The sequence below is a fragment of the Chryseobacterium ureilyticum genome (assembly GCF_900156735.1).
In the GTDB taxonomy this organism is placed as follows: Bacteria; Bacteroidota; Bacteroidia; order Flavobacteriales; family Weeksellaceae; genus Chryseobacterium; species Chryseobacterium ureilyticum.
Genome location: NZ_FTOL01000007.1, coordinates 1 through 115343, shown reverse-complemented (window position 1 = coordinate 115343; position 115343 = coordinate 1). Strand labels below are relative to the sequence as shown.

The following is a 115343-nucleotide window of genomic DNA, read 5'->3' as shown; positions in this document are numbered from 1 at the left end:
TTACATTTCCGGCAGTTGTTTGTAATGCTCCCACTGTTTTATTAAGATTGGATAATAAAGCTTTGATCTCCGCTCTGTTTTGTGCATCCACAATTTGATTGGCATTCGCCATAAGGGAATCTACTCTGTGTAATACACTTTGTAGCTGATCTTTCACCGGACCTACCTGAGAAGAAAGACTTCCCATCATACCCAGTTTAAAGGCTCCCTGTAATGTATCCCCATCTTTTGCTGTAACGCCTCCGTACATAAGATTTACTCTCATTTCTTTACCTGACATTAATCCAGGTTCAAAGATTTCCAGCGTAGAGTTTTTTGAGAATTCAAATTTGTTATCAATTGTAATTTTTACAACAAAACTAATTTTACCATCCTTTGCTGTTTGGGGTATAATTTTATCAACCTGCCCTACTTTAAGACCGTTGATAGAGACCGCTGAAGACTGTGCAAGACCTTCTACGTTGTCATATTTTGCGTAAAATATATTGTCGGTAGTAAAAAGGCTCTTCCCTTTCATAAATTGAAACAACACCACAAAGCCTACGATAGCTAGAAGTGCAATCACACCAGCTTTTAATTCTTTACTGAACTTCACTTGCTAATTTTTTTCTAATAAGCAAATATAGTACATTTTAAATAAATCTTTTCCTTTATTATTCTGCGTTAAATACAAAAAAAGCGACAAATAAATTTGTCGCTTTTATATTATTGAGATGAATCTCTTATTGTTGTTGGTTTCCTACCTTGTTCCAGATCTCGATTCTATAATCTTCAATATCTGCATTATCCTGAAGGCTCTTCATCCAAGCCTGCCCGAACATTCCTGCATTTCTTTGATTAATAGACTCTGTGAACTGCTTAAGGTCACCAGGCTGTTTGTTTACAGTTTCTGATTTTTTGATCAGTACATAAACTCCTGTTCCACCTTCAACCGGGTTAGAAAGTTTACCTTTCGCAACACCGAATGCAGCTCCTGCAACTTTAGGTTCCATAGCTCCTGCAACTGAAGGGCTCAACATGTTTACCTGAGCTGATTGTTTTGACGTAGCAAACAATTTTGCAATCTGATCTAAGTTTGAAGCTTTTGCGCCTGCAATTTTATCAGAAATTTGTTTTGCAGCCAATTTATTTTTAACAATTACTTCAATCTGATCTCTTACAGATTCAGGATCTGCAAGACCAGCTTCCTGTTTTCCGTTAAGATATACTACAATTCTATCTCCTGTTCCGTCTACTATAAATAATTCAGTATCCCCTTTAGATCTTTTCTTATCAAAAGCCCAAGCAAGAATTTCTCCGTCTTTTTCAGTACCTAAGCCCTGAAGCTGACCTTCAAATCTTTTTGCTGCTTTTGGATTAGTGAATTGATAGTTATCTTTCTTAGCCACATTCACGAAATCATTAAATGATTTTCCTTGAATTTGCTGAATGAATTTCTTCGCATTTCTGTCTGTCTCAGTTTCTGTAGCATCTGAAGCTTTGATTTCCTTCACAAGGTTCGCCACTTTATATCCCATAGATCCGGACTTCTTATCTTCAATATTGATGATATGATAACCGAACTGAGTTTCTACTACTCCTGTTGCTCCTTTAGGATTGTTTGCTAAATAGGTAAGGAATTCCGGTACAAAAGGTGTTTCTGGTGTTGTCCATCCTAAGCTACCTCCTTGAGCCGCAGAATTTGGATCGTTAGAAAGTTTAAGGAACTCAGTAAATTTAGCTGGTGTAGCTTTTACTACTGCTCCGATAGAGTCTGCTAATTTTTTAGCTTGTTCTTTAGATCTTGTTACTCCTTCTCCTGCAGGGCTTCCTTTGAAAGCAATAAGAATATGTCTAGATAATGTAGAATCTGAAGTCTTCTTGTTTACAAGTTTAGAAACTACATAAAAGTTTTGTTCTTTATATGGACCAAATGTCTGTCCTACCGCAGCAGTTGCGATCTGACCTTGTATAGTTGCAGGCAATTGCGTAGGCGTTACATATTGAGGATTGAACGGCATATCTGAGTTTGCTGTAACAAACATAGAGTCGTTCTTTGTATTCTGGAAGTTTTCAGCTCCTCCACTTGCATCTGTTCCTCCTGAGTATAGTTTTGTAATCTCCTTTAAAGCTGCTGCATCATCTGCTGCACTTGGTTTAGAAGGGAAATATACAATTCCGATATTTCTGCTAGGCTCGGCTTTGAACATTACCGGATGCTGCTTGATGTAGTTTGCAAGATCTTCTGTAGATACATTGATCTTTGTTTTCTGAAGATATGCAGCGTAATCTACTTTTACAAAGTCGATGTCAGCAAGCTGATCTCTTTCCTTCATCAATTCTTCAGCTTCTTTTTTACCTGTGGTAATACCTGCTGAAATATTGGTAAACACCTGTCTAGCCATCAATCTGTACTCAATTGTTTTTCTTGTCTTTAACCATTGAGCATATCCTTGAGGATTGGTGCTTTGTAATGTTTCAATTTCTTTTTTAAGCTCTTGAGTTTTAAAATTACCTTTCTCATCAAAGAACTGTTGATTTTGAGCGAACATCTGATCATACTGGATTTGGTTCCAGAAATAATCATCAGTCATTTCAAAGCCCAATTTCTCAAACTGTTGCTTGATAAGCTTAGATTGTACAAGTAACTGCCAAGCCTGCTCTTCAAGACCATTTTTTGGACGACCTTGTTGCTCAGCCTGTTGCTGCAGCACGAAAAGCTGATCATTGAACTCTTCGCGGGTGATTTTATCACCATTTACTTTTCCTAAAACATCAGGATTCTTACCAAAAACCTTGTCGATACTATCTGGGTTCACCAAGAACGCCAAAAGCGCTAAGGCTATTACTCCCATTAAAAGCCAAGGCTTACTCCTAATCTGTCCTAAAATTGCCATTTTATAAATTATAGTTTTTTATCAGTTTGCGAAAATACACATTTTTAAGAAATTAGAGAAACAGAAGTTCTTTATTTTAACTTTAAATCCTAAAGATTATTAAAAAAAGGAAATTTTGACCATATTTTTTAGCAAAAAACAAATGGCATAAGTATTGTGCATTTTACTGTATTATAATATGCCACACGTTTTCAGGGCTTATTATTAAAAAATTCCTATAACGACTAAAAACGAAAATGACAATTTGTCATTTGATTCATTATGACAGAATTTGAAGATATTAGTTTAGAAGAAATGATCAGCGACGGATTTGATATCGTAACTGAAGAGATCAATCTTTCCGACTTTGCGGAGACTGATAAAAATTCCGAACAGAAAATATTCCCTATACTTCCTGTAAGAAATATGGTTATGTTCCCTAATGTGGTGATTCCCATTACTGCAGGAAGAAAAACATCAATACAACTTCTTGAGGAAGCGCAGAAAAACGGAGATTTTATTGGAATTGTAAGCCAGAAAAATTCGGATCTTGAACAGCCTACCGAGAAGGATATTTATACTACAGGAACACTGGCAAAGATCATTAAAATTATAAAGCTGCCTGAAGGTAATATTACAGCTATCACTAAAGGTTTTCATAGGTTTAAGATCAAAAAAATTGTTGACACCCTACCATATTTTAAGGCTGAAATCTCAAAACTAAAGGATACAAAGCCTAAAAATCAGGAAGAGTATGAAGCATTACTGGAAAACATCAAGGACCTTGCTCTAAAAATCATTGAGCTTGATCCTAACATTCCCAATGCTGCTAATTTTGCGATCAAAAACATCAATAACAATGATGATCTGCTGAATTTTATCTGTACTAACGCTAGCTTCCCATCCCTTGAAAAGCAAAAGCTGCTTGAAGAGAAAAGCATGATGGAAAGAGCGAATAAGTGCTATGAAATGATGCACGAGGATTTCAGAAAACTGGAACTGAGAAACCAGATTCACCAGAAAACCTCAAAGGATCTTGACAAGCAGCAAAGAGAATATTTCCTGAATCAACAGATCAGAACTATTCAGGAAGAATTGGGCGGCGGTCCTGAAAGTGACATTGAGGATTTGATTATCAAGGCAAAAACAAAAAAATGGAACCAGGAAGTAGAAGATCATTTCCAAAAAGAAATTGGCAGATTACAGCGTCAGAACCCAAATTCTCCGGATTATAATGTACAGAGAAACTATCTTGATTTCTTTACAGATCTTCCGTGGGAAACTTATACTAAAGATATTTTTGATATTGCTAAGGCTGAAAAAGTTTTAGATAAAGCTCATTTCGGATTAGAGGATATCAAGAAAAGAATATTGGAGCACATGGCTGTTTTAAAATTAAAAAACAACATGAAATCTCCTATTTTACTATTAGTAGGACCTCCGGGAGTGGGTAAAACTTCATTAGGAAAGTCTATTGCTGATTCTTTAGGAAGAAAATATGTAAGATTATCTTTAGGTGGGTTACATGACGAAAGTGAAATCCGCGGACATAGAAAAACATATATCGGTGCGATGGCTGGAAGAATTTTGCAGTCTATCAAAAAATCCGGAACCTCGAATCCGGTAATTGTTCTTGATGAGATCGATAAAATCGGACAAGGTCTTCATGGAGATCCAAGCTCTGCACTTTTGGAAGTTCTTGATCCAGAACAAAATAAGTCTTTTTATGACAATTTCCTTGAAATGGGCTACGACCTATCAAAAGTAATGTTTATCGCTACCGCAAACTCTCTTTCGACGATCCAGACTCCTCTTTTGGACAGAACGGAAATCATCCAGATTGCAGGATATACATTGGAGGAAAAAATTGAGATTGCTAAGAGACATCTAATTAAAAAACAACAGGAAGAAAATGGTTTGGATGCTAAGTCATTCAAGCTTGGAAACCCTGAACTTAAACATATTATTGAAGCTCACACTTCCGAAAGTGGCGTAAGAGCTTTAGAAAAAAGAATTGCTTCCATTGCAAGATGGGTAGCTTTACAGACGGCTTTAGTTAAAGAATACGATCCAAAAATATCTCTTGAAAAGGTAGACGAAATTCTTGGAGTTCCGAGACCAAAAAGTTTATCTGAAATCACAGGAGTTCCCGGTGTAGTTACTGGTCTTGCATGGACAAGTGTGGGAGGTGACATTTTATATATTGAAAGTATTTTAAGCAACGGAAAAGGAGCTTTAACAATGACCGGAAATCTGGGAACTGTAATGAAGGAATCTGCAACAATTGCTTTGGAATACATTAAAGCTAAACATGATGAACTGGGAATCGCTCAGGAAGATTTGGACAAGAAAAACATTCACGTTCACGTTCCTGAAGGTGCTACTCCTAAAGACGGACCTTCTGCGGGTATTGCCATGCTAACGTCTATGGTTTCTTCTTTTAAAAATAAAAAGATAAAACCACATCTTGCCATGACCGGAGAGATTACTTTAAGAGGAAAAGTACTTCCTGTAGGCGGAATTAAGGAGAAACTTCTTGCTGCTACCAGAGCCGGAGTAAAGGATGTAATTCTTTGTGAGGCTAACAGAAAAGATGTAGAAGAAATCAAAAAAGATTATTTAAAGAATCTGAAAGTACACTACGTCAGCAGAATGGAAGAGGTGATAGAAATCGCCATTGAAAAATAAATCAACTTATTAACATATCAACTTCTCAATAAAGAAACACGTTTTGAATATCAGAACGTGTTTCTGCATTATTTACACCACAGTTAGGAATGAAATTTGATAACCAGAAATAAAAAATCCATAGTGTTTGAATAAAAAATACTTCAGTTCACTAGGTTTTTCTTATTTTTATTCCACACTGCAGATTTTAGATTATGAATTTTCTTAGACTTCCTTTCCTTGTCAAGCTCACACTGGTTGTTATTTCAATCATTGGACTTGGCTATCTTTTAGCATTGGGACAAAGCATTTTAGCTCCTTTTTTCCTGGCATTTTTAATGGCGATGCTGTTTTTGCCTGCAGCTACTTTCATGGAAAGAAAATTAAGATTTCCCAGATCTGTCTCAACGATGACTTCTGTTTTCATCATGCTGATCATTTTAAGTGGGATCATTTATTTTTTCACAAATCAGCTATCTGATTTCAGCAAGGACATTCCTCATCTCAGAGAGCAATTTACAACAGTATTTGAGGGTCTTCAGCATTGGGTTTCGAAAACGTTTAATGTAAAAGTGGATGAGCAGGTAGATTATATCAATCAGGGGCTGAATAAACTTTTATCTTCGTCAGGAGCAATCCTTGGTTTTACTTTCGGGATATTTTCAACCGGCTTTGGTTTTATCATCTTCTTTACTTTGTTTTTCATCTTTATTTTAAATTACAGAAGACTTTTAAATAATTTTATTGTTACTGTTTTCAATGAAAGACATAAATCAAGTGTACAGGAAGCTATAAATGAGATTCGTGTTATGACCAAGAAATATATCTTCGGACTATTTCTTCAGGTGATTATTGTATCAATCTTAACCTCGATTGTTCTTACTGTTTTAGGAGTGAAATATGCCATACTTCTGGCTGTGCTTACAGGTCTTTTAAATGTGATACCTTATCTGGGAATCTTCATCTCTCTTTTGATTTCATGTTTTATTGCTTTTGCAACTTCCAGCCCGTCAACCTGTATTTATGTAGCAATGGGATATATTGCGGTACACGCTGTAGATGGTAATATTGTTTTACCGTTTGTTGTAGGGTCAAAAGTAAAGATCAATGCTTTATTTTCTTTTCTTGGTATCCTGTTGGGAGAACACCTTTGGGGAATTGCAGGAATGTTTTTATGTATTCCCGCGATTGCTATCATAAAAATTATCTTTGAAAGAGTAGATGATCTAAGACCGTGGGGTAAATTACTTGGTGAGGAAGAAAAGCCTAATAAGAAGAAGAAAAGTTATAAGATTTCAAAGAACATAACATTGAAAGAAATGGACTAGATCCGGTAATGAGATACTTAATTATCAAACATAAACAAGGCTGCTTTTTCAAGCAGCCTTGTTTTATTCTATCTCTTATACACCCCATGCACAAAGTGGGCTCATTCCATTCGGGCACACTTCATTACAAGGAATGTAAGATTGATTGTCATGACAATATCCAAGGTTAGGATCTGTTCCTCCTCCAGGACCACCGCCACCTCCTAAACAAGGATCACCTGGTGGAATTTTACACGGACAACCAACTGGTCCGATATCACATTGGTCAATACGACCTCCTCCCTGAATTTCTCTCAAATCTGTACGATCTAGTTTTTTAAGATTTTTCAACATAATAGTTATGAGTTTAGTTTGTAATCAAATATAAATAATAAAACTATGCAAAACCGAATATTAACCTATCATTAACATAAATAATTTTATTTTTCATTTATTAAATCATAATAAAACTGCATTTTTATTTTACATTTGATATAAAATATTTATTATGAAAATCTTAAAACTCATCATTTGCCTTTTATTTGGAGTTATGTTTATTAATGCAGGATTAGACAAATTCTTTCATTACAACCCTGTTCCTCCGCTTACTGAGGCACAAATGAAAATCTATGCTGCATTCGGAGAAATCGGATGGCTATTGCCATTAGTGGGAATTGTAGAAGTAATCGGAGGGCTATTATTTATCTTTCCCAAAACAAGAGCATTAGGTGCTATCATTATTCTGCCTGTATTGACAGGAATCTTAATTCATAATGTATACAGAGATCCATCCACCACAGGTATTTGCATCTCCGGGATATTATTTGTGATTAATATCTGGATATTGATTGACAATAGAGAGAAATACAAAGCTTTAGTTGGATAAAAAGAGCCAAGCCTCCTATTTAATTATCTACACAAATGCACTGAATCCCGTAATCGATCGTCCTACGATGAGCGAGTTGATTTCTTTTGTTCCTTCATAAGAGTAAATAGCTTCAGCATCTGCTACAAATCTTGCAACATCATATTCAAGAAGAATCCCGTTTCCACCCATTACTTCTCGCGCTCTTGAAACAATATCACGTGTTCTTAAAGTACAGAATACTTTTGCCAAGGATGCATGTTCGTCTTTTAAAATACCTTCATCCTGCATTTCAGACAGCCTGAACACCATGGTCTGCATTGCTGTAAGATTGGATAACATTTCTACCAAATGCCCCTGAATCATCTGAAACGAAGCAATAGGTTTTCCAAATTGCTCGCGGGTGCGGGTATAAGCTAATGCACTTTCATAAGCACCTCTTGCACATCCCGTTGCCATCCATGCCACTCCGGCTCTTGTCATTCTCAGTACTTTTCCTGTATCTTTAAATGAATTGGCGTTCTGTAAGCGGTTTTCTTCTGTAACGATACAGTCTTTCAGCGTAATCAATCCGTTTTGAACAATACGAAGAGCCATTTTCCCTTTAATTTTCTCCACAGAATATCCTGGATTATCTTTTTCTACAATAAAGCCTTTTACTTCCCCACTATCCAAATCTCTAGCCCAAATAATCACCAGATCAGCAAAGGTTGCATTTCCTATCCATTTTTTCTGCCCATTTAAAACCCAGCCTTCTTCTGTTTTTTTACACGTTACGGTAAGTCCGCCTGCGGCTCCTGAACCTACTTCCGGTTCTGTCAATCCAAAAGCTCCTATTTTTTCAAATTTCTGCATTTGAGGAAGCCACTTTTGTTTCTGTTCTTCCGAACCACAAATGTAGATAGAACCCATTGCCAACCCGGATTGTACTCCGAAAAAAGTAGCAATAGAAGCATCAATTCTTGCCATCTCCATCGCAATAACTCCTTCCATGAGAAAAGGCATTCCTGGACAGCCATATCCTTCGTAGGTAACGCCACAGATATCCAGTTTTTGAAACTTAGGGATCAATTCAAAAGGAAATTCGTCTCTTAGCCAGTAATGATTCACTAAAGGTTTTACTTCTTTTTCCATAAAAGCTCTTACTTTCAACTGAATCTCTCTTTGTTCAGGACTTAAAGTATGGTAGATGTCATAAAAATCACCATCCACAGGAGGAAGTTCTTTCTTTTTCTTATCGGTATCTAACATTTTCATAAGCCCGGAGAGTTGTTTATCGTCTAGTTTTGAAAAATTATGCATCAGTTTAGGCAAATCTACTTTTTGAGAAATGGCACTTAGTTGATCGAAATCTATGGAAGTAAACAGTCCGATTGCGTTTCTGATTTTAGAAAAGGTATTTGACATAATGATAATTGTGATTTTGGTTTGTAAAAAGATAAGCAAAAATTACTCCGAAAGCAAACACATATATTTTCCATTGTTTTACAAATCACTGATATACAAATAATTAAAATACAAAATAGCCTTTACAAGTTTTTTACGTCCAATTTTCAAATGTTACAAAGGATCCTTTCTGAACTTTGACTCAAGCAAAATCTCAAAATCTTACACTATGAAAACGACTTACATCAAATTATCATTATCAGCAGTTCTTTTATTAGGAATTTATTCATGTAAAAAAATGGATTCGTCTTCCGAAAGTGAACTTAAAAGTTATGAAGTTGCAGACTCCGCAGCAGCAACAATAGCAGACAGTATTTCCTCTGCTGCCAGCATGGAAGTAAAAGATAAAAAGTTTATCAAAACGGCAGATATCAATATGGAAGTGAAGGATGTTTATAATGCAACCATTTCCATTGAAAAGTCTGTTCAGGAGCTTGGGGGTTTTGTTACCAAAAGCAATCTTCACAGTAATGTAATGTCTGAGGAAACGTACAATACTTCTGATACGGAAGCAATGCTGATTAAGAAATATCAGACAGAAAATACGATGCAGGTACGCGTTCCTACTGAAAAACTGGGTGATTTCTTAACCTCAATCAATACCAATAAATTATTTCTTAATTCAAGATCCATTAATGCGGAGGACGTTACTGCCAATATTAAATATTCGGAATTGGAAGCGAAGAGAAATCAACAGACTTCTGAAAATATTGAAAAGATCAAAACGAATAAAGACAAAGTAGCACTTGACAATGACAACATGGCTGAAGGTAATCTTCAAAAACTCAATGTAATGAATATGGCTGATCACCTTAAATACAGTACTGTTGACATTTATATCAAGGAACCTAAGCTTCGCATTGCAGAAATTGCAGTCACCAATACAAAAAGTATTGACAATAAATACAGATACAATTTTATCTACGATGCAAAAGATGGGTTTGTATTCGGCTTTTATTTAATTCAGAAAATTATTGTGGGACTCATCAATATCTGGCCAATTTTAATCATTGCAGGAGCACTGGTTTATTTTTTTAGAAAAAGAAAAGCAGTAAGACCTGAACCTCCAAAAAGCCAAGATTAAACACATCTAACCAAATGGTTATCATCATAATTTTAGATTTTACAACCTCCTGTTTCCGGGAGGTTTTTATTTTTTTCAAAAAAAACTGTAACGATTATAACACCACCCTTACCTACTGTTTAAAAGAACAGAAAATCAAAAAAATCAATAATATGAAAACTTTAGTTAAACTTGGATTCGCAGCATTATTATCAATGAACACTATGACTGCAAACGCACAAAAAAAGAATACAGAAAGCAACAGCCTTCTATGGGAAGTATCTGGAAATGGTCTTTCTAAACCATCTTATATTGCCGGAACATTTCATATCTTATGCAGCAAAGATTTTGATATCAAACCTAAGGTTTGGAATGCACTTAATAAGTCTGAAAATTTTGTAATGGAAATCAATTACACAGATCAAAACGAAATGCTTGCCATGCAGAAAATGATGTCTGCAGATAAAAAGATATCTGAACAACTTACCTCTACTGAAGCTACAGAACTGAATAAGGTACTTGCAGACTACGGAACTGATCTGAAGAAAGTAGAAAACCACAGCGCGCAGGCATTATATTCCCTTATTGCAACCAAAGCGATTCCATGTCCTCAAAATGAGCTAAAAATGTATGAGATAGAATTGTTAAAAAAAGCATTGGAAGCTAAGAAAAGTGTGGGCGGTTTAGAAAAAGTAGATGATCAGATCTATGCAATTGGAAAAGCATACAGCCTGAAAGAAACAATATCTCAACTTAAACTTGGTAATGAATACAGTATTGCATCAAAAAAGATGACTGAAGCATTTAAAAATGAAAATCTGAAAGATCTGGACAAGCTTATCAAAGATCCAAAATTCATGAATAAAGAACAGGAAAAATATGTTCTGACTGACCGAAATATTAAATGGGTAGAAACGATGCCACAAATCATGAAGGATAAAAGCACTTTCTTTGCAGTGGGAAGCGGTCATCTTTGGGGAGAAAACGGATTAATTTATCTTCTGAAATCAAAAGGATATACCGTAAAACCGGTAGCTCAATAATCACAAACCTAACCATGAAATTACTGTGAGTAGTCCAACTGAAACCGCCTTTCTAAAGCTTATCAATCAGCACAAAGGCATTTTATATAAAGCTTCCCGGATCTATGCAGATTCTATAGAAGACCGGGAAGATCTCCAGCAGGAAATCCTTATCCAGCTTTGGAAATCATATCAAAACTTCAAAGGAAACAGCGAGTTTTCCACATGGATGTATCGTGTCGCCATCAATACTGCCATTACTTATTTAAAAAAGGAAAAGCAGAGATCAAAAAACCATACAGATACGCCACACCATTTTGAGGTACAGCAAGAGGATTATAATCCTACCAAGGATAAACAACTTGAAATCTTCTACAGTGCCGTACAGAAACTGAATTCCCTGGAGAAAGCCGTTATATTCTATTTCATGGAAGGAATGTCACATAAAGAAATCGGAAGTAATCTCGGGCTTAGCGAAGGAAACGCCCGTGTAAAACTCAACAGAACAAAAGAAAAAATACAGCAAATCATAAAAAAATCAGGTTATGAATTTTGATCAATTAAAAGAACAATGGAATAATGAGGACGGAAACGTCAATATTCCTGACAATATAGAACAGCTAAAGGAAAGTAAGCACCCTATCGAGAAAATTCAGAAAAGTATGAAAAAGGAATTTCCTATGCAGGTTATTGCTATTATTCTTATCGGGCTTTTCCCTTTTCAACTGGGTTTTCCAGCATCACAATATATTATTTATTATATATCTTATACCATGATGGTGGTTATATCTACGTATTATCTGTACGGATTTTATAAGTTTTATAAACAAACGGAACTTTATACGGGAAACACCAAAAATAGCCTTTGGAAAATCTACCACGAGCTTAGATTGAATATGGAAAGATACCAGTCATTTGGGTTTTTACTGCTTCCACACTTCCTTGTTACTATTGGATTGGCAATCTATAATGTTTTAGAGAAAAAAGGGAAAAATCTTTCTGAACTTACAAACGCCAACCAGGCAGCTTTAATCATTGCTGTTTTGATAGGAACACTTTCCGTGGTAGTCAGCGTTATCCTATGGACTAAATACATCTATGGAAGACAGGCTAAACAATTAGAAAATATTCTGAATGAAATGGATGAATAAAATTCAGAAAAAAGTATTTTTAAGGAGATAAAAGTAAACCTCAGAATTGATCTGAGGTTTTGTTTTTTAAAAAATCGTTATTTATCATCCTCAAATTTATCTGAGGTTTTATTTTTCCTTAAATTTGCAGATCAGAAATAAAGTGTTATGGCTTTCTAAAGATTTTGATCCTATATACTCCTTTCTGAACTATAAATTCTCAAAACATGCTATCAAAAATAAACCCAACACAAACGAACAGCTGGAAAGCCCTTGACGAACATTTTGCAGGAAGTGATCTTGAATTAAGAAGTCTTTTCCAGTATAATCCAAACCGTTTTAATGAATTTTCTTTACAAAAGGATAATTACCTTTTTGATTATTCTAAAAACCTGATCGATTCCAGAACTAAAGATCTTTTATTACAACTGGCAGAAGAATGTCAGCTTAAAGACGCTATTTCAAAAATGTTTTCTGGAGATAAGATCAATGAGACAGAAGGAAGAGCGGTATTACACACTGCATTAAGAGATTTCTCTGATCGTGAAATTTTGGTAGACGGAGAAAATATAAAACCACAGATCAAAAGAGTATTGGATCACATGAAAACTTTTTCTGAGAAGATTATTTCAGGAGAACACAAAGGTTTCAGTGGAAAAGAAATTACTGATGTTGTGAATATCGGAATCGGAGGTTCAGACCTTGGTCCGGTAATGGTTTGTTCTGCTTTAAAGCATTTTAAAACAAGACTGAACGTTCACTTTGTTTCTAATGTGGACGGAAATCATATTGCAGAGGTTGTGAAAAACCTTAATCCTGAAACTACATTATTCATCGTTGCGTCCAAAACGTTTACCACTCAGGAAACAATGACCAATGCAAATTCTGCTAAAGACTGGTTCTTAAAAGCTGGGAAACAGGAAGATGTGGCAAAACACTTTGTTGCTTTATCCACGAATATTGAAGCTGTAAAAAACTTCGGAATTGCAGAAGAGAACATTTTCGAATTCTGGGACTGGGTAGGCGGAAGATACTCTCTTTGGAGTGCAATAGGTCTAAGCATCGTATTGGCAGTAGGATATGAAAACTTCGAACAGCTTTTAAAAGGAGCTTTTGATACCGATCAACATTTCCAGACTGCAGATTTCTCTGAAAACGTTCCGGTATTGATGGGACTTCTTGGAATCTGGTACCGTAATTTCTATGCAGCTACAAGCTACGCTATTCTTCCTTACTCACAATATCTTGACAGATTTGCGGCGTATCTTCAACAGGGAGATATGGAAAGTAACGGAAAATGTGTTGACAGAAACGGTGAATTCGTAGAATATGAAACAGGACCAATCATCTGGGGAGAACCTGGAACAAACGGGCAACATGCATTCTATCAATTGATTCACCAGGGTACTGAATTGATTCCTGCAGATTTTATTGCATACGCGAAAAGCAGTAATAAAGTTTCTGATCATCAGGATAAATTATTAGCAAACTTTTTCGCTCAGACTGAAGCATTAGCATTCGGTAAAACAGAAGAAGAAGTAGAAGAAGAACTTACAAACGCAGGAAAATCCGATGAAGAAATTGACAGGTTATTAAACTACAAAGTCTTCCATGGAAACACTCCTACTAACTCAATGTTATTCAAGGAATTAACTCCTTTTTCATTAGGACAATTAATTGCTCTATATGAACATAAAATCTTCGTTCAGGGTGTTATCTGGAATATTTTCAGCTTTGATCAATTTGGTGTTGAACTAGGTAAAGTGCTCGCTAACAAAATCTTACCCGAGCTTGAAAACAGCGAGGAAATAAATTCACATGATAGTTCTACCAATGGATTAATTAACTATTATAAAGAATTCAAATAGTAAAAAAGAAAGTAAAAAGTAAATCTAAATAAAAGTAAAAAGTAAAAATGGCAGAAATTCTTGACGGACTTAAAGTATCCAAGGAAATAAAAGCTGAGATCAAGGTTGAAGTAGAAAAAATCCTTGCAAGCAAAAGAAGAGCTCCACACTTGGTAGCAATCCTAGTTGGAAACAACGGAGCAAGTAAAGCTTATGTAAATGCTAAAGTGAAAGACTGCGAGGAAGTAGGATTCCAATCAAGCTTAATCAAATTCCCAAGTACAGTTTCAGAATCTGAACTATTGGAAAAAATTGACGAGCTGAATAAATCTAAAGCAGTTGACGGATTTATCGTTCAGTTGCCTTTACCGGATCAGGTAGATCAGGAGAAAATCATCAATGCTATTGATCCAAGAAAAGACGTGGATGGATTCCACCCTGAAAACTTTGGAAAAATGGCTTTAGAAATGGATACTTTCTTACCTGCTACTCCTTTCGGAATCTTAACATTATTGGAAAGATATAATATTGAGACTAAAGGAAAAGACTGTGTAATCATCGGAAGAAGTAAAATTGTAGGAAGACCAATGAGTATTCTTATGGGAAGAAAAGATTTCCCTGGAAACTCTACGGTAACACTTACCCACTCATATACTAAAGACATCGAAGAATATACTAAAAAAGCAGACATCGTTATTACAGCGTTGGGAGATCCACACTTCCTAAAAGGGGAAATGATCAAAGACGGAGCTGTAATCGTAGACGTTGGAATTACAAGAGTAGATGATGACTCTCCAAAAGGATATTACCTTGCCGGTGACGTAGATTTTGATAGCTGCGCAGCAAAGGCAAGCTGGATCACACCAGTACCTGGAGGAGTAGGACCAATGACGAGAGCGATGTTGATGAAAAACACGATCATTGCTTATAAAACTTCGGTCTATAACGACTAATTTTAAAATGAATAAAGAACAAGATATTTTATTAAAAGAAGGTAAAATGCTCCCTGTGATGGAGCATTTTTACACTTTACAAGGAGAAGGAGCACACACCGGAAAAGCCGCTTATTTCATCAGATTAGGAGGCTGTGACGTCGGGTGTCATTGGTGTGATGTAAAGGAAAGCTGGGATCCTGAGCTTCATCCGTTGATGGATGCCGTAGAAATTGCAGAAACCGCAGCCAAACATTGTAAAACAATAGTTCTTACAGGGGGAGAACCTCTAACCTGGAACCTGGAAATCCTTACTTCCAAACTAAAAGAACTGGGATGTACAATCCACATTGAAACTTCAGGAGCATATCCTATGAGCGGACATCTGGACTGGATTACCCTCTCTCCAAAGAAAACAGGACTTCCAAAACAAGAAATCTATCAGAAAGCACACGAACTTAAAGTAATCGTTTTCAATAATCATGACTTTGAATTTGCTCAGGAGCAGGCTTCAAAAGTTTCAGAAAACTGTAAACTTTATCTTCAAAGTGAGTGGAGTAAACGAGATGATATGTATCCTAAAATTACAGACTTCATCTTGGAACACCCGGAATGGCAGGCTTCTGTTCAGACCCATAAATACCTGAATATCCCATAAAAAGATGTACATTAGCTAACCGTTTCCGTAATAACCTTGATAGATGCAGAGAATTCGATACTCTAGATACCTCAAATCGATCATTATTTTGCTTGACCTCATGGTTATTGCATCTATCTTCATATTCTTTTTTATAAGCAGAAACGAAAACCTAAAATACCATAAAGAAACCTGGTATCAAAATACCTTTTCTCTTATTCTCATATTTTTGTTCTGGGTACTTCTGAGTGGTAGAACAAAAATATACAATATCCCAAGAAACTTAACTTATACTCTGTTTCTTGAAAGGCTTTTGGTACACTTTATATTCTTCATTTTAGGTGTTTTGCTTATCGGAAAGGTCAGCAATAATGTGTTTTTTAATTCGGATATATATTGGCTTTCATTTTATCTGTTTATCTTCATTTTTCTGGCGAAATCACTCATTTATTTCTCCATTAAATATCTGAGATCTTTAGGAGTAAACTACAGGAATATTATGTTTTTGGGAGATGGTGATTCTACCGAGATCTTAAAAAATATATTTAAAGATCGTAAAGATTATGGATACAGGATATTCGAACAGGAAAATAAAGATATTAGTACTGATGAATTAGTTAATCTCTGGAAAAAAAACGGAATTCATACCCTATTTTTATCCACAGAAAATTCCTACGATGAAAGATCAGAATCTGAAATTTTCAGATTAGCAGAAGAAAATAAGGTTCATATTTCACTGATTCCAAGTATTACTCAAAGTGATTTTTTCCTATATGATTTAGCTTATATACAGACTCAGCCCGTTCTTAATCAGGCAAGATACCCATTGGATTATTATTCCAATTTCCTGATGAAAAGAGCATTTGATATTATCTTTTCAATATTAGTATTGATTGTTTTTTGTTCATGGATGTTTCCGATCATTGCCCTCTTCATTAAAATGACTTCAAAAGGACCTGTTTTTTTCCTTCAGAAAAGATATGGTTTCCATGAAGAGGTATTTAATTGTATTAAATTCAGAACAATGGTGGTGAATAACGAATCCACAACAAAAACGACCAGCGAAAATGACTCTAGAATAACTTCAATAGGTAAGTTTTTAAGGAAAACCAGCCTTGATGAGCTTCCACAGTTTATCAATGTATTGAAAGGACAAATGTCTGTTGTGGGACCACGCCCTCACATGCTGGCTGTTGATAATTATTATAAACCTAAAATCGGCAGATACAGTTTAAGAAGCATGGTAAGCCCTGGTATTACCGGACTGGCGCAGGTAAACGGACTTCGCGGAGATTTCGGTGATGTGGAAGTAGAAATGAAAAAACGGGTATTAGCTGATGCATTCTATGTAAGGAACTGGAGCTTTGTTCTGGACCTCGTTATTATATTAAAAACAGTCCTTCTTGTCATTGGAGGTGATAAAAACGCAAAATAAAGCTAGGTTTAAGGTTAGGATAATTTTAACATTTTCCGGACTTCAGTCTTCAATTCAACCCTAGCCTATTTCAATAAAAAAGTCTAATTTAGCAGTATGTTAAAAAAGTTTTTCACAGCAGTAGGGGAATATATTATCCTTCTAGGAAAATCCCTGCAGAAACCCCAGAAAATGAGGGTTTTTTGGAAGCTGTTCATGAGAGAAATTAATGATTTGGGAGTAAATTCTTTCGGACTTGTAATCTTCACATCAATATTTGTAGGAGCTGTAGTAGCGATTCAAATGTTCAATAACTTTGACGCTTCTTCTTTTCCCATTCCACCTGCATTCGTTGGATATGCAACAAAAGCAGTACTTATTTTGGAGTTTGCTCCTACCATTATCAGTTTAATTTTAGCGGGTAAAGTAGGTTCATACATTGCATCCAGTATTGGAACAATGAGAGTTTCCGAACAGATTGATGCATTGGATATTATGGGAGTAAATTCACCCAATTTCTTGATATTTCCAAAAATCATTGCCTGTATGATTTTCAACCCCCTTCTTATTGCTATCAGTATTGTATTTGGTATTGGTGGTGGTTATATTGCAGGGCTGTTAACAGGAAACTGGACACCGAATGATTATATAACGGGTATTCAGATGTACATGCCTAATTTATTTATCTATTATGCATTTACAAAAACTACTGTTTTTGCATTCATTATTGCAACGGTTCCTTCTTATTTTGGATACAATGTAAAAGGAGGATCTTTGGAAGTTGGTAGAGCCAGTACACAAGCTGTAGTATGGACAATGGTATTTATTATCATTTCCGAATTAATTTTAACCCAATTAATATTAAGCTAATGATTGAGGTAAAAGATCTTAAGAAAAGTTTTGGCGATGTTGAAGTACTTAAGGGAATTTCAACTTCATTTGATAAAGGAAAGGTAAATCTCATCATTGGACAAAGTGGTTCCGGAAAAACAGTATTCCTTAAAAGCTTATTGAACGTTTATATGCCATCATCAGGAGAAATTCTGTTTGATGGACGTGATGTGAATACTATGAACCGTGAGCAGAAACAACATCTTCGCTCAGAAATCGGAACCGTATTCCAGGGAAGTGCTTTATTTGACTCTTTAACTGTAGAAGAAAATATCATGTTCCCATTGGATATGTTTACCAATCTTACATACAGAGAGAAAAAGAAAAGAGTTTTTGAGGTAATCGGAAGAGTACACCTTGATAATGCTGAAAAAAAATATCCGTCTGAAATTTCAGGAGGAATGCAGAAAAGGGTTGCCATTGCAAGAGCTATTGTAAACAACCCGAAATATTTATTCTGTGATGAACCGAATTCCGGATTAGACCCTTATACATCAAAGATCATCGATGATCTTCTGTATGAGATTACCAAGGAATATAATACAACAACCATCATCAATACACACGATATGAACTCTGTAATGACGATTGGCGAGAAAATTGTATACCTAAGACTCGGAATCAAAGAATGGGAAGGGAATAAAGACATCCTTATCACTGCAGGCAATAAAAACCTGATTGACTTCGTTTATTCTTCAGAACTGTTTAAAGAGCTGAGAGAATATTTACTTGAAAATAATAAAACGATTGAGAATACAAAATTAGACGATAATGAAAAAGGTACTTAGTATAGCGTTAATAGGGTTTTCAATGTGGGCTTCTGCACAGATCTCATTGGCAGGTAAAGCAAACTTAATCTTTCCTACCGGCTCACCTTCATGGTCCAATATTAAAGGAACGGTGACTGATGCAGTAGAAGGAACAGGAAAAAACAATGTAGGATTCAATGTGGGTCTTTCATTAAAGGTAGGATTACCTACTTCATTGTTCTTAATGCCGGAGGTTTATTACACTCACTTTAAGAATGAATTCACTACTGAAAATACTACTTTTGATGTAAAAAGCAACCGTATTGACGTTCCTGTTCTTTTAGGATACAACGTTTTAGGGAATATGCTTGGGGTATTTGTAGGACCTGTAGGAAGCTTCAACTTAAGTAAGGACAACACTTACAATGACTTCAAGGAAAATGCAAAAAATGATTTTACAGTAGGATATCAATTTGGGGCACAGCTTGAAATCAAAAAGCTTATTGTAAATGCAAGATATGAAGGAGCATTCAGCAAGGATGAAAGAAATTTTATCAATAGAGTTTCCGGTTCGGAAATCAGATATGATAACAGACCTAATTTATTTATGCTAGGTTTGGGATATAAATTTTAATCAACTCTCGAAAATAACAACTTTAAAATCCTCAAATTTTATATTTGAGGATTTTTATTTTGATTTTCAAGCTCAGCCTGACGCTTTGCAATATCGGCAGCCTGTTTTTCCAATTCTTCTTTGTCTTTCTGAAGCTGCTTAAATTCTTTTTTCTTTTGTTCAGCTCTTATCGCGCTACCTTTACTTACGTAGCCTACCATTCCGCCAATGATCAGTCCAATACCAACCCCAGCCATCATTCCCATGATATGAGAAATTTTGATCTGCTCTACAGCAAAATCAGTAGTCAAATAAAAAAGTAAAGCAGAAACTGCTAAAAGAATAAGCCCGGTAATTGATAAACTCTTCATAATATTGTGTTTAAGTGATTATTTTTAAAAGCCTTATCAAATTTACTAAAAAATTAATAAGCCCTTGCCTGGGAATAGAATTTTAATTCTGTGAATGTTTTAATAAACGACCTTATTTCACGAACCTTTCTTTTCCAATAAAAAATTGCTATAAACAAAAAGAAGGACTTAATTAAAAAAACCAGTCCTCCTCTCTATAATAAGCATAAGCTATATTTTTCCTCCTGCAGCTTTATAATATTCTAAAGCTTTTGGTAAGTCTTTATTAATATCTGAGATTCTTGTATCCGGGCTCGGGTGAGTAGATAAGAATTCCGGTTGTCTTGCTCCTGAAGAAGCGGCTTCCATTCTATTCCAGAAAGGGATTGCGGCTCTTGGATCATATCCAGCCATAGACATCAGGTAAAGTCCCATTTCATCAGCTTCTGATTCTTGCCCTCTACCATATTTCAATAAAGCAACCTGCGATCCGATAGGATATACTTTCTGGAAAACACTTGCCCATTGTGCATTTGAAATAGCTCCTCCAAGGATAGCTCCTCCATACTGAGCCATCATCGCTTGTGAAATTCTTTCGTTTCCGTGACCAGCCAATGCGTGTGAAACTTCATGTCCCATTACTACGGCAAGTCCGTTATCATCTTTTGTAACGGGTAAAATTCCTGTATAAACAGCTACTTTACCTCCAGGCATACACCATGCATTTAGTTCATTACTTTGTAAAAGAGCAAATTCCCAGCTATAATTGGCAAGATCTGCTGATCTTCCTATACTCTGGTAATATCTTTCAGCTGCGTTTTTTATTCTGTTTCCTACATTTACCACTCTCTTTGCATCTGCTGTTCCGGTAATAAGCTTACCTTTAGACAATGTCGTTTTGTATTCCTGTGCAGACATTGTTAGTATTTCTGAATTATTCGCCAACTGTAAAGACGACCTTCCAGTAATCGGGTTCGTAGTACAGGCAGCGATCGACAGAGCGAATGCTCCAAATCCTAATAGATGTGTAACTTTCATAGTTTGAGTGTTAATAATTCAACCTTAACAATTTTTATTCCAAAATATTCCAGAAAGAATATATTTGCATACATTTTGCTGTTTAAATTTAATTAATTTATATTGATCATGAAAAAGTATATTTCTCTTCTGATGATTTTCGGGGCATTGTTCTTTTTTCAGAGCTGTGCATCCCAGGGTTCTTCAGATCCTGCAGTAGTGAATACATTGGTAGATTCTCAGGAGTTTACTTTCTATGCACAAAGAGCGAATCCCACGAATTATGATGTCATCAATGTCATGAATTCGATGCCCAATTCAACGTCTACAAGAATGTTGAACTTAAACGGAGATTATACTATTGATGTTACTAAAAGCAGCGTAGACGTAGTATTACCTTACTTCGGAAGATTATTTAATCCTACTTACGGAAACACGAATGACAATGGATACAGATTCACTTCAAAGGACTTTACCATTGATAAAACTCAAAACAAAAAGGGCAAATGGATTGTAAGAATTAAGCCTAATGATGTAAAAACTACACAAGAAATCATTATTGAAATCTTCAAAAACGGTAAAGCATTTGTTTCTATAAAAAGTAATGACAGACAACCGATCTCCTATGACGGCTATATTTCTAAAATAGAGGTAAAACAGGAAAAAGAAAAACTTTAATCTCTGTTTTCTCCCGATAAAAATTTTTCAACAAATAATTTTGCTTCAGTGCTTGGATTGGAAACCATCTCTGAAGCATTTTTTTTATGCATCTGATAGGCTTCTTCTACCGTATTGCTTTTCTTCATCAGGGAAAGAATATATTCCTGAACCCAATATTCAAAACGCTTTTCTGCCTGTTGGGTACGAACCTCATCAAACCTTCCGGCTTTCTTTTTAAGCTCTATAAACTCTGAAATTTTATCATAGATTTCCTGTAATCCTTCATTTTTCAGAGCAGAACCCAATAAAACAGGAATTTTCCAGTCTTTTTCTTTCGGAGGAATAAAGTCTAGCGCTCTTTTTAATTCGAGTCTTGTATTTTTTGCTTTCTGGAAATTATCCGGATCTACTTTATTGATAAAAATAACATCCACCATTTCCATGATTCCTCTTTTTATTCCCTGCAATTCATCTCCACCACCGATGATTTTAAGGAATAAGAAAACATCAGTAATATCAGCAACCAAAACTTCTGACTGCCCTACACCAACGGTTTCAATTAAAATATAATCATAACCTGCTGCTTCACAGATCATCATCGTCTCGAATGTTGTATTGGCGACGCCACCCAGAAATCCTGAACTCGGGGAAGGGCGAATAAATGCGTTTTCTTCTTTGGCAAGTTCTTCCATACGGGTTTTATCGCCGAGAATACTTCCTTTATTGATTGAAGAACTTGGATCTATGGCAAGAACAGCAACTTTTTTACCCTGAGCGATTGCCAATCTACCGAAACTTTCAATGAATGTGGATTTTCCGGCACCGGGAACTCCTGTCACTCCTACTCTTATGGAATTTCCCGTTAAAGGCATAATTCTTTTCAGAAGATCTTCTGCCTGTATTCTGTGCTCCGCTTTTTTACTTTCAACTAAAGTAATAGCTTTTGCAATCAGGCGTTTGTTTCCTGATTTTATTCCTTCTATTAGTTCTTCTGTAGAAAATTTCATTGATTCAAAATTAATAATTAAAAAGTGAATGGTCAATAGCTGAGATCCAATGAAAAGAGAAAAGGATAAAACGTGTTGATTTCGTATTCCACATTCTTGTTAATTTAATTTTTATTTCTTCTAAATTAAAACTAGAACACGCTGTATCAACGGGTTCCGGAATTTATTACATTTGTTATATATCAAAAATAAGAAACATGAAAAAACTCATTGCTGCGGCATCGTTTACTGCTATCCTTTTAGTTTCCTGTACTCCAAAAGCATCTACTGCAGCTGCTACAGCCGGAACTTCAACATCTACTGCTGAAGAGATTGCTCAGGGAAAAACTATTTTTGAGAATTCTTGTGGAAAGTGTCATAAATTACCTGACCCTACTTCACATAATTCTGTACAATGGGTAGGCATCATGAATGCAATGGCTCCAAAGGCAAAACTTACGGACGACCAGCACAAATGGGTTTATGATTACATTGTTTCTGTGAAAAAGTAATTCACCAAACAAAAATAAAGGTATGAAAAAACTAATCTTAAGCGGTATTGCAGCATCAGCATTCCTGATTTCCTGTGGACCCAAAAGTACAGCCGTAACAGGACCGAAGTATACCTCATCTGAGCAATTGGCTCAGGGAAAAACCATTTTTGAGAATTCCTGTGCTAAATGCCATAAACTGCCGGAACCCACCAAGCATGACAATCAGGGTTGGATCAATACGCTGAGCAGAATGGCTCCTAAAGCTAAACTGAATGATGATCAGCATCAAATGGTGTATGATTATCTGATCTCTGTAAATAAAAAATAAGCTTTCCAAGGAAAGCTTATTTTTCTCTTTTCATGGTAAAAATTTATCTTACAATCAGTTTTTCTGTTTGTACTTTATTACCCTGCTGAATATGTACCATATAAATTCCTTTTACAAATCCTTTTGTAGAAATTGCCTTTTTTGAAATAGAATCTCTGGAATCTGAAAATATAAGTTTACCATATATATCAAATACTCTTATCTTTACCTCTTTGGAAGAATGATCTATATTTCCTACAAAAAACTCATCATAAGTCGGGTTAGGAAATACTACAAATTTTCTTTCTTCTTTAGCGGCTTTGGAGGCTACAGTAACTATACATTCCTGAGGTACCGTAAAATCTTCTACCTGATCATCACTAATATTATCAGCTCCTGCAGAGGCTCCGAGCCCAAGACCTCTTTTGGCAAAGGTGTTCCATATCATGCATTGGTCTGCTCCTGCATTTCCTATAGCATCTGCTTCAAGAATAGCATTTCTTGCATCTATAAAGGATGGATTACAGGATTGTAATTTCAGACCATCCATTATAATTTGTAAAACTCTTGCATTTCCTGAAGTTGTACTGGCAATGACATCACTGTTATACCCATATTTCTCAACATATTTCCAGGTAAGATCCCATAGCATGGTAGCCCAAACAAAACCTATTTCATGAGAATTAAAAGCTTCATTAGTTTTTGCATACGTATAATTGTTTACAGTAAAATCCGGAGAATATTTTACCATTCTTATGCCTCCTCCTGTGGTAGATTCTCCATTTATGTAAGTTCCTAATCCTCTTGCTACACCGGAAGTATCACCTGGTCTTGCTGTAAGTAATAAAGCGAAATAATCTGACCAGCCTTCTCCCATCTGTTCAGCAGAATTAAGGCAGTTATATCCCTGTCCCGTCAATCTGTCTGAAATACCATGTCCAAATTCATGGGTGACAATTCCGTTATCCAAGCTTGAGTGTTTAAAGCCTTTATAATCAAAGTTTAAGGTAACATTTACCGTTACTCCAGAGTTTAGCTGATTCATCAGGTTTTCTCCTTCTATTTTGCCCATCATAATAGAGGGAATATTGATAGGTCCTACTGTATTATCATTGGGCATTGTAAATGGGATTACACTTAACGGATTATAAATAATTGCCCCAATAGCTCCTGCCTCCTCCATTCGTTTCACTTTGCTTGCATAACTACATGTTCCTCTTTTTGCAAATCCTATCTTTCCGTTCATACTTCCTGCTACCAAAGGACTACATGCTTCATCAGGTATAGAAAGCATCACATCGCCCGTTACAGCTTGTCCACTTAATAAAAGAGATCCAAAATCAGCTCCTGCTGTTATAGCTGTAGGTCTATTGGCCATTGATGCCGGAGAATTATACTGATATCTTATAATAGGATCATTGGCGGTTTCTATTCTGTCCCAAAGATACATTTGCATTCTTGGAGCCTCAGAAAAAGGAGTTCCGTTCACCATCATTTCGTATCCGGAATTAAAAAATGCATTATTCAGCCCACTTCCATCGAAAGCTTCAGCTCTTACTGCATCATTCCCTATGCCTCCTTTATCAAAATTATTGGTCTGGAAGTTCCTTGCTGTTTCTGTAAATCCAAATCTATAGAAGATATCATGCAACTTATTATTCATGTAAAACAGATTTGTAATTGCAGCATCTCGGTAAGCCATAGGGTTCTCATATCGTCCATCCGCAAAGGGAAAATTAAAATTAAGATTACTTCCGCCATCAGGTGAATATCCCGGGGTATCTGCATTATCCTGATCTGAATAAGCATAAGCATTATTTCCCTGGGTATTAGTATAATTATTTGTTCCGTCAGAATGCCATCCTTCAGGGGATGCTGTCTGATCCCAAGGATTATTAACGATTGATCGGGAACCAAATGAAGGAGCCTCATGGGGTAAAGCAAACACGTGATAAGAAGCTCCTGGAGGTAGTAATGTTTTGTATTCTTTATTGATCTCAACTGATGACACTGGTTCTAGACCTGGCTTTATTCTTACATTATCAGAGATATTATTAAAATTACAGTAATGAGTTTGATTTATTTTCTGTAAAACTTCTCCTGTTTCCGCTTCTGCAACTACATACCATACATCGGAAGAGCTTTTATCTTTAACCATCAACTCCTTGGCAAGAATAAATACACCATTATTTTCAAAGTATATATCAGGAAGGTAAGTGATATTAACAGCTTCTTTCAGCCCGAGCCTCTGCTTTAAAATTTCCTCTGAAAACTGAGCTTTAGACTGTTTTAATCCTGCAATTGTAATATTTCTGCTGAAAGCATTCTTTTCAGAAAATATTATACCTTCTTTAATGAGTACTTTTCCTAATCCATTATATACTCTTATTCCATTAAAGGTTTGCTGTATATTTACAATATTTACTCCCAAACTCTTGGAATTATCTTCATTTAAAATAATAATATCGGTTTTATCACTACTACTATTCTTTTGGGTCAATAATCCCTGTTTTTGGTAATATTCTTTAATAACATCTAAAGTGCTCTGTGCTTTAACAATATTCGAGAAAAAAAATACAGATAATGATAATAGACATAATTTCGTATTCATGGGATAGTTTTTTATTTATAAATGTATAAAAAATACAATAACGAATAGATTTACAATCACATACAAAAACAAAAAAAAAAAAGAAGACTTATTCAGTCTCCTCTTTTTTATTAGTTTCGGGCATTTTCTCCTGAACCAGTTTTTCTCTGTCATCCAGAATATCAAGTGTACTTCTGCAATAGCTAAAGATTCTTGCTTCCTTAAGTATTTCTAAAGCTTTCTTATTATCTCCTTTCCTTTCTGATAAAAGTGATTTACAGTTTAGAATTTCCGCTTTATCAATTCCTTTCATCTTTAAAGCATATTCGATAAGTTTTTCTGCCTCCTCATAATCTTCATTACTTAAAAGACATTCAATATAAAATTTGGGAGTATTTACATTAGCAATATTACTTTGCATTGCTTCTTCAAAGTATTTTTTCCCTGTTTCATAATCTTTTAAAACCTCCGAATATACTCTTCCCATTAAACACAGGCTATCTGCATCCTCAGGTTCATAGGAAAGGGCATAGTTCAAAGCATCCAGACATTCGGACATATTATAAGGAAAATAGTCCAGCGCTTCAAAATAGTATTTATTTTTAGTTAAGGTCATTGCTGTAGTTTTTTAATTCATTTTTAAGGCTATTCCTTTGTTTCTTAAAGGATTTATCCTGGTAAGTATTCTTAAAATCTGTACCGGAAAATGTTCGGACTGGATTTCCACGCTCTACCTGCAGATGCTGGTTCCAGGTTTCTTTCAGTCTATTTTCCAGTTGCTGGATATAAACATTCATTACCCTTTCTTTTAATCTGATAATAGAGAGCGTTTTATTATTCAATTGTGATCTTGTATCCTGTACAAACACTGATTCATTCGTCGGAATATGAGTGGCACGAACGGCTGTATTCACTTTATTGACATTCTGTCCACCGCTTCCCTGGCTTCTCGTCGTCTGGAACCTGATATCTTTTTCATTGAAATTAATAGTTTCAGGGTTCTCCAATTCGAATATCCCTATGAACCATTTGCTTCGTTTGTGCAGCTTCCTGAATGTACTTTTGCCTTCCCAGCAGATGCTTCCCAACCAAGTCTTCAAAAATTCTTTGAAATCCTTTCCTTTTAGAAGGATACTTACTGACTTCACAGTCATATTTACATCTCCATTTTCACGGTGAATGATTTCGTAATCTATATTATTATTTTTTGCTTCTTCAAGAAAGGTTTTTAATACCTTGGATACAACCCACTGGCATTCTAAAGGTCCTCTTCCTGAAGTGATCTGTATTAATTTTTCCATTGTTATTTTGGCATTTTGCTTAATAAAGGGTTCCCAACAGGATTGATGCCCTTTTCCAATAATTCTTTTGCAGCCATCACTGCCCAGCATTTATCACTGGAGTGAATGTTTCTGTAGAACGAAAGTAAAATATCAGGTCTTACTACTGTAAATCCATTGGTTTCAACTGTCTCAAGATCATTTCTTTCAAAAAAATCGATCGTGATTCTGTGAAACTTTTCATTTTCTAATTCTACTGTTTTTTCATATCGCCTAAAATTTTCTTCGCTTGGCAAATGATCGTATCGGGTCCAGACCTTCTGAAACCCTTCCTGTAAAAGAATTGTTACTACTTCAGCTACATTTTCTTTTTCCACAAAAACGTCTATATCCTTGTGATCATGAGCATGCTTATACTCTGTATGTCCTGTTTCAGACATGAAGTGCCATGCCCATCCGCCAGATATAATGACTTTATTTTTTAATTTTTCTAAAATTTCAAGTCCCCACTGAATTCTGAATTCAGGCCAGACTTCTCCGTATCTTTTTATGTTATGAGGTGCTCCCATTTTTTTGTTTTTTTAATGATGAATTGAGGATTATAGCCAACTGAGTATGAAATCATTAAACCTTATAGGTGTTAAAAACCTATAAGGTTGGTTCAATAAAAGACTACAGCCAACTATAAACAATCAATTCAATTTATCTATCCATTCTGACAATTCTCGGCTGGAATGTTCCCAGGATATCTACCAATTCGCTTTGTGCATTCATCACTTCATAGATGTCTTTGTACGCCATCGGAGCTTCTTCTGTATTTCCACCCATCAACGTAACATCTTTCAGTTTCAACTCTTTTTTGATATCATTCTGAGTGAAAAGACTTCTACATTCTCCTCTTGAGTGGGCTCTTCCTGCACCATGTGAAGCTGAGTTCAAAGAATCCGGATTTCCTTTTCCACGGACGATGAATCCTTTTGCCGTCATAGATCCGGGAATCATTCCTAGTTCATTTTCATTGGCTGGAGTGGCTCCTTTTCTGTGAACAATCACCTCTTTTCCATTATGAGTTTCCTTCCATGCAAAGTTGTGATGGTTTTCAATTCTTGCCTTTACTCTGCCCCCAACAGCTTTTACCAATCTTCTGTGAATATCATCATGACAGGCTGAGGCGTAATCTCCCGCAAGGTTCATTGCTGTCCAGTACTCCAAGCCGAGATGTGTACTTAAATCCAGCCATGCAAATTGTTGTGCTTCTTTAGGCAATGGACATTGTTCTACAGCTACTCTTGAGTAATATTGAGCAATCTCAGCTCCAAGCCCTCTTGAACCGCTGTGAGAGAGAATTCCCAGATATTTTCCTTTGGGTAAGCCTATCTGTTCATCCTCTTCAGTGATTTCTACTTCTCCAAATTCTACAAAGTGATTTCCACCTCCTGAGGATCCCATTTGTTTAATGGCTTTTCCTTTTAATCTTCGAAGAATCGGGATTAAATCAAATGTATCCCTATCGAAGATTTCGTGGTCAATATGAGATTTGTGAGTCTCATACATCCCAAATTTTGTATGTTCAGCAAGGGCTTTTTCATACTTATCCCTTGCTCCGTTCAGATATGAAACGGGGGTATCCAAAATACTTAGGCTCATTCTACAGCCGATGTCCATTCCTACTCCATAAGGAATTACTGCATTTTCTACAGCTAAAACTCCTCCGATTGGAAGTCCATAACCGCTATGTGCATCAGGCATCAATGCGCCCTGAACAGAAACCGGAAGTTTCAAAGCTGTGTACAGCTGATTTTTTGCTTCTTCTGAAATATTATTCCCGAAGATTTGAAAGTTTGCACGCTGTGAATTCAGCATCCTTTTTTCTGTTTTTTTGGATGAAAGTAAAGTTTCTGCGATCTGTCCGAAGGTTAAATCTTTTTCAAATTGTTCCGGATGAATCAGAATTTCTTTTAAAAGAGATTTCACATAATGGATATTTTTAGTTGCAAAATTTCTCTTCATGACTTCCAAAGCTACATTTACGCTTTGATTGTTTGGATAGCCCAGTTTTAATATATCTTTTCCTTTTAGTTTTAAATTTCCCATTGTTTTTGTTTTAAAAATCATCAGAACTATAAGTCCTGAAAACAATCTGCAATCTCTGTTGCAGACATTGTGCAGGTAGTATATTTCCTGCTTTTGATAAGATCTGTTTCATATTCCATTTTCCATGGATTAGATTTTCCGTGCATTTTTTTCTGAAGAATTCCTATAATTTTATGCCGTCCCAAATATGCATCCAGTTCTGCCTGCTCTTTCTCAAGCTCAGTATCTATTGGTTTGTGATGGGTGATTATATGTGGTCTAGTCCTCAGAATAAATCTCCACGGCTCAGTAAATTCGTAATAAGTGTCATAGCATTTCCGAAAAGGGCAGTATTCTTCTTTTTTTAGAAAGTACAGCCTTTCCCTTGGGGTAAGTCCAAATTTCGGACTGCTCCAGGAGTATGAAGAAACACGATTAAGCTTCTGTTCTTTTTCTACGTATATTCTTCGACCGAATTTTCTTTTCTTTTTTAAAAACTGACGGCTTCCGGAATACATGTAGGTATTGATTTTCTTTAAAAGTCCCTCAAAGAAATCTCCATCACTACTCCGCATTACATCATCCCTTACTACAAAGAATCTTACGAATCCTAATTGATAGGGATTTTCCAGAGGAATAAGTGGAATATTTTTTCTTATGTTCCAGACTTCCTTACTACGTTTATACTTTTTTCTTATCTGTTTTTCTACATCTTTTTTTATTGTTCTTTTTCTGCTTCTCAGGCTTCTTAGCTGGTAAAACAGAAGGTTATCATTTTCCATGTAAGACACAAGATACCAGATGCAAGACCCGAAATACCGGATTTGCTCTTAGTCTATTTTCTTAATCAACTAAAGTATTAGTTGAACGGATTAATAATAGTGAACGCGTATAGTTTTGAGGGTAAACCTCAGCCTATTTTGTTCTTAATAACACTTAAAAAGATTTCGGGAAACGTGAGTTTGAAATATTGCGCAATAAAAAACCCGAAATCTCTACGACTTCGGGTTTTGATATTGTATTGTACTATTTTTCTAAGAGTGTACCAAACCGCGAAGCCTTACCACCATAAGGGGTAATCCAACTGTAGAATTCTGATTAGTTCTGAACATTGCTTCGTTGTTTTTAAATGGTTAAACTTGATTTTCAGATGCAAATATAGAATTATTTTTTTAATCATCATTATTTAAATCTTATTTTTGTGAAAAAAGAGCTGTATGTATAAAATTTTATGGGCATTACTTCCACTACTTTTTATAGGATGTAAGAAAGAAGAATCTGTAAAAAAAGAAGAGATAAAAGTAGTAGATAAAGGATGTTTTTCTCCTCATTTCATGAAAAAAATTCTGGATTTAGAGGAAATGAAGTCGCAGGCTAAGTTTCTGGAATCAGAGACCAAAGGGAAAGGCAGAATTGGGTTTCTTGTAGATAGTACAAAAGTAAATAATGGCTGGGATTATTCTATTTCTGTCGGATATAATGGTCCGGATCGCTTTGAAACATATCATCTTTTTCATGCTTCAAGCGACCAATGTAATACCTTGACTATTTTAGACCCTCCGTCTGGAGAATATATTTCTCTTGAGGAGTGGAGAAAAAGTAAAAATACCCCTGCCCCAATGGAATCTTTATTAAAAACAGGACTTTATAGCTTACCTATTGAAAGTCTTCCTCAGGTAGATGTAAAGTTTATAGAAACAGATTTTGCGGTGGAAGGTTCAGAAAAGTATAGCTGTGGAGAACCAGTATTCCGATATTTTCCTTTAGCTCGATATAAGGATGTTGAACTTATTCTTGTTCCAATGGATTGTGGAGATTTTGATTACCGATATTATCTTCTTACTGTAATGAATAACAGCATCGTTGATGAAGCCTATGTAGAAGGCATTTGGTTTGATCCCGGAAAGGATGATAAAAAGGAGGAGTTCAGCAGCTATGAAATCAATAAAGCAGGAGAAATCACTGTGACAACAGACCACAAGATTGATGGAAATAGGCAAAAGATAGCTAAAACGCATTATCAGATTATGGATGATGGTAAAATCGTTCAGAAAAAATAAAATAAATGCTGTTTCAGAAGTTGAAACAGCATTTATTTTTTCACTTGAAGTGAATAATGCTTAGGAAAATAGCGTCAATAACTTTTGTCATCCGTTTAATATCCAGCGTTTCCAAAGTATCTGTAGATTGGTGATAATTTTTGTTTCTAAAGAATGAAGTATCGGTGATCATCAGGGCTGGAAAATCAAATTTCCAATAGTTCAAATGATCGGAATAATCTACTCCGCCTACAAATTTCGGAGCCGGAAATGTAGCTGTTTTGATCTGATTTGAATCTTTAAAATGATCTACAAAATTTCCAACAAATGGTCCTGCTCCGCTAAACTTTTTAACCAAAGTAATAAAATCTCCTTTGTCACCATAGATCCAGGAAAGAATCCCTACAGGAAAATCCTGAGATCCTTTTTCATCCTTAAAATATCCGATCATTTCTACACTAGCCATTCCATAGACATCAATTTTATTGTCTTTTAGATATTTTGCGTGAATAAAACTTCCCATATTTTCCGTTCTGAAATGAGGAGGCTCTTCAAGTGTGTATGCCACCAGATCTACACGATAATTGAGTTTTTGTCCTTTAAACATTCTGGCAAGTTCCAGAAGCGCTGTAACTCCGGTCGCATTATCATCTGCGCCCTGCTGATCTCCACAGACATCATAATGCGCGCCAATAATTATTCTTTTACTGTTTTCTGTTCCAAAAGAGCAGATTACATTTTTATAGACCTGCCCATCTACCTGATATTCCTGAAAACCAGTACTGTCTGCATATGTTTTAAAATTCTGATGGATATACTCTCCAATCTCATTCAGCTGGTCAACATTTTTATGATTCCTGAATTTTGGCGTCTGGGTAAGTGCTGTCAAATGCTTTTTCACCTGTTCAATATTGGCAGGAACAGGAGATTTTTGTATAGGTCTATTTTTCTCTTTTACTGCCCATAAAAAGATTGCTATACATAAAAAGCCTACGAAGAGAATCAGCTTTTTCTTCGTAGGCTTTATATTATTTTTAAACCTCATAGATGTGCTTTTAATTTCTTTATGAAAATTAAAGCTTTTTAGGTTTAGTTTTCTAAAAATCTTTCTAAGATCTCCACTGCACATTTTGGAAGATTGGTTCCCGGACCGAAAATAAAGTCAGCTCCGTTTGCGTAAAGAAATTCATAGTCTTGCTGAGGAATTACTCCGCCTACTACAATGGTAACATCATCTGCGCCCAATTTCTTAAGTTCTTCTACGACCTGAGGAACCAATGTTTTGTGTCCTGCAGCCAGAGAAGATACTCCCAAAATATGAATATCGTTTTCTACTGCCTGTTTTGCTACTTCTTCCGGCGTCTGGAATAAAGGTGCTACATCGACGTCAAATCCCATGTCTGCAAATGCCGTTGCTACTACTTTTGCTCCTCTGTCATGACCATCCTGTCCCATTTTAGCGACCATAATCCTTGGACGGCGTCCTTCTTCTTCTTCAAACTTCTGAGTCAGGTTCAGGGCTTTTTCAAAGTATTCATTTTTTCCGGCGTTCATAGCATATACTCCAGAGATTGTTTTAATGTTTGCTTTATATCTTCCAAAGGTTTCTTCCATGGCATCACTCATTTCACCAAGAGTAACTCTTCTTCTTGCGGCTTCGATACAAAGTGCCAAAAGATTCCCTTTTCCTGTTTTTGCGCTTTCACGGATTTCATTTAAGATTTCTGTTACAGCTTCTGGGTTTCTTTCTGCTTTGATATTGTTCAGTCTTTCGATCTGCTTTCTGCGAACTTCGGTATTATCGATGTCCAGAATTTCTATTGCATCCTGTTTTAATGATGATTTGAAAGAGTTTACTCCAATGATAAATTCTTCGCCACTATCAATCTTAGCTTGTTTTTTGGCTGCAGCTTCTTCAATTCTCATTTTTGGAATTCCTGCTTCAATCGCTTTGGTCATTCCGCCTTCCTGTTCTACTTCATCAATGTACTTCATTGCCTCTTCTATCATCTGCTGGGTAAGGCTTTCTACAAGATTACTTCCTCCCATTGGATCTACTACATCACAAATTCCGCTTTCCTGCTGAAGAATGATCTGTGTATTTCTTGCGATTTTTGCAGAATAGTCTGTAGGAAGGGCAATAGCTTCATCCAACGCATTGGTATGGAGAGACTGTGTTCCTCCTAATGCGGAAGATAATGCTTCAATAGCTGTTCTCGTAATGTTATTAAAAGGCTCCTGTTCTGTCAACGACCATCCTGAAGTTTGGGAATGCGTTCTTAGAGCTAATGATTTTGGATTCTGTGGATTAAACTGTTTTAAAAGGTTAGCCCAGATATACCTTGCTGCACGCATTTTGGCAATTTCCATGAAATGATTCATCCCGATTGCCCAGAAGAATGATAGACGTGGTGCGAAGTCATCTACGTTCATTCCTGCTTTTATCCCCGTTCTTACGTATTCAAGACCGTCTGCCAAGGTGTAAGCCATTTCCAGTACCGGAGTAGCTCCTGCTTCCTGCATGTGATACCCTGAAATCGAAATAGAGTTGAATTTCGGAATGTTCTGCGAAGTATATTCAAAAATATCCGCAATAATTTTCATGGAAGGTGCTGGTGGATAGATGTAAGTGTTTCTTACCATGAATTCTTTCAGAATATCGTTCTGGATAGTTCCTGAAAGCAATTCCTGCTTCACTCCCTGTTCTTCTGCTGCTACGATGTAGAAAGATAGAATCGGAAGTACGGCTCCATTCATCGTCATAGATACTGAAATCTGATCAAGAGGAATTTCGTTGAAAAGAATCTTCATATCTTCCACGGAATCGATTGCCACACCAGCTTTTCCTACGTCTCCTACTACTCTTGCATGGTCCGAGTCATATCCTCTGTGGGTTGCCAGGTCAAAAGCTACTGAAAGTCCTTTTTGTCCTGCAGCCAGGTTTCTTCTGTAAAAAGCATTGGATTCTTCTGCTGTGGAGAAACCTGCGTATTGACGGATTGTCCACGGTTTCTGAACATACATTGTAGAATATGGACCTCTTAAGTAAGGGGCAATTCCCGGAGAGGTTTCCGTTAAAGATTCATTTTTAACGTCTTCTTTTTTATAGGAAGACTTCAACTGTAATCCGTCTTTTTCAAAAGGATAGATCTCAGTTATTTTTTCAGTTATATTAAATTGAGGAGTTTTGTTCTTAACTTCTCTTCTCATACTTACGGATTTATTAGATGCTAAATTTAAGCATTTTTAGAATAATAAATAAGCATTTACAACCTTTTGATTATCTGCATTTTAAATTAGAATCTTCTTATATTAAATTCTGGTTAAAAACCTCATCAAAAAGATAATTAACAGAAATTTAAATTGTAGTTTCAGTAAAAGTTTCAGTAACTTTGTCACTTCAAATTTAAAACTAAAACCATGAAAAAATTATTATTTTCTGCTGTAGCTTTAATAGCTGCAAACTTTGCTTTTGCACAATTAACTCTTGAACATACGTTCTCTAATGAAGATACATTTGTTTATTCTACCTCTACAGAAACATTTTATATTTCTAAGACCACTGATCACAAACTGAAAATTTTTAATTCAGACTATTCACTTTATAAAACAGTCAATATTCCAATGCCTGCTACTTTTAACAGGTCAGATTTTTATGGTGAAGAATTTTCAATATCAAGAAATATCTTTAATACTGATGGTAAGTTTGAGTTTATGGTAAGCGTTTTTAATGATACACAAAATTACTATAAACTATTATTAATTAATGAAGATGGGACACTAATCAAAGATTTTCATACGAATCCCAATACATTCTACGGAGGAGAATTTCACGTTTTTCATGATGCTACAACAAATACCAATAAGTTAACTGTTCGTGGTGCGACAGCTTTCAATATCAGCAGTATTCCATTAACGGATGTTTATGGATTACCCACTACAGTTTTAGCGGCAAAAGAAATTCAGGCTGGCAGTAAATTATCTGCATTTCCTATTCCTACTAACAAAATTTTGAATGTGATGAATCCCGGAAGTGGAGCAAATAAGATTGAGGTTTTTGATGTAACCGGAAAAGTGGTTCTTAACAAGTCTTTTTCAGCTTCAGAGGGTAAGATTTCTATTGATGTAGAAAGACTTCCAAAGGGCATATATATTTATAAAATTGGTGATTTAAGCTCTAAGTTTATGAAGAATTAATCAATTCAGAAATAATAAATAAAACCCCTGGATGAATGTCATCCGGGGGTTTTGCTTTATAGTTGTTTATATCGGTCTATATTTTTGATAAGACTGATTTTTATTCTATATGAATTAAAGTTTTACTCCCATTTCATATAATGCGAATGATAAAAGGTCTGCATTTTCTCCGATTACCTGATCTGTAGATCTTCCGGCACCGTGTCCTGCATTCTTTTCGATTCTTAGAAGGATTGGGTTTTTACATCCTTGTTTTTCCTGAAGTTCTGCTCCAAATTTAAATGAGTGAGCCGGAACTACTCTGTCATCATGATCACTTGTAATAATCATGGTAGACGGATAACAAGTTTTTGTTTTTACATTGTGTACAGGAGAGTACGATTTCAGATATTCAAACATATCTTTGTTGTCTTCTGCTGTTCCATAATCGTAAGACCAGCCTGCACCTGCTGTGAATTTGTTATATCTTAACATATCCAATACTCCAACTCCAGGGAAAGCTACTCTTGCAAGGTCTGGACGTAAAGTCATTGTTGCCCCTACCAATAAACCTCCGTTTGATCTTCCTGAAAGTGCCATGTATTCTTTTGAAGTATAACCTTTGCTCTGTAGGTATTCTCCAGCCGCGATAAAGTCATCAAAAACGTTTTTCTTCTGCATTTTTGTTCCTGCATCATGCCATTTTTTACCGTATTCACCTCCTCCACGGATGTTTGGAACGGCATAGATTCCACCGTTTTCCATCCAGATAGCGTTTACTACTGAGAAAGATGGCTGTAAGCTGATGTTGAAACCTCCGTAAGAGTATAGAATGGTTGGATTTTTACCATCAAGTTTAGTTCCTTTCTTATAGTTGATCATCATAGGAACTTTTGTTCCGTCTTTTGATGTATAGAATACCTGTTCTGAAACGTAATCATCCGGATTGAATTTCACTTTCGGTTTTTGGTAAACTTCTGATTTCCCTGAATCTACATTGAATTTATAGGTAGTTCCCGGTGTAATATAGTTGCTGAAAGAGTAATAAATGTCTTTCTCTTTTTCTTTTCCACCAAATCCTCCAACGTTTCCTTTTCCTGGAAGTGCAATTTCTCTGATCAGTTTTCCTGTTTTATCGAACTGTTTTACCTGATCAATAGCATCAATCATATACGTAGCGAAGAAATATCCGCCACCTGTAGAGATTCCTAGTACGTTTTCTGTTTGTGGAATAACGTCTTTCCATGTTTCAGGAGCTGGATTGCTGATTGTAGTTTTTACCAGACGCATATTCGGAGCATCTTTATCTGTAAAAATGAAAAGATCGTCTCCTTGTGTATCTACGATATTTGCATTGATATCAAATCCTTTTGTAATCTGAACAAAATCGCCACCTTTTTTAAGGTCTTTGATATACATTTCATTTCCGTTGGTAGCATTAGCCGCAGAAATAATAAGATATCTTTGATCATCTGAAACGTGGGCTCCAAGGTATCTTCTTGGTGTTTTTTCGCCCCCGAAAATCAGTTTGTCTTCAGACTGTTTTGTTCCTAATTTGTGAAAATAAACCTTATGCTTGTCTGTCATTCCGGAAAGAACGGTTCCTTCTTTTGGTTTATCATAGCTTGAATAATAGAATCCTTCGTCTCCCTGCCAAGAAATTCCACTGAATTTTACATCTAGCAATGTTTCGTCGATCTGTTTTTTGGTAACAGCATCGATGATGATGATTTTATTCCAATCACTTCCTCCTTCTGAGATAGAGTATGCTGCAAGGTTTCCTTTTTTATTGAAAGAAAGGTTAGACAATGAAGTTGTTCCTTTGTCTGAGAATTTATTCGGATCTAAAAATACTTCTGTTGCCTTGGTCTTATTGTTTGTTCTGTATATTACAGATTGTGCCTGCAAACCATCGTTTTTAGAATAATAAGTATAATCTCCTTCTTTGAAAGGTGCTGAAATCTTTTCATAATTCCAGATATCTTTCAACTGGTTTCTGATTTTATCTCTGAATGGAATTTTAGACAAATAGTTCTGACTGTATGCTACTTCTTCATCTACCCATTTTTTAGTAGCATCGGAATCGTTTTCAAGATCTCTGTACGGATCAGCAACAGCAGTTCCAAAATAAGTATCAGTTTGGCTTCCCTTTAATGCTTTTGGATAATTCATTGTTTGAGAATAAAAAGATGCTGAAAACAGAACTCCAGCAGTTAATAATATTGGTTTAAAATTCATAGTGAACGGTTTTATCAAAAATACATAAAGTATGTGAAATAAAAAAAGTCCCGAAAATTCGGAACTTTAATTTTTTAAAAAGCTATTAATCAACGGATAATCGCTTAGAAACTATCGAAATAGAAGTCGGTAAGATTGGTAACAATTTCATCCGGGCTACCGTTCCAATAGTATATTTTATCTCCTTCCTTCAATTCGTATAAGCTGAATTCCTGATCTGTAGTAATTGTTTTATCCGCAGTCGTAAAATCCTGAATCATCTGGTTCAGGAACTTTTTCAGTTCGTCTGCTTTTATTTTTTTAGGATCTGTTTTAGGTTCCGGTGTAGGGTTGGCAGGAACTTTAAAGCTTACGGAGTATTCTACCTTTGCAATGTTCTGCCCTTCTACATATTCGTTGGGTGCAACGTTGATCTTTTTAATGTTTAGTTTACCATTTCTGAAATTGGCAAATACAGCTTTGAAATAGTCTTCGGCTTCTTTTTGACATGCTGTGGCTGCGGCTTTAGGAAATATGGATAAAAAGCTGTCTGCACTTGTTTTAATCATGTCATCTGCATTTTCTTTAAAGTTTACTTCAAAAGCATCTTTCCCTTCTACAGTGGGTCTAAGATAATCGTTAAGCTTTAAACGCGTTGCTTCGTCATTGTTCAGAAAAGTTCCGAAGAACAGTTCAAAGACTTCTTTTGGTTTCTTTACTTCTGTCTGTGCAGAAATGTATTGCCCCATCATGGTAAGCAACAACATGAAAATAATTTTGTAGTTTTTCATAGTTTATATTTTAATAAGTTATTGGTGATTAAAAGAAAAGCCCCTGAAAAAATCAGAGGCTTTATTTTTTATTTTAAAACTCTAGTAGTTTTCTTCTTCTCCTTTCATTTTTTCTGCATTCTCTGCCATGATTACGGCATCAATCATTTCAGCAATATCTCCGTTCATATAAGCATCCAGATTGTACATAGACTTGTTGATTCTATGGTCTGTTACTCTTCCCTGAGGATAGTTGTACGTTTTGATCTTTGCAGAACGGTCACCTGTGGAAACCATAGATTTACGTTGTGCAGCAATATCTCCCTGTACTTTCTGTAATTCGATATCGTAAAGTTTTGTTCTTAGCATTTCCATTGCCAATTCACGGTTAGCCAGCTGAGAACGAGCTTGTTGACAAACAACTACCATCCCTGAAGGTTTGTGTGTCAACTGTACTTTGGTTTCAACCTTGTTTACGTTCTGACCTCCGGCACCTCCTGAACGTGAAGTCTGCATTTCAATATCGGCAGGATTCAGTTCAAAGTCTACTTCTTCTGCTTCCGGTAAAACAGCAATGGTAATTGCTGATGTATGCACTCTACCCTGAGATTCTGTTTCAGGTACACGTTGTACACGGTGAACTCCTGATTCGAATTTCATGATACCATACACGCCTTCACCTTCTACTTTCATGATCAATTCCTTATATCCTTTTGCAGCTTCATTAGAATCGGTCACTTCATGTCTCCATCCTTTTGTTTTGAAATACATGGTATACATTCTATACACATCTTCTACAAAGATTGCAGCTTCATCACCTCCTGTTCCGGCACGTAATTCTACGATAACGTTTTTGTCATCTGCTGGGTCTTTAGGAATCAAAAGAACTTTAAGCTCTTCTTCCAATCCAGGAATTTTTGATTGTGCTTCCAGCTTTTCTTCTTTAGCAAGATCTACAAGATCTCTGTCTGAACCGTCAGCAATAATTTCGTCAGATTCCTCGATGCTATCCAATGCACCTTTGTACTGATCGTAAACTCTTACAATTTTTCCCAAATCACTATATTCTTTGTTCAAAGAAGAATATCTTTTTTGGTCTGAAATGACATCAGGCTGTATAATAAGGTCTGCAACCTCATTATATCTTTGTTTTATAGCTTCTAATTTTGGAATTAATGATTTAGACATTGTGGAATTTTTGTGGGTGCAAAGATAAGAATTATTAATTCAAAATTAAAGTATAAATTTTTGAGCATGAAGGGTAAAGCGACAAAATTGTAAAAAAGTGAGTCTGTGAATTTACCTGTCTGTATTTTATGTATTCAATTTTTGATCTAAACCTCCTTGGATATTCTTGTATCTACCCAATATAGAACGAGCCCTACTGCAATTATTCCCAATCCGATCATACTTTCTTTAGGGTTATGAATAAAGGTAAAATAAAGAATGTATATACTGAACAGGAGAAAAACAGTCGGAAATATGTAAAATGCATTGGATTTAAATATTTTACGATCTTTCTTTTTAAGAAAATAAACTGTTGAGATTGCCAGACTCGCAAATAACTGAAGAATAAATGCTGTATAAACGAAGATCTCCTTGAAGCTTCCTGTTAAAATAATGATCGTCGCAATTACTGCATGAGCAAAGATAGCTCTTACCGGGATTCCTTTTTTATTTCCTACTGAAAGCGGTTTCCAAATACGGGTATCTTTTGCAAAAGCCTGTGTAAGCCTTGATCCTACCCAGAGATATCCACTAATTGTTGCAATAAGCTGTAATGCAATAAAAATATTGACAATTTTTCCAAAGGAAAGTCCCAGCATGTTCACCGCCGCTTCTCCCATTACATCTTCTTTTCCGGCTAATTGACTTACAGGAGCGTGTTTCAGCATAATGTAATTGACAAGGATATAACTCACTGTCACAAAAACAGTTCCTATGATCAGAGATTTAGGAAGGCTCTTTTGAACATCTTTTATTTCTCCTGCAATATATGATGCGGAGTTCCAACCGGTATAGGAATAGGTAACAAATACCAGGGATGTTGCAAAGGCGGGAAGCATGATTTCGTTCTGCCAGCTGTCACTGAAGTTCAGACTGTTTCCAATTTGTGGATCGTCTGATAATCCAATCCCCAGAATAACCAATACAATGATAAAGGCTATTTTGATAAAGGTGAAGAAGTTATGAAACCGACTTGAAGTCTTTAAACTAAATGACAGTGTAATTGCGACCAAAAATATAGTTGCAATTGCGAAACCGTTCCCAAAAGAATAATCAAATACGGAAAGATATTTGGACATTGCGAGGGCTGCCAGTGCTACAGGTGAAGAAAACCCGATAATCAGTGAGATCCAGCTTATGAGATACCCAAATAAAGGATGGTAAGTTTCTTTAAGATAAATAAAATCCCCGCCATTTCCTTTAAAATGAGATCCTAATTCGGCATAACAGAAAGCACCAAACAATGCAAGAATTCCTCCAATGATCCATAACAGGAAAATACTGTAGGTATTGGTAATATCTGATAACTGAAAGCCGAGGGTTGTAAATATCCCGGTTCCTATCATATTGGAAACTACGATGGCAGCAGCTGTCTTCCAGCCAATCTGATGTGAAGAAGTACTCATTTATTGATTAAAAATTAAAATTAAGCCTTCCAAAGAAGTAGCTTCCCAATGTTCCCATCTGAACTGGCGCATATTTGAATACTCCATAATACGAATTTTTGTAAGTCTGAAGATCCGGAAAAACATCGAATATGTTATTGGCTCCTACCGTAAGATTGATATTTTTAGTAAGATTATATCCTACACTCACGTCGGTAACCACCTTTGGAGAAAACTCCTGAACGACCCCGAAAGGAAAACCATCTCTTATGACTTTACCAAAATAGGTATTTCTCACGAGAAAATTGAACTTTCCAATACCATAATTCAAGCCTAGGGAAGCTTTTGTTTTTGGAGAAAGTGTTTCAATAATATTGATTTGATCCGGACCGAAATATTCGTCTCTTGGAGTATCTATCTTTTCAGGGAAATGAAAGTCTGTGATTTTTGTTTCTGTATAGTTTCCGGCAAGGTTTATATTTAAATTTCCACCTCCCAGCTTCCAGTCGTAAGTAGCAACCAATTCTATTCCTTTGGTTTCTGTATCAATAGCATTGGCAAAAAACCTACCGCTTTCTACTCCATAATTTGCCAGTCTTTCATCGGTAATATTACTGGTGATGACAATTCTGTCTTTTACTCTGATCCAATATCCGTCTATAGTAATAAAGAGGTTGTTTAAAGGTTTAAAAGTAAATCCTGCGCTGGCATTCACTGAGGTTTCCTGCTTTAGTTTATCAAAATTAAGGTCGCGTGCTGCCTGACTGTCATTTCTAAATATTCCTTTGGTAACGATCTTTAAACCACTTGTGGAAATATCTGCGTAAGAGTTATTAAAATACTGCTGTTGAAGCGATGGCGCTCTGAATCCTGTTCCGACAGCTGCTCTTACTGCATAATTTTTTACAAATTCATATCTTAAAGCTAGTTTTCCGTTCAAAGTATTTCCAAAGTCTGAATAGTTTTCAAATCTTCCAGCCAGATCAATGCTCAGCTTTTTATCCAGATCATAGGAAACGTCTGCATACACCGCTGTGGAATGTCTGTCTTTTTTCAAGGCATTTGCTGGTGAAAAACCGATAAAGGATTGTGAACCACCTGCTCCGATGACCTGTGAGCCATCCACGGCAACATTTCCGTTGATATCATATTGAGTATATGAAGCTTCATCACCTGCTTTTATCTGATATTGTTCAAATCTGAATTCTCCTCCGAATGCAATATTGAAGTTCTTTATATTTTTAGCAACATCAAGATTGACTGTATTTTGTAGGAAACTGTGTGATCCGGCATAAAAACTCGTTGGTGATTTTATGCCTAGGGATGCGTTGTTGGTATTGCTTACATTATATTTGAATGTATTGCTTCCAAATGTATTGCTCAGGTCAATCAACCAGTTGTTTACGTTATATTTTGCTCCAACTGCATAAGAAACATCATAGATCTGAGATCCCAATACTGCCTGAAAACCGTACGGATAAATTTCTTTAACGATATTAAAGTCTTCACTTGGCAGCCTTCTGAAGCCATATCCTTTTCCTTCTTTGATACTGAACCCACCAAATGAATAGAATTTAAGATTATCATTCAAAGGGTATTCTGAATTGAAAAATAATTGTCCCTGTCTGATTTGGGCATCTCCGATCTGGAAATTAAAATCATCTCTTGTCAATCCTTCTTTTTTCAGCATAAGATCATCCTGTTCTCTCGCTTCATCCGGATTATCAGCAAATTCATAAGCGAAGTTTTTCCCAAAGATATCAAGATCATGATTTTGAGTTCTCGTTGTCTTACCTCTGTGGCTTAATTGTAATGAAAGGTTGATAAAACCATCATTTTTACCAAGAGAAGCACCATAATTTACACCAGCCTGATAGGTTTCTCCGTCATTTCTCCCGCTTAACCCATAAGTTAAACTTGCAGAAGCTCCCGGATTCTTTTTAAGTATAATATTGATAACTCCTGCAATGGCATCTGATCCATATTGTGCTGCAGCGCCATCTCTCAAAACTTCTATTTTTTCAATGGCAATGATCGGAATTGTGCTTAAATCTGTTCCTACAGAACCATTTCCCACTGTGTTCTGATAGTTTACCAGAGAAGTTGTGTGTCTTCTTTTTCCATTAAGTAAAACCAAAACCTGATCAGGTCCCATTCCTCTCAAACTTACAGGATCAATATGCTCTGTACCATCAGAAGCGGATTGTCTTACAGAATTAAATGACGGAACCACATAGTTTAGAAGGTCCTGAGCTGTCATTTGTGGTGAAGACCTTTGAATTTTATCGATATTGATAACATCTACCGGAACCGGTGTTTCTAGCTTTGTTCTTTTAACGCTACGGTTTCCTACGATGACAATGTCTTCGATCTGTTTTCCTTTTTCCTCCTGCTCCTGGGCTGCGACCAAAATTGTCCCAAGCAGTAATACAGCTGTGCTTAATTTTTTCATCTTTATTCTTGCCAATTAATATTCGTTCTCCGCAGATCGTTCTGCAGATACACACAAGACATCAAGAAATGGAATTCATATAAGAATATTGACTTCACTTATCTCCCCCATCGGGTTGGAATTAGCACCTTTACATTTCTGGAATCATGCAGGTTGCTAAGGTTTCTTTGGGCCAAATCCCTCCACCTTTCTTGATAAATCTAGTGCAAAGGTAGACTTATTTTTTAAATATGCAAAAAAGGCAAATCTGCTCATCTGCAAATTTGCCTTTGTATTTATTTTACAATCATTTTTTGAATTGCCATTCCTGTTTCTGATTTCAAATGGACAAGATAAGTTCCTGCCGGATAGTTGATTTTCAGCTCATGGATGCCGTTTTCTTTATTCAGCTTAAATGAATCCAGCTTTTTACCATTCATATCAAAGATGATAATTTCTCCGTTTTTAGCTTTGTTAAAATTTAATTTTGCTAAACCATTTTTTACAGGATTATCTGCAATCTGAAGTGACAATTTATTTACCGCATTCACATCCGAAACAGATAATACTCCTTCATAATTCCCTAAAATTCTGAATTCTCCCGGCTGTAAAGTAATGGGAGCTGTTGTATTGGTAATATTATTGATCATATTATCCATTAAATTCTGCCATTGCCCAGTATAAGGGAAATAAGGGGCAACATTTTGTACTGAAGTGGAATAATTGGCTAGCACAACAACATTCTTCATTCCGTTGATGGAAGCATCATACAGATAGATTCTTGTGATCAATCCATCAGGATCATTTGTTAGATTGTTGGATTCTATGCTATATGTCTTAGATTTAAATACCTGATGACTGTTTCTTATCTCTATAATTTTTGCCCAGGTATCATACACAGCTTTTCTGTTGGCATCATTGTCATATCCTAATGTAAAAGCAATAGGTTTTTCGTCTGTTCTGCACCCATTATCAATAGTTCCGTTAGCACATCTGTTGATACTGAATTCATAGCCCAGTTCTCCAAACTGCCAGATCATTTTAGGTCCGGGAATGGTAAAGAATGTTGCTCCAAAAGTTTTCATTCTTTCAAGAGCTATAGTAAGGTTTTTTACGTTGTAGCTTCCGTTAACTGCACCGTAAGCAAGATTTTTAAACATTAATCTTTCCTCATCATGGCTTTCTCCAAATCCTACTGCACGCATATTGGTAAAACCGTGAAGGTTATGATTCATACGGTCGTAGCTGCTGTTTTCCTTATAACCCATTGTATTTTGATTGTAAGGTTCAGTTTGTTTATTCCAAAGCATCACGCCTTTTCCTTCTGATGCTTTATAATTTGCCCATTGCTGTTCTTCAGTGTCAGTTCCAAGATGTTCAAATATCATGTAAGAATTCGGATCAATTGCCCATTGTTTGTCTGCATAATGTTTCATAATATCCACTCTGTCTTGCTGATAGGCATTGGTACAGTTTTCATCGTTTTCGGAACAGTTTTGAGTAAATCCTTTTGTTAAATCCCAACGGAAACCGTCGATACGATATTCGGTAAGCCATTGCTGAAGACATCTTTCAACGTAATATTGAGTTGAAAGGCTGGAATGGTTAAAGTCATTAAACACATTATAAGAATGTTTAGGAACTTGGTTGAAATAAGGATTATTGGCTGCAACATCTCCGTAGCCGTCTCCATCAGGATCAATATTCCAAAGTCTTACCAATGGTGAACGCCCAGTTGCATGATTAAATGCCACATCCAGAATGACCGCAATTCCGTTCTGATGACACAGATCTACAAATTCTTTGAACTTTTCCGGAGTACCATAAGCTTTATCTAAAGCATAGTGGAAGGAAGTATTGTAACCCCAGGAAAGATTTCCATCAAATTCCATGATGGGAAGAAGCTCAATGGCATTGATTTTTAAATTCTTTAAATAAGTGATCTTGTCAATTAAAGACTGCCAGTTTTTTTCCTGGGTAAAGTCTCTTAATAACAATTCATATATGATAAGATCTTCTTTTGCGGGTCTCTGAAAGTTATTTACCTGCCAGTTATAAGCTGTCTGTCCTGTCTTGAATGTAGAAACCTCAAAGTCCTGTCCTGCCGGAAAAGCTGGAAGATTAGGATAGGTAGAAGCAGAAATCCATTGGTCATCATAGGAAGATAAGATCTGCGGCGAGTAAGGGTCAGCTACTTTTTTTAAGTCATTGGTTTTGTATTGAAATGTATACAATTGCTGTGGAGTTAGCCCATTCAATTCTATCCAATAAAGATCAGGATTGGTTGTATCCCTTTTCATTAAATAAGTATCATTTACAGCCCAGTTATTGAAGCTTCCTATTACATGTACAAAGTTTTTATGAGGAGCATATAGCGCAAGTCCTACTTTAGTCTGATCGGCTGGATTATAATTTATCCCTTGTTTTATCCAGCCTGGAATTGACTCAGAAACCACATTTCGGGGAACCTGTAATATGAATGTTGCTTTCTTTGAGTTTGCTCCTTCCGTTGCTATAAGTTCCATATTCGTATCCTGCGTTACCGTATAATTATAAGAATATGATTGAGCCGGTGTTGGCGTAGAATTTACGAATGTTCCATTCGCTTTAAGCTGAAATGTAGCATTTACATTCGTTGTTGCTGTAATATTGATTGAATTACCCGTTGGTACAGAAGTAATACTATTGGCAACAGGATTCGTTAAAGTAAGGTTCAAAACTCCAACATTTACGTAAATATTCGGTGAAGTCTGGTGTGTACCTGTTTTATCTTTTAATAAAAATCCGAATCTTCCAATTCCTGTTCTTCCAAAAAAAGCAGTTGGTGTAAATGTCAATGAATAAGAATCAGTTCCTGCATTATAATTGAGTTTATTCAGCTCATTGGAATTGTCCCAATTTCCGTTGGTAAGACAATCCTGACTATTTTGATAGTTCGTATCATAAGACCAGGACCATATGTAAATTGAATTATTGGAAACTCCCCAGGCAGCCTCATCAATCTGATCTCCGGGAACCGTCAATGTAATGACATCCGTTTCATTGAATGGATTGGGTGAAATTGTATAATTAATCTGCCCGAAAACAAACAGTCCTACAAACAAAAAAACAATAGAATAAAACTTTTTCATGTCGTTATTTTTATCGAATATAATATTATTTTCCTTTGATAACGTTTATTTTTATTCATTGAATTAGCATTATTACATAAAAAAGACCCATGAAAAAAAAATCATGAGTCTTTCTAATAAAAGTAATTGTAATGAACTATTTGTACCTAACGAAAAAACGTCAGTTATATTGATGTTGCCCTTAAAAAAATTAATTTTTCATAATTTTCTTAAGAACAGTGTCTCCATTCTTTAATTTTATTTCTACCCAATATAAACCTTGAGAAAGCCCGTTCATATTGATTTGACGATCTGAAAACCCAACTTCCATTGTTTGTCCTACAGCATTTATAACCTTTATGCTCTGTACTGCAGAATCTGTTTTAAGCATCAGAATTCCTTTTGTAGGATTAGGATATACTTCAACACTTTTACGGTTAAAGTTAATGTCCGTTGTTCCCAATCCAGCTTCTGTTTTGACACATCTTACTGATGCTCCCTGACCTCTTGGACCTCCCGCTGCAGCATTAATAGATATAGTTCCTATATACAAATATTTCCCACCACTTATAGCCGTCCCTGAGCTCCAAAAATATCCTCTTTGCCCAACAAATGTAAGTGCTCCGCTTGAACTGCGATATCCGCCCATTGGTAATTTCAAACGACCTTCATAAGCCTTTGTAATTGTAGATATACTTTCTAACGGCACAATATTCTCCCAATCTGCTTGAGAAGGTAATGCCCAGTTTGGTCCAATAGCCTTACATGGATCAATAGATTCTGTTTCTGTGATATCTGTCAGATTTGTTCCTGTCCATTTATCTCCACTTCCGTTGGATGACCACCAACCGCCTGTAATATATTCACTAGATCCCTGAAGCCCATCCGGTTTATTCACAGAAGGTACCGATCCAGTAGCTGAGTTTCTTAATTGATGTCCATCATCCCATCTTCCCCATTGAAAAAGATCACCATAAGCATCTTCATCATTCGTAGATTCAGCAGTCCTTGAACTTCCAAGATTCTGTTGAAGCCATACTTTTCCATCTGCAGCTCTTACAGTAGTATAAGTAACCTGCTGTCCCCGATAGGTAAATGAAACACATCCCAAATCCCCTGCATTTGTTCCCGGATCCGTATTATTGCAGACTTGCTGAGCCTCCATCGTACCGCCTGCCATCAAAGTCAGTAAAACACCAACTCCAAGTTTTCGTACTGCAAAATATAAATCTTCAATCATAAATATTATTTTTAATTATTCTAAATTTAATTTAATTTTGCGCAAAAGTAGTGCTCAGAATTAACTATGGGTTATCATTTCCCAACTTTTAGTTATCCTATTGATATCTTACTTTTAATTGTACCCTACCGTAAATGTGCTGTATGAAGAACCATTCGAAAAGTGAAATTGTATTCAAATCTGAGGATATTGAGATTGTAATGCAGGAAGATAAAGGTTCTGATTTTTTTTCAAAATCTCATCTGGTTGAAAAAAAATCAAGCTTCAATATTCTATTCTTATTAAGTTCGGATATTCATCTTAAAGCGTATGACTGCAGCAATCAATACTCATTTCAGAAAAATCAATACATATTACATTATTCATCACAGGAAAATGAGTCAGAGGTATGGAGTGAAAGTGATGAAAATCTAAAATATTTACAGATTCAGCTCAAATACAGATATGTATTTAATCTTATAAATCCTAAAAACAATAAAGAAAGTGCTGAAATACTAAAAGATATGACACATAACAATTTCATCTTTCTAAGAAAAGCCACTCCGCCCACAATAACGGTTGAAATGCATATGATTATAAAGGAAATTGTAAGCTATTCAAAGAAGGGAGTTATTCAGAAATTGTTCATTGAAGCAAAGGTTATCAAGCTACTCATTCTTATTTTTGAACAGTTTAATGAAAAAAACAGCCTGGAAAGCACTTCAGATATACCGGAAATGATCAAAAAATTCATTGATGAAAACTACCATAGAAATATCAGAGCTGAAGAAATCGGGAAACTGGTAGGTATTAATCAAAATATTATCCGAAAAGAATTTAAAACAAAATATCAGACAACTATCACTCACTATATTTCAGAATTACGAATGCTTAAAGCAAAAAAACTGATTGCCAATAAGGAAATTATGATCAAGGAAATAGCTATTGAATGTGGCTATGAATATATTCAGAACTTTACTCGCGCCTTTAAAAAGAAATTTGGAGTATCACCGGAACATCTGAGAAATAATAAATAGAAAAACCGCCTAAAAAAATTAAGCGGTTTATATATGTTGTTTTGCTTTGATATTACTTTTTCAGAATTCAGGTGAAAAAGCAATGACAATCAATTAATGATGATGTCCGTGATCGTGAAGGAAAGGACCGTTTCCTTTAGGTTGGCTGTAGATCGTTTCTACACCTTCCTGCTCAGTAATAAGCTTTCTTCTGATATCTTCAGGATCGAAAGGCTTCACTTTTCCGAAGTACTCTTTCAAACCTTCAGTAAGCCACATTGGGATTACTAATCCGAAGAACATAAAAATACACCAGAATCCTACTAAGAACATAGTAATGAAAAATACAGTCCAAAGGAACTGGTAGAACGGCCAAAATGCTGATAAAATAGTTATCATTCTCTTAAAGATTTTAGGCAAAAATAAAGCTTTTTTCTTTTTTACACAAAAGATACAGGCTCTAATTTTTAATTTATTTTAATTCTATATAGGTTTTGAGACTCTGAGACAAGAGATATGAGTTTTAAACACTCATCTCATATCTCCCTTCTAAAGGTCTTTATTGTCCGATTAATGAGCAAGATTTGCAAAGAAATCGTTTCCTTTATCATCGGTAATGATGAAAGCCGGGAAGTCTTTTACTTCAATTTTTCTTACTGCTTCCATTCCTAATTCCGGGAAGTCTACAACATCTACCGATACAATATTATCTTTTGCAAGGATTGCTGCCGGTCCTCCGATAGATCCAAGATAGAAACCTCCATATTTATTACAAGCGTTGGTAACGTCTTTACTTCTGTTTCCTTTTGCCAGCATGATCATACTTCCACCATGGCTTTGGAACTCGTCTACATAAACATCCATTCTTCCTGCAGTTGTAGGTCCGAAACTTCCTGAAGCCATTCCTTCCGGTGTTTTTGCTGGTCCTGCGTAATAAATCGGATGATTTTTGAAATATTCCGGCATTGGTTTTCCACTGTCGATGATTTCTTTGATCTTAGCATGAGCAATATCTCTTGCTACGATTAAGGTACCGTTTAGTTTTAATCTTGTTTTGATTGGATATTTTGAAAGCTCAGCTAGAATTTCCGGCATTGGCTTATTCAGATCTACTTCGATGGCTTCTTCCAAATGTGGTGGTGTAGCTGGAAGGAATCTCTTTGGATCCTGTTCTAATTGCTCAAGGAAAATTCCATCTTTTGTAATCTTCCCTTTAATGTTTCTGTCTGCTGAACACGATACTCCCATTCCTACCGGACAAGAAGCAGCATGTCTTGGAAGTCTGATTACTCTTACATCATGGGTAAGGTATTTTCCTCCAAACTGCGCTCCGATAGCACTTTCCTGGCAGATTTTCTGAACTTTAGCCTCCCATTCAAGGTCTCTGAATGCTTGTCCTGCTTCATTTCCTTCTGTAGGAAGATTGTCATAATATTTTGCAGATGCTTTCTTTACCGCTGCAAGGTTTGCCTCAGCTGAAGTTCCTCCGATTACCAACGCTAAGTGATATGGCGGGCAAGCTGCTGTTCCAAGATCTGAAATTCTTTCTTTAACGAATTCTTCAAGAGATTTTTCGTTCAGTAAAGATTTTGTCTTTTGATATAAGAATGTTTTATTTGCAGAACCTCCTCCTTTTGTTAAGAATAAAAACTCGTAGTAATCCCCTTTCTTAGCATAGATATCAATCTGTGCAGGAAGGTTTGATCCTGAATTTTTCTCATCAAACATTGTCAAAGGAACTACCTGAGAATATCTAAGGTTTCTTTTTTGATAGGTGTTGTAGATACCACGGCTTAAGAATTCACCATCATCTACTCCGGTGTATACATTTTCACCTTTTTTACCCATTACGATTGCTGTACCTGTATCCTGGCAAGAAGGCAGTGCTCCTTCAACCGCTACGGTAGCATTTTGTAATAAGTTATAAGCAACGAATCTGTCATTGTCTGTAGCTTCAGGATCATCAATGATTCTTTTAAGGCTTTCTAAGTGTGAAGAACGCAGCATGAAAGATACGTCCGCCATAGCTTCTTCAGCCAATAGCTCCAATCCTTTCGGGTCAACTGTTAAAATTTCTCTGTCACCCAGTTTTTCAACCTTTACATAATCTGATGTAAGCTTTTTATACACCGTATCATCTTTCTGAATTGGATACGGATCCTGATATCTAAATTCCATTCAATTTTTTGTTTGTACAAAAATACGGCTTCCATTAAAAAAAGATGAGCAAAATCAGTCATTAAAATTGATATTTATAATGATTATAAATTGCAGGTTTCTGAGTTTATAACTAACTTTATACTAACCAAATAATGAAACCATAAAAGATAAAAAACTATGGTTTCAGGCTAAAAAGACTATAAAATTTCAATCACAATGAATTACAGAGTAGAAAAAGACACCATGGGAGAAGTGCAGGTACCTGCAGACAAACTTTGGGGTGCACAGACAGAACGTTCAAGAAATAATTTCAAAATCGGTCCGGAAGGATCAATGCCTCATGAAATCATTGAAGCATTTGCTTATTTAAAGAAGGCTGCGGCATATGCCAATTCTGATTTGGGTGTACTTTCACCTGAAAAAAGAGATATGATTGGAAAGGTTTGTGAAGAAATTCTTGAAGGAAAACTGAATGACCAATTTCCTTTGGTAATCTGGCAGACAGGCTCAGGAACACAGTCTAATATGAATGTGAATGAAGTTGTTTCCAACAGAGCTCATGTAAATAATGGAGGAACTTTAGGAGAAAAATCTGAAATTCACCCGAATGATGATGTCAACAAATCTCAATCATCCAATGACACTTATCCTACGGCAATGCACATTGCTGCCTATAAAAAAGTAGTAGAAGTTACGATTCCTGCTGTTGAAAAATTAAAAAATACACTTGCTGAAAAATCTAAAGCATTTAAAGATGTTGTAAAAATTGGGAGAACTCACCTGATGGATGCTACTCCTTTAACATTGGGACAGGAATTTTCCGGTTATGTTGCCCAATTGGAATTTGGTTTAAGAGCTTTAAAAAATACACTTCCCCACCTTTCAGAGCTTGCTCTTGGAGGAACCGCTGTAGGAACCGGACTGAATACGCCTAACGGATATGACGTAAAAGTAGCTGAATATATTGCCAAGTTTACCAATCACCCATTTATCACAGCAGAAAATAAGTTTGAGGCACTTGCTGCCCACGATGCTATTGTTGAAAGCCACGGCGCTTTAAAACAACTTGCAGTTTCATTATTCAAAATTGCTCAGGATATCAGATTGCTTGCTTCAGGACCACGTTCCGGAATCGGGGAAATTCATATTCCTGAAAACGAACCGGGATCTTCCATTATGCCTGGAAAAGTAAACCCTACCCAAAATGAAGCTCTGACAATGGTTTGTGCTCAGATTCTGGGAAATGATACAACTATTTCATTTGCAGGAACACAAGGTAATTACGAACTGAATGTTTTTAAACCTGTAATGGCTTATAATTTCCTTCAGTCTGCACAATTAATTGCTGATGCATGTATTTCATTCAATGATCATTGTGCGGTAGGTATTGAGCCTAATCATGAGAGAATTAAAGAGCTTGTAGACAAATCCTTAATGCTTGTTACCGCTCTGAATACTCATATCGGATACGAAAATGCAGCAAAAATTGCAAAAACAGCTCATAAAAACGGAACAACGTTAAAAGAGGAGGCTGTTAATCTGGGATTATTAACCGCAGAACAATTTGATGAGTGGGTAAAACCTGAAGATATGGTAGGTAGCCTTAAATAATTTTAGAAACATAGATTAAATAGTAAAAGCCCCGGAGTTTTCGGGGCTTTTACTATTTATATTTCTTAGATTTTCTTTTAATTTGAACTCGATTTTTAACCGATTAATTCCTTTGCCTGTGCAAGAGCTGCTTCAGTGATCTTACTTCCTGAAAGCAATTGAGCAATTTCATTAAGTTTATCTTCGTCACTTAAAGGTATAATGGTGGATTGAGTTCTACCGGAAATGTCTTGTTTTACAACTTTATAGTTATTGTTTCCTTTTGCTGCAACTTGTGCAAGATGAGAAATTACGATCAGTTGCATATCCTCAGACATTTCACGCATAAGATTTCCTATTTCTTCTGCTACTTTTCCGGAAACTCCTGTATCAATTTCATCCAGAATTAAAGTTGGCAGCTCATCACTTTCTGCAATAATCTTCTTTACTGCAAGCATTACCCTTGATCTTTCTCCACCGGAAATTGCCGTTTGAATTGGTTTTAAAGGGAAACCAGAATTCGCCTGAAACAAAAGCTGAATATTTTCTTTTCCAAACTGATTAAATTCAACAGCATCCTGCAAATCAATATCTACTTTTGCTTTTTCAAGACCTAGCTTTTTTAGAAGTCCTTCTGCTTTTTTAATGAAAACAGGGATATTTTTTTTCCTGTTTTTAGAAAGCTTTTCCGCAAGTACCTGAAGTGTTTTTTCTTTTTTAGAAATATTTTCCTCAGTTTCTTCTATTTGTGACTCTAACTCGGAAGCTCCTTTCTGATCTCCTGTCAATTCATTTCTGATCTCAATCAGCTCATGAATGTCTGCTACATTATGTTTAAGGAATAAAGCATTGATCTTATTATTCAATTCTGTAAGAAAAACAAGGTTGTCAGGATTGATCTCTACCTTTTCTGCTTCATCTTCAAGCTCGGAAATAATATCTTTTAGTTCTACAAAAGAGGCTTCAAGCCTTTGATCAAGTTCAGCAAAACCAGTTGAAACTTCAGAAATCCTGGAAAGTTTTGATTTTGCTTCGTTAAAAAAAGACAGAATTCCTATTTCTTCCTGATGAAACCTGGAAAGGATTTGCCCTATATTTTCAGAAATCATTCCTGCATTTTCCTGAATGGAAAGCTGGTTCTGAACATCTTCAAAATCTACATCATCCAACTTCAAATCTTCTAACTCATTCAATAAAAACTCTTTATAATCACTCTCTTTGGTAGATTCCGAAAGTTGAGTCCTTAGTTTTTTAAGAACCAGTTTAAGATTCTGAAAATCTGAAAATTCCTGTTGATATTCTTCAATGATCGTCTTATTTTCGGAAAGACCATCAATTATTTTAAATTGATATTCAGACGTAAACAGATTTGATGTTTCAAATTGGGAATGAATATCAATTAATTGCGAAGAAAGTTCTTTAAGAATATCCAATGTCACCGGAACGTCATTGATGAACGCTCTGGACTTTCCTGATGGAAGAATTTCTCTTCTGATAATAGTATGAAGCTCATAATCAAGATCGTTTTCAATGAAAAACTTTTTAAATTGATTATTAAGATTGAACTCTGTTTCAACAACGCTTTTCTCCTCTGCTTTTGCAATGGATTTCACATCTGCCCTTTCTCCTAAAATAAGTCGAAGTGCTCCCAGAATAATAGATTTCCCGGCTCCCGTTTCACCGGTAATGACCTGCAAACCATTTTTCAATGATACATCCAAAGTATCAATCAGGGCAAAGTTTTTAATGTAAATTCTTGAAAGCATGGATAATCCGCGTTTTTATCAGATATTAATATTAGGTGTAAAAATAAGTTTTTTTAATGAAAACAGAAATGACAGATCGTGATAAATATGAAACTTAAATTTTTGAAATTTCAGTCAGTAATTCATAAAAACTTTTGTGTTTATATTCAAAAGAGGCTGCAACTTCATGATCCCAAAGGACAATTGCATTATCATTATGAGTATCAAAACACAAGAGCCCCCAATCACTGTATGTAGCAAAGGGAACATATCCTTTATCAAAAAGAAATTCTCTTGGATAGGTTTCAAACATCATTTCACGAAGAGAAGCTCTCCAAAGATTGATGGGATGTGAGCAAAATGATACTTCTGAAATCTGAAGCTCGTAAAAATGTTTATGCTTAAGGAATATTTTAAAGTCTTCGGGAAAAACAAAACCTGTTTCTGCTTCAAATATCTCAAGTTCAGTATCTGTCACTGTACTTTTTACAGGAAGCCAGGTTTTCCACTCATCATCAGTTTGCACTGGAGCAAGCATTTCTGCTTCAATATCGCAGGGAAGTTTATTGACTTCGTTTTCAATCCAAAACGTAAGCGTTCTATCAACAATTCCTTCAATATCTGTCTGATGGCTCGTTATTTCCATTTATTCCATTTACTATCAATGTTTTTAGGAGAAAGAGTTATCATAACCTGCTTAAGATCATTAAGGATAATTCCTCCATTATTCCCGGAATTGAACACATTGAAAATCTCATCACTTTTGGTATCCATGAAAAGATTAAAGAAAAATCCTTGCTGAAAAGTATTCTCATACATTTTAAGCTGCATTAGGGTATCAAAGATCACTTTCTTTGCTGCCGTCTGGTCCTGATTAAAAAGGTTGTCCATTCCGGATCTATGATAGGTGTATACTGCAGAACGAAGCTGGCTCCAGCTAGGGTTAAGTATTTCGTTGATCAAGATTGTGCGGCTTCTTGGCTCATTGATAGTATTCCATCCTTCATAGTTTCTGTTTTGTGAATTTTGAGCAATCTGCTGAGCTTTTGAGAACCACTGGCTTCCGCTCATAGACTGGAAACTGTCTGCGTCATATCCTAAAATAAGGTAAACATAAAAGCTGATCACATCTGTAAGGTTTTTACCGGAGAATTGTCTCTCGTTAAAAATAAGATTTTCATTTTCAATATATTCAAATCCGAATCTCTGATCCTGAAGATTCAATAGTGGTGATTCGTAAGTGGTTGCATAAACAGGACGTACAGCCTGAATAACAATAGTTCCTTTGTACCTGTTATCTACCTTTTCTGAAATAACAATAGAAAAACCACATTTTATTTTTTCAAAATTCTGAAGTTTTTTCCCTGTCCAGCTGGTATTATTAATAAAATCTCTTAGACTTTTTTCCAAGGATTTAAAAGCCTGCTGATTACTTCCTCCGATCTGTTGGGAGTTTACCTGAACGGTTGCCAGTAACTCCTGGGAAAATCCAAAATTGTATATAAAAACCAGAAAAAATAAACTTATAATTTTTTTCATATGGAGATACTTATTGTTTTTTTAATATCATATGTAATCGTGTCATCCTCATTGATATTGTCTTTCTAAAAATTCTGACGACTTCATTGTCTATTAAAAATTGAGAACGGAAATTTATTAAAATTATTTTAAAAGTTGAGCTTCAACAAAGTTGAGGATATCCTTTGCCACATCATCTTTAGATTTCAGGTCAAATTCTCTTTTCTCTGCTTTAGTAAAAATCTTGATTTTATTAGTATCATTTTTAAAACCTGCACCTTCATCACGTAAAGAATTCAGAACGATCATATCAAGATTTTTCTTTTCCAGTTTTCCTTTGGCATTCTCTTCTTCATTCTGGGTTTCCAAAGCAAATCCTACCAGGAATTGGTGGGTTTTCTTTTCGCCCATTGTCTTAAGAATATCCGGGTTCTTAACTAATTCAATGGTAAGGTTTTCATCATTTTTTTTGATTTTTTCCTTAGCTACATCTTTTGGAGCATAGTCTGCAACGGCTGCACTGGCAATACCTATATCGATCTTATCATAAAATTCAAAAACTTTTGCCAGCATTTCTTTAGCAGAAGTTACTTTATGAAGTTCTACATTTTTATCGGTAAGAGTCTGAGAGCTGGGTCCAGAGATCAGGATCACTTTTGCTCCTCTTTTTGAAGCTTCCTCTGCAAGAGAGAATCCCATTTTCCCGGAGGAATGATTTCCTATGAATCTTACAGGATCAATTGCTTCATAAGTAGGCCCCGCTGTAATCAACACCGTTTTTCCTTCAAGAGTTTTTGCAGAAGCATTGTCTGTAAAATAATTTTCTACTGTATTAAAAATAGTTTCTGGTTCTGCCATTCTTCCCTGCCCTACAAGCCCGCTCGCCAATTCCCCGTTTTCTGCGGGAATAATAATATGACCAAAACTTTCAGCAAGCTCCAGATTTCTCTTAGTAGATGGATGTACATACATATCCAAATCCATTGCAGGAGCAATAAACACAGGACATTTGGCTGACATGTAGGTGGCAATAACTAAATTATCACACATCCCATGAATCATTTTAGACAAGGTATTGGCTGTACAAGGAGCTACGATTATGACATCAGCCCATAAGCCTAATTCTACATGACTGTTCCAGGTCCCATTATCTCTGTAAAATTCTGAGTAAACAGGTTTCTTTGATAAAGTTGACAAACTTAGTTTCGTTACAAAATGTTCTGCGTCGGGAGTCATAATAACCTGTACTTCGGCTCCTTTTTTTACAAAATCTCTTATCAGAAAATGAATTTTGTATGCCGCAATTCCTCCAGAGACGGCGATAAGTATCTTTTTACCGGAAACACTCATTTAGCTTTAATTTTTTGGAAATACTAAATTACTTATTTTTTCCCACAATCAGGGTTTAAAACAAGAAAGGTCATAAAAGAACTTAATTCCTTTATGACCTTGATTTATTAAAAACACAGATGATTATTTTCTCTCTTCTGTCTTTCTGAAATATACATCATCGTTTAACCATTCTTCAATAGCAATTGAAGTCGGCTTTGGAAGTTTTTCATAATGTTTAGAGATCTCAATCTGTTCTCTGTTTTCGAAAACTTCTTCCAATGTAGAATTGTGAACGGCAAATTCATCCAATTTGTTGTGAAGTTCCGTACGGATCTCCGCATTGATCTGCTCTGCTCTCTTTCCCATGATAACAATAGCTTCATAGATTGAACCTACTTTATCTTCAATCTTATCTTTATCGTAAGTAATAGTATTTACTTCTGCTTTTGTATCTTTTACACTCATTTTGAGAAAATTATTTTTATTTTAAGATGGCAAATTTACGAATTATCTTTGAATTTTGAAAGTCGCTGCAGGTGGAGGGGTCTGAAGTGCTGCACTGTCCCTCTGCATCTGCTTTGCTTGCTTTTCATTACTGATCTGATCTTTAGCTTGCTGTTCTTTTTTACCTTGCTCTGCTAGTTTGTCAGCTACTTTCTTTTGTCTTGCCGTAAGAGCTGCAATTCTTGCTTCTGTATCTTTTTTCACGACAACAAAGTTTTGCTTTTCTTTTTCAAGCTTTACTCTCAATTCTGAAGCTGTTTTAGAATATTCCGTATTAGGAAGTTCTTTTTCTACCATCTTCACATAAGTCAATGCACTTTCAATACGCTCATCTTTCAGGTCATAGATTGACTTTAAAGCCAATTCATAACGAGATTTCATGATATAGTCATAAATTTTTGGACGAAGCTTCGTACTTGGGAAATCTTCCAAAACATTTTCCAATGCCACATTTGCAGCCTTGTATTGTCCCATCTTGAAGTACTGTCTTCCATTTTCATAAGCTTTGAACTCTAATTTGTAAGACAATTCATCAATCAACTGGGAGATGTTCTTAGATCTTTCAGAATTCGGATAGTTATTCAGGAAGTCCTGAAGTTCGTTGATCGCTAATTCTGTACTGGATTGATCCAGGTTATAATCCATAGACCCTTCATAGTAGCAAAGTGCAGACATATAAGCTGCTTCTTCTGCTCTTGGATCTTTTGGAAAGTTGATAGCAAAGTTTTTAAACTGATGACCCGCCAGCTTATAACTTTTATCATAATAGTTTGCATAAGCTGTATTGAATCCTACATTAGGAAAATCATCCGTTCCTGCCACAAGATTGGCAAGTCTGTCGTAAAGAGCCAATGCATTTTTCCACTTTTTCTTAGCGAAGTTTTCATTAGCAGCTTTTAAGATAAAATCTTTATCAGCACTCTTCATTGCTTTTTCCTGCTGGCTTACACATGAGGCAATCACTGCTACAGCAAAAAGACCTAAAATATATTTTTTCATATAAAAAATTCAACAGTTTTCGGATTATACAGCCGATTTACTAATTTGCAAAAATATAACTTTTTTGTCAATAGATTTTTTTTTATGAATATTTAACGTAATTTTAGTCTGCAGCGTATCCTAAAATGGCAAAAACACTTAGTAAAAGATTCATTCTTACCTTTTTTTCAGCTTCTTTAGCATAGGCTTCTTCATTCTTACTAGGAACGTAAAGCTCATAAAAATTTTTATTTCGGATGACAAACAAGGTGGAACCAATAATCATGGTAAGGATATCTTCAGGCTTTGGTGTGAAGGTGAAAACTCCGGAAGCGACTCCTTTTTTTATGACTTCATCCAATTTTTTAACGAATAGCTGATAGAAATCCAACAATTCATCTTTTAAATTTTCTGTATGGCGAAGTTCCTGCGTCACAAAACCATGAAAATAGTTGTATTTGAAAAGTTGTGAAACGATATATTTTATCATTTCACGCATTTGCATTTCAGGTTTACCGTCTTTAATGGTATCTGCAAATTCTGAGAAATTTTCTCTTGTTTTGAGCACTCTGTACTGATAGAGATAAGACATCATTTTCTCCTTAGAACCGAAGTAATAGGAGATCATTGCAACATTAATGTTTGCTTTGGAACAAATATCTCTTACAGAAGTTCCCTCGTATCCCTTTTTTGCAATAAGCTCTTCTGCAATATCAAGTATGTGAATCTGTTTTTCTGTAAATTTTTTCTTCATGAAGTGTACTTTGAGTAAAGTTAAGAAATTTTTAACACAATTGTAAACGTTCGTTTAATAATTTTATATTAATTCGAAATAATAGTATTTTTGAGCATGGAATTTTTTGATTTTCACCATCATAAAAAATACATCAGAGACGGAATTTACAATTTGGATATTGAGCAAATTCCGCCAGACTTCCCTTATTCAATAGGGATTCATCCTCAGGACATTGATATCATTAATATAGAAAAACAGCTAAGTTGGATGAGAAATATGATGTTTGAGAACTGTTTTGCTATTGGTGAATGTGGTCTGGATTCTCTTGTTCTTATAGAGCAGAAAATTCAGGAGGAAGTTTTTCTTAAGCAGATCAATATAGCGAATGAGGTAAATAAGCCCATCATCATACATTGTGTGAGAAAATTTTATGAGGTGATTTCATTTAGAAAAAAGTCTCATCAGCCTATGATCATTCATGGTTTTAATAAAAAGCAGCAGATCGCAACAGATCTTCTTGCTAATAATTTTTACCTGAGTTTTGGAAAAGCTGTTTTGTATAATCTATCTTTGCAGAATATTTTAAAAAACACTCCATTAAACAAAATCTTTTTAGATACTGACAATGAAGATTTTAAGATCGAAGAATTGTATGGTAAGGTTTCGGAAATAAAAGAGATTTCTTTGGATCAACTCAACGAACAAATTTTAGAAAATTTACACACGATAAGAAATGGATAAATACTGGCTGGAAAGAACGGAACTCCTCATTAAGGAAGATGGTTTGGAAAAATTGAACAAAGCAACTGTTCTTGTAGTAGGATTGGGTGGTGTAGGTTCCTTTGCTGCTGAATTTTTAGCTAGAGCCGGTGTAGGAAGCATGACCATCGTAGACGGTGATACTGTAGATATTACCAACGTAAACAGACAGCTTCCCGCTTTACGATCTACTGTTGGGAAACATAAAGTAGAAGTTGTTGCTGAAAGACTTCTAGACATCAATCCTGATCTTAAATTAACAAAAATCAATGAGTTTCTGAATCCTGAAAGAATGGATGAAGTGCTGGATTCTGCACCATTTGATTATGTATTGGATTGCATAGACAGTGTAACTCCAAAATTAAGCTTAATTATTTCTGCTAAAAGAAAAAAAATAAAGGTGATAAGCTCAATGGGAGCAGGTGGAAAGACTGACCCAAGTAAGGTATTGGTGAGAGACATCAGCAAAACCGAGCACTGCCACCTTGCAAGACAGATAAGAAAAAGGCTGAGAAAAGTAAAAATAGACAAAGGTGTTCGCTGTGTTTTTTCCAATGACATTCAGGATGAGGAAAGCTTAAAGATGACAGATGGAACCAATTATAAAAGATCTTTTTACGGAACGATAAGCTATATGCCTGCAATTTTTGGGCTTTATGCAGCTGCAGAAGTAATCAATTACTTAGTGAAACAAGATTAATGCAGAATTTCAAATACCCCAGAGCGGAAAAGCTCAAAAAGAATGCGGAGATTAGTTTGCTTTTTGAAAAAGGTAAATGGAGAACGTCCGGAAATCTGCGAATCATTATTTTGAAAGATAAGCCTACGCTACCAATAGAAAGTGGTAAATTGGGTGTTTCTGTTTCTAAAAGATACTTTAAAAGGGCAGTTCATCGAAATCGAATAAAAAGATTGCTAAGAGAATGTTATCGTTTAAATAAAGACCTATATAAAAGTGCTTTTGGGGATAAAACTATTGCAATGCTTTTTTGGATGTCTTCAGAAATGCCTCAGAAATTTCAGGATGTGGAAGCTCAGTTTATTAAGCTTTGTGAGGCACAGAAGAAATAGTTCCAGTCTGGCAATATAACAATCTGGCTGTTTACCAATAAGGATTAAACCTGTGCTAAGAATATATTCAATCTTGAGTTATTTTGGGGCACACTCCATCTTATATCCAAACTTCACACCTTTAAATCTCAGATACTTTTTGTAATTTTAGGGAAAACAATAAATCTGAAAATTAATATGTTAGATCAAGTTCCCTACCTTTCCTATGTACTGAGTGCTTTTATCGGCATTGGGTTGGCTGCAGCTACAGGCTTTAGGGTATTTCTCCCTATGTTCATCGTAAGCCTTTCCTCTTATTTTCATTGGATTCCTATGAATGAGCAATTTGAGTGGCTTGCAGGGTTGCCTACGCTCATCACAACAGGAATAGCAACTGTTGCTGAGATTCTTGCCTATTATATCCCTTTCATTGATCATTTACTGGATACGGTTTCTATTCCTATGGCAACTGTCGCCGGTTCTGTGCTATTTGCGAGTCAGTTTGCTGATATGGGAACGTTTCCACAGTGGGCATTGGCATTAATTGCAGGTGGCGGAACAGCAGCTACGATCAGTTCCGGTTTTGCAGGAATACGGGCTGCTTCTACGGCAACTACCGGAGGATTGGGGAATTCTGTGGTAGGAACTACTGAAACTGCAGGAGCTGGCATTATGTCTATTCTGGCGATGGCAGCACCAATTATTGCTGCAATTGTAGCAATAGTTCTTTTAATCTTTGTTATTGTTTATGGCAGGAAAGCCTGGAGAAAATTACGGGGTAAAAATACCTCTCAGAATCTATAAAATGAAAAGGTACAGTATCTACACTGTACCTTTCTTATTTTAATTTTTACTTCTGAAATCTTTAATTTCTTTGATCTTAGAAGTAAAGTAATCTTTCTTTTCAGGGTGTTTTTTGATCAGTATTTCAAATGCTTTTATCGCTTTTGAATATAATTTCTGTTCAAAATAAAGATTAGCAAGTGTCTCAGTCATCAAGTGTGAAATGTCATCATTCTTTTCTTTGACAACATAGGTGCTTTCTTCTTTTAACTGACTGATTCTAGGATTGTTTTCTATAAAAGTTTCAATCGCTTTTTCTTTGATTTCTTCTTTTTCTTTTTCAACCTCTTCTACTCTGTCTATTTTCAGCCAGCTCTGCCAGGTATTGATAAACCCTGGAACATTACTATCTACAGAGGATTGAGTAGTTTTTTCAATAACATCCTTCATTCCTTCTTCTTTTGCTGATACGTCTTTATTCTTAGCCTGTTCTTCAACACTTAAGTTGGAAATATCTGAACTAAAGAATGAAACATTCATTACAGGTGCTTCTTCATCTTTTTTGGCTGCAATAACTTCTTTCTCATCGGAAATATCATTGTTTTCAGCTTGTTCTTCAACCAATTTCTGAGCTTCTGGCTCGGATGGTAAAGCATCATCGTTGGATTCTTCAATGATAGTTTCAGACTCAGGCTCTTTAACTGGAATTTCTACTTCGTTAACAGGTTTTTCTGCTTCAATAGAAGTGTTTCTCACAGGGGCTGCATCTGATTTACTGATTAAAGAATCTGGTATGTTTGATTCAAGGCTCATCGGTTTCCATGATACCTGAACTTCAGATGGGTTTTGTTCTACAACTACTTCTTCAGAAAGCTCTTCTATGGTTTCTAAAGGCTCAGTAACTTCTTCTTTTACAGCTTCAGCTTTTACATCCTCTGATGGCTCTGGAGCTTCTTCTCCTGTTGACCAAAAGTGGAAACTTTGAGTTTCTGCAAAGCTGATTTCATGATCTTCTACAACTGCTTCCGGCTCTTCTTTTTTCTCTTCTAAGATAGCCTCAGCCTTTGTTTCCTTCATTTTCTTTTCAACCTCCTCAATCAGACGTCTCATTTCCTCCTCATGTTTATTTACATTAGGTAGGGAAACTTCAGCTGATTCAGTTACTTCTTCGCTGTTTGTCTGGATTTTAACATCCGGAAGGAAAGCGTCTGTTCCGTGGAAGCTTAGTTCTGCATCGGGGACTTCTGTCTTTTCTTCTTGCTCAAAATTAGAACCAAAGGTTTCTTCAGCTACAGCAACGGATTCAGCATCTATTGGTTTTTCAATATTTTCATCTATTGCTTCTGCTTCTGAAATAGGAGCGTTTTCATTTTCTAAAACAACTTCAGAGTCTACTGCTTCTTCCGTTATATTTTCTTCAGATGATAAAGGCTGTATTTCTTCAAAGCTCAGATGGTCATCCTCTTCCACTTTTTCCGAAACATTTTCAGAAGCTATCTGCTCTTCGTCAATAATTGTTTCCGGAGTAAAGTTTTCACCAATATTTTCCTCAATTTCCGATTGACTTTCTTCTTGATCCTGAATCGGTTCCACTACTAGTGCTTCAGCTTTTTGAGTTACCAAAGTTCCTGACTCCAGCGTAGATTCTAGATCGATTGTTTCTGTATTTTCTTCATCAAGGAAGTTTTCTTCTCCTTCAAACAGAATTCGGTTTCTTTCGCCGTTTATATAAACAGGTTTTATTTCCTGCGTTGTTTGTAAAATACAAGAAGTTTCTTCTTCAATTGTTTCAGAAGCAGTTTCTTCTCTTTTTATCGGGAAGCCTTTGTCTTTATAGTTATATCGGACAGGTTTTTCTGTTGTTTTGGAAGTTGATTTATCTTCAATAACTTCCTCCTGTTTTACTTCCTGTTGAATTTTCCCGTTGATCAGCTGATAAAGAATCTTTTTATCAGTGGTATATGCTGCTGTCGTAGAAAGTTCCTTCTGATAATTTTCTTTTTCATACAGGTGTACTCCATACAAGTGAAGTGCCCTGATATTTTGAATATAGGGAAATGCGTGAATCTCATCCTTTAAAAGACCTAGATCTTCTAACTGAATATTTTTCGGATTTTTTATTAATTCTAAAACTCTCGGATTCATCTTACCAATTCGCTACAATGTCGTTAAAAATCTTGTTAATAATTCTCTCTGTTACAACTTTCACCTGCTGACTTTCGATATCACTCTGTGATAGATTACTGTTAAAAACAGCTTCATCAGTATAGGTTCTGTCAAAACTTGCTTCTACATTTACTTTATTCTCATAATGCACTTTCACAGTGATCATAAGCTTGTTTTGTGCCTGCTGAATCACTCCACCGGAAGGGTTTTTCTCTGTAGTGGAACTGATTGTTGTAGGAGTAATTGTATAGTCTGTAATTTCTCCTTCTACCAGAATATCCGGATTTTCTTTTGTTCCCTTCAAAGTTGTTCTCTGAAGAAACCTGTTCTGAATATCTGTAGAGAACTGTTGTGATAATGCCGGGTTCACAAGAGGGGCATTATTCGGAAATTCATTGATCTGAATGGTTTTCTCGTCTTTAAGGGCTCCACCCTGGCTAAAGCTGTAGCACGAGTTTAAAACACCCATCAGAACGAAGAGTATAGCAACCCTTGCAGGCTGTTTCAGATTAATATTTTTAATTTTAAAATTCATTTTTAGATCCAATTTCAGTGATTTCATCATGCTCAATTTGTTGAATAGCATCTTCATAAGCAAAATAATTTGCAGTGTATAAGAAAGGTAAGGTAAGAAAAACACCAATACCACAGGCAAGAAAACCTACCTGAGATAAGATACTTACTATTAATGAGAAAAGAAAAATAGACAATAGATTACCTTTAGTCATTACTTTTGAAATATTCCAAGCTTCTTTTATATCTGTAATTCCTTTAAGACTGATCAATGGAGCAATATAAAATGCTTTCAAAGCAAAATAATAAATAGCTGCAATCATGATAAACAAATAAGGAATCATAAACAATACCAACAATGGATTTCCCTGATCATTACCTGAAATAGCTCCTGTAACTACCATTACGATAATCAAAGGAATATAAAGCAGTAAGAAACCTCCAAGAATAATTAACTGCAGAATAAAATAAGGCATAAAATCTTTAAAATCAAAAATGTCTCCGGGACTAGCCTGCTGATTTTTGTTAAGCTTTCCAAGGTATTTATACATATTCCCCATTGCTACTGCTGCACAAAAAGGAATGATAGACATAAGACAGCATAATAAAAAAGCTACAAAGATGTTTACGAAGTCTTTCTTTAGAAGTTCGATACCTTTATTGATATATTCTCCGATTTTAAAATTGATTGGTTTAGGTGCTAAAAATGTTTTCATTATTTATGTTTGGTTAATCTTCCAGATTATATTGTTTTATTTTTCTGTATAAAGTTCTTTGTGAAATTCCAAGTTCATCTGCAGCTCTGTTCCTGCGTCCTTTATGCTTCTCCAACGCTTTAATAATCAAGTCCTTTTCATTATTCTGAAGTGATAAAGACTCTGGTCTGTTTTCTTCCACTTCAATATCCTCAATATCTTCATAGCTATCTTCCGGGCTTGAAATAATTGTTGGAGTCTGAACGGTTGGAGTATCATTATTATTCTCAAAATACAATAAAGATCCTGAGTTTACTTGTTGTTGACTTTCAGGAGTATAAATTCTATTGATCAGACTTTTCTCATGATTGCTTAAGTCTGCAGTTCCTCTGTTCTTTATTAATTCCGAAGTTAAGGATTTTAAATCATTAATATCATTACGCATATCGAAGAGAATTTTATACATAATTTCTCTTTCGCTTCCGAAGTCGTTCTGCTTAGGTGTACTCTGGTTATTTACGACCATTGGCAGATGTGTTTCCATCGGAATATATTCTGCAAGCTTTTCTGCTGTAATGTTTCTGTTTCTTTCCACAACGGTCATTTGCTCAACTAAGTTTCTTAATTGGCGGACATTCCCAGGGAAAGAGTAGCTTTCTATATAATGAACTGCGCTAGGCTCTAATTCAAGCTCAGGCATTCTGTATTTCTCTGCAAAATCTATTGCGAACTTTCTGAACAATAAATGAATATCTCCTTTTCTTTCTCTCAAAGGAGGCATATCGATCTGAACAGTATTCAAACGGTAATATAAATCCTCACGGAATCTCCCATCATGAATAGCCTTCATCATATTGACATTGGTAGCGGCTACAATTCTTACGTTGGTCTTTTGAACCTGTGAAGAACCTACTTTCATAAATTCACCGCTTTCCAGGACTCTTAAAAGACGAACCTGCGTCTGTAACGGAAGTTCTCCCACCTCATCAAGAAAGATTGTACCTCCATCTGCTACTTCAAAGTACCCTTTTCTGGTAGCTGTAGCTCCTGTAAAGGCTCCTTTTTCGTGACCGAATAATTCTGAATCTATGGTTCCCTCAGGAATAGCCCCACAGTTTACAACAATATAAGGCTGGTGTTTTCTTCTGGATTCTGAATGGATGATCTTCGGAATAAATTCTTTTCCCACCCCACTTTCTCCGATAACAAGAACGGAAATGTCTGTAGGAGCTACCTGAATAGATTTTTCCAGTGCCCTATTGAGTGCCGGAAAGTTCCCGATAATTCCGAAGCGGTTTTTTATGTTTTGTAACTCGTTGCTCATAAGTAAATGTTTGATTATTGATTTAATGTTAATGTTCTACAGCTCTTCAATCTGCTGTCTGTAGACTTTGTTAAAATGATGAGTGTAGACATCTTTCATGGTCTTCCCGTCATCATACGTTTGTAAGGCTAACATTTTTAAATCTAAATAATCCTTGTTTCTGATCTTAGAAACTTTACTTTTAAAGTATATGTTCTCAGCAAAGTCGTATTCTTTGCTTTGTTTTTCAAAATTTTCCAGGGCTTTGTCATATTTTCCCTGTTCGAAATAGGTTACGCCAAGCTGGTAATGATCAAACATTCCCTTCACATAACCTTTTGTGGCAAGCAGTCTTTCAATAATTCCTGCTGCTTTTTCTTTTTGCCCTAAAGCACTATAGGACATAGCTTTTACTACATCCAGATGGTAATCACCGTTTAACGACCTTCCAAGATCTTCGGGATAATATTTTCGAAATTTTTCTAAGTCTTGAATGGCACCTTTATAATCTCCTAAAAACTGAAATTTACACCAGCCTCTGTAGCCAAGGTGCATTTTAGGATTTAAAGTAACGGCTTTATCAATGAGGATTTTCCAGGTTGCAAAATCTCCGTTCTTGAGATAAGGTACCGCTTTTTCCATATAAGCATTGGAAAAATCGGGGCAAAGTTCAATAGCCCTATCAAAACCTTCCTGAGACTCTCTGAAGCCTTGTAAATCTGAAGCTTGATTGTAAAGTTCACAGGCTTTTTTGCAGTCCTCACCCTCTATTGCATTACAGTTTACCTGTGCAATAGTATTGGTGTACACTATAAGTAACAAAAAGCTAAGGTAATACCTCTGAAACTTTTCCATCTTCAATTTTATAGGTTAAATACTGATAGTAATCTACTTTTAAACCTTCTATCTCTTTTGGCATCCAGCCATTCAATGATTTTGTGAATTTCAACAGCTTATTTTCCAATTCTTCATCCAAAGCAAGATCTTTCAAATCCGAATTCATATGCTTGAGTCTGAACAATCCTGTTTTCCCTTCACAATTTACTAAAAATCTAACGGTAATATAACCATTGATTTTCTTTTCTGAATATATATTTTCTTTTTTAAGTTTTTCAACAATGGCAATTTTCTCTCCTTTATACTGGAACATCTTCGGTCCGTGATAATATTGAAAGCTGAAAGGTATGTTCTTTCCTTTTCCACACTTCTCAAAACCAGCTTCATCCAGTTTTTCATCAAATGTTATATCACCTACGGTATCCGGATATCTACTCATGTTCTTTTCTGCCTGGCATGAAAACAGGGTGAAAAAGAGCAATAATAAAAGATAAACCGCCTTTGTCACTTAATTTATTCTGCAATTCTTCCTAAAAGTGTGCCTTGGGTATTATCATAAACAAAAACGTTCACAATGTCACCAATCTGCTGTCCTTCCAATTTATCGAAAACACATACGGCATTCTGAGAGTTTCTTCCTTTCCATTGATTTTCATTTTTCTTGGAAGTTCCTTCGATCAGAATTTGATGCATTCTTCCTACATAAGATTTCATTCTCATTCTGGAAAGTTCTCCCTGAAGCGCAATAACCTCAGCAAGACGTCTCTGCTTCACATCCGCAGGAATGTTGTCTTCCATTTTCTTATGTGCAGGGGTTCCTGGTCTTTCTGAATAAGCAAACATATAACCGTAATCATATTGTACTTCTTTCATCAGACTTAATGTATCCTGGTGATCTTGTTCTGATTCATTACAGAATCCTACGATCATATCCTGGGAGAAAGCTACTTCCGGAACAATTTCCTTCGCTTTTCTGATCAATTCAAGGTATTCTTCACGGGTATGTTGTCTGTTCATAGCTTCAAGCATATTATTGCTTCCGCTTTGTACAGGAAGGTGTACGTATTTACAGATATTTTCGTGTTTTGCCATCATTTTGAATACATCAATACTCATATCCTGAGGATTTGATGTAGAGAATCTGATTCTCATTTCAGGAACAGCTTTAGCCACCTGATCAAGTAATTGAGCAAAGTTCACGGCTGTAGCTTTCTGCATTTCTGAAGCTTTGGCAAAATCTTTTTTAGGACCTCCTCCATACCATAAGTAAGAGTCTACGTTCTGACCTAAAAGGGTAATCTCTTTATAGCCACTATCTGCAAGGCTTTTACATTCTTCAATGATGGAATGTGGATCACGGCTTCTTTCTCTTCCTCTTGTAAATGGTACTACACAGAAAGTACACATATTATCACACCCTCTTGTAATGGTAACAAAAGCTGTAACTCCGTTTCCGCCTAAACGAACCGGATTGATATCTGCATAGGTTTCTTCTTTTGAAAGGATTACATTGATAGCATCTCTACCATCATCCGTTTCTTTCAGAAGGTTGGGTAAATCTCTATAAGCATCCGGACCAACAACCAGATCCACTAATTGTTCTTCTTCTAAAAATTTAGTTTTTAGTCTTTCTGCCATACATCCAAGAACACCAACCGTCATATTCGGTTTTTCTTTTTTAAGATTCTTGAACTGGGAAAGACGCATTCTTACAGTTTGCTCTGCTTTTTCACGGATAGAACAAGTGTTTAACAGGATCAGATCTGCTTCTTCAACTTTCATTGTTGTATTGTACCCTTGTTCATTAAGGATGGATGCAACAATTTCAGAATCCGAAAAGTTCATCTGACAACCATAGCTTTCTAAAAACAGTTTTTTAGAATTTTCCGGTCTTTCGGCAATAGCAAAAGCTTCACCCTGTTTTGTTTCGTCTATATATTTTTCCTGCACGATAATCAATTTTGGTTCGAGATTAAAACACAGAGAATTGCTCCGTGAATTTTAAATTACGAACAGATGAGTCTGCAAAGATACAAAATATTGTGACAGAATGTCAGGAGATTATTTTGGAGGGTGAAAAGTTAGCGGAAGCGTGTAAAAAGACTCTACAGGTTCTCCGTTTTTACGTGCTGGAGTCCATTTTTTCTTTCTGATACGTTTAATTCCGTCCAGAATTCTTTGATCAAATTCAGTGTTTCCTGATGATTCTTCTAATTTGATATTCTCCATCTTCCCTTCTTTACTTACAATGAATGTCACCACCAGCCTAAAAGGTTCCTTCCAAATAAAATCACTAAGGTCAATTTGTTTTGCCACTTCTGCTCTGAAGCTGTTCATTCCTCCGGGCATAGCTTTGTCAGATGAATTCTTTACTGCTTCCTGTGCAGATAAATTCAATGAAAATAAAGCAAATAAGAAAATGGTTAGTAGTTTTTTATTCATCATTTCGAGGTTACATATCTACTGATAATGAAGAGAAGTTCATTTTTACTTTCATTTGAGATTTTACTGGCTGCCCATCACAAGTTGCAGGAGTCCAATTTTTCTTCATCCTTCTTACCACATATTGCATATCATCAAAGAAAGCTTCACTGTGTAAAACTTTAGGAGCTCCTATGGCATCAATTACTCTACCCGTAGTATCAATGATCAACGTAAATGTAAAGTCTCCGCTTAAAGTATAGAAATCTGCATTCAGATAAGTATACATGTACTTACTCAATATATCTTTGTATGCAGAAGCTCCCCCTTCAAAAGATGCAGGTTTAAAGTCATGACACTTTACGGCTACCTGTAGAAAAGGTTCTTTAACGTCAATTTTAAAAAGGTTTTTATTGTTCTCTACGATAAAGGAATCATCCCTGTCCTCAAGCTCCTGGGCAAATGTAAAGTTTGCAACGCATAAAGCAAAAAATAAAAGTATCGTTCTCATAGCTTGATTTGTTATAGAATTATTAAGCAAAGGTAAATATTTACATCCCTTATAAAAAAGAAAAACTTCACACAAAGTATGAAGTTCTTAGGATATGGTGATGATTAAACTTTTAAATAATGTTTATGATACATTGTCTCAGATCATAATAAGCCTTTAATGTGTTTATAGTTACTTTTAACTGTTTCCAAAACCTCATCCATTTTTCCGCCCAACATCAACTGAGCCATAGATTTCGTCATTCCTACGATCTGATCAAATTCAATTTTTGGAGGAAGCGCTAATGCATTAGGATTGGTAAAAATATTTAAAAGGTAAGGACCGTCATGATCCAGGCATTCTTTAATGGCATTCTCAACCTCTTCAGGTTTGTGCACATTTTTCCCAGGGTATCCCATAGCCTGTGCTACCAGTGCAAAGTCCGGATTGATCATATCTGTTTCATTATCCGGCATTCCGCCTACTTCCATTTCAAGCTTTACCATACCAAGGGTTCTGTTATTGAAAACAATTAGCTTTACCGGAAGTTTATATTGGAAAATGGTCGCCATATCGCCCAGCAACATTGATAAACCTCCATCACCACACATCGCAATTACCTGCTTTCCGGGATAAGCAAGTGATGCTCCGATAGCCATAGGCATTGCATTTGCCATTGATCCATGATTAAATGAACCTAGCATTTTTCTTTCCCCGGTCCCTGTAATAAATCTTGCACCCCAAACACAACACATCCCCGTATCTACTGTAAATATCGCATCTTTTTTTGCTAATCTATCTAAAGTATGGGTTACATATTCCGGCTGAATAGCGTCTTCTTTACCAAAGTCTTTGACGTATTCCATCTGATTTTCTTTTACCTTATCATAAAAAGCAAGTTGCTCATTGAGAAAATCTACATCATTTTTTTCTTTCAGCAAAGGAATCAAAGCCATAATGGTTTGCTTTATATCTCCCGCCAGCCCAAATTCAAGCTTCGCTCTTCGTCCTAATCGTTCTGGACTTTCGTCTATCTGAACAATTTTATTTTTTACCGGCATAAATTTCTGATACGGGAAGTCAGTCCCCAGAAGAATTACCAGATCAGCTTCGTACATCGCATGATAGGCGGAAGGAAATCCCAATAATCCTGTAAGCCCAATTTCATTAGGATTGTTTGGCTGAATTGCCATTTTCCCTCTGAAAGAATACCCTACTGGTGCTTTCAAGAGTCTGGAAAGCTCTACAACTTCTTTATTCGCTTCACCTGCTCCAATACCGCAATAAAGAGTTACTTTTTTACTTTCGTTAATAAGTGCTGCTAATTGTTTCAATTCATCATCAGAAGGTCTGATAATAGGATTGGTTTTAAAAATCTGCGCAGAGGTTGTTGCTTTTTCTGCTTCCATCTCGGAAACATCTCCCGGAAGCCCAATCACTGCTACACCTTTCTTAGAAATAGCATGCTGAATAGCAGTCTGCATAACCCTTTGTACCTGCTCTGGTCTTGTAATCATCTGATTGTAATGACTACAATCATCAAAAAGCTTTATCGTGTTGGTTTCCTGGAAATAATCCATTCCCATTTCATCACTGGGAATTGTAGATGCTATAACCAACATGGGAACATGAGATCTGTGTGCATCGTATACTCCATTGATAAGGTGAACATGACCTGGACCGGAACTTCCTGCGCATACCGCAAAGCCATCAAGTTCAGCTTCAGCGGCAGCGGCATAGGCTCCTACTTCTTCATGTCTCACATGAATCCATTTGATACTGCTTTTTTTAACTGCGGCATTGAGATGATTGAGACTGTCGCCTGTTACTGCATAAATTCTTTTCACATTGGCATTTTCGAGCATTTCTACAATTTGCTCTGCTATATTTTTAGCCATAATTAAATAAATTTGATGGTTATTTTTTATTTATCACAATTGAGATAAATTTCCTAACTCTATCAAATTTAACTAATTAATTGGAAATTCCGACAGGATTTATTATTAAAAAAATTGTAACTTTTATTGGATTTGAACAACTAGGTTTTATTTTAACTTAAAGCTTTCAGAGTAAAAAAAATAATACACGCTTTGCGTTTTTTCCTTTATAAATTTGCTATGTAGAGAAAGCATTATAGACTTAAAAAAAATAAAATTTGGCTTATTAATGACATACAAGTATTTTATATAAAAAAAAACGACCGCCCGAAAAGGACAGCCGCTCATTTATTATTTTATATTGCTTACATCACCACTTCAATCTGGTTTCTCAGTAAGTCTTCAAATTCATCTCTTTTTCGGATCAAATGAGCCTTACCATCAAGGAATAAAACTTCTGCAGGCTTTAATCGTGAATTGAAGTTTGAACTCATCTCAAAACCATAAGCTCCCGCATTGTGGAACGCAAGGATATCGCCTTCTCTCACTTCATTTAGCTTTCTGTCCCATGCAAATGTATCAGTTTCACAGATGTTTCCTACAACTGTGTAAATTCTTTCTGCTCCTTTTGGGTTGGAAAGGTTTTCAATCATATGGTAAGAATCATAGAACATCGGACGGATCAAGTGATTGAAGCCTGAATTTACTCCCACGAAAACAGTTGCCGTCGTTTGTTTGATTACATTCGCTTTTACTAAAAGATAACCACTTTTTCCAACTAAGAATTTCCCTGGTTCAAACCATAATTCAAATTTTCTACCTGTTGTTTTTGTGTATTCTCCTAAAACTTTTTCAACTTTTTTACCTAAAGTTTTAACGTCTGTTTCTTCTTCACTGTCTTGGTAAGGGATTTTAAAACCACTTCCCATATCCAGATATTTCAGGTTTGGAAAATGTTCAGCTAGTTCAAGCATGATATCCAAAGCCTGTAGAAAGACTTCCGGGTCTTTAATTTCACTTCCCGTATGCATGTGAAGCCCTTCCACATTCACATTTGTGCTTTTCATCACTCTTTCAATATGACGAAGCTGGTGAATGGAGATTCCGAATTTACTGTCGATGTGACCTGTTGAAATTTTATAGTTTCCACCTGCAAAGATATGCGGGTTGATTCTTACAAAAATCGGATAAGAATTTCCGTATTTATTCCCGAACTGCTCAAGGATAGAAATGTTATCAATGTTTATATGAACTCCAAAAGCCATTGCTTCCTCTATTTCAGCCAGATCAACACAGTTTGGAGTAAAGAGAATTTTTTCTTTCGGGAATCCTACCTTTAATCCAAGTTTAACCTCGTTTATAGACACACAATCCAAAGAAGCACCCAAGTTCTTGACATACTTAAGAATATTAATGTTCGTCAACGCCTTTGCAGCATAGAAGAACTTTGTATGTTTTAAAAAAGAAGATGTAAGTTTTTCATATTGAACTTTGATGGATTCTGCATCGTAAACATACACCGGTGTACCAAACTCATTGGCGATCTTTAATAATTCTTTTGAATTCATAATTTCATTTTAACATAAAAAAAGGCAGATTCTTCCAAGAAAGAGTCTGCCACATTAATTATTTTTTATGCAAGACAACTCTTTTAAATATTCCAAACCTTAGAGAACCTTACAGCTCCCTTTTTTCCAGTTTTAATTTGTTTAAAATTTTGCATTGCTTCTATTTATTTTTTACAAAAATACTATTTATTTTCCACTTTAAGATAATTGTTTTGGACAAGCACCTTATCTGTAACCTATAGATTTTCTATTATTTCGGTAATGGTAATGTCTCAAAATCTCCGCGGAGAAGTGCTAATTGTAATTCATTATTCAGATCCGATGAAGAAATGGGAAGGTCTATTTTTAGCTTAGCAAGTTTACTTAATGTTTGTATCTGCGTAAACAGTTCATAGAATCCAAAGGATATTACTTTTCCGTTTTCAATGATCAGGAATAGTTTTTCACCGAGCTTTCTTCCTGTTCCCAACCAAAGCTCATTTCTTTTTCTGAACTCAATTTTTTGTTTTAATACGGCTGCATCATTGTATTCTTCCTGAGTTCCAATAAACTGAACCGCCTTTGTTCCCTGAGTAAAAGATCGGAATTTAAGAATTGGTTTCTCTGTTTTATTGAGTGTATTCTTTTCAACAATATATTTATTGTTTCTGGAATATAATCCGAAAGGTAAAACTTCTTTTTTCTTAATATTTTTAGAATTAAGAATCAGTTTAGCAATAATATCTGTTCCGGTAAGTTCAAAATTGATCTGTTCTGAATCTTTCTGAACCTGTTCCCATTTTTTTGATTTGGAGTTGAAAACCTTTTTTGAAAATTTATTGATGTCCTGAACATAATCGGTAAAAATAATTCTTCCGGCTTCATCCTGGAAATACACGAATCCTTTATCGTTAGGAAGGTCCTGAGTCAGTTCTTTAATCTTATTGATGTAGGTTTTCGCATTGGTTTCATCGTGTTGCTTCTGGATGATCTCATTTTCAGTATCTTTTGATATTAAAAGTTTGAACAGCTCCAAAGTTGCTCTTGCGTCTCCATCTGCTCTGTGATGATTAGTTAATGGAATCCCTAATGATTTCACCAATTTACCTAATGAATAACTTACCTCATCAGGGATAAGTTTTTTAGCTAAAGGAATTGTATCTAAAGTATTGATTTTAAAATCATAACCAAGCCTTTTGAACGATTGACGGAGCATTCTGTAATCAAAATCGATATTATGCCCTACCAGTGTTGTATTTGCAGTAATTTCAATAACTCTTTTGGCTATTTCATGAAATTTCGGGGCAGTTTTCACCATTTTCGGGGTAATACTGGTCAATTTCTGAACGAAAGGAGTAATGTCTCCTTCCGGATTGACAAGAGATATAAATTGGTCCGTAATTTTCTGACCATCATATCTGTAGATGGCAATGTCTATAATGCACTCATTTCTATAACCTGCACCATTACTTTCTATGTCTATAATTGAATACATTGATTTTCCCGTTAACTACTGTTTTTATTAATTAAAATCTTAATTCTTTACTCTGATATTACTTCCCTATCAGTAAAGATAACCTGCTAAAGTAACAAAAAATATATCAAATATAGCAGGTAATCATAGATTATACTTCAATACTATCTTCTTCTGCCTCCCAGACCAAACATTCCAAGGATTGCCTTTGCTCCTTCTCTCATCAATGTATTGGTAAAAGTCCTTCCTGCCTTACTTTGTAATACCTGCTCAAACATCCCCGGTTCTTCTTTTACCGGTCTTGACCTTTGAGTAGACGTGGGATTCTGTGCCGCCTGCTCCATTCTGGCAGTTAATATTTCATAAGCAGACTCTCTGTCTATAGCCTTCTCATATTTAGCAACCATTGCTGATCTTGAAGTTAAATCTGTAACTTCTGTTTCACTCAGAACATCCATTCTGGATTCCGGAGAAATAAGATAAGTATGAACTAATGGTGTAGGAATACCTTTTTCATCTAAAGCTGTTACAAATGCTTCCCCAATTCCTAAATTCTGAATAAGGCTTGGAGCATTGTAGAACTCCGTTGTTGGATAGTTTTCAACGGCTTTTGTAATTTCTTTTTTATCTTTTGCTGTAAAGCCTCTCAACGCATGCTGAATTTTCAGACCTAACTGAGATAAAACACTTTCAGGGACATCTCCTGGGATCTGTGTGATAAAGTAAATTCCCACTCCTTTGGAACGGATCAGTTTTACCATTGTTTCAATCTGAGAAAGAAGAGCTTTTGAAGCTTCGTCAAAAAGCAAATGAGCTTCATCTATAAATAATACCAGTTTTGGTTTTCCGCTGTCTCCTTCTTCCGGAAATGTCATGTAGATTTCCGCAAAAAGCGAAAGCATAAAGGTAGAGAACAATTGAGGTTTATTCTGAATATCTGATACTCTCATGATATTAACAACACCCTTGCCATCTCTTTTCTCCAGTAAATCCTGAACATCAAAGCTCAATTCACCGAAGAAGTCTGCCGCTCCCTGCTGTTCTAATGCAACAATTGATCTTAAGATCGCTCCCAATGAAGCCGGAGCTATTGATCCGTAGTTGGCTGCAAGCTCTGCTTTTCCCTGAGCGTTATCTGTTACATATTGCAATACTTTTTTCAAATCATTAAGATCAATCAAAGGAAGTCCTTTATCATCACAATATTTGAATACAATAGACATGATACTTTGCTGGGTATCGTTAAGCTGAAGGATCTTGCTTAATAAAACAGGACCAAATTCAGTCACCGTAGCTCTTAATTTCACTCCTTTTCCACCGGAAATACTCATGAGTTCTACCGGAAAGCCTTGTGGAGTGTATGGAAGCTGTGTTTTTGCATATCTTTCTTCAATGATGGAATTCATTTGCCCTGCTTCAGCAATTCCGGAGAAATCTCCTTTAATATCGAGAACTAATGATGGAATTCCCTGATGAGAAAGCTGTTCTGCGAAAACCTGTAATGTTTTTGTCTTTCCTGTTCCGGTAGCTCCGGCAATAAGCCCGTGACGATTGATTGTTTTCAAAGGAATAGTAACGTTCACTTCTGTAACGACTTCACCATCCAGCATTCCTTTTCCTAATATAATATGATCTCCCTTAGGAGTGTATTTTGCATTTAATTCTTCAATAAATTGTGCTTTATCTGCCATCTGATCACTTTTTTTAAACTTATAAATATACAAGGTTTTTGTAAAATATTTAATCACTGAACCAATATTATACCTTTAAGTTCTGTTTTTATGTTTAATAAATTAATGTTTATTTTAGCTATTAAAAATAATGCCATATGCGATTATCCATGATGCTATTTAAAAAAAATTTAATCATAGCTTTCTCTCTTTTATTTACTGTTATTTTTTCCCAAGAACGCAAAAGACCTGTAACTCTATCCATTAAAGGAGATTTTACTCAACCTGCCACTTCAGTAATATTCCCTGAATTCTGGGCTGGTTTTCAAAGAGAAAGCATACAATCTTATGATCCTCAGAATAAACATATTGTTGTAAGCTATGTACAGCAAATAACTAAAAAGAACAAAACGACTCTTACATTATATTTATATCCTAAAAAAATTGTTGACAATCAATTACTGAGAGACAATTTTGAAGCTTATCATTATGTTCTTTATCAAAACTCCAATAAGAAAACCAATCTGAAACCTTCTTTCGGGAGTCTTTCCAATGATAATGCAAAGGTAAATTATGCCTACTCAATATTTGATCATGCACTAGGTGAACGAGATTTTTTCAAAGGAGTAAAGTTTACGGATAAAAGCTCACTTCTTGCCATTTATGAATGTGGAACATGGGATTTTAAAACAAGAGTATCAAGTGATAATATGACGAAAGCTCAGATTGCAGAATTGAAAGAAAAAGTTGAAAACTACTTTGGTATATTAGACATTGCTGCTAAAAACCCCCTTCCAATAGAGAACGTTCCGGATCTAAGATTATCTCCTATTGTAAAAAGAGATTCCATGATGACCAAAGCAACTATTGCTGCTGCTGAAGCTAAAATAGAATGGATGAAAAACAACCTTGAAAAGAAAGAAGTCATGACGGGATTCAATGATATGAAAATTGATTCTGAAGTATATTCTATTGAGAAAATGATAGAATTCTATAAGGCTCATGAAAATGACTGGACAATGCAGGAAAGTACTAAAAACTACTTTAGTGAAATGATCAGAATCGCAGACAACGGAAGAATCAAAGATTACATCTATGATAAATACAAAGGCTTAATTGATTATCAAGAAGGCGAAGGTAAAGAAGAAGATTACAACCAGTTCAAAATAGACAAAGTAATTTCTACCACTACTAATGAAATTCTTTATTCATTATTTTACAAAACACAGTAAATAAACTACTTATAAAGCCTATTTCATTTACCAAACATGATATAAAACAGCATTTGTATTTTGACCTTATGTAAGGCATTCTTTTTGCTGAAAACAAAACATATTAAACATTTGTTTAATGTAAGTATTGAAAGAAACTATCAATGGAATTTAACATTTCATTTAGAATTTATCTAATACTTTGTATCTTTAACTATTAAAAAAATACCCAATGAAAATTGAACAAATATATACGGGATGTCTGGCTCAGGGTGCCTATTATATTGTATCAGAAAATGAAGCTGTCATTATAGATCCTCTTAGAGAAGTGAAACCTTATCTGGATCGTCTGGAAAAAGACAATGTCACTTTAAAATATATTTTTGAAACCCACTTCCATGCGGATTTTGTATCAGGACATTTGGATCTGAGCAAAAAAACAGGAGCTCCTATTGTATACGGACCTACTGCAGCACCGGAATTTGATGCTATCATTGCGGAAGACAATCAGGTTTTTGAAATTGGAAAAATAAAAATAAAAGTACTTCATACTCCAGGGCATACCATGGAAAGCAGCACTTACCTTTTAATAGGTGAAAACGGTACTGAAACGGCAATTTTCACAGGAGACACTTTATTTTTAGGAGATGTCGGAAGACCGGATCTTGCTCAAAAGGCTACAAATCTTACTCAGGAAGACCTTGCCGGCATTCTGTATGACAGTCTTCAGACTAAGATCATGCCTTTAGATGACAGCATTACTGTTTATCCTGCTCACGGTGCAGGTTCTGCATGTGGAAAAAATATGCAAAAGGAAACGGTAGACATTTTAGGAAACCAGAAAAGAACAAATTACGCGCTTAATCAGCCGGATAAGGAGACTTTTGTAAAGGAAGTACTTGACGGGCTGACTGCTCCACCAAAATATTTCGGAATGAATGTAGCCTTAAACAAAGGTGGTTATGAAAGTCTGGATGTAGTAATGAACAAAGGATTACAACCAGTATCTCCGGAAGATTTCGAAGCTTTGGCAGAAGAATCAGGAGCTTTAATTCTTGACACGAGAGGGGCTGCGGATTTCCATAAAGGTTTTGTTCCCAACTCCATTAATATTGGATTAAAAGGAGATTTTGCCCCTTGGGTAGGAACATTAATTGTAGATGTAAAGCATCCTTTATTATTAATTACAGATGAAGGAACCGAAGAAGAAGTCATTATCAGATTAAGCAGAGTAGGTTTTGATAATGTTGTAGGATATCTGAAAGGAGGTTTTGAAGCATGGAAAAATGCAGGAAAAGAAACAGATGAAGTGAAAAGAATTTCTCCCGCTGAGTTTGCAGAACAGTTTACAACCGATGCAAAAGTAATTGATGTTAGAAAACTGACAGAATATTCTGCAGAGCATATTGACAACGCTTATAACAGACCTTTGGATTCAATAAGTGACTGGGCTCGCAATCTTGATGACTCTGAACATTTCTTCCTTCACTGTGCAGGTGGATACAGAAGTATGATCGCAGCAAGCATCCTTAATTCACACGGAATCAGAAACTTTACTGAAATAGAAGGAGGTTTTAACGGAATCAAAAAGACAGAGAAACTCCCAACCACTGACTTTGTTTGTCAATCCAAAACGTCTTAAGATCATGAAAATCAATTTCTTTGGATTTGCCCTAGCATCATTATTGGCATTAAGTGCCTGTAAAACAAATCATACACAGACAGTAGCAAAAGCTAACATCAAGGAAGTCGTAACCAGTTCCGATGTAACTTTAGTTGACGTTAGAATTCCTGAACAATATGCTGCAGGAACAGCAAAAAATGCTATTAATATCCCTTTAGCAGAAATTCAAAATAATATTGAAACGCTGAAAGGTAAAAAGGTAGTGGTTTTCTGCAATAAAGGCGTACAGGCAGATCAGGCAATGGACATCCTAAAGAAAAACGGAGTGGAAGCCTATGATGGAACAAGTTGGAAAAACGTAAAAGGCATTCAGGACGAAGCCAATAAAAAGTAAATTAATAACCCAATTATATGTCACAAAAATTTCAGGAAATCATCAATTCCGAAAGACCGGTACTCATTGACTTTTTTGCCACTTGGTGCCAGCCCTGCAAGGTTCAATCTTCGGTTTTAAATACTGTAAAAGAAAATATTGGCGAAGGAGCCAGAATTATAAAGGTAGATGTAGACCAGTATCCAGCTCTTGCTGCACAATACGGAGTAAGAGGTGTTCCTACATTAGCAGTTTTCAAAAATGGAGAACTTCTATGGAAGGAAAGTGGAGTGCATGATGTCAACACATTAACCAATCTGCTGCAACAATATATATAAGATTAAAATAAGGCTGAATATCAATGATACTCAGCCTTATTTTTATCAATCAATTGAAAAATGATCCCTGTCGTTTAAAAACTGGAAGTGTGTTCTAAAATCTTTCAGTTCATTCATATCCAGCTGAGCGGATACAATATTTCCTTTTTTATCTGAAATCTCTCTACCGTCAGCAAAGAAACAGTGAGAACTTTCCTGATACAATAAATTGTTTCCATCCGTTCCTATTCTGTTTAAACCAAAAACGAAAGACAGATTTTCAATAGCTCTTGCTTTTAAAAGATGTTCCCAGGCTCCCACTCTCTTTTCGGGCCAGTTTGCAACGTATAAAACAGCATCATAATCATCATTATTCCTTGCAAAAACAGGAAAACGAAGATCATAACAAACCTGAAGAAGAAACCTTACCTCCTGATATTCAACAACTACACGTTCCTTTCCCGGAGTATACACTTTATCTTCCCCTGAAAAGGAAAACAAATGTCTTTTATCATAAAAAGTAACCTCACCTGTTGGTTTTACAAAATACATCCTATTATAAAAATTACCATTTTCTTCTACGGGAGCACTTCCACAGAATGCTGCATTTTTCTCTTTCGATATTTTCTTTAAAAATTCCAGAGATTCTTCATTTCTGTCCGAAACCTCTGCTGCTTCCATACAAAAACCAGTAGAAAACATCTCAGGAAGAAGAAACAGATCTGCATTAAGATCCTGAAGCTCATTCTCTATTATTTTAAAATTCTCAGCTTTATTTTTCCAGACAATATCTAGATTAAGTCCTACAATCTTCATCTTTTTTACTTTTTTATTATTCCAAATCTGTTGTATAAAAATACGGCTTTTATGTTTACTGGAGAAAGAGAGCTTATAATTCTTAATATTTATTAAAGTCTGCTATTTTTGTAGTATTCAATACGTTTCGGTTCTATTTTTGATACAGGTATTTTTTATTAATATCATTAAAAATTAAAAAAATTTATGAAGAAATTGGTTTTTATGGTGATGATATTCTTTTTCGGTGTTACAGCTCATGCTCAGGCATGGACAGGAAAAGGAGATCAGAAAGTTCAATTGGGATTAAGCGCTTGGGGATATGGAACAGGTATTACAGGTACTTACGATTATGGGCTTAACAAGCTTATATCTGTAGGAGCTGGACTTAACGGTTATTTCAGCAATTACAAAAATAATGACAAAGACAATCGTGTATTTGTTTTCGGAAGATTGAACTTTCACTTACAGGAAGCATTGAGCCTACCTGCAAAACTGGACATTTATCCTGGTGTAGACGTTGGAGTTCTTGGAAAAGATTTTGGAATAGGTGCTCATATCGGCGCAAGATACTTCTTTACAGAAAGAATTGGGGTATTTGCAGAGGTAGGTAATAACGGAAGTCTTGGAGTTTCATTCAATTTATAATCAAATAGTCCTTAAATATGACAAAGCTTCTCGTTTCGAGGGGCTTTTTTATTTGGCATAGTTTTGATAATTGTTACCTTTGCAAATTAAAATCTAAAATTTATTAATGGAAATAGCAATCAAACTCTTTCAGTTCATTCTGAGTATCTCTATACTTGTAGTTCTTCATGAGCTTGGGCACTTCTTACCAGCCATATGGTTTAAAACAAGAGCTGAAAAATTCTTCCTTTTCTTTGATCCTTATTTTTCAATTTTCTCTATGAAGAAAGTTAACGGAAAATGGAGATATAAATTTTTCTCTCAAAACCAGCCTGATACCGAAGTAAAAGAGGTAAACGGAAAAAAGGAAGAAGTTCCTATCGATATATCTAAACTTTCTGACGACGATTGGAGAAAATATCCTGAACAAACCAAATACGGAATCGGATGGCTTCCTTTCGGAGGCTACGTAAAGATTGCCGGAATGGTAGACGAGAGCATGGATACAGCTCAAATGAAAAAACCAGCTGAGCCATGGGAATTCAGATCAAAACCAGCTTGGCAGAGACTAATCATCATGTTGGGAGGTGTTACCGTAAACTTTTTCCTTGCATGGATCATATTCTCTGCATTAGTAGGAAAGAATGGTGAAAACATTTTTGAAGCTGATAAGATCACAACACCTCTTCATTATACTGAAGCGGCTAAGAAAATGGGCTTCCAGGATGGAGATAAAATATTGAAAGTTGACGGAAAAGTTCAGAAAGACTTCAAGAAACTTGCGTTAGATGTTCTATTAAGTGATGAGATCACAGTTTCAAGAAATGGAAAAGAGGTTACTTTCCCTACCAATGATGACGGAAAAGTAATAGCATTCAACGATCCTGAGCCAAGAGCATTCTTAACACCTAGAATGACTCCTATCATTGATACTATCGTTACAAAATCTACTATTGATGCAGGTTTAAAGGTGGGTGATAAAATCCTTGCCATTAACGGGACTCCTATTACTTATTATGACGAGCTTAAGCCTCTTGTTGTTCCTAACGCAGGAAAGACTGTTGATTTCAAAGTAGCAAGAAACAACGAAATAACTGATTTACAAATCCCAGTTTCGAAGGAAGGAACCATTGGTGTTTTATCTTATAAAGAAATTGAAAAATATAATGTTCATAGTGATTATACATTCTTCGGAGCAATCTCAAGAGGTTTTACACTTACGATTGAGAGTTTAACATACCAGATCAAGCAGTTTAAATTAATCTTCAACAAAAAAGTTCAGGGTTATAAAAAAGTAGGCGGTCCTATCGCTATCGTGAAAAACATGCCGGTAGACAGAGACGCTACAGGTAATGTTTCGATCAATTGGTCTGCCTTCTGGGGCTTTACTGCAATGTTCTCCGTATGGTTGGCATTCCTTAACCTTATTCCTATTCCAGGGCTTGATGGTGGGCACGTTTTATTTACATTGTATGAAATTGTTGTAGGTAAACCGGTTCCTCAAAAAGTACTGGAAAACGCACAGATGGTAGGAGTTATCTTCCTGTTAGGCTTGATGTTACTAATTTTCGGAAGTGATATTTTTAAAATGATCACCGGAGGTTTATAATTTTTTTGAAAAAATTTCTTAAAAATATTTGCAGGGTATAAATATTCGTCCTATATTTGCACCACTTAAAACAAAGGACATTCCTCCTTAGCTCAGTTGGTTAGAGCATCTGACTGTTAATCAGAGGGTCGCTGGTTCGAGCCCAGCAGGAGGAGCAAAAAAGACTTACAGAAATGTAAGTCTTTTTTTATTTCTTTAACCTAGCCTATTCTTTTATCACATGGAAGACTAAGATATTTTTAACTTTTACGAAGTTATCGCATCATTTAATAAAGAAATTTCGAAAACTCTTTATTAACTTGCATACATATCAAATTATTCCATGAAAAGAATTTTTATTTCATTATTAGCAGCCTTTGCTAGTATTCAAGTCTCTGCACAGGAGAAATCATATTTTTTATCAACCCCTTCTTTAAGTCCCAATGGAAAAACAGCTTATTTCACTTATGACGGAGATATCTGGAAAGTAGATTCCAATGGAGGAAATGCTTCCAGAATAACAGCTTTAGATGGAGAGGAAACCAACCCACGCCTTTCTCCTGATGGCAAATGGCTTGCATTCAGTTCTAATCAGTACGGTAACTATGACGTTTATGTAATGCCTTCTGAAGGAGGAACAATAAAACAATTAACCTTCCATACCGGAAAAGATGATATGGAAAACTGGGGATGGGATAACAAAACCATATACTTTACATCAAACAGAAATAACAATTTCGGGAGTTTTAAAACCACAATTGAAGGAAAAACTCCACAGAAATTATTCAACAATTACTTTAACAACACCAACGGACTTGCTGAAACACCAGCCGGAGAATATCTTTTTACAAGCTCTTCAGAAAGCGCTAATCAGGTACACCGTAAACGTTATAAAGGCGCTAACAATCCTGATATTTTAGGCTATAATCCCAAAACCAATGCCTACACGCAACATACTAACTATGAAGGAAAGGATTTTAATCCAAGTGTAGATAAAAATGGTATCATTTATTTTATTTCTGATGAGAATAATAACGAATACAATCTTTATAAAATAGAAAACGGTAAAAAGACCGCATTAACACAGTTTGATACTTCTATCAAAAAGCCTTTCGTAGCCGCAAACGGATCTAAGGTTATATTTGAAAAAGACTATCAGCTTTATATTTATGATACGGCTACCAAAAATACTACTCTTCTCAATGTAAATCTTAATACAAACAAAACATTAGAAAAAGACCAAAATTTCAGTGCAGAAAATAACATCTCTTATTATGATGTTTCTCCTGATGGCAAAAAAATGGCATTTGTAAGCCGTGGAATTTTGTTTGTTTCAGATGTTGAGGGCAAATTCACACAACAGGTTTCTGATGGGAAAGAGCGCGTCATGGAAGCAAAATGGCTGAAGGATAACCGCACATTACTTTTTAACCAAACTGATAAAGGCTATCAAAACTGGTTTACGATATCTGCAGATGGAAAAGGACAACTAAAACAGCTAACAAATGACCTTCGAAATAACCGCAGCATCACTCTTAATAACGATCTTTCAAAAGCTGTTTATTTGAGTGGAAGAGATGAAGTAAGATTACTGGATTTAAAGAACCTCAACTCTACCACCATTGTAAAAGACGAAATCTGGGCATTTCAAAACTCAAGACCATCTTTCTCTCCGAATAATGAATATGTATTATTCTCCGCAAAAAGGAATTTCGAGCTTGATATTTTTATTCATAATATTAAAAAAGGAGAGACTATAAACCTTACCAATACTGGTGTTTCCGAAGAAGATCCTACATGGTCTCCCAACGGAAAATATATTTATTTTGCTAGTGACAGGACAAACCCTTCCTATCCTTTAGGAATGCAGAAATCCAATATTTACAGAATGGCTTTAGATTGGTTTGACGAACCTTACAAATCTGAGAAATTCGACAAGCTTTTCGTAGAAGAGAAAAAGGAAACAAAATCCGACAAAGAAGAAAAAGACAAGAAGAATAAAAAGGGCAAAAAGGAGGATGACAAAGACAAAAAAGAAGAGAAAGAGCCTGTAATCAAAGAATTGAAAGTAAATCCTGAAAACAGCCTTGAAAGAATAGAATTAGTTACTGACCGATATGGATACCAGGATGATCCTATGGTTTTCAATGATGATAAAAAAGAAATCCTTCTGTTTAATTCTAATCAAGACAACGGAAAACAACAATTATTCAAAAAAGTATTCACTGATTTCGAGCCTGCAAAGTCTGAAAAAGTTTTTGATAAAGCAGCTTATTATATCACCAAAAATGATAAAAACTTATTTGCATTAATAGAAGGTAATATCTATAAGACGGCAATTTCAGCATTAAAGCCGGAAAAGATTAATATTCAGTATACCTTTAACAAGAATCTTGCTTCCGAATTTACACAGATGTATGACGAAACATGGACAGGCGTGGAGGAAAACTTCTACGATGAAAAATTCCATGGGATCGACTGGAAAGAAAAAAAAGAACAGTATGCTAAATATCTTCCGTATGTAAACAGCAGAAATGATCTGCGAATTTTACTGAATGATCTTTTGGGAGAGCTTAATTCTTCACACATTGGATTTTCTTCAAACGGAAAAGAGGAAAGTACTTATTTGAATTATTTCACGAATGAAACCGGGATTATCTTTAAAAAAGACGCTCCTTATATCGTTGAAAGTATTGTTCGAAAATCACCTGCATTCCGCTCTGGTGTAGATATTAAACCAGGAGATGAATTGACTTCAGTTAACGGGAAAGCTATTGATCCTAAAGAAAACAATGAAATTTATTTCACCACTCCTAAAAAACAGGATGAACTCACATTGGTCTTTAACCGTAGTGGAAAAAATATCACTACCAAAGTACACCCGATCTCCACTACTGAGCTAAAAGGGTTGCTTTATGATGATTGGATCTTTAATAACCGCCAACGTGTTAATAAGCTTAGTAATAACAGAATTGCTTATTCTTACATGAAAAACATGTCTACGGATGAGCTTGACCGCTTCCTTTTGGATATGGTAGAGCAGGAAAATAAAAAAGATGCTGTTATCCTCGACCTTCGTTTTAATACGGGAGGAAATGTTCATGATAAAGTTCTTAATTTCCTCGCACAAAAACCTTATCTGCAATGGAAGTATCGTGAGGGAAAAATGACAGCTCAGCCTAATTTTGCACCTTCCGGGAAGCCTATTGTTCTACTTATCAACGAAGGTTCATTAAGTGATGCGGAAATGACAGCAGCCGGATTTAAAGCGCTGAAATTAGGGAAAATCATTGGACAGGAAACCTATCGCTGGATTATTTTCACATCAGGGAAAAGTCTTGTAGATGGTTCATTCTATAGACTTCCTTCTTGGGGAACTTATACACTGGATGGACAGAATCTTGAAAAGACCGGTGTAAAACCAGATATTTATGTTAAGAATACGTTTCTCGACAGACAAAGTGATAATGATCCACAACTGGAAAGAGCCATTCAGGAAATACTCAAAGATTTGAAGAAGTAAAAAATAATAAAATATCAGCTCCTGAAATAACGACTTCTTGTATCGTTATTTCAGAGCCGGATATTTTTTTTAAATTCACAGGCTGTATTTCAATAAAAACAGATGAAGATGATCTAAAAAAGTAAAATATTTCTTATTGAATTTCAATACCTTTCCTAAAAAAACGTCTAAAACAAAGGATAAAACTTGCTTCGTACGGATATTCATATTATATTTGCACCACTTAAAACAAAGGAAATTCCTCCTTAGCTCAGTTGGTTAGAGCATCTGACTGTTAATCAGAGGGTCGCTGGTTCGAGCCCAGCAGGAGGAGCAAAAAAGACTTACAGAAATTTGAGTCTTTTTTTATTTTTACATTTCTCAAAACTCTATTACAAAGCAATTTTAAATAATTCATTTTTTCACAAAGATCATTACAAAGTCTTTATTCAACATCATCATAAAAAAATAGATTATTCAAGCAATTTTATATGCAAAACCAACAACTTTTCAAAGGTATATTAATTGACTGATATCATTTATTTTAAGCTAAATGAAACACTAATAATTTTTTCCATCATCGTAGTACTATTTTTGTTAAATTTGCCGTTTTAGAAAGAACTATATTTTTTTATTTTTTTATATATTTTTTTAAAAACTGCATACTTTTTGTTTATGCTAATTGCCTGAAGAAACGAATGATGTTAAACAAGAACTCAAAAAAACACTATTTTTTATTTTTTTTCCTGACTTTTACAAGTATTGTATACGCTCAAAATAAAGCCAGCGGAAGAATTGTTGATTCCAAAAACAAAGAACTTAGTAAAGTTGATATCTTTATCAATGACAATACAACCCCCTCCCTTACAACAACATCGGGAAATTTCAGTATTCAGTCGGACAGCATTATTCATAAACTAAAGTTTTCCAGAAAAAACTTTACTCCGGAAACGATGGAAATCACTCCTGAAAATGCAGAAAATATTTTCGTACAGCTTTCTCAGGCAAAAGTCAGCGACATTCAGGAAATCGTTTTGAAAGGAGGAAAAACGAAATACAAAAACAAAAAAGAAAACCCAGCCTATGCTATCATGCAAAAAGTATGGGCACAAAAAAGAAATAGCGGACTTCAAAAGTTCGATACTTATTCATATAAAGAATACGAAAAGATTGAATATGATCTGAACAATATAGACAGCACATTCATGAAGAAAAAAATCTTTAACAAACTGGATTTCATCTTCACGTATGCAGATTCTACAGCAAGCGGCAGGCTTGGGCTTCCTATATTCCTAAATGAAGCTGTTTATGAAAATTACGGCAAAAATAAACCTAGTACTGACAGCAAGAGAACTTTGATTGCACAGAAGACTTCGGGTTTTCAGGACAACCAGGTAATTACTGTTTCTGCTAAAAATTTATATCGTGATATTAATATTTACGACAACACTCTAAATTACTTTGATATTGGATTTCAAAGTCCCGCAGGAGCTGATGGTTTCGGAACCTATGATTATACCTTGGTAGATACCATTTCCATTCGTGGAGAAAAGGCTTTTCATATCAAATATCAGCCTAAAAGAAAAGATGTACTAGCATTCCAGGGGAATCTTTATATTGATACCGATAATTATGCAGTAGTAGGAGCAACATTAAGATCCACACAGAAGATTAATGTCAACTTCGTCAACAGTGTTTATACTCAATTAGAGTATGATAACCCCGATGATGCAACATTCCTCCCTAAAAAGCTTGTCACAGAGTTTGAAATGAGCCCTTTTTCAAAGAAAAAAGGTTCTAAAAGTATTATCGCTAAAAGATCGGTTGATTACTCCAATTATGAATTCAATAAACCTCTAGATCCGAATGTTTTTAAACGTAAGGAAGAGGAATACGAAGATAAGTTCACAGACAGAGATGAAGCGTATTGGACAAAAGCAAGACCTGACAGCTTATCCAAATCAGAGCAAGGAGTCTATAATATGCTTGATCAGTTACAGCAGACTCCAAAATTCAACCGAATGGTGAAGTTATTCGAGACACTTGGCTCTCGTTATTACAACGCATTTAAAGGAGTGGATTTAGGTCCTATCTTTTCAATATACGGAAGAAATGATGTAGAAGGAGACAGAATCAGAATCGGAGCAAGATCATATTTTGGATTGAATGACCCTTGGAGAGTTCAGTTTTATACCGCTTATGGATTTAAAGATCAACAAGTTAAATATGGTATTGAAGCCCGTTATATGTTCAACAGGCTTAACCGATTCATGATCGGAGCTGGAACCAGCAGAGATATCGTTCAGCTTGGAGGACAGCTTACTTCCGGTGACGGAGTTACATCACGTACTTTGTCTTCAAGCACATTCTTTGCAAGAGGAGAAAATATTTCCTTAAGTTCCGTTAATCAGACCAGTGTGTTTGCTGCTATTGAACCTTGGAAAAACATTCAATTCAGAGTAGACGGGGTAATGCAAAGCATAAAATCTGCTATTCCTGAGAAATTCAATCTTATGTATTATCAGGACGGAAACCTAAGGAAAACCGTTAATGATTCTCATGTAACTTTTAGTATTATAGCAAAACCTGGAGCTAAATTTTCCCAAACCGGGATAGACAGATATCAGGCTAGAAATCTTGCTCCAACTATTGTTTTAAGATATACAAGAGGTATTGAAGGCTTATTTAATGCAGATTACAATTATGACAAGCTGCAGTTCATGTTCTACAAACCGTTTTTACTTGGGACTTTAGGAAAAACGGTTGTTAATTTTGAAGCTGGAAAGAACTTTAATACCGTTCCGTTAGCATTACAGAATATTATTCCTGCAAACCTTTCTTATGGTTTAGCTCCAAATACATTCTCTCAGCTTAACTATTATGAATTTGTTGCAGATGCCTATACCACTCTTCACTTAGAGCATCATTTTAATGGAAAGATTCTTTCTTATATTCCTTTGATAAAAAAATTAAAGTTTAGAGAAGTTGCCTTTATCAGAGCTGCTTATGGAACTTTAAGTGATGCTTCTAAAGCAATCAACGTAGAAGGGTATAAATATTCAGCTCCTAGTGAGCATATTTATTATGAATATGGATTTGGGATCGAGAACATTGGCATTGGTAACCTTAGACTGTTTAGAGTAGATTTTAACTGGCGAGGAAATTACCTTGACAGACCTGATATTTCAAAATTTGGAGTAAAAGCAGGTATTCAGGTAGGATTTTAAAAAACAAACATATATAAAACCGGGCGGCTTCTTCGAAGCCGCCCGGTTTTATTATATTCAGAATCAGATTAACAAGCACAAGGTACAATTTCTTCCATTGCATTTGGACAATATTCCTGCTGCCAGCGGGTAAGTCCACACCATTGGATGCATGTTGACGCCAAAAAATCAGGGCACATATAATCACTTCCTCCTTTGATGGACTTCAGCTGTATTTTTGTAATTTTCTTAAGGTTTCTCATAGCAATAATTATTAAATACACTCACAAGGCTCTTCAAAGATATTATTCGGGCAGTGCAGTTTTTGCCATGAGGCCCATCTGCACCATGCATTACAAGTACTTGCTACCGGAGGACAGTTTTGTGCTCCGCCATTAATTTCTTTTAAATTCTTTTTTGTCAGCTTCTTAAGGTTTTTCATAGTTATTTGTTTTAATTTGTTGCCTACTCTACATGCTTTTCGGCTTTCGCAATTAATTTGTTACTTGATTGCTAACAAATATATAAATATTTCACTACCATAAGAATATTTATAAAAATTTAACTTTAAACCAACAAAAAAGCCTCAACAAATGTTGAGGCTGTAATTTTTATAACGCTTACAATTATGCGTTTGGTTCTACAGATACAAAAGATCTGTTGTTTGCTTTCTTTCTGAAAACTACTTTACCATCTACTAGTGCGAACAAAGTGTGATCTTTACCGATACCAACGTTGTCACCTGGGTGGTGTTGAGTACCTCTTTGTCTAACAATGATGTTTCCGGCAATAGCTTCTTGTCCTCCGAAAATCTTCACACCTAATCTTTTAGAGTGCGATTCTCTACCGTTCTTGGAACTACCAACTCCTTTCTTGTGTGCCATTTTATTTTAAGGTTTTTTGGTTTATAAATTATTCTGCGCTTTCAGCTTCAACTTTCTTAGTTGTTTTCTTAGCTGTTTTTTTAGCTCCGTCAAATCCTGTAATACCAGTAATTTGAATTTGAGTTAAAGATTGTCTGTGACCGTTTTTCACTTTGTAACCTTTTCTTCTTTTCTTTTTGAAAACGATTACTTTATCAGCTTTTACGTGGTCTAGGATCTCTGCTTCTACAGTGATTCCGCTTACAGCTGGGGCGCCAACAGTGATTGAACCGTTTACGGTAAGAAGAACTTTATCGAAAGATACTTTTCCTCCTTTGTCTCCTTTTAAACGGTTTACAAACAACTTCTGGTCTTGTTCAACTTTGTATTGAAGCCCTGCTATTTCTACAATTGCAAACATTGTTTATAAATTTTTAGTTATTTCGAGGTGCAAATATACAATTTAATTTCTAATTAACTTACAATCAAAGCTATATTTTTTCAATTAAAATCCTATTCACTATGTTTTGAATAATTTTTTATAATAAAGTGTTCATATATAAGAGATAATTTTATAACTTCGTTTCACCAACTAAATTATTTATATGAAAAAAAACTTTAATCTCTGCTTAATTGCAGGCGCCATTGCTGGTTCATTCCTGACAGCATGTAGTGATGACAAAATGGAAGACACTGTTCTCCCTCAACAAGAAACACTTAATGCCAAGATTGATCAACCTGGAGATCTGGAAAAAATCTGCTACTATGTAGATAATAATTGGAATTCTACTGCTGTATTGAAAACCTCTCTTCAGAATTCTACTGACACCAACTTCATGAATGCTCAAATGACTAAAATTGCAGGTCTTTGGGGAAGAAGCAATCCTACATTACGATTTGTAGATGACCCATCCAATTACAACTCCACGTATAATGCTATTTCCTATTCCACAGGAAAAATCTATTACGGATACGCAATCTATTATGATGCAAAATCTAAAGGTGGAGACATCGTAAATGCTATGATCCTTGCTCATGAATATGGACACCAACTACAATATATCTTCGGACTTCCTTCTGTAACAGAAAATACAGCAAGACCGAACGAGTTGGAAGCAGACGGTTTTGCAGGATATTATCTAAGAAGACCTAATGGCTACAATAAAACTAATTTCTCTGAAATTGCTGCTGCCTATGAGTTTGCGCAAAGCATCGGTGACTATCAGACAAACAGCCCGGGACACCATGGTACACCAGCACAAAGAAGATCTGCAGTACGTTTAGGATTCTTACTGGGGCAATATGATCTTAATGCTTCGAACTTCGACTATAACTTCTTCTATTATTACCAAGGCGTTCTTAACGGAACTTACAAAATGGCTAAGAACACTGTAAGCCCGGAAATTGATGCTTATATGAGTAAATATATAGATGAGCTGAGAAAAATTCAAACTGGAGAAATTTCTGCGGAAGAATTTAAAAACTTAAAATAAGGAAACATTCATTTTTAGCATATTTAAGAAAGGAGGCAGACAATTATGTTCTGTCTCTTTTTGCGTATTTGAAAAATAACAGAAGTTTTATTTACTTTTGACCCACAACTCAACATCATGAACAGAGACCTCTACATTGATTTCGCCAAAGGGCTGGCAACACTCTCTATCATCTTTATCCATACGGCTTTCTGGTCTGGACAGTTCTATATTCCAGCAGAAGTTAGAGTATTCTCTCTGGTTTTTGATGTGGCACTTTTTTATGCTTTAAGTGGAATTACCTCCGGAGCTAATATTGAAAAAACACTATACAGACTCTTAAAGTTACAGATTACATACATGATTTTTGTGACCTTCCTATTCTTTTTAGATTATTTCTTTAAAGTTTTCGGCTTAACCTTCTTTTCCTTGGAGTGGCTTCAGAGTTTCTATTCAACATTTGGTTCAAAATATTCAACAACCAGCATTTCAGATGTTCCACAATGGCAGAATCTGGGTAATTGGTATCTTCATCAATACACCAATGCTGATACATTTCCTGTAGTGATGGGTAGCTTCTGGTATTTGAAAGTATATTATATTCTTACGGTTTTTGGAGTTCTGATCTTACGATTTTTCCCAAAACACATCAATTGGTTTATAGGATTATGCATTTGTTTAACACTAATATTCAATATCTTCCCAGAATATTATCCTGCCGGACAGGTTGGATATGTAGCATTCTATCTGGCTGTATTTTTAATTGGAAATAAAATGCGCGGGAAAAAGATTCCTACCAAGATCATCCCTGTCCTGTATGCACTTGTTGCTGTTGCCCTGGGATGGATGTTCTGGTATTATGGAACAGAGATCTTTTATAAAATCAATAAAAATAAATTCCCCCCGAAAATACCTTATATCATCTGGACGTTCTTCTCCCTGACAACATTATTTGTCCTTTACAACAGATTGAAGATCACAAAAGAAAACTTTATCACTCATATTGGTAAAAATGCAATTTTCTTCTACTTTGCACAGGGAATAAGTTCTTCGTTAGTCTATTTTCTGGTTGTTCCTTTAAAGGAAAATATGCCTTGGTGGGTTTTAATGATCCTTATTTATGTTATTAATATTGGGTTAGCATTTATCATTTCAGCAGGATTGAAAAAAGTAGATGCTTCAGGTTGGAAGATTTTAGAATTTCTACGAAGAAAAACAGCAGTTGATCGCTAATGATTTAAGAGCATATAATTGGTAAATACAATAGAAATAAGCTTTGTGGTTATATAAAACTCAACAGAAATAAAATTCTATCCCATTGAAAGCACCAAATATGTCTAATTTGTTTTAAATTTACAAAAATTTTACAACATGTTTAAGTTGAAACTACCTACCGACCCAAGGTGGGCAAATATTGCAGAAGGAAACATTGGAGAAATTTTAACAGATCATGCGTGGTGCGAACAAAAAGCAGCTACCAATGCTATAGGTCTGATCACTATGCTTCCGGAATATCCTGAAATTGTGACTGAACTTCTTGCTATCGCACAGGAAGAGCTTGACCATTTTAATCAGGTTCATGAGATTATCAAGAAAAGAGGTTATACATTCGGGAGAGCCAGAAAAGATGATTACGTTAATGAACTGGCAAAATTTATCATTCAGGGAAGCAGAGAAGATCTTATTGTAGACAAAATGCTTTTTGCAGCAATGATTGAAGCAAGAAGCTGTGAAAGATTCAAAGTTTTGACAGAAAACATTAAAGATGAGGAGCTTAAAGTTTTTTACCGAGAACTGATGATTTCAGAAGCCAACCATTATACGACTTTCATTGGGTTTGCAAGGGAGCTTGGAGATACTGATAAGGTAAGCGAACGTTGGGAAGAATGGTTAGAATATGAAGCTAACATTATTAAATCCTACGGAAACAAAGAAACCATCCACGGTTAAAATATAAAACAGTAAAGAATAAACGTTGAAGAAACCTAGCTTTGAAAGTATTGCCAATTCATTTCTGAAAAACTTTTTTCAGGGATTGGTTATTATTGGTCCTATCGGACTGACTATTTTTGTGATCTGGTATATTGTCAGTGCTATTGACAACCTTGTACCATCACTTGCAAAGCAGCTTCCCGGGCTTGTATTCGTATCAACAATATTACTTACTGCTATTTTAGGGTATCTGGGAAATAAATTTGTAGTTGGAAGGTTCTTTTTCGATACTATGGACAGTCTCCTGGAAAAAACACCGGGAGTAAAACACATTTACACTCCTACCAAAGACGTCATGTCTTCATTTGTGGGCGACAAGAAAAAATTCAACGATCCTGTATGGGTAAAAACCAATGAAAATCCTGAAATATGGAGAATCGGTTTTTTAACTCAAAAAGAAATGTCGGACGTTGACAAGCATAATTACGTTGCGGTATATTTACCCCATTCCTATGCAATTTCAGGATGGGTAATTGTTACTGAAGAAAAAAACATCAAACCTGTAGTGGGGATGACTGCTGCTTCGGCAATGAAGTTCGCAGTAAGCGGCGGTGTAGCCGGATTCCATTCTGATGAAAATATATTTAAAGCACCGGAATAATTCCCTTTCCACTTTAGATGTACATTGATGAATTTGAAAATTATTTTCAAACAGATTTTTCTTTTACACACAATTTAAAAACATACCAACCCATGAATTTACCGTACGCGGAGCCTTTCCGCATCAAAATGGTGGAGGAAATCCGCCAATCCACAAGGGAAGAAAGAGAGCAATGGCTGAAAGAAGCGAATTACAATCTTTTCAACTTAAAATCTTCTCAAGTTTTTATTGACCTTTTAACAGATTCCGGAACCGGCGCTATGTCTGACAGACAATGGGGTGCCTTAATGACGGGAGATGAAAGCTATGCCGGATCACGTTCATTTGAACAGCTACAGAATACTGTTGAAAGAATTACCGGATTCAAATATTTATTACCAACCCACCAGGGAAGAGCTGCCGAAAACGTACTTTTCTCCGTATTGGTAAAAGAAGGAGATGTAGTCCCAGGTAACTCACACTTTGACACCACAAAAGGACACATCGAATTCAGAAAAGCACATGCTATCGACTGTACAATCGACGAAGCTTTTGACATCAATGACCTTCACCCTTTCAAAGGAAATATCAACCTTGAAAAACTGGAAGAAGTTTATAAAAGTCACCCCAAAGAAAACATTCCTTTCTGTCTGATTACCATTACTTGTAATTCTTCAGGAGGACAACCTGTTTCTTTGGAAAACATGAAAGCCGTGAAAGCCCTTTCCGATCAATATGGAATTCCTGTATTTTTTGATTCGGCTAGATTTGCAGAAAACGCTTATTTCATCAAGAAAAGAGAGCAAGGACAGGAAAACAGAACCATTAAGGACATCTGTAAAGAAATTTTCTCTTATGGAGACGGAATGACGATGAGTTCTAAAAAAGATGGTCTTGTAAACATCGGAGGCTTTATTGCACTGAACAATGAAGAGGTTTTCAGAAAGGCATCCAATTTTACGATCATCTATGAAGGATTCATTACTTATGGCGGAATGGCTGGAAGAGATATGGCTGCATTAGCAGTAGGTCTTGATGAAGCTACAGAATTCGCTTATCTTGAAAGCAGAATATCTCAGGTAGAATATCTTGGAAATAAACTGATTGAGTATGGAATTCCGGTTCAAAAACCAATCGGAGGACATGCTGTTTTCATTGATTCTTTGAATTTCCTTCCGAATGTTTCCCGCGAAGAATATCCTGCACAGACTTTAGGTCTTGAAATTTACAAAGAAGCAGGAATCAGAACAGTAGAGATAGGAACTTTACTAGCGGACAGAGATCCTGAGACCAGACAAAACCGTTATCCGAAACTGGAGCTGGTACGTCTGGCTATTCCTAGAAGAACGTATACCAACAACCATATGGATTATATTGCAGCTGCAATCAAAAACGTATATGAAAGACGTGAAGAAGTAGCAAAAGGATATAAGATCACCTGGGAACCAGAAATATTAAGACACTTTACCGTGCAGCTTGAAAAAGCCTAGACACATAAAACCGGAATTCATTTCCGGTTTTTATTTTTTTAGAATCCTTTAGTTTCAGAAAGTCAACCCTTTAACTATACAATTATCTTATGCTTTTCATTTTATTTTTCAATAATTTTAAATCAAATTACTTTATTTTTTTTAAATAATGAATGTTTTTAATTTACTTTTGCAGCGATCTAAAAAAATAAGATCCAAAAATAAATTAAACACCAACCTGAAAAATCCGTTATTCCGAACATGAATAAAATTGCTGTCGTGGGCGCTGGTATTTCCGGCTTAAGCATGGCGAATTACTTAGAAAAACACAAGATAGACTATCACATCTACGAAAGAAGAAAAAAGGAAGATCTTGCCGGACATGGCTTTCTTATTCCTCAGGAAGGAATAGAATATCTTTCCCAGATTATCGATCCACTGCTTCTTTTTAAACATGGAAATTTTCTAAAAAAATACATTCAATATTCTCACACTGGAAAAAAACTTGGAGAAAAAGACCTCAACAATGTTTTTGCGATTTCAAGACATTCTTTAATCAATCTTTTAGCCCAAAATGTTTCTCCTGGAAAGATAACCTATTGCACAACAATAATTCCTTGTGAAACACAAAACGGAAGGCTGAAACAATCTGACGGAACTTATCTTGATGCTAATCTTGCCATCATTTCAGACGGCTCCAGAAGCAGAATCAGAAGGAGTCTTTTTAAAGATGAAAAAATGAAGACAGTAAGAGAAAGCGAAGTCGTCAATATCATTAAAGACAAAGAAATTGCAGATACTATTGAAAATGATTTCATAAAATTTCATCATGATCAGGGTGGGCTTACTTTTGGTATTCTCAAGCTTTCAGATGATACTATTCTCTGGTACTCTCAGTTTGATAATCAAAAATACAGAATCAATGAATGCTCTTGTGACAATTTAAAGAAATATATGCTTGAAGTCTTTGAGGATTGGCATCCACTCGTTTCCTCTATTATTCAAAAATCAAATTATGACAACGTACATTTATGGTGTGTTTATGAATTGGAAGAGCTCAACCCGTTCTATAAAAACAATATTGTTTTCATTGGTGATGCTGCACATCCTCTGATTCCTTTTACAAGTCAGGGAGTTACCTCAGCATTAAAAGACTCACACGTACTAACTAAATATTTAGTTGAAGAAAATAATGTAACTGAAGCTTTCAGTAAATATGAATCAGACAGGAAACCCGAAATAGAAACTCATATCCAAAATGGCAGAACCTTACTGAAACAGTTTTTACTTCCTACAGATCAACATACAGATAATATTTTACCCATATCATATAAATAAAAATGTTCACGAATAACGATATTAATTTTGAAGCCCTTAAAAGAAAAGCTTACAACGGAAGATGGGCAACATTAGAAGACGGAATCATCCCTCTTACCGCAGCAGATCCTGATTTCAGAACGGCTCCTGAAATAGAACAGGGAATCATTGAATACATTAAGGACGGATATTTGAGCTATGGTCCTTTTTCCGGACTCCCGGAATTTAAGAAAAGTGTTGCTGATCATTTCAATCAGGAAAAACATGGAGATTTTTCCCCTGAAAATGTCCTTGCAGTCAATAGTGCTGCGCAAGGAATGTATCTGATAGCATCTTATGTTTTACAGCCGGGTGATGAAGCTATTATTCTGGACCCTGTAGATTTTCTGTTTAAAAAATCAGTGGAAACAGCGGGCGGAAAGGTAATGCTGTGTCCGGTAGATACTATAACCGGCGAGATTGATTTTGAAAAAATGATTTCATTGATTAATCCCAAGACCAAACTTATTAGCATTTGTAATCCTCACAATCCGCTTGGGAAGGTTTATTCTAAAGAGGTTTTGAAAAAGGTCTCCGAAATTGCTTCCGCTCACGACCTATGGGTGATGAGTGATGAGATTTGGAGTGATATTATTTATGATAACAGAGATTTTCATACCTATTCATCGGTTTCTGAAGAAGCAAAGAGAAAGAGTTTCACAGTATATGGTTTTTCAAAGTCATTTGGGATTGCAGGATTGAGGATTGGAGCTATTTTATGTAATGATCAGGAAATTCTTGAAGATTTTACAGAGAAATCTAATTTTAACTCTACCATTGAAGGAGTTTCAACTTTATCACAAATTGCAGGAAGTGTAGCCTTGGAAAAAGCAAAACCATGGTATAAAGAATTTTTAAATCATTTACAGCAAAACCGAGATCTTGCTTTTAAACTATTAAGCAACTCTGAGATAGTAACTCCCAATCTACCGGAAGCCACTTTTGTATTATTTCCAAAAATTAAAAACGGAATGTCAAGTGATCAGTTTGCTCAGCATGTTTTACAACAAGGAAAAGTTGCTATTGTTCCAGGATCAGAAAGATGGTTTGGAAAAGGAGCAGAAGGTCATATCAGAATTTGTTTTTCAACTTCACAAGAAATTCTTGAAGAAGGAATTAACAGAATCATTAAAAGCTTTTAAGGTTGAAAATTTTCATATAATTAAATATAATAATTATTAATATTCATCATAATAACAAAAACAACATTAAATTAAAACATTCATAATGAATAAACCATTTTGATGTTGATTTAAAAATAAATAATGATAATTTTGAACTAATCACCACTCAAAATTATCATTATGAAGATAAAATACATCAGCATTGTTTTTCTTGCTGCTTCTACGCTATCCTATGCTCAGGAAGTGAAGGATACACTTCCCAAAGAATCAAAAATAGAAGAAGTTTCCATTACCGGAAGCCGGAATAAGAAAAGAACAGTTGTAAACACTCCCGTTCCTATTGATATTATTGACATCAAACAGGTAAGTCAATCAACAGGACAGGTGGAAATAAACCAGCTTTTGCAGTTCTCTGCTCCTTCTTTTAATTCAAATAAACAATCGGGATCTGATGGTGCCGATGCAGTAGACCCTGCTACATTAAGAGGTTTAGGACCTGATCAGACCCTGCTTCTATTAAACGGAAAAAGATATCATCAATCTTCACTGATCAATCTTTTCGGAACTAAAGGAAGAGGAAATACCGGATATGACATGAATACCATCCCGATTGGTGCTATTAAAAGAGTGGAAGTACTCCGTGACGGTGCTTCTGCACAATATGGTTCTGATGCCATCGCAGGGCTAATCAACGTTATTCTGAATGATCGCGATAAAGGCTTTGAAGGAAATGTATTTTCGGGAATGAATCTTTTTAAAAGTCCTGGAAATAATGATATTGTATCGGATCATAAAATTGACGGAACCACTTTTGATTTCAGTGGAAATCTTGGAACTAAAATAGGTTCAAAAGGAGGGTTTGGTAACTTCACAGCTGAGTTTATCACTAAAGATTATGCGATCAGAAATGCAAATCCGGCAATTTATAATGATCCCGATCCGGCGCCAAGGCAGAGATTCGGGGACGCAAAAGCGCAGAATGTCTATTTTTTCGGGAATATTGAACTTCCGCTTTCCGATGGATTGAGGTTTTATTCACGTCAGGGGTTTTCCCACAGAAATACTAAAGCTTATGCATGGACCAGAACGGCAAATGCCAATGGAAATATTCCTGAAATCTATCCAATGGGTTTTGATCCTATTGAAGATACCAGCATTACAGATTTCACTTTTGATAATGGCTTAAAATTCAAAGTAGCAGACTGGGATGTAGACTTTTATAATGCTTTTGGGAACAACAGGTTCACTTACGATATTACCAATACCATCAATGCTACTTTAGGCGTCAAGTCTCCTACCCGATTCTATGCCGGAGGGCATTCTTTATTACAGAATACTACTGGTTTTAATGCTGTGAAACAATTTAAAGTTTTGGAAGGCTTAAATATTGCTTTCGGGTCTGAGTTCAGATATGAAAAATTTGAAATACTAAAAGGAGAAGAAGGATCTTATGCGATGTATGATATCAATGGAAATATTGTTACACCTGATACACCCGATTATCTGCTGGTTACCAATCCTCTCGCACCATCTGACGATAATAAAAGACCAGGAGGATCCCAGGGCTTTCCCGGTTATTCTACAAATATTGCCAAAAACAGAAATAATTTAGCCGCTTATATAGACACCGAACTTGATATTACCAAAAACTGGATGATCAGTGTAGCAGGAAGGTTTGAAAATTACAATGACTTTGGAAGTACATTAAACGGGAAGTTTGCAACACGCTATGCTATCACTCCACAATTGGCTTTCCGTGGGTCTGTTTCTACAGGATTCAGAGCTCCGTCCTTGGCTCAGAAATATTATAGCCAGCAGTTTACTAACTTCCAGGAAGGTAAATTGGTAACCATTCAATTAGCGTCTAATGATAGTGACTTAGCAAACAGAGTGGGTATTGCCCAGCTAAAACAGGAAACCTCTGTCAACGGAAGCGCAGGTTTTACTTTCAATACAGGGAAATTCACAGCAACGATTGATGGGTATTATATCAACGTGAAAAATAGAATTGTTTTGACAGGAAATTTCTCAAGAGATGATTTACCTCAGGATGTTCGGGATGATTATCCATATATTGATCAGGTACAGTTTTTTGCCAATGCCATTAATACCCGCACAAAAGGAGTTGATGTTATATTAAGCTATAATGAAAATCTAGGTTCGGGAAAACTGACTGCAACTCTTGCCGGGAATTATAATGATATGGAAATCACAAAAGTGAACACTTCTGATCAGCTAAAAGGCATGGAAAATACGTATCTCAGCCCAAGAGAAAGAGGTTTTATCCTCGCTTCTGCTCCAAAGACAAAAGTAAATCTGAATCTTAATTATAAGATCAATAAGGTCAATGCTAATTTACAGCTTGTAAGGTTTGATAAAGTTACATTGATCGGCTATGATGATGCAGAACAAGTTTACAATGCGAAAGTAACTACAGATATTTCTTTTGGCTACGAGTTTTCTAAGAGCTTTAATCTTACCCTGGGAAGTAAAAATATTTTCAACAGATATCCAACTTTACGAACGACACAGGTTACAACAGGAAATACAGAGTCCGGAGGTATTTTTGATCCTGTACAAATGGGGTTTGCAGGAAGACAGATATTTGCCCGACTTAATTTTAAGTTTTAGGATAGGAATTGAAAGCTTATCCTTTTTTAACAAAAAAACTCCTGGAAATTCAGGAGTTTTTATTATTTCTTTGAAATTTTATAAAGCTTTCCACTGTCTGTAACTGCGTATAAATTGCCATCTTCACCATTCAGAACATCTCTAAAACGCTCTTTCTGATCTGCTAAAAGACGTTCTTCTCCTACAACCTTATTATCTTTCATCACAATCCTGTTAATATGCTCACCGCTTAGACAGCCAATAAACAAATTCCCTTTCCATTCTTCAATATTTCCTGTATAGAAGGTAACTCCGCTGGGAGAAATTACCGGATCCCAATAATAAACCGGTTGTTCCGTTCCTTCTTTTTGAGTAATCCCCTGTCCTACTTTATCTCCAGAATATTCGATTCCATAGGTGACATCTCCCCAACCGTAGTTTTTTCCAGGTTGAATAAGATTAATTTCGTCACCGCCTCTTGGTCCCATTTCCACATCCCAAAGCTGTCCATTAGGATCTATAGCCAAACCTTGTGGGTTTCGTACACCATAAGCGTAAATCTCAGGTTTATATCCTTTTTTTTCTATAAATGGATTTCCCGGTGCTGGTTTCCCATCTTTTGTAATTTTAAGTATTTTACCTAAATAATTATCTGTTTTCTGTGCATAGACACGAGTTACTTTGTCAGATCTTTCTCCAGTACTTACAAACAAATTCCCATCCTTATCAAAAGCCAGTCTGCTTCCGTAATGTTTATCTCCATCATAGGAAGGTTCTGCTCTGAAAATAACTTTTACTTCAGAAATATTTTTAAGATCCGAAGACAATTTGCACTTTGCTACAGAGGTTAAATTACCTTTTCCAAATGGTTCTGAAAAGCTGAAATAAATAATATTATTGGTCTTAAAATCCGGATCGAGTGATACATCCAGCATTCCTCCCTGACCTTTGGAGTCAACTTTAGGGAAGCCTTCTATTTTTACAATCTGTTTTCCGTCTTTTGACACGACATTCATGTGACCTCTTTTGTCTGTAATCAGAAATCGACCATCCGGTAAATTAATAATTCCCCAAGGTCTGCCTAAATCTTTGTTTATTATTTCTACATGATATGATGTACTTGTTTTTACAGCTTTAATCCTTGTCTGCCCTTTAAATGCCGGCTGATATTCAGAATTAGGTTTTTCCATTTCTACACTTCCGTCTTTTCCAACCTGCTGGGCATTGGCATGATTCTCTTTACATGAGGATAAAATAAGAAAAAAGCTGAAGACTGGAATATAAAATTGATTGATTTTCATAATATTACGATTGGTGATTGTAAATTGAATGGAAAAATAATGCCACAAAATTTGTTTATTTCAATTTTTATTCTACATTTGTAGAACAAATAACAAAATTGTAGAATGAAAGAGATAAAACTAACTGATTCCGAAAAAGTTCTGATGGATATTCTTTGGGAAAAGAAGAAAGTCTTCATGAAAGATATTCTAGACACTTATCCGGAACCCAAACCAGCTGTAACCACAATAGCAACACTGCTGAAAAGAATGCAGAACAAGGACCTTGTAGGCTACAAACTTTATGGAAATTCCCGTGAATACTATCCAAAGGTAGAAAAAGGGGAATATTTCAAGGAAGAAATGACTTCCATGATTGACCGTTTTTTCAATAGCTCTGTGACCCAGTTTGCTTCATTTTTTACTTCTAATGCAAAACTTAGTCAAAAGCAACTGAAAGAACTCCGCGATATTATTGATGAACAAATAGAAGAATAACCATGCTAACCATTATTCTAAAAATAATTCTGTGCTCATCAATCTTCATTGCTGTATATTATTTGTTTTTGGAAAAGGAGAAAATGTATAGATTCAACAGGATCTATTTATTAAGCTCACTCATTCTTTCTTACGTCATCCCTTTTATTACAATTACTGTACAGAAAGCACCAACAACACAACCGCAACTGATCATTGAAGAAACGATAGTACAAGCTGTCTCTGCAACATCAAGACAGGACAGTTTTAACTGGACCAATGTATTCTGGTTCATCTATGTAGCAGTTACCTTTGTTCTATTGATAAAAAATGTAGTAGCTCTTATAACAATCAAAAGAATAAAGGGAGAAAAACAGTCTTACCAGAATTATGATATTGTATTCACAGGAAAGAGTCAGTCTCCATTCAGTTTTTGGAATACAATCTATATGGGAAAAGATTATATGAAAAACGACACGATTGATCCTAGAATTTTTCTTCATGAAAAAAGCCACATTGATCAGAAACATAGTATAGATATTGCGATTGTACATCTTGTAAAAATCTTTACATGGTTTAATCCTGTTTTATTTCTGTATAAAAAAGCAATTGTAACCAATCATGAATTTCTAGCTGATGAAGCGGTTTTGAACAATCGGTTTAACGTTAAAGACTATCAAAATCTGATTCTCGAAGAAATTCTGAGCAGCCAAAATCTACCATTAACCCATTCTTTTAATTTTAACAACACCAAAAAACGATTTATTATGATGAAGGCACAAAAAACTAAATTCAGCCTTGTAAGAAAAACTTTAGGCATCACAACACTTATCACAGCCATTGCATTATTATCTGAAAGAACTTATGCAAAAGACTCAGTAAAGAAAAACTCTAATACAGAGATTACAGCTCCTTCTACGCAGAAGGGGATAGCAACAAAAAGCCTATTCTCAGAAGTGGCAAAAGAGTCTTCAAATGATCAGGAACAACAAGCTAGTTTTTCAACGGCTTCCGAACTGAAAAAAGAAACTTTAAAAACGGTTTCTGATACAATATCTCCTAAAACAAACGACGAAGGTAAAAACACAATTTCACAAGAAGATCAAGACAAAGATTTGGTTAAAGCGGAGTATCCTGAAGGACGTAAAACTCTTATGGGAAAAATAAACAGGGAAACCGATATAGGCTCTATTGAACCACAAAAAGGAACAATACATTCAATCGCTTCTGTTTATATAGACGCAACTGGAAAAACAACCAAAGTAACTACTGCAGGAGATAATGAAGCTTTTAACAAAGCATTCCTTAAAACCGTAACCGCGATCAGTAATGAAACCACATGGAAACCTGCTACAAAAAACGGACAGGCAGTTGATTCCGTATTAAAAATACCAGCCACAATAGCTTTTGCTCAACAGTAAAAATAAAAGCGCTACTTGTTTAGCGCTTTTTTGTTGATGAAAAATTTAACGTAAAATAAGAATTATGGATGTAAGAGATTTATTAAATCTTTATCATCAAAATATTCATGATCGAAACATTATTCTGCCTAATAATTTCTTTCGTATTTTTGTTGTATACATTCTTTCTTATGAACTTTAATCTTCATTCAGAATATAAACCAACCGGGGACCAACCTCAAGCTATTGAAAAACTTACTGCTGGAATTGAGATCGGTGAGAAATACCAAACGCTTCTCGGGGTAACTGGTTCCGGAAAGACCTTTACGGTTGCTAATGTTGTACAAAATGTTCAACGACCAACTCTTGTTTTGGCTCATAACAAGACCTTAGCGGCGCAGCTTTTCATGGAATTTAAAGAATTTTTTCCTGATAATGCGGTAGAATATTTTGTCAGCTACTATGATTATTACCAGCCGGAAGCTTATATCGCTACCACCGGAACTTATATTGAAAAGGATTTGAGCATCAATGAAGAAGTAGAAAAGCTACGTCTTTCTGCCACAGCCAGCCTTCTTTCAGGGAGAAGAGATGTTTTGATTGTTGCTTCAGTTTCGTGTATTTATGGTATTGGAAACCCTACAGAGTTTCATAAGTCATTAATTTCCATAGCCATTGGTGAAAAGGTTACAAGAACCGCACTTCTCCATTCATTAGTCAATGCTTTGTACGCCAGAACATTGAATGAGTTCCAGAGAGGGACATTTCGTGTAAAGGGAGATGTTATTGACGTTTTCCCAGCCTATGCTGATAACGCGATCAGAATTCAGTTTTTTGGGGATGAGATTGAGAAGATTCAGAGTTTTGATCCGGTGACGGGAAATGTAGAGTCTACTTTTGAGCAGATTCAGATTTATCCGGCAAATCTTTTTGTGACTTCAAAGGAAACCTTAAATGGTGCCATCAGAGAGATTCAGGATGACATGGTAAAGCAGGTTGACTTTTTTAACTCCATCGAAAAACCTTTGGAAGCGAAAAGGCTTCAGGAAAGAACGGAACTGGACCTTGAAATGATCAAGGAATTAGGATATTGTTCAGGTATCGAGAATTATTCGAGATATCTTGACGGCAGACTTCCGGGCACAAGACCTTTCTGCTTAATTGATTATTTCCCTAAAGACTTCCTGATGGTCATCGATGAAAGTCACGTTACCGTTCCTCAGGTTCACGCCATGTATGGTGGTGACCGAAGCAGAAAAGAAGCATTGGTAGAGTTTGGTTTCAGACTTCCTGCTGCTATGGATAACAGACCTTTAAAGTTTGAAGAATTTGAAGCGATACAGAATCAGGTTATTTATGTCTCAGCAACTCCAGCGGACTATGAACTGGAAAGAACCGGAGGTGCTTATATTGAACAGATTATCCGTCCAACAGGACTTTTAGATCCGATTATTGAGGTAAGACCTACCTTAAACCAAATTGATGATCTAATGGAAGAGATTCAGAAAAGATCTGATGCCGATGAAAGGGTTTTAGTAACGACTTTAACCAAAAAAATGGCTGAGGAACTTACCAAATATTTTACAAAATTCGGGATCAGAACAAGGTATATCCACTCTGATGTGGAAACACTAGAACGTATTCAAATCATGCAAGACTTACGTTTAGGTCTTTTTGACGTACTGATTGGAGTAAATCTACTAAGAGAAGGACTAGACTTACCGGAAGTTTCGTTAGTTGCAATTCTGGATGCTGATAAGGAAGGAATGCTTAGAAGCAGAAGATCGATGATCCAGACAGTAGGGCGTGCCGCAAGAAACGTAAACGGAAAAGCCATCATGTATGCAGACAAGATCACCAAATCTATGCAGGCAACTTTAGATGAAACTGAATATCGTCGCGCCAAGCAGATACAATATAATGAAGATCACGGTCTTCAACCTAAAGCATTAAATAAAAAGATTTCTGAAAATCTTGTCGGAAGAAGTAAAGACTTCCCGGATGAAAAGTATACGCAAAAAGAAATTCTTCAGAAAGTTGCTGAAACAAAAGCCAGCTACTCTGGTGAAGACTTTGATAAAATAATTGATCAGAAACAAAAAGAAATGGAAGCGGCAGCTAAAAATCTTGACTTTATTAAAGCAGCAAAGTTAAGGGATGAAATTGCAGCCTTGAAAGCTTAATCCTTTTTTGTAATAAAACATAGTTAGGGCGGCATCTTCGATGCCGCCCTAACTATGTTTTAAATATGTCTGTTATATTTTACAGTCCATTTCTGACTGATGCTCTGATAGGAATAAGTAAATCCATCAATCCATTTAATTTAATTTCATAAACGGTTGATAGCTGCATTCCCAGCTTTCCTTTGGGCATACCATTTCGGCTGAACCATTCAAGATAGCTTATCGGAAGATCTGCCAAAACTGTTCCTTCGTATTTTCCGAAGGGCATTTTAAACACACAAATTTCTTTTAATATTTCCGGATTTATTCCCTCCACTTTTATAATAATTAAATCAGTTTATTTTCTAAATCCTTATTCCCTGGCAATTCAAGATCCGGAGGTGTTTCTTCGTCTGAAAATTCATTTCTGTACACTTGTACCAAAAGTAAAGTAAGTGAGATCAGAATAGGTCCGAATATCAGTCCCATAAAGCCAAATAGATTCATCCCCATGATAATTCCGAAAACGGTATTCAGCGGATGGATATTTTCAAGTTTCTTTAGAAGCGTAAATCTAAGCAGATTATCTGTAAGTCCTACCACAACTACACAATAAATAGCCAGACCAATACCTTGCACCGTATCTCCTTCTGCAATCATGAAAATACACACAGGAACATATATAATAGCGGTTCCCACTACCGGAATTACTGATGCAGCGGCAGTCAAAGCAAAAAGCAATACCGCTCCTGGAGCTCCAAATATAAGATATCCGATGAGTGCTACAATACCTTGCCCTACTGCAACAACAGGAATACCAATAGCATTTGCCATAATAAGTTTTCTCAGCTTATCCCCAAGCAATGAAACATTGGATCTTTTTAATGGTGCTGAGGTTGTAAGTATTCTTTCAAATAACCTTGGTTTTTCCAACATAAAATAGAGAATAAAATACATAGACATCACCACCGTAAGCGTATTAAAAGTTCCGCTCAGCGCTGATGTTGAAAATTTTCCTACAAAACTTTTCAACTTATTCATATTATCCTGACTCAGGATATCAAAACCTGTTTTTGATTCAATATAAGTATGGATTTTATCCAAAAACACATTGAATTTGTCCATATAAGCCTGAGCATTGCCAAGCTTATCAATAATTAAATCAGCAATAAAATAGATAGGCAGAATCAAAACAATAAGACTCGCAAGCATTAATGCAAACGCAGCTAATGAAGGCTTCCACTTTCTCTCTTCCTGCAGATAAAAATTATATCTTCTACAAACTACATAGATTGTAATAGCTCCTAAAACCGAAGGAATAAATAATGCAAGATTAAAACAGATCAATCCCGCCAAAACCAAAATAATCACCAGCAAAGAAATCTGCTTAATGGCAACACTGCTTATCTGCTTATCTTTATTCATTATTTTAAAATTTAAAATCTCAATTGATTATTTAGTAAACATAATCTGTCTTGGCTTTCCTACGAAGGCACAGTACGTAGAATACATAACGATCATGATAAACGGAGCCGTTAAAATAATACCAAAAAAGCAAAGGATAACACCTGCTGCTGAAATTAGCATTCCCAAGAAACCTGTCAGTAAGAAAACACCATAATTTTCTTTCGCAATAGTAAAAGATTTATTCAAAGCATCCATTGCAGAAGCATTTTCAAATAATAAAATAGGATATCCTATCAAAAGAAAAGGATACACAAAAAAGAAGGGTAAAAGACAAAACGTCATTGTTATTGAAGAAACAATACCCGCTATAAGACTATAGATCAATATATTCACAAAATTCTGACGATATCCGATAAACAGATCAGAAAATTCAATAGGGCTTTTTGTATTGTACTTGTTAACCATATAGATCAAACCAACGTATAGTGGGGTTAATAACAATAGAAAAAGGCTGGAAAACGTCATATACATTGAAAACCCAGGAGTTTCCCAATATCTGAAGTTGGCATAATCGCCTGAAGACTGTACTTCTTCCATTATTGCTGCAGAATTGAATCCGGTAATAGTCTGGATAAGGAATCCTCCTACCAAATAAACTATCATAGCTACAACGGCATAGCCAAAAACTCCCTTATACATTTCAAATGCATGCGAGATAATGGATCCTGTATCTTTATTCGGCACAGAACCTTGTTGATCAAATTCGTTAAATTCGGACATAGTTTAATATTTTAATGATTTTACCAAATTTAACTTTTTTTAGTAAAAAAACATATTAAACCGTATTTAAATTTAGCCTTTCTCTGAAAAAACTGTTTTATACAAAGAATAAATCATGGCATTCCAGAAGGGGAACGTAAACAAACCACCTACTAAAAACAGCGTGAATCCAAGATATTTAAACAGAACAGCAACCAAGATGCATACGGTAATTTCAACGAAATACATTTTCAAAGCTTTAAAATTTAAAGAAATGGCTTCAAAGATCCTTTTATTGGTAAAGAACATCAGAGGAGCAACAAATATGGTCATCGCTACCCAGATGACAGCTAAGAATATTGTAGGTACGGTAAATCTGTAGATCATGAACCAAAACAGATAATATCCAAGATATTTAAAGAAGTTGATTCCATAATATCCAGCAAATAAATCACTCAATTCCACTTTTTCGTTAAGATCAAGCTTTCTGAAAATCTGAAAAAACCCAAGATTCAAAGGATAAAGAAACGCCGTCGTTGCCCAAATAGCCAGAATAAACATCTGATAGCTTTCCGTAGCACTTAATTCTGCTACTTTCGCCAAATAAGCCTGGGTTCCCTGCTGAAGAGCTTTCTGGAGCACAGCGTTTTGTGCAAATATATCGTACTTTAAACCGAACAGGAAAAAAGAGGTAAGAAAGATTCCGAAAAATAGTATTGAGAACATTAACTGATAAACCAGTGTTTTATTCCAATAAAAAAAAGCCTGCTTCAATATAAAATCTATTCCCGGTTTCTGAGGATATTTGCTCTGCATCATAAAAATTTTATGCAAAAGTAAACATCAATAATTATTTTTGCGGAATGTTTTCAGTGAATCATCAAAAATTTATCGAAATGGATGAACTTTCTCTTCAGGAAGTTCCCTATTTCTTCGTTATAGATTTTCTTTCAGAGAATGTGGAAATCTATCAGGAAAATGAAATTGAAAAATCAGGCTTAATCATTGATTTTCAAAATTTTTCAACAAAAAAAACGAAGCAAAATTTACATAAAAAAATAGAATGGAAATCATTTCCGGAAACGTTGGAGAGCTTTAAAACGGGGTTTGATAAAGTTCAGAAAAATATTCGCCTTGGAAATTCATATCTTGTAAATTACACCCGAAAAACGAAAATTGAGACCAATTTAAGCCTGGAAGAAATTTTTTATCACTCGGAAGCAAAGTACAAGGTTTTTTATAAAGATTTTTTTGTATTTTTTTCTCCGGAAACTTTTGTGAAGATCATTGATGGTAAAATTCTGACTTATCCGATGAAAGGAACCATTGATGCCTCTATAGAAAATGCTGCTGAAATTCTGAAAAATGACAAAAAGGAAAAAGCAGAACATTATACAGTAGTAGACCTGCTTCGTAATGATCTGAGCATGGTTGCAGATGACGTTTGTGTTGATCAGTTTCAACATATAGATTTCATCAAAACCCGGCAAAAGGATTTGTATGCTATGAGTTCAGAAATTTCAGGGAAAATAAAACCTGAGTTTGACAGGAAAGTAGGAAGCATCATTCAAAAGCTTCTTCCTGCAGGTTCCATTTTGGGAGCTCCAAAACCTAAGACTTTGGAAATAATTCTGGATGCGGAAGGATATGACAGAGGATATTACACAGGAGTTTGTGGCTGGTTTGACGGTAAAAATGTCGACAGCTGTGTAATGATACGCTTTATTGAAAAAGATGATGATCAACTTTATTTCAAAAGCGGAGGCGGTATAACGCACATGAGTAAATTAGAAGACGAATATCAGGAAATGAAAAATAAAATCTATGTCCCAATTCATTGAAAGCATTAAAGTAGAAGATAAGGAAATTTTTCTATTGGATCTACATCAAAAACGTATCAACCAAACATTTTCCCACTTCGGAAAGGAAGATGCCATTGATCTTGCCAAAATCTATAAAAATCTGCAACATGATGAAGACGGACTTTTTAAGCTAAGAATTTCTTATGATTTGGATAAAAGAATCCGAACACAGATGATTCCTTATGCTATTCCTGAAATTCAGGATTTTCAGCTGGTAGAAAATAACAGCTTTGATTACTCTTTTAAGTTTGAAGACCGTAAAGAGCTTGATAAGATGAAAATGAAGGCAAAGGCAGAGGAAATCATCATCGTCAAAAACAATCATATCACCGATACTTCTTTTTCCAATCTTTTATTCTTAAAAGGCAAAGAATGGTTTACGCCCACCACTTATCTCTTAAATGGTGTTCAAAGACAACATCTTCTAAAGCATAAAAAAATCAAGGAAGCAGAGATCACCTTACAAAACATAAAGCAATTTACGCACTTCCAGCTCATTAACGCTATGAATGATTTCGATGATATGTTTATTTATCCAATCAGCAGAATAATGAATCTGCCGGGTAATGAGGAATATCTTGACCTTTAGTTTTCTTTCAGGAAATTAAAGTAAGCTTTCTGTACATCTGCACTGTTCTTACCGTATGTATTCACTTCCAGAATTTTTGGTTGCGCATCCGGTTTGAAGAAATTTTCCAATACTCTGTCTAAAGTCAGCTCATCTTCCACTTTCACATAGGAAAACCCAAAGTGTTTTGCCAGATGTTCAGCATGTTTGCGATGTTTTGTCGCGATAAACTTGTCAAGCGTATTTGGATTGGCATTTCCTGGTCCCGGAATTATTTTAAAGATATTTCCTTCCCCATTGTTGAAGATGATAATCCTTACAAATGGAGGAATATATTGGTTCCAAAGACCATTGATATCATAGAAGAAACTTAAATCTCCCGTAATCAGCAAAGTCGGGTTAGCATTTTTAATCGCGAATCCCATTGCTGTAGAAGTAGAACCGTCAATTCCGCTGGTTCCTCGGTTACAATACATTTTTCTCTTTCCAAAATCAAACAGCTGCGCATATCGAATTGCTGATGAATTGCTAAAATGAATATTATAATTTTCAGGAACAGTCTGTGCAGCCTTATTGAAAAAATAAAAATCTGAGAATTCAACAGTATTTAAAAACTGCTCATGTTTAGCATCTTTTTTATCTCTTAAAACATCCCATAAATTGAAATAAGGTCTTGGCTCAAGGTTGATAAATTTCAACAGTTTTGAAAAGAAAACTTCTGGCTTTACTTCAATCTTCTCTGTCAATGAAAAATAAGTATCAGGCTGCCATACTTCATCCAAATGCCAATGTTGTTTCGGACGGGCATTTCTCAGAAACTGCTTTACTTTTTTAGAAACAACATTTTGTCCTACCGTAATGAGCAGATCCGGAGCATAAGCTTTATAATCTTCTTCCGAAAAATTAAAAATATAACGGTCTATATGTCTGAAAAACTTCTCGTGATAAAGATTGGAATTGGCTTCGCTTAATACAACTACTGAATGATTCTTTACCAACTGAGTCAATTGATTCTCCAATTCAGGGCTATAATCCTTCGTTCCTACCAATATCATGATTCTTTGGGAGGTATGCCAGTCTGCAACTAAATTCGACGGAATTTCGTAGTCTTTATGCTTAATCGTCTTTTCTACCGTTGGGAAGGTAGGAAGTTCTGAAACCAAATCATACAAAGGCTCTTCTAAGGGAATATTGATATGTACAGGTCCCTGCTTTTCGAAACAAAGTTCAATTGCTTTTTTAATCGTATCGAAATTAATATCTTCTGCATTCTCTTGGCTGTCTTCCAAAAGTTGGAAATCACCGTAAGAGTGCTGATGAAAAACATCCTTCTGTCTAATCGTCTGCCCATCAAAAATATCTACAAAATCTGTAGGTCTGTCAGCCGTAAGCACCAAAAGTGGAATATTCTGATAAAAAGCTTCAGTGATTGCCGGATAATAGTTCACCACTGCAGAACCACTTGTACAAGTAATTGCGGCGGGTTTTTTTTCACTTTTAGCCATTCCCATGGCAACAAAAGCTGCGCTTCTTTCGTCTACAATGCTGTAACAGTTAAAACTATCCACTTCCGAAAAATGAATTGCCAAAGGAGCATTCCTTGATCCCGGCGAAATTACAATGTCTGCAATTCCGTACTGCTGAAGAAGATGTGCAAGTATTTGGATACTTCTCTTAGAAGAATATTTTTTCATACAGCAAATTTAACTTATAAATAATGATTTTAAAATCATTTAATTTAAAAAATATGTAATTTTGCTGTTCGTAAATTTCTAAAAATGGATAAAATACCTAGTGTAGACCTGCGTGATTTCCTTTCGGACAACCCGGAACGCAAACAGAAATTTGTAAATGAAATCGGAAAAGCTTATGAAGAAATTGGTTTTGTAGCCTTAAAAGGCCACTTTCTTGATGACAACCTAGTAGATGATTTGTATGGAGAGGTAAAAAACTTTTTTGAACAACCAGTGGAAACTAAACAGAAGTATGAAATCCCTGGAATTGGTGGACAAAGAGGTTATGTAGGATTCGGTAAAGAAACTGCTAAAGGTTTCAAAAAAGGAGACTTAAAAGAGTTTTGGCACTTTGGACAATATTTGTCTGAAGGTTCAGAATACAAAACTGAGTATCCAGACAACGTAATCGTTGAAGAACTTCCAAAATTTAATGAAGTAGGTAAGGAGGCATTCCAAATGCTTGAAAAAACAGGACAGTATGTTTTAAGAGCTTTAGCATTGCATCTTGGTTTAGATGAGTTCTATTTTGATGATAAGATCGCTGAAGGAAACTCAATTCTAAGACCTATTCACTACCCGCCAATCACTCAAGAACCGGACGATGCGGTAAGAGCAGCTGCTCACGGAGATATTAACCTTATCACCCTGTTAATGGGAGCTCAAGGTAAAGGTCTTCAGGTTCAGAATCACAATGGAGAATGGATCGATGCGATCGCAGAGCCGGATGAATTGATGATCAATGTTGGAGATATGCTTTCAAGACATACGAACAACAAATTGAAATCTACCATCCACAGAGTGGTAAACCCGCCAAGAGAGATGTGGACTACTTCAAGATATTCAATTCCTTTCTTTATGCACCCAATAAGTGCAATGTCTTTGAATGCTCTTGACAACTGTGTAGACGAAATCAATCCAAAGTTATACGAAGACACGACAGCAGGAGAATTTTTACATGAAAGATTGATCGAATTAGGATTGATTAAGAAATAAGAAAAGAAAGTCAGTAATTTTAAATTACTGACTTTTTTATTGGTTTAATGATTAGCCTGTTATACAATAAAACTCAGGACACGGTGTAGATTGTGTAAAAGTTCCCCAAGGACAAATACAGGTATAACTATCTCCGCCACCTCCAGGATTCTCTCCCCCTCCAGGACCTTCATAAGGTACACATTTTCCTCCTGAACAAATATTTCCTGCTGAGCAGCCACCTTCTCCCGGTCCGCCACCTTCAAAACAAAAAGCAGGAGAACCTACCCCCGCAACAATTTCTCTTTTACTTTCTCGTGAAAGCTTTTTCAAATTTTTCATAGTTATTAATTTTTGGTATTTCCTACTCTATAAGCTTTTCGGATAACGCTTCTTTAAAGATAACATTTATTTGATTAATAATCAAATAATTATAAAAACAAGCAATTATATACAGCAACAGATACTATTATAATCACAAAATAGTAATTTATATAAAATATAAACATTTTCATTAAGAATATTTATTAATTTTACTATACAACAAATTTTTAATTAAAATAATATGAAAAATTTAAGAAAATTACAAAAAGACAAATTAAAGAGTATTTCCGGCTCAGGGATCAATCTTCCCGAACCAGAATTCTGTATGTATTATTGTAGTGGTACAATAATCTGTGCTACCTGCAGTAGCAATTTTAAATGTCCGGATGAAAATAATGATATGTAATCCAAGAATTAAATAAAGAAAACCGTTCTCATGATGAGAATGGTTTATTTTTTACCCATAATAAACGTCTAATTTCTCTTTTAATAGACCAATTAAAGCTTTTATACAATAAAAATAGAATAAGGCGAAAAACATACCTAAAAACGACCTTTATAATATTTCAAATATGCTTTAAAAAAAATTCAAATAATAGCTTTAACTAGAATATAAAATGAGTATGAGAGAGCCTCTCTTTGGTATTAGCGTATAGAGCAAAAAAAAGTCTCATACATTACTGTATGAGACTTTTAAAAATAAAATAAAAACTGGCGGCGACCTACTCTCCCGCGTTAGCAGTACCATCGGCGC

Annotated in this window: 103 protein-coding genes, 2 tRNA genes, 1 pseudogene and 1 riboswitch (1 of these 107 running past the window's edge); of the genes and pseudogenes, 50 read left to right on the top strand and 56 right to left on the bottom strand. The window is 35.6% G+C overall.

From position 1 onward, the window contains the following. Together BW983_RS17755 and BW983_RS17750 are read right to left on the bottom strand one after the other, a co-directional pair. On the bottom strand, positions 1-595 hold the 5' portion of the coding sequence (locus BW983_RS17755; RefSeq protein ID WP_076553221.1) for an MlaD family protein. 356 nt of this gene lie to the left of the window's left edge; the window shows 595 of its 951 coding nt (coding positions 1-595); its start codon is at positions 593-595; its stop codon lies off the left edge, out of view. 127 nt (positions 596-722) lie between these two features. Next, positions 723-2876, bottom strand: a complete 2154-nt coding sequence (locus tag BW983_RS17750; RefSeq protein ID WP_076553220.1) for a peptidylprolyl isomerase — start codon at positions 2874-2876, stop codon at positions 723-725. 261 nt (positions 2877-3137) lie between these two features. Between BW983_RS17750 and lon the strand changes: the two genes are divergently transcribed. Then, positions 3138-5543 carry an endopeptidase La gene (gene lon / locus BW983_RS17745; RefSeq protein ID WP_076553219.1) on the top strand — a complete coding sequence of 802 codons (2406 nt, stop codon included), beginning with the start codon at positions 3138-3140 and terminating at the stop codon, positions 5541-5543. 194 nt (positions 5544-5737) lie between these two features. After that, positions 5738-6850: an AI-2E family transporter gene (locus tag BW983_RS17740; protein WP_076553218.1), complete on the top strand. Its 1113-nt coding sequence runs from the start codon at positions 5738-5740 to the stop codon at positions 6848-6850. Positions 6851-6925: 75 nt separating this feature from the next. Here BW983_RS17740 and BW983_RS17735 read toward each other — a convergent pair whose 3' ends face one another. Next, a complete protein-coding gene (locus BW983_RS17735; RefSeq protein ID WP_076553217.1) occupies positions 6926-7183 on the bottom strand; it encodes a bacteriocin-like protein in 258 nt (85 codons plus the stop codon). Between the two features lie 154 nt (positions 7184-7337). On the opposite strand from BW983_RS17735, the gene BW983_RS17730 reads away from it, so the two are divergent. After that, positions 7338-7715: a MauE/DoxX family redox-associated membrane protein gene (locus BW983_RS17730; protein ID WP_076553216.1), complete on the top strand. Its 378-nt coding sequence runs from the start codon at positions 7338-7340 to the stop codon at positions 7713-7715. 27 nt (positions 7716-7742) lie between these two features. On the opposite strand, the gene BW983_RS17725 is transcribed toward BW983_RS17730, so the two are convergent. Beyond that, complete coding sequence (locus BW983_RS17725; RefSeq protein WP_076553215.1) at positions 7743-9101, bottom strand: acyl-CoA dehydrogenase family protein; 1359 nt, start codon at positions 9099-9101, stop codon at positions 7743-7745. Positions 9102-9309: 208 nt separating this feature from the next. Here BW983_RS17725 and BW983_RS17720 point away from each other — a divergent pair, with 208 nt between their 5' ends. The 11 genes from BW983_RS17720 (at position 9310) to BW983_RS17670 (ending at position 19459) form a co-directional block, all read left to right on the top strand. Beyond that, positions 9310-10224, top strand: a complete 915-nt coding sequence (locus BW983_RS17720) for a DUF4349 domain-containing protein (protein ID WP_076553214.1) — start codon at positions 9310-9312, stop codon at positions 10222-10224. A gap of 152 nt (positions 10225-10376) precedes the next feature. Further along, complete coding sequence (locus BW983_RS17715) at positions 10377-11246, top strand: TraB/GumN family protein (protein ID WP_076553330.1); 870 nt, start codon at positions 10377-10379, stop codon at positions 11244-11246. A gap of 100 nt (positions 11247-11346) precedes the next feature. After that, complete coding sequence (locus BW983_RS17710) at positions 11347-11781, top strand: RNA polymerase sigma factor (RefSeq protein WP_394333192.1); 435 nt, start codon at positions 11347-11349, stop codon at positions 11779-11781. Beyond that, the gene (locus tag BW983_RS17705) at positions 11771-12376 is read left to right on the top strand and encodes a hypothetical protein (protein WP_076553212.1); all 606 of its coding nucleotides are present in this window, start codon (positions 11771-11773) and stop codon (positions 12374-12376) included. The genes BW983_RS17710 and BW983_RS17705 overlap by 11 nt, the downstream gene beginning before the upstream one ends. 206 nt (positions 12377-12582) lie before the next feature. Further along, positions 12583-14223 (top strand): glucose-6-phosphate isomerase, encoded by a 1641-nt coding sequence (gene pgi, locus BW983_RS17700; protein ID WP_076553211.1) that lies wholly within the window; start codon positions 12583-12585, stop codon positions 14221-14223. Between the two features lie 47 nt (positions 14224-14270). Continuing rightward, a complete protein-coding gene (locus BW983_RS17695) occupies positions 14271-15155 on the top strand; it encodes a bifunctional 5,10-methylenetetrahydrofolate dehydrogenase/5,10-methenyltetrahydrofolate cyclohydrolase (RefSeq protein ID WP_065396389.1) in 885 nt (294 codons plus the stop codon). A gap of 7 nt (positions 15156-15162) precedes the next feature. Then, positions 15163-15792: a 7-carboxy-7-deazaguanine synthase QueE gene (locus BW983_RS17690; RefSeq protein WP_076553210.1), complete on the top strand. Its 630-nt coding sequence runs from the start codon at positions 15163-15165 to the stop codon at positions 15790-15792. 43 nt (positions 15793-15835) lie between these two features. Beyond that, on the top strand, positions 15836-17206 hold the full coding sequence (locus BW983_RS17685) for an exopolysaccharide biosynthesis polyprenyl glycosylphosphotransferase (RefSeq protein ID WP_076553209.1): 1371 nt from the start codon (positions 15836-15838) through the stop codon (positions 17204-17206). 96 nt (positions 17207-17302) lie between these two features. After that, complete coding sequence (locus tag BW983_RS17680; protein ID WP_076553208.1) at positions 17303-18055, top strand: MlaE family ABC transporter permease; 753 nt, start codon at positions 17303-17305, stop codon at positions 18053-18055. Further along, a complete protein-coding gene (locus tag BW983_RS17675; RefSeq protein WP_076553207.1) occupies positions 18055-18864 on the top strand; it encodes an ABC transporter ATP-binding protein in 810 nt (269 codons plus the stop codon). Before BW983_RS17680 ends, BW983_RS17675 begins: the two co-directional genes overlap by 1 nt. Next, positions 18848-19459, top strand: coding sequence for an outer membrane beta-barrel protein (locus BW983_RS17670; protein WP_065396384.1), 612 nt, complete (start codon positions 18848-18850; stop codon positions 19457-19459). The genes BW983_RS17675 and BW983_RS17670 overlap by 17 nt, the downstream gene beginning before the upstream one ends. 38 nt (positions 19460-19497) lie before the next feature. Here BW983_RS17670 and BW983_RS17665 read toward each other — a convergent pair whose 3' ends face one another. Both BW983_RS17665 and BW983_RS17660 read right to left on the bottom strand, forming a co-directional pair. After that, a complete protein-coding gene (locus BW983_RS17665; RefSeq protein WP_065396383.1) occupies positions 19498-19809 on the bottom strand; it encodes a hypothetical protein in 312 nt (103 codons plus the stop codon). A 210-nt stretch (positions 19810-20019) separates the two neighbouring features. Next, positions 20020-20826 (bottom strand): M48 family metallopeptidase, encoded by an 807-nt coding sequence (locus BW983_RS17660; protein ID WP_076553206.1) that lies wholly within the window; start codon positions 20824-20826, stop codon positions 20020-20022. A gap of 108 nt (positions 20827-20934) precedes the next feature. Between BW983_RS17660 and BW983_RS17655 the strand changes: the two genes are divergently transcribed. Next, positions 20935-21483 carry a DUF4251 domain-containing protein gene (locus BW983_RS17655; RefSeq protein ID WP_076553205.1) on the top strand — a complete coding sequence of 183 codons (549 nt, stop codon included), beginning with the start codon at positions 20935-20937 and terminating at the stop codon, positions 21481-21483. Here BW983_RS17655 and meaB read toward each other — a convergent pair. Continuing rightward, positions 21480-22472, bottom strand: coding sequence for a methylmalonyl Co-A mutase-associated GTPase MeaB (meaB, locus tag BW983_RS17650; RefSeq protein WP_076553204.1), 993 nt, complete (start codon positions 22470-22472; stop codon positions 21480-21482). The genes BW983_RS17655 and meaB overlap by 4 nt on opposite strands. A gap of 197 nt (positions 22473-22669) precedes the next feature. Between meaB and BW983_RS17645 the strand changes: the two genes are divergently transcribed. Together BW983_RS17645 and BW983_RS17640 are read left to right on the top strand one after the other, a co-directional pair. After that, positions 22670-22963: a c-type cytochrome gene (locus BW983_RS17645; protein ID WP_065396379.1), complete on the top strand. Its 294-nt coding sequence runs from the start codon at positions 22670-22672 to the stop codon at positions 22961-22963. A 22-nt stretch (positions 22964-22985) separates the two neighbouring features. Continuing rightward, complete coding sequence (locus BW983_RS17640) at positions 22986-23273, top strand: c-type cytochrome (RefSeq protein WP_076553203.1); 288 nt, start codon at positions 22986-22988, stop codon at positions 23271-23273. A 43-nt stretch (positions 23274-23316) separates the two neighbouring features. On the opposite strand, the gene BW983_RS17635 is transcribed toward BW983_RS17640, so the two are convergent. From BW983_RS17635 to BW983_RS17610, 6 genes are all read right to left on the bottom strand, one after another. After that, on the bottom strand, positions 23317-25863 hold the full coding sequence (locus BW983_RS17635; protein WP_076553202.1) for a T9SS-dependent M36 family metallopeptidase: 2547 nt from the start codon (positions 25861-25863) through the stop codon (positions 23317-23319). A gap of 88 nt (positions 25864-25951) precedes the next feature. Next, entirely contained in the window at positions 25952-26458 is a 507-nt protein-coding gene (locus BW983_RS17630; protein WP_076553201.1) for a tetratricopeptide repeat protein, read from the bottom strand. Then, positions 26445-27143 carry a peptide chain release factor H gene (gene prfH, locus BW983_RS17625; RefSeq protein ID WP_076553200.1) on the bottom strand — a complete coding sequence of 233 codons (699 nt, stop codon included), beginning with the start codon at positions 27141-27143 and terminating at the stop codon, positions 26445-26447. The genes BW983_RS17630 and prfH overlap by 14 nt, the downstream gene beginning before the upstream one ends. A 2-nt stretch (positions 27144-27145) precedes the next feature. Continuing rightward, positions 27146-27691 carry a nucleotidyltransferase family protein gene (locus BW983_RS17620; RefSeq protein WP_076553199.1) on the bottom strand — a complete coding sequence of 182 codons (546 nt, stop codon included), beginning with the start codon at positions 27689-27691 and terminating at the stop codon, positions 27146-27148. A gap of 133 nt (positions 27692-27824) precedes the next feature. Continuing rightward, the gene (locus BW983_RS17615; protein ID WP_076553329.1) at positions 27825-29216 is read right to left on the bottom strand and encodes an RtcB family protein; all 1392 of its coding nucleotides are present in this window, start codon (positions 29214-29216) and stop codon (positions 27825-27827) included. Positions 29217-29242: 26 nt separating this feature from the next. Beyond that, positions 29243-29977 (bottom strand): hypothetical protein, encoded by a 735-nt coding sequence (locus tag BW983_RS17610; protein WP_076553198.1) that lies wholly within the window; start codon positions 29975-29977, stop codon positions 29243-29245. A 435-nt stretch (positions 29978-30412) separates the two neighbouring features. On the opposite strand from BW983_RS17610, the gene BW983_RS23740 reads away from it, so the two are divergent. Continuing rightward, a complete protein-coding gene (locus BW983_RS23740; RefSeq protein WP_084184567.1) occupies positions 30413-31255 on the top strand; it encodes a hypothetical protein in 843 nt (280 codons plus the stop codon). Positions 31256-31295: 40 nt separating this feature from the next. Here the strand turns inward: BW983_RS23740 and BW983_RS17600 are convergent, their stop codons facing one another. Beyond that, complete coding sequence (locus BW983_RS17600; protein WP_076553197.1) at positions 31296-32279, bottom strand: M28 family peptidase; 984 nt, start codon at positions 32277-32279, stop codon at positions 31296-31298. Between the two features lie 44 nt (positions 32280-32323). Then, positions 32324-34444 carry a methylmalonyl-CoA mutase gene (gene scpA, locus BW983_RS17595; protein ID WP_076553196.1) on the bottom strand — a complete coding sequence of 707 codons (2121 nt, stop codon included), beginning with the start codon at positions 34442-34444 and terminating at the stop codon, positions 32324-32326. A gap of 210 nt (positions 34445-34654) precedes the next feature. Between scpA and BW983_RS17590 the strand changes: the two genes are divergently transcribed. Further along, complete coding sequence (locus BW983_RS17590; RefSeq protein WP_076553195.1) at positions 34655-35431, top strand: T9SS type A sorting domain-containing protein; 777 nt, start codon at positions 34655-34657, stop codon at positions 35429-35431. Between the two features lie 114 nt (positions 35432-35545). Here BW983_RS17590 and BW983_RS17585 read toward each other — a convergent pair whose 3' ends face one another. The 7 genes from BW983_RS17585 to BW983_RS17555 form a co-directional block, all read right to left on the bottom strand. Continuing rightward, positions 35546-37648 carry a prolyl oligopeptidase family serine peptidase gene (locus BW983_RS17585; RefSeq protein WP_076553194.1) on the bottom strand — a complete coding sequence of 701 codons (2103 nt, stop codon included), beginning with the start codon at positions 37646-37648 and terminating at the stop codon, positions 35546-35548. Between the two features lie 104 nt (positions 37649-37752). Beyond that, a complete protein-coding gene (locus BW983_RS17580; protein ID WP_076553193.1) occupies positions 37753-38418 on the bottom strand; it encodes a hypothetical protein in 666 nt (221 codons plus the stop codon). Between the two features lie 81 nt (positions 38419-38499). Continuing rightward, complete coding sequence (prfA, locus tag BW983_RS17575) at positions 38500-39585, bottom strand: peptide chain release factor 1 (RefSeq protein ID WP_076553192.1); 1086 nt, start codon at positions 39583-39585, stop codon at positions 38500-38502. Between the two features lie 146 nt (positions 39586-39731). Next, positions 39732-41030, bottom strand: a complete 1299-nt coding sequence (locus BW983_RS17570; protein ID WP_076553191.1) for an APC family permease — start codon at positions 41028-41030, stop codon at positions 39732-39734. 7 nt (positions 41031-41037) lie between these two features. Continuing rightward, positions 41038-43461, bottom strand: coding sequence for a TonB-dependent receptor plug domain-containing protein (locus BW983_RS17565; RefSeq protein ID WP_076553190.1), 2424 nt, complete (start codon positions 43459-43461; stop codon positions 41038-41040). A 95-nt stretch (positions 43462-43556) separates the two neighbouring features. Further along, a riboswitch (SAM riboswitch) is annotated at positions 43557-43662 on the bottom strand. 74 nt (positions 43663-43736) lie between these two features. Then, the gene (locus tag BW983_RS17560) at positions 43737-46571 is read right to left on the bottom strand and encodes an alpha-amylase family glycosyl hydrolase (RefSeq protein ID WP_076553189.1); all 2835 of its coding nucleotides are present in this window, start codon (positions 46569-46571) and stop codon (positions 43737-43739) included. 190 nt (positions 46572-46761) lie between these two features. Further along, complete coding sequence (locus BW983_RS17555; RefSeq protein ID WP_076553188.1) at positions 46762-47790, bottom strand: T9SS type A sorting domain-containing protein; 1029 nt, start codon at positions 47788-47790, stop codon at positions 46762-46764. Positions 47791-47933: 143 nt separating this feature from the next. On the opposite strand from BW983_RS17555, the gene BW983_RS17550 reads away from it, so the two are divergent. Further along, positions 47934-48806, top strand: a complete 873-nt coding sequence (locus BW983_RS17550) for a helix-turn-helix domain-containing protein (RefSeq protein ID WP_076553187.1) — start codon at positions 47934-47936, stop codon at positions 48804-48806. Between the two features lie 93 nt (positions 48807-48899). Here BW983_RS17550 and BW983_RS17545 read toward each other — a convergent pair whose 3' ends face one another. Further along, entirely contained in the window at positions 48900-49184 is a 285-nt protein-coding gene (locus tag BW983_RS17545; RefSeq protein ID WP_181575077.1) for a hypothetical protein, read from the bottom strand. A gap of 171 nt (positions 49185-49355) precedes the next feature. Next, complete coding sequence (locus tag BW983_RS17540) at positions 49356-50963, bottom strand: fumarate hydratase (RefSeq protein WP_076553186.1); 1608 nt, start codon at positions 50961-50963, stop codon at positions 49356-49358. Positions 50964-51161: 198 nt separating this feature from the next. Here BW983_RS17540 and fumC point away from each other — a divergent pair, with 198 nt between their 5' ends. Beyond that, complete coding sequence (fumC, locus tag BW983_RS17535) at positions 51162-52556, top strand: class II fumarate hydratase (RefSeq protein WP_076553185.1); 1395 nt, start codon at positions 51162-51164, stop codon at positions 52554-52556. 95 nt (positions 52557-52651) lie between these two features. Here fumC and BW983_RS17530 read toward each other — a convergent pair whose 3' ends face one another. The 7 genes from BW983_RS17530 to BW983_RS17500 form a co-directional block, all read right to left on the bottom strand. Beyond that, on the bottom strand, positions 52652-54301 hold the full coding sequence (locus BW983_RS17530) for a DNA repair protein RecN (protein WP_076553184.1): 1650 nt from the start codon (positions 54299-54301) through the stop codon (positions 52652-52654). A gap of 94 nt (positions 54302-54395) precedes the next feature. Continuing rightward, positions 54396-54926: an SMI1/KNR4 family protein gene (locus BW983_RS17525; protein ID WP_076553183.1), complete on the bottom strand. Its 531-nt coding sequence runs from the start codon at positions 54924-54926 to the stop codon at positions 54396-54398. Beyond that, positions 54917-55819, bottom strand: coding sequence for a type IX secretion system protein PorD (porD, locus tag BW983_RS17520; RefSeq protein WP_076553182.1), 903 nt, complete (start codon positions 55817-55819; stop codon positions 54917-54919). The genes BW983_RS17525 and porD overlap by 10 nt, the downstream gene beginning before the upstream one ends. A gap of 123 nt (positions 55820-55942) precedes the next feature. Next, a complete protein-coding gene (gene coaBC, locus BW983_RS17515) occupies positions 55943-57148 on the bottom strand; it encodes a bifunctional phosphopantothenoylcysteine decarboxylase/phosphopantothenate--cysteine ligase CoaBC (RefSeq protein ID WP_076553181.1) in 1206 nt (401 codons plus the stop codon). Between the two features lie 123 nt (positions 57149-57271). Continuing rightward, entirely contained in the window at positions 57272-57595 is a 324-nt protein-coding gene (locus tag BW983_RS17510) for a DNA-directed RNA polymerase subunit omega (protein ID WP_002983982.1), read from the bottom strand. A gap of 42 nt (positions 57596-57637) precedes the next feature. After that, a complete protein-coding gene (locus BW983_RS17505) occupies positions 57638-58633 on the bottom strand; it encodes an outer membrane protein assembly factor BamD (RefSeq protein WP_076553180.1) in 996 nt (331 codons plus the stop codon). A 103-nt stretch (positions 58634-58736) separates the two neighbouring features. Then, positions 58737-59366 carry a TetR/AcrR family transcriptional regulator gene (locus BW983_RS17500; RefSeq protein ID WP_076553179.1) on the bottom strand — a complete coding sequence of 210 codons (630 nt, stop codon included), beginning with the start codon at positions 59364-59366 and terminating at the stop codon, positions 58737-58739. A 96-nt stretch (positions 59367-59462) separates the two neighbouring features. On the opposite strand from BW983_RS17500, the gene BW983_RS17495 reads away from it, so the two are divergent. From BW983_RS17495 to BW983_RS17480, 4 genes are all read left to right on the top strand, one after another. Next, positions 59463-60089 (top strand): TatD family hydrolase, encoded by a 627-nt coding sequence (locus tag BW983_RS17495; protein ID WP_076553178.1) that lies wholly within the window; start codon positions 59463-59465, stop codon positions 60087-60089. Then, the gene (locus BW983_RS17490; protein WP_076553177.1) at positions 60082-60807 is read left to right on the top strand and encodes a tRNA threonylcarbamoyladenosine dehydratase; all 726 of its coding nucleotides are present in this window, start codon (positions 60082-60084) and stop codon (positions 60805-60807) included. The genes BW983_RS17495 and BW983_RS17490 overlap by 8 nt, the downstream gene beginning before the upstream one ends. Continuing rightward, positions 60807-61178, top strand: coding sequence for a ribonuclease P protein component (gene rnpA / locus BW983_RS17485; RefSeq protein ID WP_076553176.1), 372 nt, complete (start codon positions 60807-60809; stop codon positions 61176-61178). Before BW983_RS17490 ends, rnpA begins: the two co-directional genes overlap by 1 nt. Positions 61179-61355: 177 nt before the next feature. Continuing rightward, positions 61356-61961 (top strand): DUF4126 domain-containing protein, encoded by a 606-nt coding sequence (locus BW983_RS17480; protein WP_076553175.1) that lies wholly within the window; start codon positions 61356-61358, stop codon positions 61959-61961. 39 nt (positions 61962-62000) lie between these two features. Here the strand turns inward: BW983_RS17480 and BW983_RS17475 are convergent, their stop codons facing one another. The 13 genes from BW983_RS17475 to BW983_RS17415 form a co-directional block, all read right to left on the bottom strand. Beyond that, positions 62001-64085, bottom strand: a complete 2085-nt coding sequence (locus tag BW983_RS17475; protein WP_076553174.1) for a tetratricopeptide repeat protein — start codon at positions 64083-64085, stop codon at positions 62001-62003. 1 nt (position 64086) lies between these two features. After that, on the bottom strand, positions 64087-64641 hold the full coding sequence (lptE, locus tag BW983_RS17470; protein WP_076553327.1) for an LPS assembly lipoprotein LptE: 555 nt from the start codon (positions 64639-64641) through the stop codon (positions 64087-64089). Beyond that, entirely contained in the window at positions 64631-65335 is a 705-nt protein-coding gene (locus tag BW983_RS17465; RefSeq protein WP_076553173.1) for a hypothetical protein, read from the bottom strand. The genes lptE and BW983_RS17465 overlap by 11 nt, the downstream gene beginning before the upstream one ends. 13 nt (positions 65336-65348) lie before the next feature. Beyond that, a complete protein-coding gene (locus tag BW983_RS17460) occupies positions 65349-66638 on the bottom strand; it encodes a sigma-54 interaction domain-containing protein (protein ID WP_076553172.1) in 1290 nt (429 codons plus the stop codon). Positions 66639-66674: 36 nt separating this feature from the next. Continuing rightward, positions 66675-67472, bottom strand: a complete 798-nt coding sequence (locus tag BW983_RS17455; RefSeq protein WP_076553171.1) for a tetratricopeptide repeat protein — start codon at positions 67470-67472, stop codon at positions 66675-66677. Next, positions 67444-67893 (bottom strand): hypothetical protein, encoded by a 450-nt coding sequence (locus BW983_RS17450; RefSeq protein WP_084184563.1) that lies wholly within the window; start codon positions 67891-67893, stop codon positions 67444-67446. The genes BW983_RS17455 and BW983_RS17450 overlap by 29 nt, the downstream gene beginning before the upstream one ends. Before the next feature lie 74 nt (positions 67894-67967). After that, complete coding sequence (miaB, locus tag BW983_RS17445; protein ID WP_076553169.1) at positions 67968-69404, bottom strand: tRNA (N6-isopentenyl adenosine(37)-C2)-methylthiotransferase MiaB; 1437 nt, start codon at positions 69402-69404, stop codon at positions 67968-67970. A gap of 111 nt (positions 69405-69515) precedes the next feature. Continuing rightward, a complete protein-coding gene (locus BW983_RS17440) occupies positions 69516-69896 on the bottom strand; it encodes an energy transducer TonB (protein ID WP_076553168.1) in 381 nt (126 codons plus the stop codon). A 10-nt stretch (positions 69897-69906) separates the two neighbouring features. After that, positions 69907-70386: an energy transducer TonB gene (locus BW983_RS17435; protein WP_076553167.1), complete on the bottom strand. Its 480-nt coding sequence runs from the start codon at positions 70384-70386 to the stop codon at positions 69907-69909. Between the two features lie 143 nt (positions 70387-70529). Beyond that, positions 70530-72263, bottom strand: coding sequence for a thiamine pyrophosphate-dependent enzyme (locus tag BW983_RS17430; RefSeq protein ID WP_076553166.1), 1734 nt, complete (start codon positions 72261-72263; stop codon positions 70530-70532). Positions 72264-72607: 344 nt separating this feature from the next. After that, positions 72608-73810, bottom strand: a complete 1203-nt coding sequence (lysA, locus tag BW983_RS17425; RefSeq protein ID WP_185114366.1) for a diaminopimelate decarboxylase — start codon at positions 73808-73810, stop codon at positions 72608-72610. Positions 73811-74060: 250 nt separating this feature from the next. Further along, positions 74061-75284 (bottom strand): 3'-5' exonuclease, encoded by a 1224-nt coding sequence (locus BW983_RS17420; RefSeq protein WP_076553165.1) that lies wholly within the window; start codon positions 75282-75284, stop codon positions 74061-74063. A 143-nt stretch (positions 75285-75427) separates the two neighbouring features. Then, positions 75428-76954, bottom strand: coding sequence for a helicase HerA-like domain-containing protein (locus tag BW983_RS17415; RefSeq protein WP_076553164.1), 1527 nt, complete (start codon positions 76952-76954; stop codon positions 75428-75430). Between the two features lie 137 nt (positions 76955-77091). On the opposite strand from BW983_RS17415, the gene BW983_RS17410 reads away from it, so the two are divergent. The 4 genes from BW983_RS17410 (at position 77092) to BW983_RS17395 (ending at position 80479) form a co-directional block, all read left to right on the top strand. Further along, positions 77092-78165: a hypothetical protein gene (locus BW983_RS17410; RefSeq protein WP_139329310.1), complete on the top strand. Its 1074-nt coding sequence runs from the start codon at positions 77092-77094 to the stop codon at positions 78163-78165. Between the two features lie 211 nt (positions 78166-78376). Further along, positions 78377-79786, top strand: a complete 1410-nt coding sequence (locus BW983_RS17405; RefSeq protein WP_076553162.1) for an MBL fold metallo-hydrolase — start codon at positions 78377-78379, stop codon at positions 79784-79786. A 4-nt stretch (positions 79787-79790) separates the two neighbouring features. Next, positions 79791-80162 carry a rhodanese-like domain-containing protein gene (locus tag BW983_RS17400; RefSeq protein ID WP_076553161.1) on the top strand — a complete coding sequence of 124 codons (372 nt, stop codon included), beginning with the start codon at positions 79791-79793 and terminating at the stop codon, positions 80160-80162. A gap of 17 nt (positions 80163-80179) precedes the next feature. Continuing rightward, positions 80180-80479, top strand: coding sequence for a thioredoxin family protein (locus BW983_RS17395; protein WP_065396340.1), 300 nt, complete (start codon positions 80180-80182; stop codon positions 80477-80479). A 45-nt stretch (positions 80480-80524) separates the two neighbouring features. On the opposite strand, the gene BW983_RS17390 is transcribed toward BW983_RS17395, so the two are convergent. Then, the gene (locus BW983_RS17390; RefSeq protein WP_076553160.1) at positions 80525-81274 is read right to left on the bottom strand and encodes a nitrilase-related carbon-nitrogen hydrolase; all 750 of its coding nucleotides are present in this window, start codon (positions 81272-81274) and stop codon (positions 80525-80527) included. A gap of 186 nt (positions 81275-81460) precedes the next feature. On the opposite strand from BW983_RS17390, the gene BW983_RS17385 reads away from it, so the two are divergent. The 6 genes from BW983_RS17385 (at position 81461) to BW983_RS17360 (ending at position 90197) form a co-directional block, all read left to right on the top strand. After that, positions 81461-81901: a DUF6646 family protein gene (locus BW983_RS17385; protein ID WP_065396338.1), complete on the top strand. Its 441-nt coding sequence runs from the start codon at positions 81461-81463 to the stop codon at positions 81899-81901. 106 nt (positions 81902-82007) lie between these two features. Beyond that, positions 82008-83489, top strand: a complete 1482-nt coding sequence (gene rseP / locus BW983_RS17380) for an RIP metalloprotease RseP (RefSeq protein ID WP_076553159.1) — start codon at positions 82008-82010, stop codon at positions 83487-83489. Between the two features lie 81 nt (positions 83490-83570). Continuing rightward, positions 83571-83644 (top strand) — tRNA-Asn (locus BW983_RS17375). A 167-nt stretch (positions 83645-83811) separates the two neighbouring features. Beyond that, positions 83812-86991 carry a S41 family peptidase gene (locus BW983_RS17370; protein WP_076553158.1) on the top strand — a complete coding sequence of 1060 codons (3180 nt, stop codon included), beginning with the start codon at positions 83812-83814 and terminating at the stop codon, positions 86989-86991. A 239-nt stretch (positions 86992-87230) separates the two neighbouring features. Continuing rightward, positions 87231-87304, top strand: a tRNA-Asn gene (locus BW983_RS17365). A 364-nt stretch (positions 87305-87668) separates the two neighbouring features. Beyond that, positions 87669-90197 (top strand): DUF5686 family protein, encoded by a 2529-nt coding sequence (locus BW983_RS17360; protein ID WP_228409032.1) that lies wholly within the window; start codon positions 87669-87671, stop codon positions 90195-90197. 68 nt (positions 90198-90265) lie between these two features. Here the strand turns inward: BW983_RS17360 and BW983_RS24160 are convergent, their stop codons facing one another. From BW983_RS24160 to rplU, 4 genes and pseudogenes are all read right to left on the bottom strand, one after another. After that, a complete protein-coding gene (locus BW983_RS24160) occupies positions 90266-90439 on the bottom strand; it encodes a bacteriocin-like protein (protein ID WP_167370007.1) in 174 nt (57 codons plus the stop codon). An 11-nt stretch (positions 90440-90450) separates the two neighbouring features. Next, complete coding sequence (locus BW983_RS24155; protein WP_167370006.1) at positions 90451-90618, bottom strand: bacteriocin-like protein; 168 nt, start codon at positions 90616-90618, stop codon at positions 90451-90453. Positions 90619-90802: 184 nt separating this feature from the next. Continuing rightward, entirely contained in the window at positions 90803-91060 is a 258-nt protein-coding gene (gene rpmA / locus BW983_RS17355) for a 50S ribosomal protein L27 (protein ID WP_002984034.1), read from the bottom strand. A gap of 34 nt (positions 91061-91094) precedes the next feature. Next, a pseudogene (gene rplU, locus BW983_RS17350) lies at positions 91095-91460 on the bottom strand (50S ribosomal protein L21); the annotation flags it as partial. A gap of 184 nt (positions 91461-91644) precedes the next feature. Here rplU and BW983_RS17345 point away from each other — a divergent pair. The 8 genes from BW983_RS17345 (at position 91645) to BW983_RS17310 (ending at position 101663) form a co-directional block, all read left to right on the top strand. After that, complete coding sequence (locus BW983_RS17345; RefSeq protein ID WP_076553157.1) at positions 91645-92532, top strand: neutral zinc metallopeptidase; 888 nt, start codon at positions 91645-91647, stop codon at positions 92530-92532. A 117-nt stretch (positions 92533-92649) separates the two neighbouring features. Further along, positions 92650-93744: an acyltransferase family protein gene (locus BW983_RS17340; RefSeq protein WP_076553156.1), complete on the top strand. Its 1095-nt coding sequence runs from the start codon at positions 92650-92652 to the stop codon at positions 93742-93744. A gap of 138 nt (positions 93745-93882) precedes the next feature. Continuing rightward, entirely contained in the window at positions 93883-94461 is a 579-nt protein-coding gene (miaE, locus tag BW983_RS17335; RefSeq protein ID WP_076553155.1) for a MiaE family protein, read from the top strand. A gap of 25 nt (positions 94462-94486) precedes the next feature. Next, a complete protein-coding gene (locus BW983_RS17330; RefSeq protein WP_076553154.1) occupies positions 94487-95104 on the top strand; it encodes a DUF502 domain-containing protein in 618 nt (205 codons plus the stop codon). A gap of 92 nt (positions 95105-95196) precedes the next feature. Continuing rightward, on the top strand, positions 95197-96573 hold the full coding sequence (locus BW983_RS17325) for a tryptophanase (protein ID WP_065396301.1): 1377 nt from the start codon (positions 95197-95199) through the stop codon (positions 96571-96573). Between the two features lie 240 nt (positions 96574-96813). Then, positions 96814-97890 carry an FAD-dependent monooxygenase gene (locus BW983_RS17320; protein WP_076553153.1) on the top strand — a complete coding sequence of 359 codons (1077 nt, stop codon included), beginning with the start codon at positions 96814-96816 and terminating at the stop codon, positions 97888-97890. A 2-nt stretch (positions 97891-97892) separates the two neighbouring features. After that, positions 97893-99050 (top strand): pyridoxal phosphate-dependent aminotransferase, encoded by a 1158-nt coding sequence (locus BW983_RS17315; protein WP_076553152.1) that lies wholly within the window; start codon positions 97893-97895, stop codon positions 99048-99050. 162 nt (positions 99051-99212) lie between these two features. Then, entirely contained in the window at positions 99213-101663 is a 2451-nt protein-coding gene (locus BW983_RS17310; RefSeq protein ID WP_076553151.1) for a TonB-dependent receptor plug domain-containing protein, read from the top strand. Between the two features lie 62 nt (positions 101664-101725). On the opposite strand, the gene BW983_RS17305 is transcribed toward BW983_RS17310, so the two are convergent. Beyond that, positions 101726-102943, bottom strand: coding sequence for a PQQ-dependent sugar dehydrogenase (locus tag BW983_RS17305; protein ID WP_076553150.1), 1218 nt, complete (start codon positions 102941-102943; stop codon positions 101726-101728). Positions 102944-103048: 105 nt separating this feature from the next. On the opposite strand from BW983_RS17305, the gene BW983_RS17300 reads away from it, so the two are divergent. The 3 genes from BW983_RS17300 to uvrB all read left to right on the top strand — a co-directional run bounded on the left by BW983_RS17300 (position 103049) and on the right by uvrB (position 106982). Next, on the top strand, positions 103049-103420 hold the full coding sequence (locus BW983_RS17300; RefSeq protein ID WP_076553149.1) for a BlaI/MecI/CopY family transcriptional regulator: 372 nt from the start codon (positions 103049-103051) through the stop codon (positions 103418-103420). 83 nt (positions 103421-103503) lie between these two features. After that, the gene (locus BW983_RS17295) at positions 103504-104820 is read left to right on the top strand and encodes a M56 family metallopeptidase (protein ID WP_076553148.1); all 1317 of its coding nucleotides are present in this window, start codon (positions 103504-103506) and stop codon (positions 104818-104820) included. Between the two features lie 170 nt (positions 104821-104990). Beyond that, the gene (uvrB, locus tag BW983_RS17290) at positions 104991-106982 is read left to right on the top strand and encodes an excinuclease ABC subunit UvrB (protein WP_076553147.1); all 1992 of its coding nucleotides are present in this window, start codon (positions 104991-104993) and stop codon (positions 106980-106982) included. Between the two features lie 79 nt (positions 106983-107061). Here uvrB and BW983_RS17285 read toward each other — a convergent pair whose 3' ends face one another. The 4 genes from BW983_RS17285 to BW983_RS17270 all read right to left on the bottom strand — a co-directional run bounded on the left by BW983_RS17285 (position 107062) and on the right by BW983_RS17270 (position 109943). After that, the gene (locus tag BW983_RS17285; RefSeq protein ID WP_076553326.1) at positions 107062-107289 is read right to left on the bottom strand and encodes a DUF3820 family protein; all 228 of its coding nucleotides are present in this window, start codon (positions 107287-107289) and stop codon (positions 107062-107064) included. Positions 107290-107309: 20 nt separating this feature from the next. After that, positions 107310-108386, bottom strand: coding sequence for an AI-2E family transporter (locus BW983_RS17280; protein WP_139329308.1), 1077 nt, complete (start codon positions 108384-108386; stop codon positions 107310-107312). 27 nt (positions 108387-108413) lie between these two features. Beyond that, positions 108414-109148, bottom strand: a complete 735-nt coding sequence (locus BW983_RS17275) for a beta-carotene 15,15'-monooxygenase (protein WP_076553145.1) — start codon at positions 109146-109148, stop codon at positions 108414-108416. 72 nt (positions 109149-109220) lie between these two features. After that, positions 109221-109943 (bottom strand): hypothetical protein, encoded by a 723-nt coding sequence (locus tag BW983_RS17270; protein WP_076553144.1) that lies wholly within the window; start codon positions 109941-109943, stop codon positions 109221-109223. 47 nt (positions 109944-109990) lie between these two features. On the opposite strand from BW983_RS17270, the gene BW983_RS17265 reads away from it, so the two are divergent. Then, on the top strand, positions 109991-110968 hold the full coding sequence (locus tag BW983_RS17265) for an aminodeoxychorismate synthase component I (RefSeq protein ID WP_076553143.1): 978 nt from the start codon (positions 109991-109993) through the stop codon (positions 110966-110968). Continuing rightward, the gene (locus BW983_RS17260) at positions 110952-111578 is read left to right on the top strand and encodes an aminotransferase class IV (protein ID WP_076553142.1); all 627 of its coding nucleotides are present in this window, start codon (positions 110952-110954) and stop codon (positions 111576-111578) included. Before BW983_RS17265 ends, BW983_RS17260 begins: the two co-directional genes overlap by 17 nt. Here BW983_RS17260 and menD read toward each other — a convergent pair. Beyond that, positions 111575-113251, bottom strand: coding sequence for a 2-succinyl-5-enolpyruvyl-6-hydroxy-3-cyclohexene-1-carboxylic-acid synthase (gene menD / locus BW983_RS17255; protein WP_076553141.1), 1677 nt, complete (start codon positions 113249-113251; stop codon positions 111575-111577). The two genes, BW983_RS17260 and menD, sit on opposite strands and share 4 nt — an antisense overlap. 84 nt (positions 113252-113335) lie before the next feature. Here menD and BW983_RS17250 point away from each other — a divergent pair, with 84 nt between their 5' ends. After that, positions 113336-114286 carry an isopenicillin N synthase family dioxygenase gene (locus BW983_RS17250; RefSeq protein ID WP_076553140.1) on the top strand — a complete coding sequence of 317 codons (951 nt, stop codon included), beginning with the start codon at positions 113336-113338 and terminating at the stop codon, positions 114284-114286. A 51-nt stretch (positions 114287-114337) separates the two neighbouring features. On the opposite strand, the gene BW983_RS17245 is transcribed toward BW983_RS17250, so the two are convergent. Continuing rightward, positions 114338-114607, bottom strand: coding sequence for a bacteriocin-like protein (locus BW983_RS17245; protein ID WP_076553139.1), 270 nt, complete (start codon positions 114605-114607; stop codon positions 114338-114340). A gap of 223 nt (positions 114608-114830) precedes the next feature. Here BW983_RS17245 and BW983_RS24150 point away from each other — a divergent pair, with 223 nt between their 5' ends. Next, complete coding sequence (locus BW983_RS24150) at positions 114831-114995, top strand: hypothetical protein (RefSeq protein WP_167370005.1); 165 nt, start codon at positions 114831-114833, stop codon at positions 114993-114995. The last annotated feature ends 348 nt before the right edge of the window (positions 114996-115343 follow it).

Bases quoted from the DNA above. Each gene is read 5' to 3' on its own strand.
- BW983_RS17555 (WP_076553188.1), bottom strand. From the start codon at position 47,790: ATGATTGAAGATTTATATTTTGCAGTACGAAAACTTGGAGTTGGTGTT.
- BW983_RS24155 (WP_167370006.1), bottom strand. From the start codon at position 90,618: ATGAAAAACCTTAAGAAGCTGACAAAAAAGAATTTAAAAGAAATTAAT.
- BW983_RS17490 (WP_076553177.1), top strand. From the start codon at position 60,082: ATGGATAAATACTGGCTGGAAAGAACGGAACTCCTCATTAAGGAAGAT.
- BW983_RS17620 (WP_076553199.1), bottom strand. From the start codon at position 27,691: ATGGGAGCACCTCATAACATAAAAAGATACGGAGAAGTCTGGCCTGAA.
- uvrB (WP_076553147.1), top strand. From the start codon at position 104,991: ATGAACTTTAATCTTCATTCAGAATATAAACCAACCGGGGACCAACCT.
- lon (WP_076553219.1), top strand. From the start codon at position 3,138: ATGACAGAATTTGAAGATATTAGTTTAGAAGAAATGATCAGCGACGGA.
- BW983_RS17565 (WP_076553190.1), bottom strand. From the start codon at position 43,461: ATGAAAAAATTAAGCACAGCTGTATTACTGCTTGGGACAATTTTGGTC.
- BW983_RS17740 (WP_076553218.1), top strand. From the start codon at position 5,738: ATGAATTTTCTTAGACTTCCTTTCCTTGTCAAGCTCACACTGGTTGTT.
- BW983_RS17505 (WP_076553180.1), bottom strand. From the start codon at position 58,633: ATGAAAAAATATATTTTAGGTCTTTTTGCTGTAGCAGTGATTGCCTCA.
- BW983_RS17685 (WP_076553209.1), top strand. From the start codon at position 15,836: ATGCAGAGAATTCGATACTCTAGATACCTCAAATCGATCATTATTTTG.
- BW983_RS17245 (WP_076553139.1), bottom strand. From the start codon at position 114,607: ATGAAAAATTTGAAAAAGCTTTCACGAGAAAGTAAAAGAGAAATTGTT.
- BW983_RS17530 (WP_076553184.1), bottom strand. From the start codon at position 54,301: ATGCTTTCAAGAATTTACATTAAAAACTTTGCCCTGATTGATACTTTG.
- BW983_RS17495 (WP_076553178.1), top strand. From the start codon at position 59,463: ATGGAATTTTTTGATTTTCACCATCATAAAAAATACATCAGAGACGGA.
- BW983_RS17460 (WP_076553172.1), bottom strand. From the start codon at position 66,638: ATGAGCAACGAGTTACAAAACATAAAAAACCGCTTCGGAATTATCGGG.
- BW983_RS17400 (WP_076553161.1), top strand. From the start codon at position 79,791: ATGAAAATCAATTTCTTTGGATTTGCCCTAGCATCATTATTGGCATTA.
- pgi (WP_076553211.1), top strand. From the start codon at position 12,583: ATGCTATCAAAAATAAACCCAACACAAACGAACAGCTGGAAAGCCCTT.
- BW983_RS17430 (WP_076553166.1), bottom strand. From the start codon at position 72,263: ATGGCTAAAAATATAGCAGAGCAAATTGTAGAAATGCTCGAAAATGCC.
- BW983_RS17735 (WP_076553217.1), bottom strand. From the start codon at position 7,183: ATGTTGAAAAATCTTAAAAAACTAGATCGTACAGATTTGAGAGAAATT.
- BW983_RS17675 (WP_076553207.1), top strand. From the start codon at position 18,055: ATGATTGAGGTAAAAGATCTTAAGAAAAGTTTTGGCGATGTTGAAGTA.
- BW983_RS17395 (WP_065396340.1), top strand. From the start codon at position 80,180: ATGTCACAAAAATTTCAGGAAATCATCAATTCCGAAAGACCGGTACTC.
- BW983_RS17600 (WP_076553197.1), bottom strand. From the start codon at position 32,279: ATGAGGTTTAAAAATAATATAAAGCCTACGAAGAAAAAGCTGATTCTC.
- BW983_RS17295 (WP_076553148.1), top strand. From the start codon at position 103,504: ATGTATAGATTCAACAGGATCTATTTATTAAGCTCACTCATTCTTTCT.
- BW983_RS17340 (WP_076553156.1), top strand. From the start codon at position 92,650: ATGAACAGAGACCTCTACATTGATTTCGCCAAAGGGCTGGCAACACTC.
- miaE (WP_076553155.1), top strand. From the start codon at position 93,883: ATGTTTAAGTTGAAACTACCTACCGACCCAAGGTGGGCAAATATTGCA.
- BW983_RS17310 (WP_076553151.1), top strand. From the start codon at position 99,213: ATGAAGATAAAATACATCAGCATTGTTTTTCTTGCTGCTTCTACGCTA.
- meaB (WP_076553204.1), bottom strand. From the start codon at position 22,472: ATGAAATTTTCTACAGAAGAACTAATAGAAGGAATAAAATCAGGAAAC.
- fumC (WP_076553185.1), top strand. From the start codon at position 51,162: ATGAATTACAGAGTAGAAAAAGACACCATGGGAGAAGTGCAGGTACCT.
- BW983_RS17300 (WP_076553149.1), top strand. From the start codon at position 103,049: ATGAAAGAGATAAAACTAACTGATTCCGAAAAAGTTCTGATGGATATT.
- BW983_RS17345 (WP_076553157.1), top strand. From the start codon at position 91,645: ATGAAAAAAAACTTTAATCTCTGCTTAATTGCAGGCGCCATTGCTGGT.
- scpA (WP_076553196.1), bottom strand. From the start codon at position 34,444: ATGAGAAGAGAAGTTAAGAACAAAACTCCTCAATTTAATATAACTGAA.
- BW983_RS17540 (WP_076553186.1), bottom strand. From the start codon at position 50,963: ATGGAATTTAGATATCAGGATCCGTATCCAATTCAGAAAGATGATACG.
- BW983_RS17715 (WP_076553330.1), top strand. From the start codon at position 10,377: ATGAAAACTTTAGTTAAACTTGGATTCGCAGCATTATTATCAATGAAC.
- BW983_RS17440 (WP_076553168.1), bottom strand. From the start codon at position 69,896: ATGAATAAAAAACTACTAACCATTTTCTTATTTGCTTTATTTTCATTG.
- BW983_RS17265 (WP_076553143.1), top strand. From the start codon at position 109,991: ATGTTTTCAGTGAATCATCAAAAATTTATCGAAATGGATGAACTTTCT.
- rpmA (WP_002984034.1), bottom strand. From the start codon at position 91,060: ATGGCACACAAGAAAGGAGTTGGTAGTTCCAAGAACGGTAGAGAATCG.
- BW983_RS23740 (WP_084184567.1), top strand. From the start codon at position 30,413: ATGTATAAAATTTTATGGGCATTACTTCCACTACTTTTTATAGGATGT.
- BW983_RS17615 (WP_076553329.1), bottom strand. From the start codon at position 29,216: ATGGGAAATTTAAAACTAAAAGGAAAAGATATATTAAAACTGGGCTAT.
- BW983_RS17550 (WP_076553187.1), top strand. From the start codon at position 47,934: ATGAAGAACCATTCGAAAAGTGAAATTGTATTCAAATCTGAGGATATT.
- BW983_RS17750 (WP_076553220.1), bottom strand. From the start codon at position 2,876: ATGGCAATTTTAGGACAGATTAGGAGTAAGCCTTGGCTTTTAATGGGA.
- BW983_RS17670 (WP_065396384.1), top strand. From the start codon at position 18,848: ATGAAAAAGGTACTTAGTATAGCGTTAATAGGGTTTTCAATGTGGGCT.
- BW983_RS17640 (WP_076553203.1), top strand. From the start codon at position 22,986: ATGAAAAAACTAATCTTAAGCGGTATTGCAGCATCAGCATTCCTGATT.
- BW983_RS17325 (WP_065396301.1), top strand. From the start codon at position 95,197: ATGAATTTACCGTACGCGGAGCCTTTCCGCATCAAAATGGTGGAGGAA.
- BW983_RS17610 (WP_076553198.1), bottom strand. From the start codon at position 29,977: ATGGAAAATGATAACCTTCTGTTTTACCAGCTAAGAAGCCTGAGAAGC.
- BW983_RS17475 (WP_076553174.1), bottom strand. From the start codon at position 64,085: ATGAATCCGAGAGTTTTAGAATTAATAAAAAATCCGAAAAATATTCAG.
- BW983_RS17525 (WP_076553183.1), bottom strand. From the start codon at position 54,926: ATGGAAATAACGAGCCATCAGACAGATATTGAAGGAATTGTTGATAGA.
- porD (WP_076553182.1), bottom strand. From the start codon at position 55,819: ATGAAAAAAATTATAAGTTTATTTTTTCTGGTTTTTATATACAATTTT.
- BW983_RS17695 (WP_065396389.1), top strand. From the start codon at position 14,271: ATGGCAGAAATTCTTGACGGACTTAAAGTATCCAAGGAAATAAAAGCT.
- BW983_RS17655 (WP_076553205.1), top strand. From the start codon at position 20,935: ATGAAAAAGTATATTTCTCTTCTGATGATTTTCGGGGCATTGTTCTTT.
- BW983_RS17705 (WP_076553212.1), top strand. From the start codon at position 11,771: ATGAATTTTGATCAATTAAAAGAACAATGGAATAATGAGGACGGAAAC.
- rseP (WP_076553159.1), top strand. From the start codon at position 82,008: ATGGAAATAGCAATCAAACTCTTTCAGTTCATTCTGAGTATCTCTATA.
- prfH (WP_076553200.1), bottom strand. From the start codon at position 27,143: ATGGAAAAATTAATACAGATCACTTCAGGAAGAGGACCTTTAGAATGC.
- BW983_RS17305 (WP_076553150.1), bottom strand. From the start codon at position 102,943: ATGAAAATCAATCAATTTTATATTCCAGTCTTCAGCTTTTTTCTTATT.
- BW983_RS17370 (WP_076553158.1), top strand. From the start codon at position 83,812: ATGAAAAGAATTTTTATTTCATTATTAGCAGCCTTTGCTAGTATTCAA.
- BW983_RS17320 (WP_076553153.1), top strand. From the start codon at position 96,814: ATGAATAAAATTGCTGTCGTGGGCGCTGGTATTTCCGGCTTAAGCATG.
- prfA (WP_076553192.1), bottom strand. From the start codon at position 39,585: ATGTCTAAATCATTAATTCCAAAATTAGAAGCTATAAAACAAAGATAT.
- lptE (WP_076553327.1), bottom strand. From the start codon at position 64,641: ATGAATTTTAAAATTAAAAATATTAATCTGAAACAGCCTGCAAGGGTT.
- BW983_RS17260 (WP_076553142.1), top strand. From the start codon at position 110,952: ATGTCCCAATTCATTGAAAGCATTAAAGTAGAAGATAAGGAAATTTTT.
- BW983_RS17570 (WP_076553191.1), bottom strand. From the start codon at position 41,030: ATGAGTACTTCTTCACATCAGATTGGCTGGAAGACAGCTGCTGCCATC.
- BW983_RS17420 (WP_076553165.1), bottom strand. From the start codon at position 75,284: ATGTATTCAATTATAGACATAGAAAGTAATGGTGCAGGTTATAGAAAT.
- BW983_RS17500 (WP_076553179.1), bottom strand. From the start codon at position 59,366: ATGAAGAAAAAATTTACAGAAAAACAGATTCACATACTTGATATTGCA.
- BW983_RS17415 (WP_076553164.1), bottom strand. From the start codon at position 76,954: ATGGCAGATAAAGCACAATTTATTGAAGAATTAAATGCAAAATACACT.
- BW983_RS17720 (WP_076553214.1), top strand. From the start codon at position 9,310: ATGAAAACGACTTACATCAAATTATCATTATCAGCAGTTCTTTTATTA.
- BW983_RS17360 (WP_228409032.1), top strand. From the start codon at position 87,669: ATGATGTTAAACAAGAACTCAAAAAAACACTATTTTTTATTTTTTTTC.
- BW983_RS24160 (WP_167370007.1), bottom strand. From the start codon at position 90,439: ATGAGAAACCTTAAGAAAATTACAAAAATACAGCTGAAGTCCATCAAA.
- BW983_RS17510 (WP_002983982.1), bottom strand. From the start codon at position 57,595: ATGAGTGTAAAAGATACAAAAGCAGAAGTAAATACTATTACTTACGAT.
- BW983_RS17585 (WP_076553194.1), bottom strand. From the start codon at position 37,648: ATGAATTTTAAACCAATATTATTAACTGCTGGAGTTCTGTTTTCAGCA.
- BW983_RS17665 (WP_065396383.1), bottom strand. From the start codon at position 19,809: ATGAAGAGTTTATCAATTACCGGGCTTATTCTTTTAGCAGTTTCTGCT.
- BW983_RS17435 (WP_076553167.1), bottom strand. From the start codon at position 70,386: ATGAGAACGATACTTTTATTTTTTGCTTTATGCGTTGCAAACTTTACA.
- BW983_RS17280 (WP_139329308.1), bottom strand. From the start codon at position 108,386: ATGAATAAAGATAAGCAGATAAGCAGTGTTGCCATTAAGCAGATTTCT.
- BW983_RS17580 (WP_076553193.1), bottom strand. From the start codon at position 38,418: ATGAAAAACTACAAAATTATTTTCATGTTGTTGCTTACCATGATGGGG.
- BW983_RS17660 (WP_076553206.1), bottom strand. From the start codon at position 20,826: ATGAAAGTTACACATCTATTAGGATTTGGAGCATTCGCTCTGTCGATC.
- BW983_RS17730 (WP_076553216.1), top strand. From the start codon at position 7,338: ATGAAAATCTTAAAACTCATCATTTGCCTTTTATTTGGAGTTATGTTT.
- BW983_RS17465 (WP_076553173.1), bottom strand. From the start codon at position 65,335: ATGAAAACATTTTTAGCACCTAAACCAATCAATTTTAAAATCGGAGAA.
- BW983_RS17250 (WP_076553140.1), top strand. From the start codon at position 113,336: ATGGATAAAATACCTAGTGTAGACCTGCGTGATTTCCTTTCGGACAAC.
- BW983_RS17270 (WP_076553144.1), bottom strand. From the start codon at position 109,943: ATGCAGAGCAAATATCCTCAGAAACCGGGAATAGATTTTATATTGAAG.
- BW983_RS24150 (WP_167370005.1), top strand. From the start codon at position 114,831: ATGAAAAATTTAAGAAAATTACAAAAAGACAAATTAAAGAGTATTTCC.
- BW983_RS17480 (WP_076553175.1), top strand. From the start codon at position 61,356: ATGTTAGATCAAGTTCCCTACCTTTCCTATGTACTGAGTGCTTTTATC.
- BW983_RS17275 (WP_076553145.1), bottom strand. From the start codon at position 109,148: ATGTCCGAATTTAACGAATTTGATCAACAAGGTTCTGTGCCGAATAAA.
- BW983_RS17680 (WP_076553208.1), top strand. From the start codon at position 17,303: ATGTTAAAAAAGTTTTTCACAGCAGTAGGGGAATATATTATCCTTCTA.
- BW983_RS17690 (WP_076553210.1), top strand. From the start codon at position 15,163: ATGAATAAAGAACAAGATATTTTATTAAAAGAAGGTAAAATGCTCCCT.
- BW983_RS17390 (WP_076553160.1), bottom strand. From the start codon at position 81,274: ATGAAGATTGTAGGACTTAATCTAGATATTGTCTGGAAAAATAAAGCT.
- lysA (WP_185114366.1), bottom strand. From the start codon at position 73,810: ATGAATTCAAAAGAATTATTAAAGATCGCCAATGAGTTTGGTACACCG.
- BW983_RS17405 (WP_076553162.1), top strand. From the start codon at position 78,377: ATGAAAATTGAACAAATATATACGGGATGTCTGGCTCAGGGTGCCTAT.
- menD (WP_076553141.1), bottom strand. From the start codon at position 113,251: ATGAAAAAATATTCTTCTAAGAGAAGTATCCAAATACTTGCACATCTT.
- BW983_RS17545 (WP_181575077.1), bottom strand. From the start codon at position 49,184: ATGATAACTATTTTATCAGCATTTTGGCCGTTCTACCAGTTCCTTTGG.
- rnpA (WP_076553176.1), top strand. From the start codon at position 60,807: ATGCAGAATTTCAAATACCCCAGAGCGGAAAAGCTCAAAAAGAATGCG.
- BW983_RS17410 (WP_139329310.1), top strand. From the start codon at position 77,092: ATGCGATTATCCATGATGCTATTTAAAAAAAATTTAATCATAGCTTTC.
- BW983_RS17725 (WP_076553215.1), bottom strand. From the start codon at position 9,101: ATGTCAAATACCTTTTCTAAAATCAGAAACGCAATCGGACTGTTTACT.
- BW983_RS17315 (WP_076553152.1), top strand. From the start codon at position 97,893: ATGTTCACGAATAACGATATTAATTTTGAAGCCCTTAAAAGAAAAGCT.
- BW983_RS17560 (WP_076553189.1), bottom strand. From the start codon at position 46,571: ATGAAAAAGTTTTATTCTATTGTTTTTTTGTTTGTAGGACTGTTTGTT.
- BW983_RS17450 (WP_084184563.1), bottom strand. From the start codon at position 67,893: ATGAGTAGATATCCGGATACCGTAGGTGATATAACATTTGATGAAAAA.
- BW983_RS17455 (WP_076553171.1), bottom strand. From the start codon at position 67,472: ATGGAAAAGTTTCAGAGGTATTACCTTAGCTTTTTGTTACTTATAGTG.
- BW983_RS17385 (WP_065396338.1), top strand. From the start codon at position 81,461: ATGAAGAAATTGGTTTTTATGGTGATGATATTCTTTTTCGGTGTTACA.
- BW983_RS17635 (WP_076553202.1), bottom strand. From the start codon at position 25,863: ATGAATACGAAATTATGTCTATTATCATTATCTGTATTTTTTTTCTCG.
- BW983_RS17645 (WP_065396379.1), top strand. From the start codon at position 22,670: ATGAAAAAACTCATTGCTGCGGCATCGTTTACTGCTATCCTTTTAGTT.
- BW983_RS17630 (WP_076553201.1), bottom strand. From the start codon at position 26,458: ATGACCTTAACTAAAAATAAATACTATTTTGAAGCGCTGGACTATTTT.
- BW983_RS17590 (WP_076553195.1), top strand. From the start codon at position 34,655: ATGAAAAAATTATTATTTTCTGCTGTAGCTTTAATAGCTGCAAACTTT.
- coaBC (WP_076553181.1), bottom strand. From the start codon at position 57,148: ATGAGTGTTTCCGGTAAAAAGATACTTATCGCCGTCTCTGGAGGAATT.